This is a genomic window from Paraburkholderia sp. USG1 (assembly GCF_031570135.1).
In the GTDB taxonomy this organism is placed as follows: domain Bacteria; phylum Pseudomonadota; class Gammaproteobacteria; order Burkholderiales; family Burkholderiaceae; genus Paraburkholderia; species Paraburkholderia dioscoreae.
In genome coordinates, this window is record NZ_JAMWXW010000019.1 from 1 (window position 1) to 115,343 (window position 115,343).

The window sequence follows — 115,343 nt, forward strand, 5'->3', positions numbered from 1 at the left end:
CGGACGATGTCAAACGCAAACGCAACTCGAAGGAGGCAGCACTCAGCTAATAACCGTATGCGCAGGTGTATCAAATTCAAATTGCGTTTGCGTCCGAAGCTGTATCAACTTGAGATTGCGTTTGACAATCTCGCGGCCGCGGCTCTGATGCGACTGCAAATCGGAAGTGACTTGTAGCACCCCACATGGTCAAAGGAGGCGGCGATGAGCAAAGGAACAGGCGGCAACCAAGGTGGCGCGCGCGGTAACTCGAGCGGCCCATCGAAAGGCTCGTCCGGTGGGGCAAAATCGGCCGGAAGCGGCGGCCGGTCGGGCGGTGCTTCGTCCGGTGGTAATTGGCCGAGTACGACCGGAAACCCATCCGGCGGTGGGCGCGGGAACGCCGCACCTCGCGGAAGTCGATAAAGCCTGCGCCAGGGCACGGACCAGCGACTTCGGAGAAGCTCCTGCTCTCGATGCTCAAGATTGCGGAGAGTGAGGCAAACTCCGTCGAGTTAGGATGCGGCCAAGTTCAGACGTGTTGCGGCTGGATGGGGTTGATGCTTTTGTGATGGGCCGCCGCAGTCACCTCTGAAGGCGGCTCGTCGGCGGTTGCAGTGAACGACACCTTTACCCAATTGCCTGAGTCTTCTCTGCATGGGCAGCATCTCCGTCGACATCGTCCGCATTTTGGAGCTTGCTAGGGTAACTCCCTTTGTAGCCAAGTTTTCGGGAAATTTCTTCTCCCGCATGTTTGACCAAATCGCACAGGCCAGACTCAAGGGGGCGCAGACGGTATGTAGGACCTGTGACACTCACGCCGGCGAGCATGTGACCCGCCTGATTCCAGATTGGAGCCGATATTCCGCTCATGCCTTCGAACATGCTCTCGTGCGAAATTGAGACACCAGCGTCCCGAATCCGGCTCAGTTCATCCATCAGCTCAGGAACGGTTGAAATGGTCTGTGGCGTAAAGACCTCGAGTGGTTTTCGCTGCAGATACCTTTCTGTCCACTGCGCTGGCTGGTAAGCCAACAGAAGCTTGCCGATAGAACTGGAATGCAGCGGGCGACGCAGGCCGACAGAAAGCGAGAATCTGACCGCCTTACGTGTTTCGATAATTTCGATGGTCTCGGCCAACTCTTCGTCCTGAGCGAGGATGCCCAATTGAACGGTTTCTCCCGTTTCGGCGAACAGGGCCTGTAGCGACGGTCGAGCCGACGGAAGAAAGCGTTCTTTCGCCAGGATTGCCGTAGCAATCGCATACGTTTCGCTTCCCAGCCTGTACGCGCCCGACACATTGACAACATAGTTTGCCGCTTCCAGGGAACGCAACAGGGTGAGCAAGCTTGTTTTCGGTAGATGCGTCAGAGCGGCAAGCCTGGAGAGCGACAGGCCGTTCGCACTGGTCGCAAGCTCATAGATGATTTGCAGCACCCGAGCCGGCGAGCGCGTCGTCTCATATTGCTTCCGCGAGGAGGTGGTCTCAACGTCGACCGGTTCGTCCATTGTCATGTCCTGGCGTGCTTGGGAAAACGTGATAGTAACGCGGCGAGTAACTATCAAATGGTAGTCGTTGACGAGTGGCGTGAAGACTAGGCCCTGAGGTGGCGACGCGCCGTGGGCCTTACTCCGGCCTCCTGCGGTCACTAGCATCGAAAGTAAAGCTCGGCAGGGTTGTCTACCAATATTCGCTGAATCGTGGCTGAATCCTGTGCCCACGTCGCCAATCGGTCTAGCAGCTTCCCGTCGTCGGGCACATCTTCTTCATACGAGACGTGCGGCCAATCGCTCCCCCAAAGGACGCGTTCAGGATTCGCATCGACCAGTTGCCGCGCCCGTGCGTTGTCCGGAGAAAAGCGCCATGCGGATAGCTTTACCCAGGCTTTGCCGCTAGCGAGCAGGTCCAGCAACGTCCGGAACCCCCGCGAACTGATGGGACTTTCCTTATAGACGTGTGCCATATGGTCGAAGACGACAGGCACCGGCAAGCGATGCAACTGCTCTGCCAGTTCTTCCACGTCATCAGAATCGACGAAGAGCTGCAGGTGCCAGCCGAAATCGCGGATACGCGATGCCATCTCCGCAATCTGCTCGGTGCTCGTCCCACCGGCAACCACGCGCTGCAGCCTGACGCCCCGTGCACCTCGGGCATGCATATCGGCGAGGGTTGCCTCATCGACATCCGGTTCTACCACGACAACCGCACGTGCATGCTCGCCCATGCGCTCGGTCGAGTCCAAGGTGCACGCGTTGTCCTTCGCAAAGAAGCTCGGTTGAACAATCACGTTGCGCTCGATGCCCGTCGCCCGCTTCATTTCCAGATAGTCGGCGAATGTCGACTCCGGCGGTTCGAGTGAGCGCGTCTCGCGCAATGGATATCTGTCGAACGGCCCGACGATATGCATGTGTGAGTCGCACGCACCTGCCGGAATGGGGAAACCGGGACGCGACGTGTCTCTGCGTGCACCCAGTGGATTCGCCCGGGGAGGCGTTCGGTTGGCTGTCATTTTTCAGTCCCTTCGCGGTCAGGCCGACCACAGTCGAGCCTGCATTGATGGTGTGCGGATGCTGAACGGTCGTCTCCTTTTTCAGCAGGTACAGCAGTCTGCTGGCCCGACTCAATGCTAGTCGTTCCGAATTTACACGTCAAATCCGATATGAGAACAAAACTGCTTGACTTCGTCGCGACTCCGGCCTTTAATGTTCCGAAAGCAGAACGATAAAATATTTTCGGAACAAATCTAGGAGGCAACCATGGCTGGAAGCACCGTGCGCATCGGCGCCGGAGCGGGCTTCGCTGGCGACCGTATTGACCCGGCGCGCGACCTGGCAGAGCGAGGCAATCTCGACTTTCTCGTCTTCGAGTGTCTGGCAGAACGGACGCTTGCTTATGGACATCTCGCAAGGTCCCAAGACCCAAATAAGGGCTACAACCCGCGCCTCGAAAAGCGCCTCGCTGCTGTTCTGCAGGCGTGTGTTCGGGGTGGCACGACTATCGTCACGAATATGGGTGTCGCGAACCCGCGTGCCGCGGGCGCTCTCGCAGTGGACCTCGCGCGCCGCATGGGATTGAAAATCCGCGTGGCAATCGTCGAAGGCGATGACGTCACCAGTCAGATTTCGGACCAAACCTTCCTTCCCGAAATCGGTAAAACGGTCGGAGAAGCGGGACTGCGAATGGTTGGGGCGAATGCGTATCTCGGCGCGGAAGCCATCATCCCGGCGCTCGATACAGAACCACACATCGTCATCACCGGACGGGTGGCCGACCCTTCGCTTTTCCTTGCGCCAATCGCGCACCGCAATGGCTGGAAACTCGACGACTGGATGACACTCGGTGCAGGCACGGTGGTCGGGCATCTGCTCGAATGCACATCGCAGGTAACGGGTGGATATTTCGCTGACCCGCCATACAAGGAAGTGCCCAACCTTGCCTATGTCGGCTTTCCGTTGGCGGAAGTACAGCCTGACGGGAGTTGCATCATCACGAAGCTCGACGGCACGGGAGGGTTTGTCAACGAACTCACAGTGAAGGAGCAGTTGCTCTACGAAGTACACGACCCTCGTGCTTACCTCACCCCGGACGTCACAGCTGATTTCACGAACGTGCAAATCGAAGTGGCGGGCAAAGACCGGGTGGCTGTTCGCGGTGGCATCGGGCGCGAACGTCCTGCTCAACTGAAGACAATTGTCGGCTTCGACGGTGGCTTTCTGGCTGAGGCTGGCATCAGCTACGCCGGTCCCGGCGCAGAGAACCGTGCCCGACTGGCGGCCTCCATTATCGAAGAGCGCATGCGCAATCTCCATGGGTGCGCGGACAAGATTCGTCTGGACCTGATTGGTATCAACTCGCTGCATGCGACCGCCATTCAGCGTGAGGCCATCACTCAGGATGTTCGGGTGCGCGCTGCGATGCGCACGACGGACCGCGAGATGGCTGAAACCTTGTTATCGGAAGTCGAAAGTCTGTGGGTGTCAGGTCCGGCTGGTGGCGGAGGCTATCGCGGCAACATCGACTCCTCGGTGAAAACCCACGCTGTTTTTGTCAATCGCGACGCGATTGAGACCAAAGTTGAGGTCTTGCAGTCATGAAGAAAACTGTTCCGCTCAGAGAAGTCGCGTCGGCTCGTACCGGTGACAAGGGAAATGTGTCGTGCATCTCGGTCTGGCCTTATGACCCGAAGCATTACGACGACATCAAGGCCTCGCTAACCGCAGAACGGGTATCGGCCGCCTACCCGGACCTGTTCCGAGGGGAGGTCAAACGATACGAGATACCTGCGCTTCACGGATTCAACTTTGTGATTCGCGACGCGCTGGAGGGCGGTGTAAACGCCTCGTTGAATCTTGATTTTCACGGTAAATCGTTCAGCTTCCTGCTACTTGCCTTGACCGTAGAAGTCACAGCAGACTAGCTCAGTCGAGCTTCCTAAAACAAATTCAGGAGACAAACATGTCGGATTCGGTTTATGCCGCTCCGAGGCTCGACAGGCTGCCATTGAGTGGTTTTCACTGGCGTCTGTTCCTCCTCATCGGCGGCGGTCTTTTCCTCGATGCCTTCGACGTTTATCTGGGCGGCGTAGTCACCGGCTCGCTTCTCAAGACTGGCTGGTCCACGCTTGAGATGAACGCATGGTTCACCACGATGACGTTCGCGGGGCTTACGGTGGGCGCCTGGAGTGCGGGTGAGCTTGGCGACCGGTTTGGGCGCAGGTTTTCCTATCAGGTGAATCTAATCATCTTCGGTGGCGCGTCGCTTGCTGCGACGCTCGCGCCGAACATGTACTGGCTCATCGCGCTGCGATTCATCATGGGCATCGGGATGGGGGCAGAGATTGTTATCTCGTACGGCATGTTGTCGGAGTTCGTACCGCCCCGTTATAGAGGCCGACTCCTGGCTGCCTTGTCCCTGTTCGCGAACTCCGCAGTTCTTATTGCTTCGTTGACCAGTCTGTGGATTATTCCGAACTTCGGGTGGCGTTACATGTTCGCCATCGTCGGGGTCGCGGCAATCGTCATCTGGCTGCTGCGAAAGAAGATGCCAGAGTCGCCGAGATGGCTTGTCAGTCAGGGCAGATATGCCGAAGCCGAAGCGGTGCTGCAGTCGATTGAGGCAGACATCTCACGCAATCATGAGCTCGACGACTTCGTGCGGGAGCAGCCGGTAAAGCCACAGCACGTTCCCATCGGTGTCCTCTTCAGGTCACCTGTCGTGTGGCGGACGCTGGTCGGCTCGCTGATTATGGTCACTATCGGCTACAGCGTTTATGGTCTGATTAACTGGCTCCCATCCTTCTTCGTGCGTCAGGGTTTCGACATCGTCAAGTCGTTGTCGTACAGCACCGTGATGTCGTTGGGCGCGCCGGCGGGAACAATCATCGGCATTTTCCTCGCCGACCGCGTGGGCCGTCGGCCCGCAATTATCGGTGCCGCACTGGTGACAGCGGCGATGGGCTTGTTCTATCAGCACGCTGCTTCGAACACGATGCTCCTGGTAGCCGGGCTCTGTCTTATTTGCGGCATCTACGTCCTCGTCGCGGTAGGGCAAGGCGCTTATGTTCCGGAACTCTTCGCAACGTCTTATCGCCTCAGAGGTAGTGGCGTATGCGGCACGGCTGGGCGGGCGGCCAGCGCACTTTGCCAGTTCTTCGTCCTGTGGCTCTTCACCATGGGCGGCGTCAACATGGTAGTCGCGTCGGTCGTTGCCATTCAAGTACTGCTTGCCGTTGCAGTTTGGGCGCTTCGCATCGAGACAAGCGGCGTGGGTCTCGACCATATGCCCGACGATTTGGAACATACCGCCGGTCAGCCGAGGATTGCCGACATTGGTCACTGAAGTCTCCCGCAACGTCGCACCACCCTGACGCTGCGTCTTGCGAGACGCAGCGTCCCTGAAAACACCGGAATCTTATCTCTCAATAAGATATTCAACGCTTCACATCAATTAGTACAACGATATTAAATTGGAGACTTTTCGTGAAAATATATTCAAATAAAGCGCATGCTCAGTCCGAGCGTTCACTTACATCGGGGTACCGGCGTAGAGGTATCGGAAAACTAGCAGGATTGTCGATGGTCGGCATTGTCGGCTTGCATGCGCATGCCGCGTGGAGTCAGTCAGCCGTAACTCTGTACGGGGTCATCGACGAGGCAATCCGCTACGACAACCATCAGACACGCGACGGCGGCCATAACATCACCATGGGTACGGGCGGCGCGCTCCTTGGAAGCAGGTGGGGGCTGCGTGGTACCGAAGATTTGGGCGGCGGCAGCAAAGCGATATTTGTGCTGGAATCTGGTTTCGTTGCGAACACGGGCGCACTTGCGTTCTCGACGCCGGGAGGGCAGCAGCGTCTGTTCGGACGACAAGCATTCGTCGGGTTTTCACACCAAGGATTGGGCACGGTAACTTTCGGTCGGCAATACGCCCTCGCCTATCTGATGGGGTCCGCGCATGACGTATTTGGGTTCGCCAATTACGCAGCAACGTGGGGATTTCAATCTGCCGGCCTAGTGGGCGGTGCGCGTCTCGATAACACTGTTCAATACACATCCGACAAGCTTTTTGGGTTCACGGTAAGTGGCGCCTACACGTTTGGCGGTGTAGCGGGCGATATACATCGCTATTCCTCGCCGGCCGTCAGTTTGAGCTACGACGTTGGTCCTTTGAACATTGGCGCGGTGTATCAGCAGGTCAACAACATTGGCGGAGCAACGCCAGCTAGCACGCAGTACGGCAATACCTATTTCGGCATCGCCATTCCGGACAGCTCTCAAAAGATTGCGATGGTGGGTGCGACCTATGCGCTTGCCCAAGCCAAAATCTACGCGCAATACATCTTCAGTCACGTCTATCCGGCTGATTATCGCAATGACTCGTTCTCGGTAGGCGCATCCTATCTGTTCACGCCGTCCATAGAGTTGCGTGGTGCCGCCTATGTCGACATCCTGCATCATGCAGATGGCGAAGGTACGCGCGTCACGGCAGGCCCGATTCTTCTTTACCATCTGTCCAAGCGGACAGATTTGTACTCCGGCGTCAATTACAATCATCTCACCGGTCAGTGGACCAAACTTGCTTCGACTTCTGGCTTTACCCAATCCTTTAATGGATACAACTCTCTGTTCGAGGGCGTCGTCGGCATGATTCACCGGTTCTAATTCGAGCAAATCGCTGAACTAAGCGCACCCAGCTTTCAGCATTGTGACGGTAGGCTATATGGGCCGGTCCTCGCTGTGTCGCCCATCTGGACGTGCAAGCCATTGGAAAACGGCTATATTGAGTGTCTCAGCGGGCGCTTCCCGGATGAATGCTTGAACGAGCACTGGTTTGTATCCATGCGTCATGCCAGAAGCTTGATTGAATTGTGGTGAATCGAGTACAACACCGAGCGGCCCTATAGCTCGCTCGGCTATCTGTTGCGAGAGCAGTTCGCTCGGACGCATGACCCAGCCCAGGAGTCTTTAACCCACAACTCTAACTGCGGCTGGGACGAAAACGGGAGGCAGCTCAATCCGCTCTCGGCAGACGCATGATTCCTCTAGGAATTTCTCGCCTTCGCAGGTAAGGATGGATTGTGTAGCGACTTCTAATCCGAATTTCCACGGAGCGGATCGTCGGCGTCAGCCAGCCGGGGGCGGGCCGGGTTAAAGGGTTTGCAGTGCGCGGCAGACCGAAGTCCATGATCAAACCATGAGAATTGTTACGTGTCAGGATTTGCCCGTCCGGCAGACGAAGCAACGCGTACCGGTCTATCGGCAGCGAACGGTCTCCGGTTGATGCCCGGGGTCCTGTCTTGACAATCTTTAACGTTTCACCGGACGCGCACGCCTGTCGGGGGCATTGGCCGCGGGTTGCCAGTGCCCGCGCCTGATTGCAGCCCTGTCACGGGGCAACGGAATCGGAATAGCTTTCCTGGATGGCCAGAATATCGTCCAGCGCCTTCATGAACACCTCGACCACGGTCGGGTCGAAATGACTGCCCGAATGGTCGCGAATGTAGGCAACGGCTTCGTCGCGCGGCCACGCCGGCTTGTACGGGCGAGCCGAAACGAGCGCATCGAACACGTCGGCCACGCCCACGATGCGTGCGGCCTGCGGAATGGCCTCGCCCGCGAGACCCTGGGGATAGCCGCTGCCATCCCATTTCTCATGGTGCGCCAGAGCGATCTGACGCGCCATGGTCATCAACGCCGAGTCGTCGCCGCCCAGCAGTTCGGCTCCGATGGCCGGATGCTGCTGCATGATCTTCCACTCCCCGGCGTCCAGTTTTCCGGGCTTGAGCAGGACCGCGTCAGGAATGCCGATCTTGCCGATATCATGCATCGGGCTGGCGTGCAGCATCAATTCGACGTCGGCTTCGCTCCAGCCGAGATGGCGGGCCAGCAGCGCGGCAGTATGGCTCATGCGCAGGATATGGCGGCCGGTCTCGTTATCCCGGTACTCGGCGGCGCGGCCGAGACGGCGCACCATCTGCAGCCGGGTTTCGAGCAGTTCGCGGGTGCGGGCCTGAACCCGCTTTTCGAGCACGTCGTTATGCTCGTGCATCAGGCGGTGGGCAAGGTGGGCGTCGAGCAGATTGCGCACGCGCATCAGGAGCTCGCTGCGGTCGAACGGTTTGCCGACGAAATCCCGCGCCCCCGCCGCCAGCGCCTTGAGCAGCCTTTCGCGGCCGTGCTCCGCCGTCAGCACGACGATGGGCGGCAGCAGCGGGTCGTCCAATGCCTTGAGCTGGGCCATGACCTGATAGCCGTCGAGATGCGGCATGTTGATATCCAGCAGGATCAGGTCGGGGCGAATTTCCTGATAGGCACGCAAAACCTGGCGTGGGTCCTGCACACAGGTCAGACGAAAATAGCCCTCGCTGCCGAGCAGCTTTTCCAGCAGCTTGAGATTGGCTGGCTCGTCGTCAACGACAAGAATGTGCGCGTCATCATGTTTGAGCGTCATTGCTGCGTTTCTCCATCACGCCCGGCAGATGGGCATCAATGCTGGCGAGGAAACGCCCGATGTCGAGAGGCTTGGTCAGGTAATCGGCGAAGCCTGCGGCGATGCCCCGTTCGATGTCGCGGGGCATGGCGTTGGCCGACACCGCGATCACGGGCACATGCCGCAGCTGGAGGTGTGACTTGAATACCTCCAGCACCTGGTAGCCGTCCATGTCGGGCAGGTTGATGTCCAGCAGGATCAGGTCAGGTTGATGCGAAAGCGCGAACTCGATGCCCATCTCGGGCGCGTACATGGTGACCAGACGGATGTGGCGTAGCTTGTCCAGAATCTGGGTGACCAGTTTGAGATTGACCGGGTTGTCATCGATGTACAGGATGTAATGCTCACCCTGCCTTGCCGTCACTGGCGCAACACCGGAATCATTGGCCAGCAGGGACAGCGGCGCCGGTTGCGACGACAGCTGTGCCAGAGGTAGTTCCACCCAGAAGCGGCTGCCTTTGCCGGGCTCGCTTTCAACACCGATCCGTCCGCCCATCGCTTCGGTCAGTTTGCGGGTGATAACGAGGCCGATGCCGGTCCCTTCGACCGAAGCGTGGTCTGCGCCCAGCCGGCTGAAAGGCTGGAACAGTTCGCCCAGGCGTTCGGCGCAAATGCCCGCCCCGGTGTCGGCAACGGCGATGCGCAGCCGCGAGCCATCGGGCTCGACTATGACGCGGACCTCGCCCGAGGGATGGTTGTACTTGATGCCATTGGACAACAGGTTCAGCACGATCTGCTTCAGGCGCTGGTTGTCGGCACATGCGGCAGCACGTTCGGGTATCTCCAGGTGCAGGTCGATCTCCCGGCTCGTCGCCAGCGGCTGCACGAGCTGTGCGCAGTCCCGGATGAGCGTCGACACATCCACCGTCTCCAGCGAGAGGGTCGTTTTGCCGGACTCGATGCTGGCCAGATCGAGCACTTCATTGATGAGGCCCAGCAGATGGTGCCCCGCCTTGAGGATTTCTGCGATGCTGTCGAGCTGGTCCGTGCTCAACCCGTCATCCATCTCCAGTATCTGCGCGAACCCCAGGATGGCATTAAGCGGGGTGCGCAGTTCATGGCTCATGCTGGAGAGGAACTCGGACTTCGCATGACAGGCCCGTTCGGCCTCGGCCTTGGCCAGCTTCAGGGCCTGTTCGGATTCCTTCTGTCGCGTGATGTCGAGGATGGTGGTCAGCCGCAGTTCGCGCCCGCCGAACCTCTGGTCGCGCCCGCGAACGATGGCCGGGAAGGTGGTGCCGTCCCTGCGCAGCATTTCCGATTCATAGGTTTCGGCCCAACGTTCCTCGATCAGTTGCCGGGCCATGGGAACGACCCTCGGGCTGGTGTAATCGAGCACCGGGTGGCCGATGGCTTCTTCGCGCCGGCAGCGAAACAGTTCGAGCCAGCGGTCGCTTACGTCGACGATGATCCCGTCGGCACACACCACGACGCCTTCCTCGACGTTATCGAGAAAGAAGCGAAAACGCGCCTCGCCTTCGCCCAGGGTCTCGCAGGGCATCGGAGCAGCGCGCGGACCCGCGCGGCGGAGCGGCATCCTCGAACGCAAGCCGTCAATGAGTGCCCCCCACTGATCCTCCAACGTCGGTACAGGGAGGAAGTGGTCGACACCCAGGTCGAGCAGGTTGAGGCTTTCATCGAAGGCAACCGGTGTATCGGTGAGCGCGATCCAGGCGCCGACCGCGCGGCCATACGCCGAAAGCCGCTCACGTTGTGGCGCCGCCAGTTCTCTCATCCAGGACGAGGGCGTGAGCAGCACGTCGGCTTCGCACGGCGGCTGCGGTAGTTGCTCCAGCGAACGGACAGGCAAAAGGCCGCGCGCGGCCAGATGCCGTTCGACCGTCTCTGGCAGAGTGACGTCGCGAGCCTGAGCTAACAGGGTCCTGCTCTCCGTACGAACGGCCGGATGATTGATCATCGATTTTTCGCGCGAAAGGGGTTGGATAACGGGGAAAAACGCGGCGCCATTGTCCTCCCTGGTGTAATGCTGCTATCCAGGACTTCGTCCCGGCGGTTCTTCTGGTGTCGCGATCCGTAATTGCATCAGGGTCATTTCTTTACGTCGTGCTGTCCAGTGTCTGCCCGTGTTCGGCTCCCGGACTCTTCCCGTTGTCGATACCCTCTGCGTCCCCTTTCCCAGGCACCGAATGGGCGACACGCGTATCGACAAGCCTGATGCGGCCAGTGCCGACGATCTCCGCCAGCGCAGCCGGGCGGCCGAACAGGAAGCCCTGCGCTTCGTCGCAACCTTCCTCGGTCAACAGCGCGAGCTGGCTTTGCGTCTCGATCCCTTCTGCCAGTACGGGGATGCCCAGGCTTTTGCCCAGCGCCAGCACGGCCCGGATGATGGCCCGGTCCTGGGGACTGGCTTCCGCCTCGCTGAAGAACGACTGGTCGAGCTTGATCCGGTCGAAGGGAAATGAGCGCAGCGTGTCGAGCGACGAATAGCCGGTACCGAAATCGTCCAGCGCGATGCTCACACCCAGTTCCTTGAGTTGCCGCAGCGTGCGCAGCGAGCGGCCGCGGTCCGCGAAGATGGTCGATTCGGTCAGTTCCAGCTGCAGGCGTTGCGCTGGCAGACCGGTTTCGCCCAGCACGCCGGCGACGAGCTGCGTCAGGTTCGCATGCGCGAACTGGACGGCCGATACGTTGACCGCAACCGGATATGGCGGGTCCCAGGAGATGGCCATCGCACAGGCCTGACGCAGCACCCATTCCCCGATCTCGAGGATAAGACCGTTCTCCTCGGCAAGCGGAATGAACGTCGCGGGTGGAATCGGTCCCTGTACCGGATGCCGCCAGCGCAGCAACGCCTCGTAACCCCGCGTTTCGCCCGTCACCAGCGACGTTTGCACCTGGTAGTGGATGCTGAGCTGGGTGGCTGCCAGCGCGCCGCGCAAATCCGAGGCGAGGTTGCGCCGCGCCCGCACCATTTCGTCCATCGCCGGCTCGTAAAAGCAGACGGACCGCGTCATACTGGTCTTTGCGCGATACATCGCCAGGTCTGCGTTGTTGATGAGAACCGGCTTGCTGGTCGCATCGTCGGGATAGATCGCCACGCCGAAACTCCCTCCCGTGACGACTTCGTATTCATCGAGCCTGACGGGCTTGTACAGGGCTGCTTCGAGGCGGCCCAGAAAATCCTCCAGCCCGGCCTCGGCCGTCACCTCCCCCGTCATCCGGCAGATCGCGGCGAATTCATCTCCGCCGATACGCGCGACAAATTCGTTTTCGCGCAGCAGGCCCGTCATGCGCCGCGCGAGGATGCGCAGCACTTCGTCGCCGGCGTGATGGCCGCGCAGGTCGTTGACTTCCTTGAACCGGTTCAGGTCAATGCCGATGAGTGCCAGTCTCGTGCCTGCCTCGCGCGCCAGCACAATTTCAAGATCCAGGCGCTCGTTGAAACTGCCCCGGTTCGGCAGCCCCGTCAGCAGGTCACTCAGTGCCATCCTGCGCAGATGCTCGAGTGATTCGGCCCGCACATCGCTGTCGATCAGATAGCTCACGAGCCCGGTGCAGACGATGACCAGCGACAGGCCGGCAATCGCCAGCGCAAGTGTGTGTAGTGCCGCCAGGTCGGAGAATGCCCCTGGGACAACCAGCGGCGTGATGCGCAGCGCTGTCATGCCGGTGAAATGCAACGTGAGGATGGCGAGCGAGAGCGTCACGGCCATGAGGTTGACCGCATGCGGCCCGGCCCGCATGGCGCAAACCAGCGCCGCCGCCGCGAACACCACGGAACATGCGACTGATGCGACCAGATACGGCACGTCCCACGAAATGATGCCTTCGATCCGCCAGGCCATCATGCCGGTGTAGTGCATCAGGGCGATCGCCACGCCAACGATCGCGCCGCCCAGTGCGGGCGCGAACCGGGTCACCCGGCTGCCGGCGAGCGCGAAGCCAAAGGTACTGCCGCCTACCGCGATCAGCAGGGACAGGACCGTCAAAAAAGGATCGAAACTGACTGGCACGCCCGCGTCGAAACCCAGCATCGCGACGAAGTGGGTGCACCAGATGGCGACGCCGGCCGAAATCGCCGTCAGGACATGCCAGCCCAGCTTCTGCATGCCGGCGGTGCCCACCGTGCGCTGGAACAGCCGGGCGGTCACCCAGGAACCCACGGCGCACAGTAACCCGGCCACGAGTACCAGCCAGACGTTGTGCTTCTCAGTAATGCATCCCAGCACTGTTACCACGACGATATATCCCCGTACCCCGCACCGCCAGTTGGCTCCTGCACGCCGCGTAATCAACCCGCACACGACGGACAGAGGTATGACTGGTTCGCGCCATCATCCATGCCGACGGGTCACGAACAGATCGTTGTCCGTATCGTGATCGCCAGCCCACGTTCCATGTGTCAAACGTTATTGCGCGCGGATTGACCATGCTTCTTCACAAGTCTTGCCAGGAATCTATGCTTTTTGACTTCCCTTCAGAAAATCCTGTATTCGGGCACCAACCGATAGTCAGCACTTCAAAAATAATCGGGCATTTAACGTCCGTCGATACCCGGGACGCACCATCGCCTCGTGATCCTTTTCCAGCTCCACTTCCTGCGTGCTTTCCGGCCAAACCATTTAAATCCATGCATTGCATATTAACGGAAGTAGGCTGAAAAACTGAACCCTGCCGATAATGATCGGATATCGCCAAACAAGATCTGACTATCCCCTGTCACCTGACGATACCTAAACTGGAGCTGGCCTTCTTGTGCACGCGGAGATATTGAGCAGTCGGCGGATCTCGGGAGAAACCGCCTACATCCGCGTTCCGGACGCCATTGCGGCCACCAGGCGGCGACTCCCGCGGCTGGCGCTGTTCCTCGCGCATGCGCGGCGGCCGGTGCTACGCTTTCAGGACTTCAGCGATACGGGTTATCCGTAAGCGACGATTCCAGCACACGGCGTGGCAGCTTGCGCGCCTTTGAAGGTCGAGCGTAGTCGCGTCGCGGCGCTCGGAATCGAGCGGCGGCGTCCGCGTGGATAGGGTGGAAGTCAGTCAGGGAGTTTTTGCTTTGGCCTGCTGCAAGCGGGCGTAATTGAATGGCAGCAGATCCGTGACGTCGGCGTCGGGCACGCGCTACGGCAACTCGGTGAGCACGTGCAGGAGATAGTCATACGGCTCGACGTCGCAGGCACGGCACGTCAGCACGAGGCTGTAGATCGTGGCACTGGCTTTTGCGCCGCCAACTGTGTCGCTGGCGCGAATGCCGCCGCCAACCTGTATTCGCTGATCGAAACGTGTAAGGCAAACAGCGTCGAACCGTACGGCTATCTCGTCGCGCTGTTCAAGGCACTCCCGCTTGCACACAGCGCCGACGACTATGAGGCCTTGTTGCCGTGGCGGGTCGCCGCCTCAACAGACTGACGCACACCCCGGCGCCGCGCGCAAGCCACGTCGTCTAATGAGCGCTTACCGTGCAAATTGGAATCGGATCCGGGTCCCCCAGTTACTCCTCGACGTAGTCTGTGGGCTGAATGTCGCGAACATATACCAAAACAGCTTGAGTCTGCCGGAAATGCCGGTGCCTTTAACAATTCCTGGCAAATACGTCTGAGGGGTACGTGCTGCTCTTCTCCGTGATCTGCGTGTGCATGCAACTGCTGCTGCAATACACCCGCTATGTCGCGGTGCTGAAGTGGTTCACGTTATCGCTCTTCGCATATTTCGCCGTACTGGCAGTGGTCCATCTTGACTGGATGCGCCTCGCGACCCGGCTCGTCATTCCCGATCTGCACTGGAACGCGGGCTACCTGACCGCGGTGGTCGCCGTGTTCGGTACCACCATCAGCCCTTATCTGTTCTTCTGGCAGTCCGAGGAGGAAGTGGAGGACATGCACGTTCATCCGAAGCGCCGGGATCTCTTCGATGCTCCACAACAGGGATCGGGCGCCCTGCATCGGATCGAAATCGACACGGTGGCGGGAATGGGGCTGTCCAATCTGGTGGCTCTGGCGATTCTCGCCACTACCGCTGCTACGCTCAACGTCGACGGCATCACGGATATCCAGACCTCTGCGCAGGCGGCGCTGGCGCTACGCCCCATTGCAGGCTCCTTCGCAGCCATCTTCTTTACCACGGGCATCGTCGGCACGGGCCTGCTCTCCGTACCGGTGCTGGCCGGTTCAACCGCCTATGCTATCGGTGAAGCCCGTAGCTGGCCGGTCGGGTTCACCCGCAAGGTTCAGGAAGCCAAAGCGTTCTATGCGACGATCGCCATCGCCACGCTGATCGGCATGATCGTCAATTTCACTTCCATCAACGCGATCAAGGCGCTCTACTGGAGCGCGGTGCTCAACGGCGTCGTCGCCGTGCCGATCATGATCGTCATGATGCTGGTCGCCTCCCGCGCAGACATCATGGGCCGCTTCGTCGTCCAGGGCCGGCTGCGGACGCTGGGCTGGCTTGCAACACTCGTCATGCTGGTCATCGCGCTGGCCATGCTCGCAACATCGTTCTGATCTGTCGCCGCGGCTATGCCGGTCCCGTCCGGCCTGATCGCCTCGTCTGGCGGGGCGGACCGCACGCGTGCCCGGTTGCCCCCAGATCAGCATTGAGATGCCTGTCGAGCGTCCTCATCGCACGCGTCTGCGGCATCGAGCTTCGCTGCGCCCGCTGCGCGCCGCCAACGTCAGGCACAGCATCCGGCGGCTTCGCCATGGCAAGGCGGGCATCCCCGAAGCAGTTCATGGAGTGGAACCGGGAGGGCACGGTTCTCCCGTTTGCAGGCCCCTCTCGCACAGCACCCTTCTACCCATAGAACGAGACCGATGCGTGCGCTTAAGGGTAATTGCGCATCGCATCAGCCGCTCGCGGTGGTCAATATTGTTTCCATCCTCCAGACAGACTTTTGTCCAACCCGACCAACACGAAGGAGGATTTATGGCAACCCGTATTGCATATGTCACGGGCGGCATGGGTGGCATCGGTACAGCAATCTGCCAGCGGCTGCACAAGGAGAACTTCACTGTTGTCGCGGGCTGCGGACCGAACTCGACGCGCCGTGCCCGATGGCTGGAGGAGCAGAAGACACTCGGCTATTCCTTCATCGCCTCCGAGGGCAACGTCGCCAACTGGGAGTCGACGGAAAAGGCCTTCAAAAAGGTCAAAAAGGAAGTTGGCGAAATCGACGTGCTGATCAATAACGCGGGCATCACGCGCGATGGCGTGTTCCGGAAAATGACCCACGAAGACTGGACTGCCGTCATCGACACCAATCTCAACAGCCTTTTCAACGTGACAAAACAGGTGATCGAAGGCATGGTCCAGCGTGGCTGGGGGCGCATCGTCAACATCTCTTCGGTGAACGGACAGAAAGGCCAGTTCGGCCAAACCAACTACTCCACGGCCAAAGCGGGCATTCACGGCTTCACCATGGCGCTGGCGCAGGAGGTCGCTGTAAAGAACGTGACGGTCAATACCGTATCGCCCGGCTACATTGGTACCGAGATGGTACGTGCAGTGCGCCCCGATGTACTTACGAAGATCGTGGAGAGCATTCCGGTGCGGCGGCTGGGCAATCCGGAAGAAATCGCATCGATCGTGGCATGGCTCGCTTCCGATGACGCCGGGTTTGCGACAGGCGCGGACTTTTCATTGAATGGCGGGCTGCATATGGGCTAGCGACCGGCGAAGCAGGCTGTCCGGCACCGGACGCAACGGTCTCTGCGTCCGGCGCTACGAGGAGTACCACCCGCAGTGCCGGACGCGATCTGCTCCGCCGCCTGGAAGCGCCCGATGCCGGGATCTGAACGGACACGGCGAGACCGTTCCGTGAAAGCCAGTGCGGGTATGCCGCGCTCCCGTTTCCGGTTCGCGCGGTCTCGCATGCCCACCTTCATCCCCCTTGCGCCGATAATTCGACGCAGGCAATCTGTACGTCAATCCTCCTTCAGACCGTCTCCCCCTTCCGTGCTGGCCACGGGTCTTACGAGTGCATCTCAAGTGTCGTCTCTGAAACGCTCCCCCGCTACGCCGAGCCGTAGCCGAATTACCGTCCGCCGCTCTTCCGTTCATGGCAAAGGCGTTTTCGCAACACGTGGCTTTCCCGTCGGCGCCCTGGTCTGTGAATACAAGGGCGAACGCATTGGGTGGGACAAGGCCATGCGCCGCCATCCCAGGGACCCGGATCACCCCGATCACACCTTCTATTTCGATGTTGGCGACGGCACGGTAATCGACGGCGGCGTCGGCGGCAACAGCGCGCGCTGGCTGAACCACTCCTGTCAGCCGAACTGCGCGACGTCCGGATTTTCATCCGTACCATCTGTGCCATCCAGCCGGGCGAAGAACTGAGCATCGATTACGCTCTCGTCGTGGAGGCGCGACATACCCGGCAGCTTCGGGAAAGGTTTGCCTGCCGATGCGGTTCGCCAGTTTGCCGCGGTACCATGCTGGCCGTACGACGACGTGCCAGGCAGAAGACAGGGATCGTCGCGCAGCTTCCTGCAGGGACGCCTGGCGATGCAACCGGGCAAACGCAGCGTACCGTGCGGGTCTTTGAACGCCCCAATGTCGACTCGCTGATTGTCGCGTGGCGCGAGGCGGGCCGCTGCTGTTACAGCGAGCAGCGCTGGGTGCGCGCGCAAGCATCGGCTGCCGGTATCTGTGCACTATCGGGCAATGCGTTCGTGGCGGGACAGATGGTCTTTAAACCACTCCACATCAATCCAGCACCGGTCAACCATGATGCGTGCATCGCCGAGTGCAGCGTTCCTCATCTCCCTGAGTTCGCGGAGGCACCGATTGACTGATGCGGAGGGAAAGTGATCGTGGACCCGCTACTCGAGCGCCGTACACGTAGACAATCCCGTACCAGTCATACGGCGGAATGGTCGAAATGGCGTGGGCAAACCCCCTGCAGAGCACCAATCTGAAGTCAGCGAACCGTTCCTTCACGCAGCCTGAAGATGTCCCAACGGCTCCGGACGGATGGTCATCGAGAATCATCTGGCCCGGATACGCAACAATCGTTCACTGCCTGCCCGGCGTCAGCTTGGAACAGGAAGTTGGCATTGGGCAAAGTTGACGCCGTGTGCGGATGTTCACTGCCTGCGAAGACATCGCGTCAACTGCGCACCCCGGATACATGTGCGCCGTCGAATCCCGTCCAGCATTGCGTCCCGAAATCGTACAGCTTGCAGTGACGCTTATCTACGCAGCGGAGCACACTCCTGAAAAGCAGCAGAGAACTGTTGCATTACGGATATGCGGTCCTGTCAGAAAATAGTCACCCCTTCCCGCCCCTCTGCTGACCTGAGTCCGTTGCATTCGTCAGTCAAACGTCTATATTTGACAGATGAAACTTCGCTCCGGTCCGGACCTCGTGTGCTGACGGGAGTGGTCTGATGCAGCACTCCGAGCCCAAAGGAGCGAATCATGACGGGTTGGCTGAAACTCGCGTTAATCGTCGCTATCGTCGTTGGTGTTGCGAAGGGCATCCAGTTGTTCAACCGGCATTGCCGACGTCGTTTCGGACACACCTTTTTTACGACGCGTGGGTTCTGGATCGCAGCCATTGCCATCAATCTGCTCTGGTGGGGTTTCTACTTCTGGGGGACTGCATACATCCACCATACGACAATGTCGGACGGAATCGTTTTGATGCTGTTCGGGGTCGCTGTGGTGACATGGCTTCTCTACGAAAACATTCGAGACACAGATCTCATTCACGGCATCGGTGGTTCGACCCTGCAGTTGGTGCTGTTTCTTCCCCTCGCACTCTATAGCTTCCCTTTGTTGATACTCGGCATGGTCTTCATACTCGTCGCCTCGTACAAGGCTGGCCCCGCGTTGCTCATTGACCGCTGAGGCCAAAGCGGGTGCGTTGCTGAATTGAAGTAGGGCCGAGGTATTTCAAAAGTTCAGGTAGTCGCCCGGCCGACATCAGAAGAGTCCCACAGGGTCCTTCGCCCTGTCCCAGCTATAGATGATCAGCTCGCCGCGCAAGGCGGTGTTGGCCGGTCCTCCGACCGTATATTGCAGTTCGACGCGCTCCCGTTGAAATCCTGCAAACAGGTCGTGGAATGCCACGTGATCATTGAGCGTGAGGATTGCCCGTCCCTGCAGTTCCTTTAGCACTGCCGCGATTCGTTCATACTCGCTGAACTCGAATGGCACGCCATAGCCCTCCGTTTCCAGGTATGGCGGGTCGAGATAGAAGAACGTATGCGGCCGGTCGTAGCGCGTCATGCATGTCTGCCAGTCCAGCTTTTCGATATAGGCACCCGACAGTCGAAGGTGGGCTGCGGACAGTGTTTCTTCAAGACGCAGAAGATTCAGCCCAGGCGGCGAGGTCGTCGCCGTGCCGAACGTTCGCCCGTCAACACGGCCGCCAAAGCAATTCTGCTGCAGATAGTAGAACCGTGCCGCGCGCTGGATATCCGTGAGCGTTTCCGGCCGCGTGTCCTGCAGCCATCTGAACACCTGGCGGCTCGTCAACGCCCATTTAAACTGCCTCACGAACTCTTCGAGGTGGTGCTGCACCACGCGATACAGATTCACGAGCTCGTCGTTCACGTCATTCAACACCTCTACCTCGGCGGGCGGGCGCATGAAGAACAGCGCCGCAGCGCCAGCAAACACCTCAACGTAACAGGTATGCGGCGGGAAGCGCGGAATAAGCACGTCCGCGAGCCGCCGTTTGCCACCTATCCACGGAATGATCGGCATCGCCATGACACCTCCTTTGCTCAGCGTTCCACCCCGGCCTGCGGATCGTCCGGAAACAGATCATGCTGTCCCTGACGGCGACGTGCGTGACTTTCCTCCTGTGCATGAACCGGTTTGCGGCGCCGTTGCTGTTCCTCGCGCTCGTTGCGCTCCATCGATGGCCTTTCTTGCTGCACCGGCATCGTCTGCACGAAGTCCCTGATCACTGTCGCCAGGCTTCGATCGTCCGCACTTTGCGAGCCCGCCATCGCATGCGCCACGCCCCGCCACGCTTCGAGTGCGCCAGCGTGCGCCTCCCGCAAGGCGCGGCGCGCGGCGCCGTCGAGTTCCGGCCGCCAGTAACGGGGTACTTCATCGCGCGCAGCCATATGTACGACGGCCTGTTTCGGATAGCGCTGCGTCTCACCGCGTGCCAGTCGCGTAGTCGCATTGGCCTCGACGCCATGCTCACGCAACTGGTACGCAAACCGTTCGCGCCAGCGCTGCAGATCCTGTTTGCGCGGATTGAGACGCCGGCCGTCCGGTCCACGTATCTGAACCGCCAGATGCACGTGCGGATGCGCTTCGTCGTCGTGTGCGGCAAAGATATACCGCCGGCCGTCGCCGAATTCTTCCGCCGCAAAGGCGCGTGCCGCGTTGCGTACCGCCTGGCGGTCCGTGCCGGGTGGCATCGACAACAATACATTGAACACCTCGCGCCTGCGGCTCTCTTCCGGAATTCCCCAGCCCCCGAGTCGCCACGCATCCGTGAGATCGTGAAGCGCCTCACGTCCGAGTACGGCCATGCCGTCCTGATCCTCGAGCTCGACCTTGCCGTTGCGGGAGATGTAGCGCAGATGGCGCCGCACGGCACTCATACCCTGGGCACCCGATGCCCTGTTCGTGATCTTGACCATCACCTCCGGGGAGCGTCTGAGCGTGCGCGCAAGCTGGTCACGGACCCGCCGCGCGTGCCGGCCGGGTTCTCCCCGAGACATGCGCGGCGCGCGAACATGGTGAAGGGGATCATGAAAGAGCCGGTCTCCCCAGTTCAGCAGCATCTGATCGACCCAGGTTTTCGGGAACGCCATGCTAGCGGCTCCAGCGATCGAGGTTGGCACGCAGCACCTGCGTGACCGCGCGCAGGTGCGCATCGATCACGGCGCGCGTTCCTTGCAGCACGCGCGCCGCGTCGCTCACGTCCCCGCGCGCCTGCAACCGGCCCAGCAGCGTGACGATCGTGGCCAGGTATTGGTTCGAGTCGGCGAGCAGGCGCATCTCACGCTCGCCCAGTTGGGGCTCGTGCACAAGCCGGGCACGGACCACGGCGACGATCCAGCGATTGACGGCCAGTCCGCCTGCGAGGGCGTGTCGCCTCGCGGCATCGAGTTCTGCGTGCGTGAGGCGAATCTCGATGCGTTCACGAGGCCCGTCGACGGAAAGCCAGCCCACAGCGGGTCCCGGCAGGTCGTCGGACAGCTCGTGCTCAGCGAGCACGCCGTGCACCAGTTGCCGGATACCTTCAGCCGGCGAAACACCGTCGCGGGCGCACCGCGCCTCCCAGTGTGATTTCACCGGCCCGAGATCTACACACAACCGTGCGCGCGTCTTCATGGGAGAGCAACTACAGACCTGGCGGCGCAGGCTCGGACGGTGTGCGCTCCATCTCGCGAGCCGTGGCGCGCTCCTGGGTTGCGCGCGGCCGGCGGCTGCGTGCGGAAGGCGCCTCCGGATCAAACACGCGCGGCCGCGGGACCTCGACGCCCTCGGCCTCGAATGCGTCCAGCAGCCGTTGCGCCCGTTGCTGCACCCGTGAAATGGATCGTTCACTGAAGCCCTGCTGCCGCATCGCCGTGGTCAGTACCGCCAGTTGCACCGCTCGCTCCTCCGGCGACGCTGTCGAACGGTCGTGTCTGTCTGCGGCCGCGGCATGACGGGAAGGCATCGGTTTGTCGGTTTCAGCCTTGCTTTCGGGCGTATCGGGCATATCAGGCACGTCGACCTGCGACTGCGTCCGCACCCGACCGGTGACATCCACCTGCCACGTGTTGCGGTAGACCTCCTTCTCTTCCTCGCCAATCACCTTACCCGTCGCATCCAGCACGGGGACGTTCACGGTAACCCAGCGCCTGCCGAGATTTTCCAGTGTCACCCGTTCTCCCGTGATGGCGCCCGCCTCCGAAATGGCCCGTTCCAGATCCACGCCCCAGACGACATGGTCCGCACCAGCCGCATCGCGATAAACGACGTAGTACGAGTCGCTGCGTGCGGGGTTGTGCTGGTAGGGTGCCCCACCGTGCTCGACGAGCTCACCCACGTAGCGCTGCCGTTCCTGACCCTCGGGTTCGGCTTCGCGCGACGCGGCATCACGCGACGACGCAGTCTGCGGCAGCTCGCCCGGCGCAGGGGGGATCTTTGCCCCTGCCGCAGGTTGGGGGTTGGCGTCAGGTTTCAGCGGCTGTTTCACAGGCTGCCCGTTCGGGCTGGCAGACACACCTGGCTTGACCTCCTGCGTTTTCGTGGAACCCGCAGGTACCTGCGTCGCGGCCGACGTTTCTGTCACGTCGATCCGGTTGGTCATGCGTTCGCGACGCCCTTCTGCCAGACGCGCAAAGTCAACGGCCTTCGGCTCATATCCGCTCACTTCAATGCCGAGCAGCGTGGCCTGGACCCAGACCTCGCGCCGGAACTGCTCATGACCCGCCACGCGGATACGCCCCCATGCCTTCGCACGGACCATGTCCACCATCGACTCGACCACGTCAGGACGGTTGTGCTCGGTGACCAGATAAGGGCCGATATCCTCGAACGCGAGCTGATGCGGCGCGTCCTTCAGGAAATACTGGTTACCCGCCCGCAGGTAACGCTTCCTCACCGTCTCCGGCGGATTGCCAAGCGGCACCCACTGCACGGAAGGTGCGTCGCCGCTGCCACGTGGTGCCCTTGGCTGCGTTGCCCACTGCGGTGCCGGATGCTGTGCGGCATCCTGCGACGGAGCATCCGCCTGGATGGCCCGATCGCGCAGCCGCGAGCGCGCCGCATCGAACTCACGGCGTCGGCGTGCGGCCAGTGCATCGGCTGCCATCTGATCGAAGCGCTCCGCGCCCCCGGCGCCGCCCTGCGGATCCGGCAGTGGGGGCGGGTCCGGCTCGATCACGTTGATGACCGGTTCGTCCGCAGGCGGCCCGGAAGAAATTGCGGTGTCATCCATCATGGATCTCCCTCTGGTCACTGCCCTGGCAGGCAGCGCGTCGATCGCTCAGCGTTGCGGCCCCGGTCCCTGCTCCTGTTCGCGGCCTGCACGCTCCTTCGACTGCGCGAGCGCCGCCGCCCGTGCTTCCCGCACCCGGGTCCACGATATCGTCTGCAGCTGGTCCAGTGTCGCGTCGAGCTCGCTGCCGAAACCCACCTCGCGGGCAGACTTCTTCAGCGAGGCGACCGTGCGCTCGAGCAGGTCGCGGGCGCGGTCCCATGGATACACTTTCGCCCGTGCGCCGTCATACCCGACCTGCACCTCCGCGCCGTTGAGCCGCTGGTTCTCATCCATCCACCGCAGGCGGTCCGAGACGAACTCCATGTTCGACTTCGCATGGAACACGACGCTGCGCGTGGACACCTCCTGGATCAGGTAGTGCTCGGTGTTGAACACCTCGCCGCGGTACGGTCCGCCATTCTCGCGGGGCGTCGCCATGCGGATCTGCGCGCCGAACCGGTGCTGCGCGAGTGCCTTGATCTCACCGGGGACTTCGTCGAATCCGTACAGTGGCTCACCTACCCGGCGGCGCGCCGGCGGTTCCGCATCGCGCGCTGACATACGAGCAGGTTTCGGTGCATCGGTTTCCCGCTGTTCCGGAACCGGCTCCGGCGATTGCGATTGCGACTGGGGCTGTTCAGTTGCCGGTTCCGGTGCGGTGCTGTCCTGCGGTGCCGGTTCCGGCGCGTCCTGATGGCCAGCCCGACGGCGCGAAGTACGGCGCCGCCCCGAAGCCTCTCCATCGCCCACGAGTTTCTCTTTCACATTGCCCATTGCATGGTCCTCCTTCAGTACACCCTCTGCTCCCTGTGCAACCGCGACTGGTCCGTCCACTTCCGCACCTGTTGCATCCCGCACCCGCACGCCGTAAAGCGATTCCCGTAAAAGATCACCGACCGCGCCGGTTCCGGACAGTACGGCCATGTCGTCGAAATCGGTCGGTATCGCACCGGCAATGCGGGCGTCCGATGCAAAACGGGGCTCAGCCAGCAGTGACGACGTGCCGAGCGCGGCCTGCTTCGCATGCTCATATCCGGCGCCGAGATCGGCGAGCACGAGCACCTCCGCTTCCGGATAGCGGCCGCGCCACATGGCAGCCACCGGCCGCAGGTTGCCGCTCGACAGGGCGGCCACGCTGAACCAGCCCGTCGCCTGCCACGCCGCCAGTGCCGTGGCGACGCCCTCGGCAATCAGGACCGGCGTCACGGCGCCCTCACGGAACTGGCCCGGTTCGACGACCCAGCAGCCGCCGGACTTCGCGCCGCCCGCGAGCGCTGACTTGCGCCCGTCGGCGTCGATCAGTTCCAGCGTCGAAAGGGCGTCACCGATGCGGACCGGCACAACCAGTACACGCCCCGTGAGCGGCTCTTCGGCACTACGCGGCGCGTAGCCGAGCAGCGCGTGCAGTTCTTCGGCCTCCAGCTCGCGCAGCGCCGGCACGGGCCTCACCTGCTTGCGTTCGAGATACGGATGGTCTGGACCCACGGGCCGGGCCCACTTCCAGATCGCGAGTGCTTCCCGGGCGACAGCCTCCTGTCGCGCGCGCACGCGGGCCTCGAGCTGCGCGCCCTGTCGGGCCTGTTCCTCCGACGGGCGGATCGGCTGCATCCGCGACCTGTCCGCGGGATCCATCGCCGCACGCGAAGCCCGGACGTCGAAGCCGTGCTGCTGCGCCAGCCAGAAGAGCGAGGCGAGCGTCTTGCCGCCCGACTCACCGGCTGAACGCCACGTCACGCGCGCGGCACGCTCGCTGTAGTTGTGGGCGGTCCGGCTCCACTCGTCCCAGATGTCGAAGCCGGCCTCGCCGAACCCCTGTTTGAGCGCGAAGGCCATATCGACCCAGGTCGCGTAGTCCCCGGACGGGATCATGGCCAGCGCCGCACGGGCGCGTTCTTCTTCGCTCAGGTAGCGGGTGTTCATCGGCGGTCTCCATGAAGCGGCACGACGTTCGAACCCTCAGCGGTGCGCGACGGGGTGCGCCCCTGGCGTTTCCGCGAGGCGCCTGTACCGCGCGCGGCATGCGCTTTGGGGACGCCATCCGCGGGGCGCAGTTCCGCGACATCGAGATCGGATGGCGACAGTCGGCGTGCCGCTACCGCGACCCCTTTGGCCGGTACGCCCAACAGGATGAAATGCCGCTCGACGTACGCGGCTGCCTCTTCATCGCTGATGTCGTTCAGATGCCGCGGCAGCTCGCGCGGATCCCATGTCTGCAGCACTTCCAGATATTCCGGGGATACGTGCAGGACGCCGGCTTCATCCATGTCATCGGGTTGCAGATCCCTTAACCGCCGCTCGACCTGGGCGGTGAAGCGCACGAGGTCCATCGCGGGAATTGCCGGGGCGGCCGCAAGGCGTGACGTGAAAACCGGATCACGCCAGTAGCAGATGCGTTCCGCCAGGATGGGTTTGGTGTTTTCGAGCAGGATGATTTCCTTCTCGCGCCCGAGCTCTTTCAGCTCCTGCGGCAACAGCAGCGGCCGGCGCTGTTCCGAAAAACTCTCGCTCGACCCACCGCGTCCGCCGAAGATCGCGTTCGACCGGCTCACGCTACGCGAGCGGTCCGTAAAGGTGCCGAGCATCTCCGAGTATTCGTTCGCGTCCTTCTGCTCGCGCGGTGCATAGATGATCTGCATCGCGTGATTCGTGACGAACGTTCTCGCGTCCGCCCGGCCATACACCGACTCGAGCTGCGAGACCGACTGCACGATCGAGAGCAGCCGCAGGTTATAGCCCGCCATGTAGGCGACCGCGCGGGCAATGATGTGGATCTTGCCGACCGAGGTGAACTCGTCCATCAGCAGCAGGCACTGAATCTTCAGCGCCGGGTTGTCCTGCGGCAGTTCCTTGGTGTTCAGATTGACCAGCTGTGAGAACAGGAGGTTGACGAGAAGTGCCGCCTCGGTCAGGTGGTCCGGTGTGATGCCGACATAGACCGACATGCGGCGCCTGCGCACGTCACGCAGGTCGAAGTCATTGGCGCTTGTGGCCGCATCGACAATCGGATTGGCGAAGATCGTGAGCGGTGCATTGAAGGTCGCGAGGATGCTCGCGAGCACCTTGTCGTCGTTCGCGAGGAAGCGGTTCAGCGCGTCGATGCACGCACCGCTGAGCCGCCGCCGGTTCTGCAGCAATGCCTGCTGGAGATACGCCTTGACTGGCATGCCGTTGCCCGACGACTGGCGCAGCACCTCGCCCATCGTCACCGGACAGTCGGGCGCATCGGTATTGCCCGCGCGGCGCGCATCGCGCCATTCGCACAGCAGCAGCACGATGCCGAGGAAAAGGTTGCGCGCCTGGTCTTTCCAGAAGTCGTCGTGACCACCGACCGGGTACAGCGCGTAGCCGATCGCGAGAATGTCACCGACGCGGAAAACGCCACCCGATATGGCCGACAGCGGGTTGTACCGGTGCGTACGGCCATCCTCCGCAAACGGGTTGAACAGGTACACGTCGTGCCCGTGCGCCCGACGGAAGCCCGCGGTGAGGTGGAAATTCTCCTGCTTGATGTCGAGCACCACCACCGAATCGGGGTAGCTCAGCAGGTTGGGCACCACGATACCCACGCCCTTGCCTGAGCGCGCAGGCGCTGCGAGCAGCACGAACTGCTGGCCGGCAAACCGCAGATAGCGGCCGTGCCACACGCCCACGACCAGCGGCGGCCCGCTGTCGTAGACGCCGGGGTTCGCCATCGTGCTCATAGCAGGCCTGCCCGGCGGACATCCGCCTCGTTGGCGAACCTCGCGCTGCCATAGAGACGCCGGCGCCCGGACTGTTCCAGAAGCGTGTATACGCCGAGTGCGGGGGCACCAAATGCCAGCACCACGCCGAACAACGCGGCACCGGCAAGGCGTCTTCCCTGCTTCGGCAGATGTCCATCATGCCAGGCCAGCGCCGCATCCGGCCACGCATGAAACCCGGCATGAAGCGGGTTGACGTGCTGGCTCGCGACGAAGAAAAACGAAGCCAGCCACAGCGCGAGCGCCAGTCCGGCTGCCGCGCCAGCCACGATCGCAAGCGTCACCAGGGCGACCACTGCGTGGTAACGGATTCCTCTGTTCCCATCGCTGGTGGACCGTACCGTTCCGGTTGTCTTTCCGATGTCCATGGTGCGTGCCCCTTTCAGCGGAAGTCCGCCTGATGGCGGCGCAGCGGATCGAACCAGACTTCCGTCATGGACCAGCGCCGGCCGGTCTGGACACCGGTCTCGTCGAAGAGCGCAACTGCCTCCATATGCGCCACCACGTCGATCGTCATGAAGAGGAGCCGCCGCAGTGCTGCGTCGTCCCACGTAGCGGCTTCGGGATGCTCCTTCGCCATCAGCGCGAACCGCTCGATGGCCACCGATGCGCTCGACGCGTGATAGCTGGTGATCGAACCCGAGTGTCCCGTGGTCAGCAGCTTCAGGAAGTCATAGGCTTCGGCACCGCGCAGTTCGGCAAGCAGCACACGGTCGGGACGCATGCGCATCGTGCATGCGATCAGGTCAGCCGGGGTCACATCCGCCTGGCCATGTCCGCCCTTGCTGTACAACAGGTGCACACTGTTTTCGATATGCCGGATAAACAGCTCCCGAACGTCCTCGATCGTGATGATTCGTTCGGACGACGGGATGGAGCGGCACAGGGTTCGCATGAAACTGGTTTTGCCCGAACCCGTATTGCCGACGACCACAATATTCAGACGGGCCTTCACCGCCAGGTCGAAGAACGTGCTCCAATCCCGCGCCTCCAGGTAGTGAAGGAGCCTGTTAACCGCAGGCCGCAGCGCCGGGCGCGACGTGTCGAGCTCATCCTGGCGACGCCATACGGCTTCCCCAAAGAGGCCTTCGCTGCGGTACGCATCAAGGGTTTTCTCGCGCGCGGACGGGCGCCGGATCGTAATCGAGACCGTGCGCGGTGGTACGACGGGTGGCACCACAATCTGGATACGCGCGTCACCCGGCAGAAGTGCGGACAGGATGGGATGCCGGGCCGACACCTCCTGGTTCGTGAGCGTGGCGACCGCGACCGCAAACGACATCAGGCGCTCGAAGTCGAGGTCCGCACAGTCGTGTGGCTGCCAGCCGAGATGGGTTTCGGTCAGCACCCGCTGCGGCCGGTTGATCACCAGCTCCGTGACCGAGGAGTCATCGAGCAGGCCGGCGAACGGCCGCATCAGCTCCCGCACGGACGCATCGTCGGCCAGCCTCGGCAGCAACGTATCAGCGCCCGTGGCCGCTTCATCGTGGATGTGGGCCTGCGCGTTCATCGCGTGCCCTCCGGCTGAAGCGCATACACCGGGCTGAAATCCAGGTCCCGTGCGACGACGATCGTGAACTCGGCCCCCTGGTTCTGCGTCAGGGTGGGCGGAATGTTGATCGTGCTGTCGAGCACACGCGAGGCCATGTCGTTGCCCTGCTGCTGCGTGTTCTCGTAGACGGTCGAGCTGTTGCCGTTGCCGCCCCGCGTCGCAAGGTAGCCGATCGCGTCCTGCGTCAGCCCGAGCAGCAGCGCCGCACCGATCCGTGCCCCCCAGTGGTTATCCACGTATCCGTCGATCCCCATGCGGCCGAGCGCATCGGCTGCTGGTGAATCGATCTCGACCGTCACCCCTTCCGGCGTCCGGATCCGTGCCGACAGGATGAACACCCGCTTCTGTCCGGGTGCCAGGTTCGAGCGATACTCGCTGTTGATCTGCGAGCCGCGCTCGATCAGCACGACACGACCATCGTCCGAGTAGACGTTCTTCGTCACCGTACAGGTCGAAATACCCGCCTGGGTCGAATCGAATGCCGTATCGCCGGCGCAGTCGATCTTGGCGCCTTCTGCAAGAATCAGGCTGCGGTTGCCGAGAAAGCCCGCACGCACCTTCGGCGTGACGGTCGGCGTCAGCGCCTGGGCAAGCGGGCCGCTGCCCTGCGACGACTGGCCTCCGGACACCATCGCCACGTTTGTCTGCGTACCGGACGCGTCAGCGGGTGCGGATGCCACCGTATCGGCCTCGCCGTTGGCCGAACCACTTGAGCCGGTCGAGAGCAGCGGCGCGTCGTAGTAGCTGCGCGCCGGTGCAGTGTGTGCGGAAGTCGGGCGTGCTGACGCTACAACCGGTGCCGATGCGGTCGCACTTGTGGCCACCGGACCGCTTGCTGTACCCGCCGACGCCGGGGCGGCGCCGTCGCCGAACACGCGCCCCTGGGCTACCTGGTCCTGTACGGTATCGCGCTTCGCCTTCTCCGCCGCATCGTGCCGGGCAAGGAAGCCGTGGATCGTCCAGACCGCTCCACCGATCACGAAGGCCACAATCAACAGTGGTGCAAGCCACCAGACACGGGGCCGGCCGCCCGCCTGTCCCAGCTCCGGCATGCCGCGATCCGTCGGCGGACTCGCAAGGTCACCGTTTATGGTATCAGTGACCTTTGCGGGGTCGGTATCGGGCGCAATCGCATTGCGCGGCGTCTGCTCATTCATGGCCATCGCTCCGCAGGACACGCTTCACACCGCTCACGGTCGTGCCATCGGCAGGTGGCACGCCGTCCACATCGAACGCGTCGTTCCACAGACCCACCACCTCTTTTCCCAGACGCAGTACGAAACGCCGGGCTACTTCGTGCACGACGATCACGTCGTCTTCCATGTGCCTGTCGACAACACTTTCGCTGTCGTCGTCGGCCACCCGGAAGATCGCGGGAATACGGCGGTTGTTGGGAATGCGGATGTAGGTAAAGCGCCCGTCGTCCCAGGCCGCTGTCGGCGCGATGTCCTCCGAATGCGGCATGACCTGCATCGAGTACGCGCTATTGCGCACCCGCGGCGGCTGGTCAAGACGCTCGCGCACGAGGGCAGCGGCGTCAGTGGTCTTTGTCTTCGCGGCCTCCACGTCCGGATAAACGAACGTGATGCGGTACATCTCATCGTCGTTACCGAAACGGGCCCTGAGTGGCAGCACGACCAGATCGAAGCTGTAACTGTGCCGGTCGGTGCGGATTTCCAGGTTCGTGTCGTGCGCGGCAAGCTGCGGCTTGAGATAGACATCATGGTCACCACGGTTCGCGACCACCTGCCAGCCATCCCGGTCGCCCGGGGCCACGACGAGAATGTGTTCGGCCGGATCGAGCGCGATGTGCGTGGCGAAGCCGCGCTGCGCGATAACCCGCACCACCTCGTCCTGCCGGTACACGACCTGCCGCACGCGCGAGTCGCCCGACCAGCCCGGCACGTCGTAGGCGTGCGCCCCGGACGAGCCAACACATAACACTGCCAGCGCTGTCGCCAGCGCGGTGGCTCTCATCAATGTGTTCGTTCTCATCGCGCACCTCCCGAAGCGGGTGCCAATGTGGGCAACGATGCCGGCAACGGCGCAGCAGGCGTGTATTCGGAATCGCGGCTGTAGGCGGTTACCCTGAAGCCGAACGGGTTCTCGATGGCCGTGCGCTCACGCGTGAAGACGGATGGCCGGTAGGTGAAGGCAAGCGTGATGACGAAGCGTTGTGGCGGCTCGGCATTGTCGATACCGTTCTTCCATGTCGTGCGCTCGATATGCACGACCGCGCGCCCAGGTTCATCGGGCACGAGCGTCGTCGAGAGGATGCGGATGCGCCGCTGCGCGTTCGCCCCGAGTTGCCGGTCCAGCGAATCAGGGCCGTTATAGACCGAGCGATAGTCCCGTGCCACGCGTTCGTCACTCATGTCGAGCACGCGGTCGTAGTCCATCTGCAGCAGACCCCAGTCGTAGCGTTCGCGCGAGCGCACGTACACCTCCACCCAGTGCTTGTCCTCGATGTCACGCATAGGCACCTGCTTCGAGTCCAGCACGTCGATCACCTGGGCTTCACCAGTCAGCCGGTCGACCTCGATCGGCAACGGCACGACCCGGTAGAACGGGACCATCACCGCCAGTGCGACGGCGCACAGGATGGCGACAGTCACGCAGGCCAGAGCCACGTGCCACGCACGACGCTCCGAGCGTTCCTGCAGGTGGGTGACCGACACCTCGAAATCGAGTGCCCGCCGGTAATCACCAAGGGAGTCACCGGCGTCACGGCCGTCATGCTCACTGCTCATGGCTGCCTCCGTCGGAAGGAGGAACCGGTTGCACGCGATTCACCGGCACGCGATGCGAACCGTCCGGCAGGACTAGTTTGGGTAGACTGTCCGAACACCCATTCATCAGCATGACTAACTGAACGATCAGGATTGCCACGGTGGATCGGCTCATTTCACTCTCCTCTTTACCGAACCCGGTTACCGAACTCAGTTGCCAAAGCCCGCAGGCACCATCTGGTCCTGCAGCCGGGCAGTGTTGCCTGCGCGCTTGAGCACGAGTTCCTGCTGCTGCTCGCCAATGAGCCGGTCTTCGGTGTCGGCCAGCATCCTGAAGAGCTGCAGCTTCGTCATCTCATTGCCGACCGCCGTGCTCTCGGTCTGGATGCGCGCCTGGAGTTCCGCGATACCCTTCTGGTCCTGCGTCACGTCGATCTGCTGCATCAGCCCCTGGATCTGGTCGAGCTCCTGCAGTTCGGTCTGGTACGCCTGCGTGCCGAACGCCTTGTCCTGGAATGGCTTGTTCAGTGCGCGCTGGCAGACCTGCTGGTCGATGCCGCTCTGGTCCTCGCAGTTGTAGATTTCGCTCGCGGAGCGCAGGGTCTGCGCGCTGCCCGTGAGGCCCGCATAGCCGCCGCTCTGGATGGACGTATAGACGGACTGCCAGTTCGACGGCAGCGAATTGGAGAGGACCGGATTACTCATCAGCTCGCCAAAACCGCGTGTGCCGCTGAGCGACTGGTACAGCTGAAGCTCCTGCTGCACTTCCTGTTTCAGTTGCCCGACGGTCGCAATGGCCTGCAGGACGTTCTGCGCGTCGTAGACCGGAATGCCCTGTGCACGGGCCGATGGCATCGTTCCGACAATCATCACCACCGCCGCAACGGGAACGATGCCGGTTTGCACAATTGACCTGATCATGACGATGACCCTCCTCTGTTATCCAGGTCACCCAGATGCTCGCGGGCGATACGCTGGTAGGCAGGTGTTGAACCGTTTCGTGTGCCGCCATCCGAAATCTTTCCACCGGGGCGACGCGGCCCGTGCCCGAACTGGACGGCCGCCCCGAGGCCGCGCAGAGCCTGCCGCGCGGCATATCCCGCCACGAAGGCACCGAAGCCGGACAGCGTGGCGCCACCCGCCAGGCCAGAGGCGACGGCAGGCAGTTGCCACCCCACTGTCGCCAGCAGCACGCCCGTCACAAACATGCCAAGCCCCGCCCCCCAGGACGCCGTGTTATCGAGTGCGCCCTGAATCGCCGCCGTCAACGCAGACGCGTTCGCATCGGGTGCCGACGTCGTCACCTGAAACGGAGCAAGATCCGCAGAAAATGCGGTGAGCGCCATGCCCAGAAAGGCCGCGATGAGCACCTGCAGCAGGGCGTAGTTGGCAATCTTGGCCATCCACGCCTCGAAGAACCGGGCGGTCGGACTGAACGCCCCGCACGCAATGAACAGGGGCCCAAGGCCAAGCACGAGATCCAGCAGCATCCTCGCCATGACGACCTCGAACGCGAGAATGATCAGGAAGACCGACGCGCCGAGCGCCGCCACCAGCCCGCAGAGAAAATCGCCCACCCCTGCGACGATGCCGGCGATGCTGAAGCCTTCATGCGTTGCCTTGTTGAAGTACGCATCCATCACCAGATTGATCTGCTGGTCGTAGCAGTCGAGCGTCTGGTAAATGGCGGATGCACTCGTGCCCGTCACGCTGCTGCCGCTCACAGTCCCGCAGCCGGCGTTACCCGCTCCCGCGTTGGCGGCGGCGGTCTGGATCGTCTGCGCAAGCCCCGTCGTGGCCCCTTCGACTACGGTGACGACCTGCGACTGGTAGATGCCCGACCCGAGCGCAAAGGCGAGGATGACGGCCACCTTCAGCCCCCGCCACGCGAATGCCGGGACGGATTCATGGGCTTCGCCGCGCACCACGGCGAACCCGTACGTGATGATCCAGATCGACACTGCGGTCGTGACGACCGGCACCAGCGCGCTGGAAAGCGCAGAGGACACGCTCGTGACATACGTGGACATGCCGTTCTCGAGCGTGCCGCCCACGGCGGTAAAGAGGCCGCTCATCGCAAACCTCCCGTCGCGTGCGCAGCACGGCCGCGTGCAGCCGATTCCATCGCGCGACGCCTCGCCAGCTGCTCGTGGAATACCGGCAGCCACGCTGCGGGATCATCGCCGACTGCGGCACGAATACCGTCAAGCAGTTCGACGTTGTCCGTGGTGCCCGACAGCACGTCGAGCACGTCACCGAGCCCGGCGAGATCCAGCCGGCCGATGGCCGATCGGTGGCCCTGCTTCACCAGGAACAGGCGGCTGTTCTCGCCCATGGACCGGACGATGTTGAATTCGGCTTCGGTCAGCTTGAAACCGTCCACATAGTCGTCATGGTCGGCGCGCGGATTCGGCAGGAAGAAGAATGTCGCGGTCTGTTCGACCAGTGCGCGCGCAATGTCACTGCGCAACACATCGGCGGGCGACTGCGTGTCGAAGATGCCCAGACCGTTCTGCTTGCGGATCGTCTTCTGCTTGTCTTTGGCGAAATCCGTAAAGACCGGATCTCCCAGACGCTTCCAGAATTCCGTCATTACATAGACGAAGCGCCTGCCGTCGATCAGGCTCTCTGTCAGGTGCAGCAGGATCATCGTGACCGGAGTCGACACCTCCGGATCGTCGAGCAGTTCCGTATCGTCGAAGCCGAAGAGATGGTTCTGGCTGAAATCGAGCAGATCCGACGGGTTATCCAGCACCCAGCCCAGACGCCCGCCCGCGCACCACTTCGTGAGCCGCGCATGCAGGCTGTTCTCGCCCACGGCCGGCAGGAGCTGCCGGACCATCGACAGACGCCGCAGCGGCCGCTCCATGCGCGCCACTTCCCGTACGGCGCGCGAAATGTCGAGTTCGTCCTTCGCCGAGAGCAACGTGCCCATGTCGACCAGACGGCGGACCAGCCGCTCCCAGAAGTCCAGCACCGTCCCGTCCGGCTCGAGCTGGAAGGGATTGAGTCCCGTCGGGACACCCCGTCGAAATACCGTGTAGCGGCCTCCCATTGCCCGAATCGCGATTTCGGTGCCCCGGTCCTTGTCGTAGACGACACCGGTGAGGCCATACTTCATCGCCATCGCGAGCAGGAAGAGTTCCAGCACCGTCTTGCCGGCACCCGCCTGGCCGATGATCTGCGTGTTGGCGAGCGCCTTCTCGTCTGCCGAGTTCTTCTTCTCCGGTGTCGCATGAAAGTTCAGATACAGCGGCTGGCCGCTCGGGGTCTTGACGATCGTGATCGCCTCGCCCCAAGGATTACCGTCGCGCTTGCCGGTCGCGAAGTTGTGCAGGCTCGCGAGGCCGCAGACGTTGCGCGAGGTGAGCTTCGCCTCGCGGGGCCGGTAGCGCCAGTTGCCGGGCAGTTGCGCAAACCATGCAGCATCCGCCACCAGATCGACAAGCGCCGTCTGGAAGCCGACGTCGGCGAGCTGCGTGCGCGCCTTCGCCACGTGTCGCGCGACCTCGTCCGGCCGGTCACCGAGGACGGCCAGCGAGTAGTGATATTCGCCGAGGACGAAGTCGCCATTGATCAGGTCATCGAGCGCCTGGTCCATCGCGCCCACCTGCGATACCGCCACGTCCTCTCCCGCAATCAGCTGGTTGCGCTGACGCTCAAGCGCTTCCTTCGCCGTGGGACGGTCGAGGATCGTGAAGCTCTGGGTCTCGATGTACTCAAAGTCACCGTAAAGCAGACCGTCGAGCATGCCCGGCTCGGTTTCCTCGGGGTAGTCCTTCAGGTCGAGCAGCGCCGCGTAACGGGTCGAACCCGGCATACGGATCTCCACCTTCTCGGTGCGGAAAAACAGTCGCGACGTCGGCAGTGCATCGGCGATGCGGCCAGACGGAACGGGCACCGGCTCCCATACGGCATTGACGAGATACCCCAGGAACTCCAGCGCCGCCGAAAAGCGCACGGGTCGCTGCGTGTAACGGATCGGCTTGCGGTAGACACCGAGCGGCACTGGATCCCAGGGCTTCAGGGCGGATTCCACCTGCGCCGCGAGCTCCGCCATCACCTTCAGGGCCTCATGCTGGGCGCGCCGGATATCATCGGGCGTGCGTCGGGCTGCCTGGCTGAAAAGACGCCCCAGGCGCGTGCGGTGCGGCCGGTACACGAGTGTGAGGTAGAGCTCGTTGGCCATCATCCGGTAGCCGGCAAAGCTCGCGTAATAACGCGTGGCGAGTTCCTGGCAGAACGGGTTGCCGTAGGGTGTCGCGAAGTGATCGGTCACGCGCCGGCGTATCCGGTGCGCCCACAGGCCAACATGACCACCCGGCAGGCTGCGCACGAGCTGGTTGAATCCTTCGTGACGCACGAGGATGTCGCCCGGATCGGCGGCCTCGAAGGCGATACCCGCGATCTTCCAGACGCGCAGGTAGTCTCCTTCCCGCGTACGGATGACCTGGTCGGTGACGTGCGACGAGAACGGCACAAAGTCCGCGAGTACGACCTCGCGTTCGGCTACGTCAATCAGTTGCGGCTGGGCACCCATGTCAGCCCCTCCTCTTCAGGCGCAGCGGCGTGTAGGCATGCGCGCACCAGAAGCCACGGTTACGCTGGCGAACCACCATGCGCAGCCGCAATGCGAGTTGCGCCAGGCGCTGGTCGTCATGGCGCGTGACCGCGCGCATCGTGACGAAGACGGGGATCAGGAGCAGCACGATGCCGACGCCTGCTGGCGGGCTCGCGAGTAGCGCCCAGATCGCGGGTATCAGGATGCTGCCGCCCACCATGAGGAAGGGCACGAGCGGTACACCCCAGAGCATCGCGGGGCGCGTGCAGCCCTTGAAGACAGGATCCACGAGTCGGTTTGCGGCCGGATTCATGTGCGCCTCCGCCTCAGCTCGTCGGGATCAGCATCGCCGCGATCACCGTGGCGCAGCCCACGAACAGGCCGCCGATGAATACGTTGGCGATGTCGCCAAAGCGCGCATGCTGGAACATCATCTTGAAACCCGCCCAGATGATCGATATCGAGCACACCACCGCGCCCACGCTAAGCAATGTCGTCTGGATCGTCGTGAGCAGGGTGTTGACCTGCGAAAGCTGGGCCCAGGCAGGCGTCACCGTCAGGGCCAGCACTGGAAGAAGTGCAAGCCCGCGTCGGGAGGGGCGCGCCGTCCCGGGTTTTTCCAGCCGCTCCGGAAGCCAACGCCATATCATTCGTAGTCCTGATTTCATGGAATGCTCCTGTTCCACACCGTGATCTCTTTGCGACTCAGAACACCACCGCACTCTCCTGTGCTGCTTCTTCCGGCTGCCCGTCCGGGCGACCACTCTGCCCATTCCCTGGCCGGGACGATGCGACGTCCGGTCGTGCACCTGCTGCAGGTGTGACCGGGGACGCCACCGCTTCAACGGGAATGGCTAATGTCCGCGGTTCGGCCTGTGGGTCAATGGCCGGCACGACGGGAACGATGCGCGTGGTGTCGGCGACGTGCACAACCACGCGCTGCACGTAGCCCGTGCGATAGCCGGTCGAGAAGTCGCCACTCGCATAGCATGAGAGGCTCGAACGCAACGCCTGCTGGACCTGTCGGGCCTGCGCATGGATCCGCCTCGCGCGTTCGAAGCAGCCCTGGAGAATGGCTGCGCCCGCAGCCAGGTTCCGGCACGGATCGAAGGCCGTATCGGCTGTCAGACCAAAGCGCGGCCAGTTCGACCGGTTTACCTGTGCGAGCCCGGCGCTGTAGTTCCAGCCCGCTGCATCGAGTGCGCGTGCGGTGGCGACGGCCTCGGCAAGGCTGGCCGGCTGCCGCTGCAGGCGCCCGTGCACCACACCGATCGCATAGGGATTGAAGTCCGACTCGACGCGCACGACAGCGGCCATCGTGGCGGGGGCCACGTCAGGTGCGCACTGCTGGGCGAGGACCATGAACGCGGCAAGCGGGATCATTCGCCACCTCCCTGTCCACCGGAGCCCTCCGATTCCCGCTCGAGGAAGAGGCGGGCCGACTGCGTCGGGTCATATGGAAGCGCGATACTGCCGGCCCCGTAGAACTCCGTGATCGTTCGATCCGTACCTCGCGCGTCCCACCACACCCGCGTGTACAGTTCACCGTCGATCTCGACGTTGATCGCCCCGCGCGCGTTGCACAGCAGTTCGCTCTGCTCGGAACCACCCCAGTACAGGAGGTCCTCACGGCAGTACCCCGCGCTCGCCCAGACATTCGCGGCCGACGTCCCCTGCGAGCCACCCTCCCCGAAATCGCACGTCGGGAAAGGATCGCCGTGACGCAGTGCAGTCCACAGTCTCTCGATGGGCGGCACGCACTCGCCATACTGTTCGGGACCACCGGGATTGGACAGACAGAGGATGACCTGGCAGCCCCAGTCGTCGGCGTGGGCAACGCCCGGCGCCATGACCGACGTGGCGAGGCATGCCGCGGCGACGATCGACCCGCGGCGCAGTGCGTGCCGCAGCGCGCGGAAGACAACGGCACTGGCCGTATTCATCAGGGTGGTCGCGTCATGCATCACACGCCTCCCCATGACGAAGCGCAGGCACGGTGGCGTCCTCAATCGCTTCGAGCCGGTGCGCAAGCACATCCAGGCAGGCCGCCTTCGCCCTGATGTTTTCAGGCGGTTCTTCAGGCAGGTCTTCATGCACCCCGGCATCGCGTGCAGCACGCCCGCTCTCTCCTGGCGTGAGCGATCCCATATGCCGGCCGGACGTCAGATGGGGCAGCCAGACGTATCCACGGGGAGACGCCACATCGGCGATGAGCCACTCCCGCAGTGTCGTCTCCATCATCTTCATCCACGCTTCTTCCATCGCCGCAGGCGTCGTTGCGACCGGCAGGATCCCGGTGAAGCGCAGTGCCGGATTCAGTCGGGCCCGGACGTTGCGGATGCCGTATGTGCCGTTGATCACCTCCGAGGCACAACTGAGGCATCCGGCCGACATCGGGACCGGGCTCAGCGCCGCGTCTACGAGCGCCTCCGCGCAGACGGCGCGCAGGTCAGGCAATGCGGGCGCGTCGATCAGGCAGACATCGAACCACCGTGCCGCCGTTGACAGCAGGTGACGAAGGTTCGCGTAATAGCGCGTGCGGTCGGGATCGTCTCGCAAGACCAGCGCGTCGACGGTGTTGGCGTTGAGCACGTGCACACAGCCCCCCGATACGCATCGACCCTTCTCTTTCGGGGCCACCACCTGGTTGCTGGATGCGATCGCGTCGAAGCCGAGTCCGGCAAGCACGTGCGCGCAGCGGGGTGGGTCGGCCAGGTCCAGTACCAGTACCCGGCAGCGGCAGGCGCACTGCAGATGGCGGGCGAGCAGACAGGACACCGTCGTGCTGCCCGAACGGCCCGTCGCCGAAATGATCAGAAGCGATTTCATGGTTCATCGTCCTCAGCCGCACCCGCTGCCGATGAACCTGTGCAGAAAAAGGAACCCGCGGCGCCGGGGAGGCTGACCGCGGGTTCAACGGGGGATCATTGCATCAGCGCCAGAAAACAGAAAAGCCTGCATATGCAGGCTTTTTGCGAATGCGACACGGCACACCACGTCGTTGCTCAGACATCGAAACTGCGGGGCCGCTAACGCGTACTCGGTCGTGCGTGGCACGTTGACCGGATCAGATTGTTGGGTTCAATCTAGGCGACTACGTGGCGCAATGCAAGGGCCTGCAGACACCTCGCCGGCTCTGCGTTTACCCATGGGTTCCCATGTGTTCCCACGCGTTCCCAAAAAAATTGCGATGGCGGAACAGCATCAGCGGCTTCATGGCACCGGTTATGGCGCCGGGTCTGGACACAGAGGATGCCACGATACCGCAAACCCTACGGATTGCTATTACGACCCGGGTCGAGCTTGACTATGGGCATTCTGGCATATACATTTTGTATATACAAAGGAGATGATCATGCCCGTGCCCCCTCCTTCCGGCCGCCCCAGGGAGGCCAGACTGTTCCGCAACAACCGGAGTCAGGCGGTACGCATCCCGGTCGAATTCGAGTTGCCGGGTGATCGCGTCCTGATCTATCGGGAGGGCGACAGGCTCATCATCGAGCCGGTGAAAACCCCCGCGAACATCATCGAATTGCTGGATGCATGGAGACAGGAGCCACGGTTCGGACCTGACGACCAGTTTCCGGATATTGAGGATGCGCCTCTTCAGCCGGAGGGCATACCTTGAACGGCTATCTGCTGGACACGAACGTCATCCGCGACATGATCCGCTATCCGTCCGGAAAGGTGGCCACCCATATCGGGCAAATTGATCCCAGGGCGATCTGCACGAGCGTCGTCGTCGCGGCGGAACTGCGCTATGGCTGTGCCAGAAAGGGTTCCGAAAAATTGCTGGCCAGAGTGGAAAGCCTGCTTGCGATCATTCCCGTGCTGCCGCTGGACGTGCCTGCTGACACCGAATACGGGGGTATTCGTGCAGAGCTTGAGATTGCTGGCCAGCCGATCGGTGCAAACGAGCTTCTGATCGCGGCTCATGCCTGTGCGTTGGGGCTCACACTCGTGACTGACAACACGAAGGTGTTCAGCCGCATACGCGGTCTTGCGATCGAGAACTGGCTTGACCGGTAGCCACCACAATCACCAGGAGTCGTTGCGCGAGAAACGAATCAGGTGGTTCGCCCGATAGCGGGTCGCCCAACTTTGCCATGGGTCCCACCTTCTGGCGATACGGGGCCGGCAGGCGCGCGAGTGCGTTGAACCGGCATGGCCAATGATGCGCTCCCCCTCGTTGGCGCACTGCGCTTTCGGTGCTTCATCCGATGCCTGGGCGGCACCTCATGGCTGCGAAAAGCCGGTTATCTACCGTTCTTCGAATGCCGGGCGGCCAGCCCCGATATGCCCCTCGCAGTAGCACGCCCTTAGTGACCGTCGTCCAATGGCGGCGAGTTCTTCCCGCGGTGCGGGTCTCCGGACTCCAGCGCCCGCGCGAGCGCTGTGTGCGCGGCCGCCAGTTCGAGTGCGAAGCGTTGCGCCGGCCGGCGCGGTATGCGCAGACGTCGGCAGACGACCTCCTGGTTGGCGTGCCAGAGATACACCATGCGGAGCATGTCACGATGCCGGGGATGCAAGGTCTCCCACGCCTTCGTGATCCGCGCCGCATCGACCAGATCGTAGGCGCCCCGCGCTGCGTTGCCCCAATTCTCCAGACGCGGGCCGAGCGGTCCTGAAGCAAGGTTCCGGCTCATGGCGCGCCTCCCGCGCCCACATCGCGAAGGCGTGCCGGCACACGATAGCGGGCAGGGTTCGCGAGAAACGCCTCGATATCGGCCTGCCGCCACCCGACCAGCCGGCCGCCAAGCGCGACCGCCGGCGGAAAGGTTCCGGCCTGCATACGACGGTAAATGGTCGAGCGCGACAACCCCGTGCGCGCCTCGACCTGTCGACGGCGCAGGATCCTGTCCGCGCTACTGTCCTCGATTGACATGACTTGCCCCCAGGAATCGTTCTGGCCTGCAGTGGCCGGAACCTGAGGGCATTCAAGCAGCGGTTGACGCCAACACACAAACCCGTCTTATCGACGGGGAACCCCGTCGGACGAAGTGAACAACATGCGGCGAGCAGAACGTACCGGCTTGGGATGGCGGCAATTAGGCCGGTCATGCCTGCTTCATGGGGGCTGCGGAACCGCTGAAGCGGCCCCGGTCAACGCGACCCGACCACGACGGATGGGGGCGGCTAGAACTTCATCCGGATACCGGCGCCCAGGCTGTTGCCGGACGAGACGCTGGTCATGGTGTCGTATCTCCATGCGGCGTAGACGTCCGTGCGTTTCGAGAGTGGATAGTCATACCCGAGCACCACGGTCGACCAGCGGACATCCGCGCCCTGTGCCGGCTGCCTGAGCGTTCCCGCCCAGGACAGGAGTATGCTGCCCGTGCCGACCTGCGCGCTCGCGCCCACCTGAACGGTATCGTCGGTGAGCTCGTTGTTGTTGGTCACCCGCTCATACTGGAGATAGAGCTTTACCGCCTGCAGGCGATACGCGGCGCCGACCAGCCACGCTGTCTGTTCCGTGGCGCCGTTCAGGAAAAGCGACGCGGTGTGCAGGCTCTGGACTGCGGCCGTCGCAGAAAACGGCCCCGCAAAGTAGAGCACGTTCGCACTGTAGTTTGCCTGCCCGGCGTGGCCCGCGACGCCCGCATTGCTGTACTGCAGACTGCCCGTGAGTCCGCCAATCTCAGGCGTCTGGTAGACGATCGAATCGTCGATCGCCGTATCGCTTTGCACGGAAGCCGCACCCATCGCGGAGCCCAGAAAGCTGTGGACCACGATGGGGGAGAAGACGAACGAGTTGCCGAACGGGTTGAACAGCAGAGTCGAGACGAACAGCAGCGAATCATTGCGCCCCAGTGTCAGCTGACCAAACGGGCCACTTAAACCCACGAACGCGCGGCGCCCGAAGAAGGACTGTCCGTTGTACGCCCCCAACTGTCCACTGATGATCCGGTAAAAGCTCTCGAGCGTGAAGATCGCCTTCATGCCACCGCCCAGGTCCTCGGCGCCCGACATGCCCCAGTACGATGTCGAAAGCCCGCCCGAACCCACCTGCCAGGTGTTGCCTGACGCGCCTGGCGTACGCACCACGCCGGCAAACGCATCGGCCAGTCCGTATAGCGACACTGACGACTGCGCGTGCGCTGCACCCGCCGTGATGCACAACGACAGTGCTGCCAGACCCTTCCTCCACCTTCCCCGACCATCCCTGTACATGTTTATCTCCTTCATCGCCTGTGAGTGTTCGCTCGTTTGCTTGACGCGCGCCTGACTGACCGCACGGTTTATCGCCACACGTCACCCCGGCCTGACGCGCGCGAGCGGCCTGCCGCGCTCGGCCAGTGCAATCGCAAGTAGCAGTTCGTCCGGTGCCGGTGAATCCGCCAGGCAGAGCGTGACCGTGTCGAAATGGTCGAAGCTCCACATGTCTGTGACGCTGTGCAGGGGAATATCGACGCAGGCACCCGCCGGCCCTCGCTTCGTGACGGACGGCATGATTGAGGACGCGCCCGGCAGACAGCTGCGAACCGCCTTGCCGAGTCGCGGGTGTAGCAGCGCCGCGCCCCACTCGAGCGGCACGCCAGTGCCCACGAGCGCTGCCTTCCCGTAGCCCTGGATCTGCTCTCCCGGACAACCGAGCGCGTGCAGCGCCCGACCCGTGAGGATCAGACCCAGGTCAGCGCCCGTCGCATAGAGCGCCTCGAGGTCACCCGCGCCATCCGGGTCGACCGGCTTCAGCACGGCAGCAGCGACCACCTGCCGATGCGCTGGTGTGACCGGCTCGCCCAGTTCCGCGCACCGTTCAACGACATGGACCACCACCCTGACAATCTGGACGTTCATGGCGCGATCTCCGTGTCACCGGGAAGCGGCAGATCCCCTTCCGGCGCCGGAAAATCCCCGCGTGCCAGTTCATATGCGCGCGCTGCCCGCAGCACCAGGGCATCACTGCCCCGACGCCCGATAATCTGCAGGCCGGTCGGCATATCCCCAGCGAATCCGCACGGCACGGATATCGCTGGCACGCCGGCCTGGTTGCACCACGCGGTCAGCAGCGGGGCATTGCGCAGATGGCCGGGCAAGCTGGGAACCGGCGGTGGCCCGCAATGAAACGTCGGCGTAACCAGCAGGTCGTAGTGCTTAAAGAAGGTCTCCATCGACGCGCCGAGCGCGTGACGCGCAAGCAGGGCATCGACGAACGTCGCGGTGTCGATCCGTGCCCCCGCATCCGCAAGTGCCGTCAGGTCAGGATCAAGCAGCGTCCTGTCGGCTGCCTCCATATGCCGCACACGCTGGGCGAAGAACACCGACCACTGGACCGAATGGATACGGCCATCGCCGTAGTAGTCCACGATCGGTGCGACGTCGGTCGGGATGACCGTCGCGCCGAGCGTCCCGAATGCGTCCACTGCCCGCCCGACGCACTCCGCAATATCCGGCGCCACTGACACGCCGGCCGGGGCGGCGCACCACGCGATCCGCAGGCCCGCGACGCCGTCGTCCAGCCCGGCCGAATAGGCGGACGTCCTCCCGGTCCCCGGGGGGCCGTCGCTGTTTGCGCAGGTGTTCGTGCCGGTCATTGCATCGAGCATCAACGCTGCGTCGCGCACGGTTCGCGTGATCGGGCCAAGTGTGGACAATGCAGTCCACGACGCCGCACTGCCCGCCGGCACCAGCGCGAACGTCGGCTTGAACCCGACCACGCCGCTCCAGCAGGCCGGAATCCGGATCGACCCACCGCCATCGGTCGCAAGCGACAGCGGTCCCAAGCCCAGCGCAACCGCGACTGCGGACCCGCCGCTGCTGCCCCCGGGCGAAAGACGCGTATCCCATGGATTGCGCGTTGCGCCTGTCATCGGACAGTCGGTGACGATCTTGTTGCCGAACTCGGACGTGGTTGTCTTGCCAAACGGTATGGCGCCAGCGCGACGCAGCCGCGCCACGGCCGGCGCATCGACGCTTTCGCGGTCCGGCGAGGCAGTCCACGACCCCTGCCGTGTTGGAAGACCGGCGACGGCAACAAGATCCTTGACCGATACTGGTACACCATCAAGCGGACCGCACGGCTCGCCGCGCATCCACCGCCGCTCAGCCTCGCTGGCAGCCGACATCGCTTCTTCCTCGTCAAGGGCGCAGAACGCGTTGACCACCGGGTCGAGCTTCGTGATCCGGTCCAGTACCTCGCACATGACCTCCACCGGCGAGAGCGTGCACTGCCGGAACCCGGCAACCAGCTGAGCCGCGCTCAGCATGACAATTTCACTCATTCTGTAGTCCTTATCTACTGAGACGAACGTTTGCGCACAATGAATGCAACGTACCTATCCCTGACACACCGGGATGACGGGACCAGTGGACTCGAGGATCGCAAAGCTGTTGTCGGCAAGTGCCTGGCCGATGCGTGTCTGGCAAAGCACATGACCGCCGTCGTGACTCACGCCGGCCTTTCCGCGCGGTAGCGCAACGGAGACGGCGGGTAACGCGGCCCTGATGCGATCGGCGTCGACACTTCCTGCCGACTTCACGGCCTCGGCGAAAAGACGAATGCCTGCGTACGTGTTCTCGCCATGCGGCAGCACCACGGCATAGCGGCCCAGCCGCGGATCGCGCGCACCGGCGTAACGGGCCGTATATCGCGTGAGGAACGCCTGGTTTTCCGGGTTGTCGATGCTCATGAAATACGACGACACACCGATCGTCCCGGTCGAGGCACCCGTGGTGGCAATCGAAAGGGATTCGTGTGCGATGTCCGTCACCAGTTGCGGCTTCATCGCAAACGACCGGTACTGCTTCACGAACGTCACCGGGTCGTCGCCGATGCTGTGCCATACGATCTGCGGCCCGGCGCCGGCGACCTGCTGCAGGACGGCGCCATAGTCGCGTGTCCCGAAGGGCAGCCAGTAGACATCGAGGAACTTGCCGCCATGGCGGGCCACCGCAGCCTGCAGTTGCGGAATCAGCACCTTCCGGTTGCTGCCGATATCCGAGACGACAGCGCACACGGATCGGCCACCGTCGCGCATGAGCCACGCAATGAGCGGCTCGATCCGCTGGCTGGCGGCGAGCCCCGTCGTGAGCAGTTGCGGGTCGCACCGTCCTTCGTCGAAATTCGGATAGACGATGAGCTTTCGCGCCGGCCGTGCGGCCTGAAGGGCCGCCTCTCGCTCGGACGGCAGCACCATGCCTGTAATCATCGCCACGTCGTCACGCATGAAAAGCTGGCGCGCCTTCTCAAGCGTCACGGCCGTGGACATCTGCGTGTCCTCGACGCTCAGTTGCAGCGGCCGGCCAAGCAGACCACCGGCAGCATTGATTTCGTCCACTGCGAGCGCGGCACAGTTGCGGTTGGTCTGTCCCACACGCGTGAGCGGTCCGCTAAGTGGCGCGAGCAGACCGATCTTCAACGGCGTAGCCGCGCGCGCAAGCCGGGGGACAGTTGATGCGGCAAGGGAAGCGGCCGCACCCAGCAGCACGGTTCGGGAAAAGTCACGACGGTTCATGCGTATTCTCACTGAAGGTCACTGGAGGTTTTCATGCTGGGAATCCGCGGCAAGCTCCGCGGCTGGAGAGAGATAGCGCGCGAGCGGGTGTTCACCGCTGTCACCCGGTTGCGGTTCGACGGTGCCGGCATGCACCAGGCGCCCGTTACTGAGCACGATGCAGCGTTGCGCGCTCTGGAGGACGAGATCGAGGTTCTGTTCGACGAGGAGCACCGCCAGCTTCGAGCGGCGGCACAGGTCGGGGATCACCTCGCCGATGCGCTCGACCAGGTTGGGCTGCACACCGTCGGAGGGTTCGTCCAGCAGGAGCAGTTTCGGGCGCCCGCACAGGGCGCGTGAAATGGCGAGGACCTGCTGCTCGCCTCCCGAAAGCGTGCCACCCTGCTGCGACAGGCGCGACTTCAGCACCGGGAAGTAATCGAATACCTCGTCGAGGATGTCAGCTCCCCCGGCGGCCTGCGTACCCATCAGCAGGTTCTCCCGCACGGTCAGCTTCGGAAAGATCCAGCGCCCCTGCGGCACCAGACCGATCCCCCGGCGCGCAATCTCATGTGTGCGCAGTCCCTTCAGCGGCTGGCCGAGGAAAGCAACCTGGCCGCTCATGCGCGGCAACAGCCCCATGATGGCCTTCACGAGCGTGGTCTTGCCCGCGCCATTGCAGCCGAGCACACCGACCACCTCGTTCGGCATCACGTCGAGCGCGAGGTTGTGAACCACGTCGATGTCACCGTATCCGGCACACAGGTTTTCAATGTGCAGCATGTGTCGCTCCCCGTCCCAGATAGATGCGGCGGATCTCCTCGTCGGCTGCGATCTCCGCATACGATCCGCGTCGAACCACTTCGCCCCGATGCATCACCCATGTCTCGCACGCGAGAGACTGCACGAAGTCCAGATCGTGCTCGATGGCGAGTACCGCGCACCGCTCCCGCAGCCGGTGGATGAGGCGCACCAGCCGCTGCGCGTCCTTTGCAGAGAGGCCCGCCGCAGGCTCGTCGAGCAGCAGCAGTGCGGGCTGACACATGATCGCCATGCCGATTTCGAGCCACTGCCGCTCCCCATGCGGCAGATGCGACGCGAGTTCGCACGCCTGCCCGGACAGACCCACTTCTTCCAGGACGGCGTCGGGATCCGGCATGGGCGAGGCCCGGTAAGCCGCGACGCCCAGGCCTGCCACCATCAGGTTGTCGCGCACGGTCATCGTGAGGAAGGTGTTGGTCCCCTGGAACTTGCGCACCACACCGCGCCGGCAGAACGCGTGCATCGGGCGGCCTGTCATCCGCTCACCATCGAGATACAGTTCACCGGATCCGGGGGTAATCGCGCCCGACAGCAGGCCGACGAGCGAACTCTTGCCGGCCCCGTTCGGACCAATCACACACAGCAGGTCGCGTGGCGCGATGCTGACGTCGACGCCGGCCACCGCCCTGATCCCGCCAAACGCGCGCGAAAGGCCGGTGCCCAGAAGAAACTGGCTGTCCATTAGCGCTTCTCCTGTGCGTGGCCCGCGCGATGAATCGGTTGAACCCGTCGTCGGCCCCTTATCGCCCGACCAGCCCGGCGCGCACCCACCACACATCCGTCAAGGCGTAGTCCGTTCGGCATGAACAGCACACAGGCGAGAAACAGACCCCCGAGCATCAGCGGCCAGCCGTCCGTGCTGTAACTGGAGACGGCCTGCCTGAGCAGCGTCAGGGCGACCGCTGCGACGACGGGACCACCAGTTCTTCCCCGGCCACCGATAGCTACCCAGAGGATGACTTCGGTCGCAAGAAGCGGCGAGAACACGTCTGGCGCCACCACCCCCGAGCACGCCGCCATCAGCACGCCGGCGACTGCAGCAAGCGCCGCCGACGCGACGAAGACGAGCAGCAGGTGCAACGGCGTGTGATAGCCGCAAGCCTTCGCGCGCCACTCGTTGGTTGCGATCGCATTGAGCACCTTGCCGTAGTGGCTGCGACACACGAGCCAGATCAGGCCCGTCGCGGCGAGCAGTATGGCCGCCACGGTGTACCAGGACGTCCGGGGACCGCTCAGGTCAAATGCATAACCGTCCACGCTGAACGACAGCCCGGGGATACCCAGGATGCCCGTATCGCCCCCTGTGACCGACTGCCAGCTGACGGCGAGCTGCTGTGCGACGATCAGCACGGCAAGGCTGATGATGGCGAAGAAGTGGAGCCTCACCCCCGCGAAAAGCAGGAAATAGCCAATCACGGCAGCGACACCCGCAGCGCAAAGCACACCGACCGCCACGCCCGTCAAGGGCGCCTGTCCGAACTGGACGGTCATGACGGCAAATCCATAGGCGCCGAGGCCCAGGAACGTCGTGTGCCCGAGCGTGAGCACGCCAGCACGTCCCCAGAGCAGGTCATAGCTCAACGCGAGGATCCCCATCACCAGTGCATCGCGCACCATCGCCAGCAACCAGGGACTGGCAACCAATGGCACGAGGACCACTGCAGCCACGGCTGCGATCCACATCAACAGGGGGGAAGCATCCCTGGGGCCGAGGGCGGGCTGCGAGAACCAGAGCCGCAGACAGCCTGCGTGTTTTCCAGACATACGCCTTATCCTTTACCAAGAAGCTGATGGGCCGCGCTGAATCCCGGAATCAGCCCTTGTGGTCTGAACCGGATCACCACAATGGACAGAACCAGCACCACTGCGGATGCGAGGGAGGGATCGATGCGATAACTCAGTAATGTCTCGGCGGTACCGATGACTGCGCTGCCCAGGATGCTGCCGGCGATCGACCCGATGCCGCCCAGCACGATCACGAAGAACGCCTTGGCGAGATAGGAAACGCCCAGATGCGATTCGACCGACACCATCGGCGCGACAAGTACACCCGCGAGCGAGGCGAGTGCCGCTCCACCACAGAAAGCGATGCGGTTCAGACGCCGGGTGTCGATGCCCGCGGCCTCCGCCATCGCAGGGTGCTGGATCACCGCGCGCAACTGGGTACCAAAGCGCGTTCGCGCGAACAGCAGCCAGCATCCTGCCGTCACGGTCAGTGCAACGCCGATCACGAAGATCCGGTAGGCTGGATAGCTTCCGCCGGGAACTGGTACTGCCCCGCTGAACGGGGCATAGACGAGCATCGGCTGGGTGCCAAAGATCAGCTCTAGCACCTTCTGCAGGATCAGGCTGATCGCGTAGGTCGCGAGGAGCGTGTCCAGCGGCCGGTCATAGAGCAGCCGGATGATGAACCTTTCGAGGCACCAGCCGAGAAACGCCCCGACTGCGGGGGCCGCGAAGAGGGCAAGCCAGAACGCCTGCTGCCCGCCAACTGCCTGCGCGACAGCTAACGCGTAGGCACCAATCGTGACCCACTCGGCATGCGCGAGGTTCACGATGTCCATCATGCCGAAGACGATCGCCAGCCCAAGCGCAACCAGGATCAGAATGCTCACGTAACCCAGAATGTTCAAAATCGTCGTCATATAAGTCAGTCCCAGTCTTCATGTCTGCGCAGCCGTTGCCCCGGATGTGCAATCGGCAAACGAGCCGCTTTCCCGTACCTCAGCCCTCACCACCAAGAGTTCCTTAGGATCAAGACTAAGGAACTCTTAGTAAAAAGGCCGAGCAATTCCCAGAGACTCCTAGGATGCCGGCTAAGCACGCGACATCCTCCGTTTTTGCCAAACGCCTGAAAGAGGCGCGGGTACGCTCGTGCCTTACCCAGGAACAACTCGGCATTAACGCAGGAATCGACGAATTCTCTGCCAGTGCCCGCATCAACCAGTACGAAAGAGGCAAACACTTGCCCCATCTCGGGATGGGGCAACGTCTGGCGAGGGCACTGCATGTCCCCACCTCTTTTCTCTACGAAGAGGACGATCTGCTTGCAGCTCTTCTCGTCGCTGCAGCCCGGCTCACCCGGAGCAGGAAGAAGGTCCTCCTCGCGAATGCGGAGACGCTATCCCAATCAGCAACATCCAGGATCAAGAAACCAGGTAATGTTTAGTCTTTCGACTAAGAATTACTTAGTAAAATCCCTGAGCGAATCCGGGACACTCGCCGGATGTCGCGCGATACAACTACATCGGATGCCGTCTTCCCTCGACGCCTGAAACAGGCGCGACAGCGCTCGGGCCTGACTCAAGAGCAGCTCGGCATCCAGGCGGGTATCGACGAATTTTCTGCCAGCACCCGCGTCAACCAGTACGAAAAGGGCAAACACACCCCAGCCATACAGACCAGTCAGCGTCTGGCGCGGGCGCTGCTCGTCCCTACAGGCTTCCTCTACGAGGACGACGATCTCCTCGCGAGCCTGCTCGCAATCGCCGGCAGGCTCAGCAAGGAAAAGAAGAGAGCCCTCCTCGCCAGTGCAGAGAAACTGGCCCAGGAATAAACTAAGACTTCCTGAGTCTCGTGGCCAGCCGAAGACGACGCCGTAACTGACACCTGGACGGTTCAGGGCATTAAACCAGCAACCCGCGCCAACCGGTTCCTGCTACCGAACCACGGTGCCCGTCAAACTTGCGTCACGTCTTACGCCGACACTATCCTTTCCCGAAGGAAATCGATCAGTTATTTCTGACCATAAATCTACGCCCTCAAAATCTGGATGTCAACGCTGCCACATCGCTCGTTTACCACGAATTTTCCAGAAAGATGATCACTTGACACGGACAGAAGCGATGTCTAATGTGTATTTATGATGATTAACTATGGAGATGATATGAGTGACGACATCTGCGATCTGACGGCACAGGAACTTCACGCGCTATATAAGTCGGGCGCAACCTCTCCGGTCGAGGTGACCCAGGCCGTGCTGACGCGTATCGAGCGGCTCGATCCAGCCGTGAATGCCTTCTGCCAGATAGCTCCGGACGCGCTCGACATGGCCCGCGCATCGGAGAAACGGTGGAAAGGCAATCGCCCGCTTGGCCCGCTCGACGGGGTGCCAATCAGCGTCAAGGACAACGTCGCGGTTGCCGGACTCGCCACACGATACGGCTCACGCGTCACCGATGAAACGCCATCACCCCACGACAGTCCATCTGTAGCGAGACTTCGCGAGTCTGGTGCGCTCTGTTTCGCCAAGACCACCTTGCCAGATTTCGCTCACAAGATCGTCACCGATAGTCCACTGACCGGAATAACGCGCAATCCCTGGGATACGAGCCGGACTCCGGGCGGCAGCAGCGGCGGAGCGGCCGTCGCAGTTTCGCTCGGTATGGCACCGGCCGCGATCGGCACCGACGGCGGCGGATCGATCCGGATTCCAGCCGCATTCACGGGTACGTTTGGTTTCAAACCGAGCTTCGGCCGCGTTCCTCATGCTCCGCGCGGTCCGTTCGGGCTGTTGAGCCATATCGGCCCGATGACCCGGTGCGTCGCAGATGCTGCCCGAATCCTGACCGTCATCAGCCGCCCCGACAGTCGTGACTGGTACGCCTTACCGCACGACGGCAGCGACTATGAACTGGGTCTGAAGTGCAAGCCAACACCGGGCGGCGTGCGCATAGCGTACAGTCCATCCTTGGGCCTCGCTGTCACGCCCGAAGCCAGTGTTCTGGACGCAGTCCAACGCGCAGCCGACATCTTCCGTGACCTGGGCGCCAAGGTCCAACAGGAAGATCCCCCCGGCATCGTCCGCTGCAACGCGGTTCACGCCACGCTCTGGCCGGCCTGCTGTCGGCAGCTTACCGAAGGCATGGCTGACGCAGGGGCGGCGCTCGATCCATCATTGCAGGCATACTCTGATGCCGGTGCGGCGATATCGCGCCAGGCGTTGCTTGGCGCCCTCATCGAGCGAGGGGAACTTGGCGCTGCTATCAACGCGTTCTTCGAGCGGTACGATCTTGTCATCTGCCCGGTGTATACCCGGGTCGCCATGCCACTGGCAGAACTCGCGGCAAACCATGAGCTGTTTCCCCATTTCACGGCCTGGTGCAACCAGCTCGGCCTGCCTGCAGCAAGTATCTACGCGGGCACGACTCCGGAAGGTCTTCCAGTCGGTGTGCAGATCGTTGGTGGGCGTCACGCGGATGCGCTCGTGCTCTGGGCCAGCCACATTTTGGAACTCGCTTTCGGACGCGCGCCATTCGCCGACCTGGTGCGCACGCTTTCCTCGTCCTTTGCTACCCGCCAAACGCACTGAGACTAGCTATCAGGAAAGACGCCTGGATCTGCAGAACGCGGACCGAACGCCAGGTCACGAACCACCTTTCCTTCCTGTGCGCAGCCCGACGTCCGAATCCAGCACCAGCTTTTGACGCAAGGCGGCGTGCACCTTGCGAAGCTGCGCTTCCGCCTCCTCCATGTGGGCCGCCATGAGACTTTCCACCGCCGCTGTGTCGCGGCGCCTTGCCGCATCCAGGATCGCGCGGTGCGCGACCACGGTCTGCCGGCCAAACGCCTGGTAATCGTCTCGCGTCACATTGCCCGCAACGATCACCAGGCTATGCAGCATCTGATTGATAATCTGACAGCTGAGCCGGAGGAATGCGTTCGGGTTCGCCCGGGCCAGCACATCGTGGAAACGGATGTCCTCCTGTCGCTGATCGAGCGCGCGCTCGTGACTCGCGGCAAATGGCTCGCATACCTCCACGCTGCACTCGAGCGCTTCCAGATCCGCGTCAGTCAGATGCTCCACCGCTCCCGCCGCAAGTAGCGGTTCAAGCACACGTCGCACAGCATAAATGTCCTCAAGACTGATGCTCTCGAAAAACAGGTAGTTCTGTAGCGACTGGAATGCGCGGGCGAGCGGCACCCGCGTAATCGTCGCTCCGCCATCGGGCCCGGTACTCAGACGCACCAGCCCCTGCACCTCCAGGGACTTGAGAGCCTCGCGCATGGACCCGCGACTGACGCTGAACATTTCCTGAAGCTCCGCCTCCTTGTTCAATCGCATGCCAGGGCGCAGCTTTCCGTCGGTAATCCAGCTCTTGATGAGCTCGGCCACCTGATCTCCCCGCTTGGTCGTGCGCGGTCCCTTGTTGTCTGGCTGAAGCAACGGTTCTTTCTCGGTCGTCTGTTTTCGCGCTGCCATACGTCACACCCGTAGTTGCCGATCATTCTCTGGTCTGAACGTCATTATCGGACATCTGCCGTAGCGTGACCGCCGTGACGTCCCCGCGACTGCAACCAAACAACACCCTCCTAATGTTTGGAGGTGACGAACCCGGGCCTTGATGCCTACGCTCTGGCCATACGACACGTGAACCTTGTCCGTGGGTAAGCGTGAATATCGGTCCCGGGCGCAGATGCGCCCAGCCCGGGGGACATGTCATGGCCCAGTATCAACAGACGCTGCAGCAGGCTCACACCATCGATGATATCGGTACCGCGCTCGCCGATCGCGGGCTCGATCTCGGACTGCTCGCGCGGCGAATGCGGGCAGTCAGCCTCGAATCAGACGTGACCGGTGACATCGCCGGTCCTCCCTGGCGCCCGGACGACGTATCCGCCCTGAACATGAACCTCGTGCCCACCCGGTACGGCGGCTGCCCGGCCCTGCAGTCCCTCGTGGCGCAGGCAACGCTGATGGCCTGCCTCGGGGAGGCCGACGCGAGCCTTGCGCTGGCGTTGCCCGGCCCGGGACTCGCCATGCCACCGGTCGTTGCGCTCGCATCCGCCAGACAGCAGGCCCGGTTCTTCCAGGGGTTCCAGTCCGGCACGCCACGCTGGGGCGCCTTCGCCATCACCGAACCTGACTGTGGCTCCGACGCGACTGCCATGCGTACAACCGCGCGGAAAACCAGCCGAGGCTGGGCCCTGAATGGCACCAAGTGCTTTATCACAAACGGCGCACGCGCCGGTTGCGTGATCACGTTTGCCACGATCAACCGGCAGATGGGCCGCTACGGTATCCGCGCGTTCCTCGTGGACTGCAATACACCCGGATTCACGGTTTCGCGCATCGAGCGGATGGCCGGCCTGCGCGCAACCCAGCTTGCCGTGCTCTCCTATGCCGACTGCGAGGTACCCGACGATGCGCTTCTTGTCCGCGGCGACGAGAAGCCGCTCGACGACGCCTTCTCGGGTGCGCAGCGATCCTGGGACTACTTCCGGCCACTGCTTTCCGCCGTCATGGTCGGTACCTGCCGGCGGGTGCGCGCGGACCTCGCCGCCTGGCTCGATGGGGGTGGAACACCCGTGGACAGGCATCAGCACGTGGCAGGCGTGGCAGCGACGCTGCTCGACATCGACCGCCAGATCACGGCCGCCTGGCTGCTCTGTCACTGCACGGCCTGGAAGACGGATCGCGGCATCGTGACGCCCATGGATTCGTCTATGACCAAGGCGTTTGCCTCGCGCGTGGCCGCGCGGGTGACGCGCGCCGCAATGGACCTCGCCGGTATCGACGGCATCACCGCCTGTCCGTCACTCGAGCAGGCTTACCGGGACGCCAGGGCCTTCGACATCATGGAAGGCACCGGCGACCTGCAGCGACTCATGATTGCGCGGGCCGCGCTGCGATCGACGCCAAGTTCGTGGGACATCACGGAGCCTCCCTCCCGCGACACCACCGCGTCCGACTCATCCCCTGACATCGCCAACGTACGCCAGCCCGGGCAGGAGACATCCCATGACGCATGACACGCACAGCCCCAGACGCGAGGAAATCGCCGCCACGATCCGGTCGTGCCTGGTATCGGCCATCGGCAGCACCGTGGCTGCAGACCTGATCGCAGACGACACCAACCTGTTCGACGTCGGTGTCGACTCCATGAACATGACAGACCTGCTGCTTCAGCTCGAGGAACGTTTCGGCTTCACGCTCGCGCCTGAGGACCTGTCTGCCGATCTGTTCATGCGCTTCAGCAACCTCGTCGACTTCGTGGAATCCCATGTCCCCCGCGACTGACCCCGTTCGCCAGCGGCCCTGCATAGCGACCACGGCGCGGTATGTTCCGGCAGCGCGCGTGCGGGCCAACGTTGCGCTACAGCATCCGGCCCCCCCTTCATCCGCGCGCGAAGCCATCATGCGGTCAGTCTATGCCGATACGCTGCGCTGGCGCCCTGAGGTGGTTCCGGGCTCCGTCCATCATTCGGCAAGCCCGCCGGGCACCGCGATGCCGGAGTACGTCGCCTGCGAGTCACGCCTCCTGCTCTCGGAAATGGCATCAATGGTCGCAAGGGAAACCATGCGCCGGTCTCCCGGGAAGGACAACCTCCCGCCGGACCAGCTCATCGTCTGTGCGACAAGTTTTGAGGACGACCTCGCGCTATCGTGCGCGGGGCGGCTGCACAGCGAGCTGGGATCGACAGGTGTGCCGTTCGCAATTGGACAGCTGCAGGGTGTCTCTTTCTTTCTTGCGCTGCAGATGGTGTCCGACATGATGGCCAGCGACGAGCGCATGCGCAGCGCACTGATCGTCGGCGCTGAACGCTGGCTGCCACCGTTCTCCAGGCAGGTCGGCGCGCTCACCGCATTGGGTGACGGTGCAGCCGCCGCGCTGGTCACGCGGCAGGTGGGGCCCGGATGGCGCGTGCTCACTGTCAACGTCGATACGCCCGGCCTCCCATTTTCGTTCCTCGATGTCTGTGTCGACGAAACAGTCCTGGTCGAAGTCATCGGGCGGACGTGCACGCAGGCAGGCCTGAACCCCGCGGAAATCAACTGGGTAGTGCCCCCGCGCATCAATACCACCCTGGCATGCGACGTCAGTGCAGATGCCGGGCTTCCTGTCTGGCGGATGTGGTACCCCGAACCGCGCGACATCGGGTATCTATGTGCCGCAGACGCGCTGGCGCAGCTCCACGTATTGCTGCGGTCGGTTGCTCCGACGGATGGGCAACGCATCCTGCTGTGGGCGACCGGCCTCCAGGCGCAGGCTGCCTGCGCGATCCTTCAATACTGCGGGAGCTAGCGATGCCTGCGCCCTCAACCCGTTCCGTGCTGTCGCTGTCCGGTATCGCATTCAGCGTTCCGGCCCGGTCGGTCGATGCGAACACCTGGGCTCGTCGCTGCGGATTGCCCGAGGCCCGCGCGACGGGACTGCTGAAGAACGGTGTGCAGCAGTTCCACGACGCCGCAGCGGCTTCTCCCGTCACATTCGCTTGCGAAGCGGTTGCCGCCCTGCTTGAAGATACGGGCACGACACCGGCAAGTATCGATTCCCTGATCTACACGCACACCATCCAGAGCAGCGTCATGGCACCGCCTGCCGGCACGGCAGCCTTCGTCCAGTCCCATATGGGACTGGACCGCGCACTCGCGTTCTCGGTGATGCAGCAGAACTGCGTCTCGCCGATGGCCGCCATCCGCGTGCTGCGCGTGCTCACCCTCGCGGGGCGCCCGATCCAGCGGGCGATTGTCGTCTGCGCGGACGTGATGGGTTCAGGCTGCGACCATCTGCGCGCCATCCAGGATCTCGCACTACACAGCGACGGCGCATGCGCGCTCCTGCTGGAGCGCGGCGGCGGCCACAACGACATCGTGGGACTGCACCTTTATACCGACGGGCGCTACTTCCGCGGCACCGACGACGACCTGCAGCCCGTGCCAGACGACCGTTACTACTGGTCGGCATTCGCCACGATGCGTGCGGCGCTGCGACAGGCTGGCGTCACGGGCAATGAACTTGTCCATGTCCTGCCTCACCACGTGAACCTGCCTGGCTGGTCGCGCCTCATGACCATGCTGTCCGTACCACAGGAGCGCCTTTACATGGCCAATTTCTCACGCCATGGGCACGTGTTCGGCGCGGATCCGTTCATCAACTTCCACACCGCGCCGCACGGGCAACCGGGCTCCTGTTCCCTGCTGTTCTCCAGCGGACTTGCTGGCTGCTTTGGCGCCATGGTGATCCGCCACTGATCCTGAACCTGACCGCTATCCAGCCATGAGAAATCTCCTTGATCTCGTCCAGTCGGCCGCTCGCCGCACACCCGACGCGCAATCGCTCGTCTGTGGCGATGTCCGCCTCACCTACCGCCAGCTGATGCAGCACAGCCATGCGTTCGGGCAGGCCCTCTCATCCCTCGGCGTGGCTCCGGGCGAACGCGTCGCCGTCCTCCTCGACAAGCGAATTGAGACCGTTGTGTCGATGCTCGGCGCGAGTGCCGCAGCATGCGTTTTCGTTCCGGTGAATCCACTCCTGAAACCGGGCCAGGTGGCCCACGTGCTTCGGGACAGCGGCGCCCGGTGCCTCGTCACCTCCGCATTGCGCGCCCGTTCCCTGACCGCGGAGGGCGTTGCGCCTGTGGTCGACGTGATCATCGTGGATGAACCGGACCCGGGGCCTTCTGTGCTGTCGGGCTCGGTGAGGCTCCACCGCTGGCGAGACCTGTGCATCACCCGGCCCGACGACGCGTCCATCCCGTCTGCGGGTGCCGCCTGTATCGATACTGACCTTGCGGCCCTTCTCTATACCTCCGGCTCGACCGGTTTGCCCAAGGGCGTGATGCTCAGCCACCGGAACCTGCTTGAAGGCGCCTGGAGCGTCGCTGAGTACCTGCGGCACGGTCCGTCGGACCGCATTCTCGCCGTCCTGCCACTCAGCTTCGATGCGGGCCTTAGCCAGCTGACCTCGGCCTGGTCGGCAGGCGCGACAGCGGTGCTGCTGAACTATCTCACGGCGCACGACGCCGTCCTTGCGTGCGTGCGGGAGCGCATCACAGCGATCACGGGTGTGCCGCCCCTGTGGATGCAGCTTACAGCAGCAAACTGGCCCGACGCGGCGCGCAACAATCTGCGCTATTTCGCGAATACCGGGGGACGCCTTCCGCTACCCGTCCTGCAGAAGCTGAGGGCGCTGTTTCCGCGCGCCACCCCCTTCCTCATGTACGGGCTGACGGAGGCGTTCCGCTCCACGTTCCTCGACCCGGCCGAGGTTGACCATCGGCCGGATTCGATTGGCAAGGCCGTGCCCAATGCGCGCGTCCTGGTGGTCCGTGAAGACGGTACGACGTGCGCTCCCGACGAACCGGGCGAACTGGTCCATGTGGGCGCGTGCGTCACGCTCGGCTACTGGAACGACGCAGCGCGCACCGCACAGCGCTACCGCCCTTCGCCTGAGGCGAAACCTGGCGGCACGCCGCGTGACATCGCGGTGTGGTCCGGGGACCTTGTGCGATACGACAGTGAAGGCTTTCTCTATTTCATCGCTCGCAACGACGCCCAGATCAAGAGTTCCGGCTACCGGATCAGTCCTGAGGAGATCGAGGAAACGGTACATGCAAGTGGCCTCGTCGTGGAAGCCGTAGCGCTCGGTGTGCCGGATGACGAGCTCGGCGAAGCCGTGGCGCTATTTGTCGTCCTCGCCGGTGATGCGGATGTCGATGGGCTGCGCGACTGGTGCATGCAGCGTCTTCCACGCTACATGGTTCCCCGGCATATCGTGAGTTATCGGGATATGCCGCGCAATCCCAACGGGAAATTCGACAGGGCAGCGCTCCGCAGCGGGGTTGCGTCGTGCGGGGCCGCCTCGCTGACGGGTCGTTCAGGGGAGCGGACATCATGAGCCTGACTTTCCTCCAGCGCCCACCCGGGCTGCAGTTCAATGGTATCGACGTGCGCCAGCTGGCCGACCGTGCCGGCCAGACACCCTTTTTCGCGTACGACCGCTCGGCGATCGACACCCGTGTGCGGGAATTGCGCAGCCTGCTGCCCTCCGCCATGCAGCTGCACTACTCGATCAAGGCGAACCCGATGCCCGCCGTGATCCACTACCTGGCCCAACGGGTCGACGGGTTCGATGTTGCCTCCGCGCAGGAGATGGCGCTGGCACTCGATGCCGGTGCCACTCCCGACTCAATCGGCTTTGCCGGGCCAGGCAAGTCTCACGACGACCTGCGCCGCGCGGTCGCCAGCGGCGTCAACGTTCACGTCGAGTCGGATACCCAGTTGCGCCTTGTTACCGCGCTCGGATGGGAGCTTGGCGTGCAGCCGAACGTGGTGATCCGCATCAATCCCGATTTTCAGGTCGGCCACAGCGGCATGCGCATGGGCGGCAGTGCGGCTCCGTTCGGCGTGGATGTCGACCAGATTCCGGCATTGCTGCACGAACTCGAAACGCGGGAAGTCGCGCTCGCCGGTTTCCACGTCTTCTGGGGTTCGCAGTGCCTGCATGCCTCAACCATCATCGAGGCCCAGCGCCAGAGCGTGGATCTCATCCTTCGGCTCGCCAGTGATCTGCCTCGACCACTACGGTTCGTGAACCTGGGTGGCGGCTTTGGCATCCCCTACTTTCCGGGCGAAACACCACTCGACACGAAGGTGGTCTGCGAAGCGATGCACGACTGGCTGCCCAGGCTTTGCGAACGTCTGCCCGGAACCACGCCCATTCTGGAACTCGGGCGTTATCTCGTAGGAGAGGCCGGCATCTATGTGTGCCGTGTCATTGACCGGAAAGTCTCGCGCGGCAGAACATTCGTCATCACGGACGGCGGACTGCATCATCATCTGGCGGCTTCCGGCAACTTCGGCCAGGTCCTGCGCCGCAACTTTCCGGTCGTGATCGGCAACCGGCCAGACGGCATATCACGCGAGCGGTGTTACGTGGTCGGGTGCCTCTGCACGCCGCTCGACCGCCTCGCGGACGACGTTGAACTTCCCGAAGCGCACATCGGGGATTTCGTGGTGGTGAAGCAGTCGGGTGCCTATGGCCATTCGGCAAGTCCGGTGCATTTCCTCAGCCACCCGGAACCCGTCGAAATGCTCGTGTGACACTGCCCTATCCCGGAGAAACGTCATGCCATTCCGTGAATCCGTTGTTGCAGATCCCGTACCTGTGTCGTGGGCGCTCGACGGTGACCAGCAGGGGCTCGTTGCGGCCGCAAGGGACTTCGCACGCGAGCGCCTCGAGCCGCTACTGGGAGGCGCACCCGACTCCACGCGGTGGACCGAAACGGTCCAGCTCGCCGCCACGCTCGACCTCGCGACCATGATCCTGCCGGAACAGATGGGCGGCATGGGCATCACCCGGCACGACCTTGCACTGGTCGTTGAACAGTTCGCGGCGGGCCCGCTCGAGCGGGCCGCCGAACTGACACTCAGCAGCGCCGCACTGATGACGCTGCGCGAGTACGATGCACTCGATCGGCTGCCCGACCAGCCTATCCAGCACTACCTTGACGGCACGACATCGATTGCGCCTGGCATACCCGACGTCGACGCTTCAGGTTTCTGGGTGTTGCGCCAGCAGGCATCCTCGCACGCAATGATGGTCCGGCTGGAGGGCGGATATCCGCAGCTCGTGCTCGCCAAGCTACCTGCCCGGCGGGTCGAACCATACTCCGCCGTCGTTGCCCTGCCGGGCGCACTCTCGATCGGACGATACACCACAGCACCACCATGCGCAGGCGATATGCAGTGTCTGGTGGTGCCCGATGACGGGAGGACCGACGGCAATTCGGTACGGCGGTGGCTTGTCGACGCAGCCATCTACTTCGCTGCGCTGCTTTCTGGCGCGGTCCAGCAGGGCGTGAACTTCGCCCTGGCCTACAGCGCTTCCCGCCAGACGTTCCGCAGGCCGATCGCTGCGCATCAGCTCGTCGCCGCGCGGCTCGCCGACATGCTCATCTCGGCTCATACCACCCGCCTATTTCTCCGGTCCGTCGCAGCACAGGAGACGCAGGTGCAGATCAGGTCCGTACGGTCGATGGCCCACCACGTTGCGACTGAGGCACTGGACGTTGCAAGGGAACTCGTGCAGCTTTGCGGCGGCCATGGCTACGTGCAGGGACTGCCGCCGTCGGCTCGCTTCCAGACGGTGCACTGGTTTGCGATGCTGCTCATGAAGGTCGAGGCCGCGCTGCGCGCGTTCACCGTAATCGGGTGAAACGTACACCGGCAGGAGGTTCGATGTGAGGGACGACGCAAAGGCACAGGCATCCATCCGGCAGACGGAAGGATCCCTCCAGACGTCCGTAGGAACGGCCTCATGCTGGCTGCGTGAGCCCGATGGCAATGACGTCAATGACATCGCGACCTGGCTCGCCGATCCGGGCATCAACCAGTGGTTCGACTTCGGGCAGGGTCGCCAGACGCTTCCCGTTCTCGCTGTGCAGCTCATGATGCAAGGCGGCCGGCATCGTCTCCGCGTCTTCGGCGCCACGGGCAACCCCCTCGCCAGTGGACTGGTTGCCGTCAGCGATCTCACACACGCCTTTGGCACGGGCTCATTCTGGGTACTGCGCGACAGTCGGCGGCCCGCGTGCAGGAACATGACGCTTCTCGCCTCCACGGCGATCCTTCGCGAGGCGTTTGAAATCGGGCGGCTGCATTGCATCACGGCATGGGCCGTGGACTGCAATGTACGTTCGCGACGCCTGCTCGAACGGATCGGATTCCGCATGATCGGGATGCAGCGCGATTGCCATGTCATGCAGGGATCGCGATGCGGGCGAGTCCTCTACGATCTGCTGCCGGGCGATCTGCCCAACGGCTTCCATTCAGCTGCGGGCGGCCCATGAGCCCGGCCGTCATCACCGCCGTGACGGCCTGGGTGCCTGATACCATGACGCTGTCCCGATGGACGGCAATGGAGCCGGCACTTCGCGCGACCGGTCATTCTGGCTGGGATGCCTGGGTGAAGTCGTGGCATCCCGACTACGGGCACTGGATCGAGGCGTCGCCACATGGGGAAACCGGTGGTTCGCTGCCTGTGCCTCCCGGTCTTCTGCCGCTCGACCTGGCGTGCGAGATACCGGTCGAAACCAGGACAGATCTGTCAGGACTCGCCGCAAAAGTGGCAAACGGGATCTGCTCGGTGCGGCCGCATCGCGTGCGACCCATCGATGTCGTGATGTTCTGCCATAGCATACCGGACGAGCACGTTTCCACGACGGTTGCCGGGCGGCTGTGTGCCGAAGTGGGACCGCCGTGCTTTGCTTTTTCGGTCTCGCAGCAGCATGGCGCGTCACCCTTCACAGCGTTAAGGCTTGCTTCCGACCTGCTCGACGCTGAACCGGACGTGCACACGATACTGATCGTTGCAGCGGAGAAATGGTATCCGCCGTTTTCCAGAATCTGCGGACCTGGCATCGTGCACGGGGACGCTGCCGGTGCACTGCTCGTTGAAAGAGCCGACCGGAGAACAGACGGCCTGTACCTGCTCGATGCAGCAGTCCGGCACGTTCCCCAGGAGGTCGGACGATGTACCGAAGTCGTCCCGGAGGCCTGGACATTCTCGTTGCTGTCGATAATCGACTTTCTCCTCGCGCGACACGCCCTTCGTTGCGATGAAATTGACGAGATTGTCGGACAGCCAGGCATGACGTCGCTCGCGGCTGCAGTCAGTGAGCATTTCGGCCAACCAAACGCGAGAGCGCAGCATGAGGTCGGTATTCATCTCGGCGCAGCCGATTCCATCGTACGACTGGCACAGACACTTAACCGCACGGCGTCTCTGCGAGCGCGCCGCACGCTGCTCTGGGGTTACGGGATAGGTGGTTTCGTCGGCTCGGCGCTGCTGGGCGCGAACGGCGTGCCCTCCTTCTGTCAGCATGACGAGGTCCGCCCCGCCTCATGATTCCCGATCTCGGCATAGCGCACGTCGCTTTTTATCTCCCCCCGTGCATCGACAATATCCGGGACTGGGGGCAACGTACCCGGCAGACGATCGCCACCGTGCGGAAACTTGAGCAGGCCGGAATGTATAAGTACCGCAGTGCGAACGGACAAACCGCAATTGGCCTGGCGGCCAGCGCGGTTCAGCGCCTTCTCGTTGCGTCCGCTATTGCGCCGCGTGAGGTCGACTGCCTCGTCTATGTTCACACACTACAGGGCAGCATCGCGCCGCCGCCACAGTCGTTGCCGGGCCTGCTGTGTGACCGGTTCGGCTTCAGCAACGCTGAAGCCTTTTCGTTCGCGCAGCAGCATTGTGCGTCGGGCCTTGGCGCACTGCGCGTGATCAGGGCAATGTTCGTCGCCCGCCCCCATATGAAACGGGTGCTGCTTGTCGGCGCCGACGTCATGCCGCTGGCATCAGAAAGATTAATGATCGCCGAAGGGATTCTGGGGGATGGTGCGTTTGCCGCCTTCATCGAGCGCGACGCTCCCATCAACCGCCTGGTGGCGATCACAATGCATGCCACCGGCGCAGGCTGGCGAGGAGTGCTGGAACAAGACGAATCGCGCCTGGCAGCACAACACTTCTTCACGGCGCGCAGACTGATCACACACACCGCCCGGCAGGCACATATCGCACTGGACGATATCCGTCGTATCCTGCCGCATCACCTTGACCTGCCTGCGTGGCACCGGTTGCTGGATTCGCTGCGGATTCCCAGGGACCGGCTGTTCTCGGAGAACTTTTCGCGCATCGGGCACGTCACCGTCAGCGATGCATTCATCAATCTTGCCCAGTGTCACGACCTGGCGCCAGGGCAGCCATTCCTGCTGTTTGCAAGGGGTATCGGTGGATTTTCGGCAGTTGCACTGCTGGTCCGCTAGGGTCCCGCCACGGCACGCCTCCCGCTTCAGACACCCGTGAGCAAGGCAAACTGAATTCCCTTGGGATCTTTGTACCGCGAACCTCCAACTCGCAATCTGCATACTATAATGATTGTTAAATGCAGTCAGCTGGGCGGCCGTAAGGCGTTGAGCTGACGATTGGGGACGCCGCTGAGGCGGCGGTCACGTGTGGACCTCTGACTGGCTCCCCACCCCCGGTGACGCGCGTCGTATGAGCCACGCGGCTGTGGCACAGAGTCTTGCATCTGCGAGGCACACGCGACCCGGATTCTGTGGAGCAGCGCCGGGGTGACGAAGATGAAACATGTCTCTCGACGCCGTTCAAACGAACTCCAGCGCAGGGCATCTGAAGCGGATCATCTACTGGCTGATACGCCTGCACTCGTGATGCGTCTTGCATCCGCTTCGGACATTCCTTCGCTTGTCGATTCATTCGGCAGCGCGGCCACGACGCTTGGCTTTCCCCATTACGTCATCAGCCGCGTCATGCGCAGCCGCTCAAGCAACCCACGCCGCACGGCGATAGAAATGATCGGTGCCCACTACCCGCGGGAATGGGTACAGTATTACGAGGGGCGGGATTATGCGGCCACCGATCCCGTGCATCGGGCTGCGTTCATCCAGTCCACGCCTTACCGGTGGCACGATATCGCCGGCCTGAGCAAAGCCGAACGTCGTCTGCTCGACGAAGCAAAAGAGGCAGGGCTGCCCGGCGGCCTTAGCATCCCGGTCCATCAGGCCGATGGCAGTGTCGTGCTGTTCAATCTGTCCGGCCCCCTTCATTCCGTGAACGATGCCATCAAGTCACGGATCGCCTGCCTCATCAGCACACAGTTTCATTGCGAACTGCATCGGCTCTCCCCGATATCACGATGCAGGGCCTCGCGCCTGCTGACGCCATGTCAGATCGTATGCCTGACCTGGGTCGCCCGCGGCAAGACCTCGGCCGAAATCGCCAAAATTCTCGGGCGATCTCACTATACCGTTGACTACCACATCGGAAAGGCAATGCAGGCGCTCAACATGTGCAGCAGGACGGCCGCCGCCGTCTACGCGAGCGTCCAGGGCATCATCAAACCCTGAACCTGCTTTTCCGACAGATCCCTCACATCCGCTATACACCGCCGTGCAGGCAAGGTGCGTCAGCGCACGCTTGCGTGCTGACCGACACCCTCCTAAAGCTCCGAGTTTCCGCGCCGCAGGTGCGCTGATAGCGTCGTGTCAAACGCTGACACCCGGAGGAGCCCATGTCTTTCATTGTCGCCGGCAGGCTTGATGAGCTGCCACCGGATATCCATCGCCGTCTCGGAGTCTTCCGCCACAAGGTCTTCGTCGAGCGCCTGCACTGGGAAATACCCGGCGTCCACCAGGATGCCACAAGCGAGTGGGATGAGTTCGACGGAGCCAATACTGTCCATCTGGTCGCGCTGTCAGGAGGCGGCGAGGTATGTGGATGCGCCCGACTTATGCCGACCACTGGGCCCTATCTGCTCCGCAACGTCTTTCCGGAACTTGCAGGTCCATGCCCCCTGCCGTCATCCCCTTCGGTATGGGAGATGTCGCGATTCGCCGGTTCAGGGCTACCGGATCGCCGGACGGGCTCGACGTCGGGCATGTCCCTGTTCCCGTATGCCATGGCGCTCGCCCTCTCGTTCGGCGCAACACGCGTGATCGGCGTGGTCTCACGGCCTGTTGCCCGCCTGTACCGACGTTTCGGGCTGGAACTGCACGATATGAACGTTCATGCATCCGCCCATTCCGACATCGTTGCGTGCTCAATCGACCTGGGGCTTCCCACTTTCCAGAGACTCCAGTGCGATCCGCTTATATTGCTGGCCTCCGTCACCCGCTTCGGAGAGCTATCCCTTCCCGAACCTTGCGAACATTCGGGGCATGCGTGCGATGAGATGTCCGGCGCAGTCTGTCGCGGAGGGGCGACGCGCAAGCAGGCAACCGTTTAGACAGCTTGACACTGGAGCGTAGCGTCAGCGCATACGGGCTGGCCGACAATGATGCCGGTTGTCGGCCTCCTTCACCCAGTCCGGCCTGATCGCCGATGCATATGCCTGACCGCTGCGCGACGCCTCGCCATTCTGTTGTGAACTCAAGCCGAGGCACTCATCGATCGCGTGTGCCACCGTCGCAGACTTCGGAGGACGATCGCGATCGCAGTCACCCCAGAAGGTACACATCGCATCGAACAGAATGGACAGGATCGATGTCATATAGGGCAGCTTCACGACGACGCCCTCACCCGGTTGATCGCTCGCTGGCGTGCCCCAGTGTTCCTCGAATCCGTCGTTGGGCGCCATGATCCGGAGGGAATCGAGTTCTCGCTGCAGGCGATCTTCAAACGAATAGTGAACGGTCGCCGAGTGCGCGAGCGCCCTGCGTAACTCGCAGAGCTGCCGGTCCTTCAGCTCAACACATCGGGTCAGCCGACGGACTTCGGCTTCGGCCCGCCGCAACCGCCGATCAGGGACTGCGTTTGCAGATGGTATCGGCGGGACGCTGTCCATTTCCGTGGCGGTCCATGCATTGAGTTCTTTCATGATGTTCCCTGCCTCAAATGCGGATACTTGTATTGTTCCGGCAGCGCCCGTTTCTCGCTGTCCCCTGCAAACGGAGTGGCACGCGCAGTTTCCGCCAGCGATCAATCGTGTGCGTTGATCGCTGTGGAGTTATGGGGCTTCGCCCACGTATCGTTTTTCGGTTTTCTCAGACGAAATATCAACTGCGAAAAATGGCAGGGTGCGCCATAGCTGGTACAGCATGCACTTGCGCCAGCGCGGCAATGCATGCGCGCCCTACGTCGACAGCGCTGGCCGCGTCAAGCGGCAAGCACGGCGAACCTGCTATCGCAAGATCGTGGTGGTTAGCACGCTGTCATCGCGCAGAACACCTCTCGAACGCTCGCAGGCCGGAATGGCCGCAACTTCGTTTCCTGACAGGCCCCCTCATGAGAGCAGACCGCACTCATGTGCGGCGCAACGCGTGGTCCAGTGCCATGCTGCACTTTTCGATCGGATCGCCAGCGCATTTGCCCAATCCGAACCGCCGGCTCGTCCCCGGCCGCACAGACAAGGGTACAATCCGTACACAAAGTTATTTGCGTCCCCGCCATGGAGTATCACGTTACCTACGAGTACAGTTTGTGCAATGCACCCGACGATTACATCGGTACGGTGCCATCCCAACTCGTCCAGGAAGTACCAAGCAACATCCCGCCTGTCCTGTTGCCAGAATTCATCAAAAGCCGGATCCTTGAGCGCTCGCCCCAGATAGGGAATATTCGTCGCCTCCAGATCCTGCGCCCTGCGTCGACTGTCTCCCCATTGGAATAAAGGCATTGCCAAATGCCGGGAGCGTGCGCATAACCTCGGGGCTCTGCCCTATATGCTCACCCTCACCACGACAGCCAAGCCGGAGGCGTCGTCGAAGTATGGGCGTCGGCGCCATTCGTATTCGTCATCGCTCTCCTGAACATCATCAGGCCAGGTGTTTCGACGAAGCTGAAACCATTCGTCGGGAGCCGAAGCAACCTCCGCACCCTCAAAACACTGGTACCTCACGAGGCAAGTTAATCGCGATGTACAAGGATCGGGCAGCCTGTCTCCTGACGGAACGCGTTCGCCATTTTGCCCGCAGGCGGTGCCAACGGCGCACGGTGGTGGAAATTAGCAAGCATGGGTGGCGCAGCACACGACGAGCGCAAACGCGAACCCAGCAGCGTCGCTGACGCCAGACCCGAATCACGGGAACGGCAGTGGACTATCGCGGCGAGCGTCGGCAACGCCGCCCCGGGCATACAGATTCCGGATTTGATATCGTGACGAACGGGCGGTCGGTGTCATCTCATCCTTAACCTGACCCGACCATAGTCACAGCTCGTCTGCGAAAGGAAGGGCGGATATGGACGTAGCGACAATCGGATTTACCAGAAAGTCTGCGGAGACGTTCTTTGGTCTGCTGCGTAAGGCTGAAGTTCGGACACTGCTGGATGTGCGCCTGAATAACGTCTCACAACTCGCCGGGTTTGCGAAGAAGCCCGACCTCAAATACTTTCTGTCGGAACTGCTCGGCGCCAGGTTTATCGAACTCCGTGACCTGGCACCCGAGAAGGAGATGCTCAAGCGATATCAGAAAAAGGAACTCAGCTGGGAAAGCTACGCTGCGGAATACCTTGAGTTATTGGCAACACGTCGAGTCGAGACCAAACTCGATATAGCCCTGTTCGATAAGGGATGCCTCCTGTGCAGCGAAGACAAGCCGCATCACTGCCACCGCCGGCTCGCGGTTGAATATCTGAATTCCCAATGGGATAACAGGTTAAAGGTAACGCACCTGTTTTAACAGGACCTCTGACGGCTGGAGCCTTCCAGATGCCGTTGGAGTTAACGTCGCACGCAGCCTTGAGCCGGACGATAGTCTGGGCAGAAAAGGCAACAGCCAGTACATTGAGATACCGAAGGTACAGATTTTTTGGGGGCTATCCCGCCGGGCAGCGATGCCCGGAAAATACGATCGAGCACATTGCGCAGGCTGACGAGCCCCACAATTCCCACGGCGAAACCGCGATAGCCACCTTCTGTGCCCGCGTCAATTCGATGACAACGTGCACGCCTATAAGACCCACACCGAACGCGTCTCGCAACTTGCGACTTGCCATCGAAATGACGGCGATCCCTGCAGTCACCTTCAGGCATAGCAACCCCGTATCAGCAGAATTGCGGCCTTTCTTGTCGCGTCCAAGTACACGTCCTGGTGCTTGACCATCCAGTTACGCTGCGCCTGCTCAGGCTGCTCTCCTCCGATGGCTTTTCAGCCACCCGGTGAAATGCGAAATCCAGTGCCGACGACCGCCGCGACAAAGTCCATGACACCATCGCGATCAGCGCGAGCGTCAACGTGACGCCGGGATGCTGCAGTACGCATGGCGTCCCATGACCCAGATTGCAAGCGGTGCCCCGATAACCGCGCCGCGTCGATATCTCGTGACCGCAAATCCTGTAGCCATATTGCGCCAGTCAGAGCACCACTTGATCAGTGTCGATTCAGCCGGGATATAACCGACCCCTGCGCTATCCTGATACCGTTCGCGTGTATGGGACCTTGCACCCGATGGGTGCGGGCGTTTGCAATAACCTCATGCTCGAGGCCAGGAAGCCCGATAGTGGTCCACTCCAGCAGGAGTGCACCACTATCAGGTTGTAACCAATTGCCCTGTTTCACCGACAGAGGAATAGATCGGGGCTGCCCGATCTTCGCCTTATCGGCCGCCTTCAACGACCGAAAGATAGTTCTTCACCGAGGTAACGCCCGGTACCTGGCCTGCGATCGTGGCCGCGTTTTCAATGTCTTCCTGACGGGCGACTTCACCGGCTAGACCAACTTCTCCGTGCTTGGCAATCACCCGAACGTCGACGGTATCGATTTTCCCTTTCACGAGGGCATCGCGCACCTGACGCTCCAGCAAGTGATTTGCTTTTCTTTCTGCGGCCCGGGTGGCGTGCGTGCTCGAAGCCGGAGTTTGCGCAAAGGACATCAAAGGTTGAACGGAAAACGTAAGCACTACAGACAATGTGGCGGCTGCCACCAAACGACCAGCGATCGGCTTCATGCCAAACTCCGTGGGGTTGAATTTCGTGGTCCCGTATCCGGGAGAGACTTCGCCGGCGAACGACTGTAGCTGAAATGCACGGACCGGCGTGCGAGAGATAATACTTGCCGACGAAGTGCAGGTGCAAGCGGGAAACGTGAAGGTCGCCTGGCTCGCTTCACGTTCCACGGCAAGGTGTTCTGGCATGCCGCAACGCCTGAAAGAGTCTGTGAAGCGGTGCAGCGCTTCATTGAATGCGACGGATTCGATCATATGATCATGCCTGAAAAGGTTGCTCCAACCTCCGCATAGGCGTTCGTTCACGTAAGCTGATAAGGACGAACAGGTACAACCGGTTTGGGCATGGGACATCTGCATAGCTCGAGTACGGAGCGTTCAATATTCCGCGACATCGCATCGAGCGCAAGCGCGTTGGGGGCAACGCTGAACGGATCGGCAACTTCGCTCGCGATCGCCTCAAGTGCGATCAACGTATAGGAAATGAAGACACAGAGCAACGGAGTAAAGAACTCCGTGGAATCCACGAGTCCGAACGGCAGCAATACGCAATAGGAATAGACCGTCCGATGTAGCAAGACGTTATACGCAAAAGGAATGGGCGTGGAGGCGATGCGCTCGCATCCGCCCAACGCCTTGCCAAGTTCGTCGAGCTGCGCATCGAACATCCACAGCTTCGCATCGGACGTGTTGATGCGGCGATTCGGAACCGTGAGTTCACGCCGTATCTTGTTGAGAATGAACATCGGCTTGTAGACCACCCCGCTCAACTCCTCAGCCTGTTCGCGACCAAGGAGACGCTGAATATCCGCCGTGGAATCGGTGGCACGCAGTTCGTGCTTGAGGGTATACACAAAGGCAATGACTTGCTTTGCGATACGCAAGGTATCCGCATGTTCGGGAACATAGCAGAGTATCTGCGAAGTGAGCGATCGCGACGCGATCAGCAGATTGCCCCAGAGGTGCCGCGCTTCGTTGAAGCGCTCATAACTGGCATTGTTTCGGAATGCAAGGAAGATAGCCAGTGCGACACCGAACAGCGTAAAAGGCGCGGTATTAAGGGGAATCTTTTCCCCGAACACGCGGCCGTGCGTAAACACGGCAAGCGTGCTCACAACCGCCATGAAACACAGTTGTGGAATGATCGATGAGAGGACCGATCCGTTCCAGACGAACAGCAAACGGAACCAGTTTTCTCGGGGTCGAACGATCATGATCGTACTTTTTCTTGTGAGATAAAGTGGGCTGCCAGCGCCAGCGCCAGCGCCAGCTTCGATTCGTGTGCGTAGCTCGACTGGGCACAAATTCGAATCGGTTGTGCGACGTGAATGACGAGGATATTGCGACAGTTCCTGTCACGGCGCGAGGCGTGCATGATCAATCCAAACGCTCGCGCTGGCGCGAGCGGGAGTCTCGCCGATCTTGCAGGCGCCAGGAAGTCACACGCGCTTCAGTGATAGCCATGATCCCCTTCGCGAACCTTGCCACGGAACACACGATATTGCATGGCGTTGTAGACGAGTATGACCGGTAGCACGATGATCGTGCCCACGAGGGCAAAGGACTGACTTGAGTGGCTCGACGAAGCGTCCCAGATTGTGAGTGACGGCGGAATGATGTAAGGCCAGATGCTGATGATAAGGCCCGTATAGCCGAGAAAGCAGATCGCCAGGGAGAGCAGGAAGGGTGTCGCTTCATGGCGCCGAGTGAGCGAGCGATAGATGCCCAGCACGCAGAGCACGACCAGAACCGGCACCGGCAGGAACCAACCGAGATTGCCGCTAAAAAACCAGCGGTGCCTCACGGCAGGCAGGCCCAGCACGGTCCAGAGACTGACGATTGTGATCGCGAGAAACAGCACGGCAATGAGCGGGCGCATTACCTCGCGCATCCTGCGCTGCAATTCACCGTCCGTCTTCAGGATCAGCCAGCCGCAACCGAGCGTCGCATAGGTGAGCAGCACGCCGAAGCCGCAGAACACGCTGAATGGCGAGAACCAGTCGAACGGGTCGCCCGCGAACTTGTCATCGACGATCTTGATACCCTGCAGGAGCGATCCGAGCGTGATTCCCTGGCACATTGCCGCGAGCGCCGAGCCCCCGATAAAGGCGAGATCCCACGCGTGCTGCGTGCGCGTGGCCTTGGCGCGCAACTCGAAGGCGGCGCCGCGGAAAATCAGGCCCACCACCATGAGGATCAGCGGCATGTAGTTGGCAGGCAACAGCGTCGAATACACCACGGGAAACGCGCCATAAAGAGCGGCACCCCCAAGCACGAGAAACGTTTCATTGCCGTCCCACACCGGTGCGACGGTATTCAGCATTACCTCGCGTTCACCCTTGCCCTCGAAAAAGGGGAATAGCAACCCGACACCGAGGTCGAAACCGTCGAGCATCACATAAATGAATACACCGAGTCCGATGATGGCAGCCCAGATAACCGGAAGGTCGATTTGCATGGTCTTACTCTCCCACAACGGCATCGAGCGTGCGATTGTGCAATCCCGGATATTTGAGCGATTCGGTGCCTTCGACACCACTCGCCGGGCCCTTCTTCATCATCTTGAGCATGTAGTAGATGCCCGTTCCGAACACGAGAAAATAGACGATGACGAAGATCAGTAACGAAACGCCGGCCTGCTGTGACCCGATGGGCGAAATCGAATCGGCGGTGCGCAAGACGCCATACACGGTCCACGGCTGCCTGCCGACTTCGGTGGTAATCCATCCCGCGAGCAAAGCCAGGATGCCGGACGGCCCCATGCAGAACACAAACCATTGAAACCAGCGCGCTTCGTAGAGGCGCCCGCCGCGACGGAGTATGAGGCCTAGCACGGCAGTCAACAGCATCAACATGCCAAGACCGGCCATGACGCGGAACGTCCAGAATATGATTGGCGAGAACGGGCGATCCTCCGGCGGGAACTCCTTGAGTCCGCGGATTTCGCCATTCCAGCTATGCGTGAGAATCAGACTGCCGAGATGTGGCACCTTGATGGCGTAACGCGTCACTTCGGCATTCATGTCGGGCAGACCGACGAGATTGAGCGCGGTGCCACCGTGCTCTGTCTCCCAGAGCCCTTCGATCGCGGCGATTTTCGCGGGTTGATACTCACGCGTATTGAGACCGTGTGCGTCGCCGACAAAGATCTGAACCGGAGCGAGAAGAAGCAATATCCATAGCGCCATCGAAAAGCTGCGTTTGACCGGTACGTCACGCCGCCCGTGCAACAAGTGCCACGCTCCGCAAGCCGCAACAATAAAGGCGGCCACGATAAAGGCGGCGATCGTCATATGCGCCAGACGGAACGGGAACGAAGGGTTGAAAATCACTTTCCACCAGTCGACGGGAACAATGCGGCCGTTCTGTATTGCATAGCCCTGCGGTGTTTGCATGAAACTGTTCGACGCGAGAATCCAGAAGGTCGAAATCAGCGTGCCGATCGCGACCATCAATGTGGCGAAGAAATGCGCCTTCGGGCTCACACGGTTCCAGCCGAACAGCATCACACCGAGAAATCCCGCCTCGAGAAAAAACGCAGTCAGGACTTCATAGGTCAGCAACGGTCCCGTAATATTTCCAGCAACCGTCGAGAAGCCACTCCAGTTCGTGCCGAACTCGTACGCCATCACGACGCCTGAGACCACCCCCATGCCAAAACCTACCGCGAAGATTCTCGACCAGAAGCGGTACATATCCTTATAAGCCGCGTCGCCCGTGAGCAGCAAGCGCCACTCGAGAACGGCGAGGAAACTTGCCATGCCGATGCTGATTGCCGGAAAGACGATATGAAACGAAACCGTGAATGCGAACTGCAGCCTGGCGAGATGGAATGCGTCAAAGATATCCATGATTGTTTTGAACTCCTGGTGACGACTTTATTTGCATGTCCAAGACATTCCGGCCGGTAAAACAGTCCTCCGGCAGTACTACCCCGAGCGGGTAAGGCGGGCTTCCCGCCGCACGCGCGACGTGAACGGGCACAGACTTGTAGGAGGATGTACTACTCATGCAGTGGGTCATCTGGTTGACGTCTCCACTCCCGCGAGGACTGTTGATTACCCGGGCTGCCACGCCCCAGGTTCCTCTTGCCAATGCCCGGTGCTCCCCGGAGGATTTCGCAATGGCGATCTTCCTCGCCCGACTTCAGGTCATGCAGTGGAGACGCATGCGCCCGGGGAGCAATTCCCAGGCGATCCGACAGGGAGTCCATCGCTGCATAGTCCCGGCTTAAATCCCCCTCGGTCATAAACGCGAACTGCAGCAGGGTTCGCGGAACTGCAATGAGAGGATACGGGCGCGCATGCAGCTCGCCGACGGCCGCGGCCCGATCCTCGTGAGCCGGCATGCCATATACGGTCGGGGACGCCTGCTGGGCCGCTTTGGCTAGAACTGGCTCGTTCATGATGACCTTGATTTTTCGTCGAAGCGAAGCGCTCAGGCCTCGCGGTACGTACCTTTTTGCCTGGCTACGTTTATAGCCGGCGCATCCATCAGCCCGGGGCAGACAGTTGCAGGGTTCCAGCTGGAGTTCCTGCCGACAATTGTCGACCGGCGTCATGCACGAAGGTGGCGTTGCCGCTTTCAATCCCCGAAGACACGAATGCTGCGAAGCCCGGCGCGGACCAGCCTTGTTGCGGCGAGAGCTTGATGTGAACGAAGTACGGACGCATGAAGCTGGCTCTGATCCACCGCGAAGCGGTTGAAACCCACGCCGCGCTCGCTTATTGCAGCCAGCATCAACCCTTGGAGTGTCAGTGACCGAACGTCGACCTTCGCGCTTTGAGCTACATATGCGCTACATGTCTATCCACGTCGACATTAACGGCCCGTTCTGACTTCGTCAGAAGATGAAAAATCGCATTTAACTTGCAACAGGTCAAACTCGAAAATTCTATGATTTGATAGCCCGCACCTATCATCGCCCTTCGGACAGGTCATTAGACAATTCATGTGGCCTGAATCGTGCCGTTTGAACCGCCACGGATCCACGGCGAGTCTGCCGAGTGAGCACGTCCTAAGGGTGTTTGGGAGTGCCGACCCTGGCCAGCTAAATCCTGAAGATGTCCGGCTGCGCAAGCGTAGCCTGATCTTATGAGATTATGCAGGGCACGCCTGGTCGGCGAGCACCTCCCGGCACTCGCCAAATTCGATATCAACCCTCGTTAAAGCAGCGACTACATGAAGATAAATTGACGATAAAGCCCGTTCAACTGATCGCGGGTATCTTCAATTTTCTTTTCGTCACCAGCATCCGTGAATTCAAGCAACCTCTCCTCCTTTTTCGTAATCTGGTCACAGAGGTCTGAAAGATTTTTACAGAAAGCCACCGAATGAACCGAAGCGTTCTCTTCCGGTTCAACGTGTTCGGAAGCCAGCTTTCGCACAGACGAAGCTGGCACGATTCCGTTTTCTTCATTAAATTCGATCTGCTTCTTTCTTCGGCTGCCTGTCTCATCCATTGCCTGTTTCATCGCCGGCGTGATGCCATCGGCATACAGGATCGCCCGGCCTTCTTCGTTGCGGGCAACGCGGCCGATCATCTGGATAAGGGCCTGTGCCGAGCGCAGGAAGCCTGCATGATCCGCATCGAGAATGGCCACTAAAGCAGCCTCCGGGATATCCAAGCCCTCCCGCAAAAGGCTAATCCCGATCAACACATCAAATTCCCCCTCGCGAAGCCCATTTATAATTTCTATGCGATCTTCGGTCTTTATGTCAGCGTGCAGATACCGGGAACGAATGCCCCGCTCTGTCATAAAATCGTTGAGCTCCTCGGCTGCTCTTTTTGTCAGCGTGGTGACCAGGACCCGATTTTTGTTTTTCACGCATTTTTTTATCTCGACGAGCAGATCGTCTATACATCCATCCGTTGTCCGCACTTCCACTTCTGGATCCAGCAACCCGGTCGGCCTGATAATTTGGCTAACAAATCGGCCTTTCGAAATCGCCAATTCGTAGTTTCCGGGGGTCGCCGAAACAAAGATAGTCTGAGGTTTGACCTTTTCAAATTCCTCAAAACTTAACGGACGATTGTTTTTTGATGACGGCAGCCGGAAGCCGTAGTCGATCAGCGTATCTTTGCGACTCTGGTCACCCTTATACATTGCCGAGATTTGCGGGACCATCACATGGGACTCGTCGACAAACAGCAGGCCATCCGTTGGCAGATAGTCGAGCAAGGTGTTTGGGGGCAGCGCAGGGTCCCGGCCGTTCAGATAACACGAATAGTTCTCCATCCCGGGGCAATAGCCAAGCTCCCGCATCATTTCGACATCACCTGTAATCCGCTCGTACAATCGATCCGCTTCTACGAGCCGGTTTTCGCTATTGAGCTCAGCAACTCGCGCTTCCATTTCTGCGAGTATTTTGATCGTGGCCGAGTTGACCCTGTTCCTGGGTGTTGCAAAAAGCGTCTTCGGAGAAACCAGATAATGATCAATTTCCCCCAATTGGGCTCCCGTGGCAGGATCTATCCAGTGAACGGATTGCACAGAATCATCGAGCAACTCCACGCGGACGGCCCTATATTCAGAATCCGCCGGAAAGATGTCAACTGCATCGCCTCTAACCCGGAACGTCCCGCGCTTGAGCGTGCGTTCGACACGCTCGTACTGCAGTCGAACGAGGCGACGAATGAGTTCCCTGGGTCGGAAACTAATTCCTCGAGACAGCGCAATCTGCAGTTCGCGATACCCATTGGGATCCCCGAGTCCATATATTGAAGACACCGAAGCGACGACGATCACGTCACGACGTTCAATCAGAGACTTCGTCGTGGACAGGCGCAAGCGTTCAAGATGATCATTGATCGCCGAGTCCTTCTGAATAAAACGATCACTGCCCGGCATATACACTTCGGGCTGAAAGAAATCATAGTAGGAAACAAAGAATTCAACCGCATTTTCAGGAAAGAACTGCTTCATCTCCTCGTAAAGCTGCGCCGTCAACGTCTTGTTGGGAGCCAGCATCAAGGTCGGACGATTGAGGCGGTGAATGACGTTTGCCATCGTAAAGGTCTTGCCCGAACCCGTGATGCCCTTCAAGGTTTGGTGCTTCGCCCCTTCCTCTATACCTTCTATCAGTCGCGCTATCGCTTCGGGTTGATCACCTGCCGGAGTATAGGCGGAGTGCAAGATGAAAGTACCAGTTGGCATTGGAAAACCTCCCTGTTGAACATCGCGAAGCCAGAGTATCCCGGCGAATGGGGTCATGCTAATCCAGAACCGCTTTCCGGCCGACGTGGAAGCACCCGGCTCATCGGAAACGTTTCGGCGCGCCGCCCGAATGGCTGATCTCAGTGTATAGCACCGCTGCCACGCGGGTAGGCTGTCCGCCCCCCCGCCCCCTAAGGCCGCACCAGCGAGCACCGGGGTTAGCATCCCGTAGATGGGTGTACGCCCATCGGATCCCGAGACAGGCCGTCACACGGCTTCGGGTTTCCGCGGGCGCACGCTCCTAGCTGGGCGTACCACCCTTATCCTGAGCAGCCTTCGGACGTAGACTCCGATGAACGCCAAGAAGCGCTTGAATGGGCGCAACGACTTCCGGGCTGTGAACCAGCTCGAGCAGAGCAGTCAGCGGGTCGGATTTCAGGCGGTGTTTAGCAGCGACAAAGCCGACGCTCGCCTGAGAACCCGGTCCTGTAATGGCAAGCGCCCGAAGGTGTGGAATCTGTTTCAGCCGCGCTGCCAGAGATTGGGGTAGCACCGTCGAATATCTCCCTGAGGCAACATGCGCCGCGAGAACATCAACCGAGTCCGTATAGATCGCTCCGGCGCACAGCGACAACTGGGCTTGAGCGATCTCTGGAATTGATGAGTTCAGAAGGCAGAGTCGCAGCTTTACGACGTGATCCCACTTGATACTCCGTGGTCGCGTTTGACGACTGGCCTGGAAAAGAAAGATTCGTTCCCGATAGAGCAAATGGGTATCCAGGCTCTTGTCGTGAAGGTCGTCGAGATATCCCAGCGCGATATCAAGCTCGCCGTCACTCAAGCCAGAAAATAAACTGGGCGCACTGCCGGTAATGATAGATTGCTCCAGGAGTGGCATCTTTTCAGCAAGCGCCACACTGAGAATGGGAGCAACGGCAGAAGTCCCGGGTAGTACGCCAAGGCGGAACTGGCCCTCGATATCATGTTGAAGCGCCGACAGGTCCCGCTTGAGACCTTTACAGTCGTCATGCATCTGTTGCGCCCAGGCCAAAACCAGCATACCTTCCTTGGTTAGCCCGTCATAGCGCTGGCCGTGTCGCACGATCTCGGCATCCAGATCCTTTTCTAACTGCCTGATACCGGCGGAAAGGGTGGGCTGCGAGACATTGCAGCTTTTGGCTGCTTTACCGAAATGGCCTTCGCGGTTCAAGGCAATCAGGTATTCGAAATTTCGTACGATCACGTATGCCTCTTGGGGTGACTTTCCGCGGAACGCCTTTCGGCAACGATAGCTCTCATTCTGTGTACACGTATTTTCTGTGATTTCCCTCTTGGCGATTGAGGGGAATGCTGGGAAGCGAGGAACCTGCACCTCAGGACTATACAATTCGGCGACCACGAAGCCCGCCACAGTGCACATCTTCGTATGGCTGGACGTGGCCGTCACGTCAATCTGACGGCTCCGTCGTAGGCTATATGGCTGCCAGCGGGCTTATGCCTTCGGTTTTGTTGGCGATGTGTCGACAGCCCGATGGCCGATTCGCAGATCGGCATGACTCCGGAAGGGATGCTGCTAGCCAGCGCAGTCGCCCGGGAACCGTTGTATGAATCGCTCCCGGAAGTAGAAAGATCGGGCGCCCTGACTACGGTTGCCTTTACGCGAAGGCATGAAGATGGATGTCGTGTGGCCAGATCATCACAAAGGCGATTGTGAAACTCGCGCGTATCCCAGGTCGATTGAATGAGGCTAACAGAGACGCTTCCCAAACTCACGCTTTAAGCAACTTATTCCGCCGTGAAGCTGTAGACGGCGAGCTTGTTACCGTCGGGGTCACGGGTGTAGGCAGCGAAAGCGTTCGGTGCGCAGCCACGCGGAGCAACCGCGCCTTCGTCAGGGCGGCCCAGCGACAGCGCGGCGTCATGAAATGCCTTGACTGCCGAACGGTTCGATGCCTTGAAGCTGACGGTGACGCCATTGCCGACGCTAGCCGGTTGACCATTGGCGGGCTTCAGGACGAAGAAGCTCGGCGTGCCGTCGCCCAGATCGAACCGATGTCACCGGAAAGATCTGCGCTACGCGACCAGCCCAGGGTCTTGAGAACCTTGTCATAAAATGCGCGTGCTTCGGGCAAGTTGTTGGTGCCAACCGTGACGTGGGTAAAAGTGGTGATAATCCTATTCCTCAAGGAAAGTAGCGAAATCAAAGTTCTACTGGTGCCGTCGGTCCGCGTGCTGGTGTTGTAAGCGAATCGGCGAGATTGCAAAGCGATCTGTCCGGGGCAGCCTGGCAATCCACTGCGTGTCAGCGAAGCCATCGGGCTGTCTATGCACATTCAGCAAGACCAAGTCTATTGGCACGTCACGGACGATTTTGGCCAAGTTCCTTCCTGTCAATCACGTGGAGTCGTGAAATGTTTCCCCTTTTGCATGACGGTCAACCCGTCATAGAGTCCGGCGGTTCCGATTCTCGATGCGCCACTGCGTCGGCGGGCAGCCATCAGGTGCATCTCGTCATCTACCCGGGCTTCAAGTTGATGGAGGCGGTTGGCCCGGTCAGCGTGCTCAGCTATGCGAACCGTCATCTGGCGTTGCAGGGGGATTCGAGGCGATACGAGATTCATATCGTGGCGCCGCAGGCCGGACGTATTCCCTCGGACACGCTGATCTCGCTTGAGGCAAGTGCTGGTTTGCCGGAGCGTGAGGCGCTCTCGACGGTGCTGGTCGCTGGCGCGCTGGACATCGAGACAGCGGTCGCGCGCGAAGCCGGGCTGGTCGACTGGTGTCGCCGGCGCGCAGCTTCAGCGAAGCGCTTCGCCGCACTGTGCTCGGGAAGTTTTTTTCTGGCGAACGCTGGCGTATTGAGTGGGCGTCGTGCTGCCACCCACTGGAGTGTTGCAACCCTGCTGCAGCAGCGGTTTCCCTCGGTGGAGGTGGACGCAGATGCCATCTTCATCCAGGAGGGCAACATGTGGACCTCGGCAGGTGTAACTGCCGCGATTGACCTTACGTTAGCGTTCGTTGAGCAGGACTTCGGTCGCAACCTTGCGCTGACCGTAGCCCGGGATCTCGTCATCTATCTGAAGCGGCCGGGCGGGCAGTCACAGTTCAGCGATCTGTTGAACAGCCAGATGACGGCTGCACCGGAGATACGTGATGTGCAGAGCTGGGTGATGTCCAATCTGAGCAAGCCCCTGCAGTTGGAGGATATGGCCGACAAGGCGGGAATGAGTGTTCGCAACTTCACCCGCCTGTTCAAGGAGGAGGTCGGAATATCGCCGGCCAGCTATCTGGTTCGTGCGCGTTGTGAGCGGACCGCGACGTTGCTGCTCGACAGCGACCTGCCCCTGAAGACGATTGCCTCGCGGGTTGGTTTCCCGACCGAAGAGCAGATGCGCAAAGCATTCGTACGTCAGTTTTCGCTCACGCCACGTGCCTATCGGGCACGCTTTAGCACCAGTAGCCTGAAGAGTGCATGAGCGATGCCCTTGCGTGGGGAGCGACATTAAGTTCCCGCTGGTGAGCTACCTTAGCAAACCGGGTGGCAACCGTGGCAGCAGAGAAGCGAGCGGGAACGCGATACCACGGCTTGTGCGCTACGCGCCGCGACAATAATTCCCACCTGTCCCAGATTGAAATCACGCTCGACCAGAAGTTCCGTAAAGGCAGCGAGCGGCAGCACGACTGAGGGGTGGAACAAGTGGGCTTTGACCAGGGCTTTCATTTTCGACTCCGTCATTGGAAGGCCGCACAGGATCAAACTCGAGCGAGTGGTTGCTGGTTCGCGATCAGCGGCAGGATAAGAAACACTTTATTGGATTAGTGCGGACGATTCTGGACAGAAATCCCGTCGAAGAATCAATTGGATGCGTGCAAACCCTGACTACGCAATCGGGTCCGCGCACGTTGGTTGACGCGCCCGGACGGGACGCCGCAACTGATGGGGCTGCACAGAGCTCCCCCACATCAGGACAATCGGGCGTCACAGGGCGACCGGAATCGCGGCCCGCCCCGTAATTCATGGAGCGCTGGCCGGTGTATGCGCTCGTGCCCGCTTCGCGAAACGGCACGATCCGCGCCGGCCCAGTGACCCTGATCGCCCGTTCAAAGGGCGATGATCGATGTGTTCTATCAATTCATAGAATTTTCGAGTTTGACCTGCTGCGGCGAAGATGCGATTTTTCACCAGTAACGAATTCGGAACGGGCCTTGAATGCGCGAGCCTGGCACCTGTCTATTTTCCAGAGGATCGCACCACAAAGTCACGACCGTCATTTGTTACGACCGGCACCTTAATGCACTTAACGCAGGAGGTAAGCGAAATGGCTCAACCTGGTAACAGAATCGTCACTTTCGAAAAGCCGATGGAAATGAAAGTTAACACTTTCAAGTTCCCCGAACTCATCACTCCCCAAGGAAAAAGCGCACCTCACGGAGCGATCCTCAAGATCGTCACGACAAACATCTGTGGTAGCGACCTTCACATCTATCGAGGCTCCTTTCCGGTGCCCAAAGGGATGACGATGGGTCATGAGATGACCGGCGAGGTGATCGAAGTTGGGTCGGATGTCGAGTTCATCAAAAAGGGCGATGTCGTTTCCGTTCCGTTCAACGTGGGCTGCGGCCGATGTTACAACTGCAAGCACATGCGTTCCGAAGTTTGCGAAAATACGAATACCGACGTCGACTGCGGCGCCTATGGGTTCAACCTCGGCGGCTGGACCGGCGGACAGGGCGATTACCTGTTCGTCCCTTATGCCGATTTCAACCTCCTGCGCTTTCCTGACAAGGACGCAGCGATGGAGAAGATCCGCGACCTGACTCTTCTCTCCGACGTGCTGCCCACCGCTTTTCATGGTTTCGCCGCGCCAGACTGGCCCGCAGCGCCAGCATATATCGTGGGCGAGAATGTACTGATCTTCGGCGCCGGGCCGGTAGGACGGGCAGGCGCAGCGTGTGCGAAGCTGCTCGGAGCCGGGGCAATCGTCGTTGCCGATTTCATCCCGGAGCGGCTGGATCTTCTCAAGCCACACGGTATTGAAACGATCAACCTCTCCGACGGAACACCGATTGAAGATCATCTCGAGCGCATTACCGGCCATCGGGAGGTCGATCGCGTCATAGACTACGTCGGTGTCGACTGTCGCGGCTTCGGTCCAGACGCGGGCAAGATCGTGGAGAACGCGGTCACAAACGCGATGCTGAAATATGTCCGGGCCGGTGGAACGACGAGTACCGTCGGTGTTTACTGTGCGAATCCGATTTCCAAAGACGCGGCAGCGAAGGCAGGTCATATGGATCTGGAATGGTCGAATGCATGGATCAAATCGCCGCGCATGGCGGCCGGCCAGTCCCCTACCGCGAACTACAACCGGGCATTGATGAGAGCGATTCTGAACGACCGGATGCCCTATCTCACCCCGATGATGAACATCAAGTTCATCAAGCTGGAAGATGCTCCGCAGGCGTACAAGGACTTCGATGCCGGTTCGGCGTACAAGTACGTCATCGACCCGCACGGTTCGGTCAAGCATTAATGTTCTAACAAAAAACGTTTCTTATCCCGTAGTCGATATTTCAAAACCCCATGACCCGTCGCGCAAGCATTGCTGCGTGGATGAGGAGACCAATACTTTCCAAAGGGTGACCCGCTTTTAATATTTCACATCTGCCGACTTCCCTTGTTCTATACTGGTGTATAGTATACGAAACGAGGCTGTCGCAGATGTGCTTACGGTATGTTGCTTCCCGTAACCCGTACCTTAGCTTTCGACGCGGCTCACAGCAGTGTTTTCATATTTTGCTAGCCGGCTCGCTTCATCCGTTGAAGAGCCTATTGACCCAGGGAACCTCTGCTGTGGCCTATCTTCGAATCGTACCGGTTGCATACGCACGTGGACCTGATCATGTATAGCGCCCCACTCCGTCCTGGGCTCGACGTGCTGCGCGATCACATCCACCTGTTCAATGCGTGCCACCGGGGCGTAGAGCGTGAATGTCTGCGCGTGACCGGCGATGGACACCTCTCTCTCAGCCCCCACCCCGGTGGCCTCGGTGCTGCGCTGACTCATCCGCAAATCACCACCGATTATTCCGAATCCTTGCTGGAGTTCATAACTCCAGCGCTTGCAGATCCGGTGCGAACGCTCGAAAGCCTCGATGATCTGCATCGTTCCACCTACGCAAACCTTGGCGATGAATTCCTGTGGAGTTCGTCCATGCCATGTGCACTGCCTGCCGAGGAAGAGATTCCGATCGCCATGTATGGAACCTCGAACACAGGCAGGCTCAAGCACGTCTATCGGAAAGGCCTCGCTCTGCGCTACGGGCGTACCATGCAGTGCATTGCCGGCATTCACTACAACTTCTCACTGCCGCAGGCGATCTGGCCGCTGCTTGGTGGTGGGAATCGCAGGGAACGCACTGACCGCGACCTCAAGTCCTGGGTTTATATGGGGCTGATCAGAAATTTTCACCGCTACAACTGGCTGCTGCTGTATCTGTTCGGAGCCTCGCCTGCAGTAAACGCTGACTTCCTGCGCGGTCGTCGCCACGAACTGGAGAGGTTAGACGGTGAAACCCTGTACCTCCCTCATGCCACGAGCCTGCGGATGAGTGATCTGGGCTACCAGAGCCATGCCCAGTCAAGCCTAGCGCCCTGTTACGACAGTCTGACGGGCTACATCGACGCGCTGGTAATGGCGATGGGCACGCCTTATCCGTTATATGGGCAGATTGGCACGCATCGGGGGGCGGAATGGGTGCAACTCAACACGAATATTCTGCAGAGTGAGAACGAGTTCTACTCGAACATCCGGCCCAAGCGCGTCGCCCGCGCTGGAGAGCGGCCTGTAGAAGCGCTAAAGGACCAAGGGGTGGAATATGTCGAGGTGCGCAGCCTTGACATCAACCCCTTCCTGCCGTTGGGCATTGATGAGTCACAGGCGCATTTCCTTGATGCGTTCCTGTTGTTCTGCGCCTTGCGTGAGAGCCCACTTTTGCGTGACGGAGAATTTGCGCAAGGGGTTGCCAATGGGCTCACCGTAGCCAGGGAAGGTCGTCGTCCGGGACTGGTATTGCAGCGTGGAGCCCAATCTGTTTATCTGAAAGATTGGTCCAACGAATTGCTCGCCGACATCGCGCCACTGGCTGAAATGCTCGATTGTGCAAAGGGTGGCGGCAGCCATCGTCAAGCCCTCGCGGCTCAAAGCGCGAAGGTCAACGATCCGTCGCTCACGCCCTCGAGCATGATGCTGGCGACAATGAGCGAGCGCGGTGTGAGTTTCAACCGCTTCGCGATGGATCAAAGCCGGCTTCATGCGGAGTCTTTCCGCAAGCGTCCGCTGCCTGCTGACAGGCTTATGGCCTTCAGGGCGTTAGCGGACGCATCGCGGGCCGAACAGGCGCGCCTTGAAAAAGAACAGGCGAGCGGCTTCGACGCATTTGTGGGCGCCTTTCAGGGGAGTCTCCTGTCGCTCTCCGGTGACCACGCGACCCTGATCTAACTTTGCCGGCGTCCGGGATTGGGCAATTACGTCAGGTACGCAGGGTTGGAGGGCGCCTGCGCGCAGGAGTGTTCCGTCTTCGAACTCGATGGTGGTTGCGCATGACTCCGGTCGGTCTTCAAAATCGTTTCAGTTGCACTAGATACTATTGGGTAGTATAGTATGTGAACACTACCACCCGGGAAGGGATCTCATGCCATACAGCCCCAAAGAGAAGAAGCAGGCGCTTACGCGTGTTCGACGTATCCGAGGGCAGGCAGCGGCTCTCGAACAGGCGCTTGAAGACAATGCCGAATGCGCTGCCGTTCTTCAGCAACTGGCAGCCATCCGGGGTGCAGTCAACGGCTTGATGGCAGCTGTGCTGGAGAGCCATCTGCGAGAGGAGTTCCCGGATAGTGGAACGACGACCGATTCGCAGAAGAAGTCCATCGATGAAACGATCTCTATCGTACGGTCCTATCTTCGTTAGCCCCCGCCACGGCGGCGGGTCCTGAAGATTCAACTCAGTAAAGGAAGCGACATCATGAAATCACGTGCAGCAGTTGCCTTCGGGCCCGGAAAGCCGCTGGAAATCGTCGAGATCGACGTCGAGCCGCCGCGCAAGGGCGAAGTGCTCGTCAAGATCACGAACACCGGCGTTTGTCATACCGATGCCTTCACCTTGTCGGGTGATGACCCCGAAGGTCTCTTCCCGGTCGTGCTGGGCCATGAAGGCGCGGGCATCGTCATGGAGGTGGGTGAAGGCGTGACCAGCGTGAAGCCGGGCGATCACGTCATTCCGCTCTACACCGCCGAATGTGGCGAATGCCTGTTCTGCAAGTCCGGCAAGACCAACCTCTGTGTCGCGGTTCGCGCGACCCAGGGCAAGGGGTTGATGCCCGATGGTACGACCCGCTTTTCGTACAACGGTCAACCGCTTTACCACTACATGGGCTGCTCGACCTTCAGCGAATACACGGTAGTCGCCGAGGTATCGCTGGCCAAGATCAACCCGGACGCGAACCCGGAGCACGTGTGCCTGCTCGGTTGCGGCGTGACCACCGGTATCGGCGCCGTTCACAACACGGCCAAGGTGCAGCCAGGCGACTCGGTAGCCATCTTCGGCCTCGGCGGTATCGGTCTCGCTGCGATTCAGGGCGCACGCCAGGCCAAGGCGGGTCGCATCATTGCCATCGACACCAATCCGGCCAAGTTCGAGCTGGCCCGTACATTCGGCGCGACCGAATGCCTCAACCCCAAGGACTACAACAAGCCGATTCAGGAGGTCCTCATCGAGATGACCGGCTGGGGTGTCGACCACACCTTCGAGTGCATCGGTAACGTCAACGTCATGCGTTCCGCACTGGAAGCGGCTCACCGCGGTTGGGGGCAGTCGATCGTCATCGGCGTTGCCGGTGCCGGCAAGGAAATCTCGACCCGTCCGTTCCAGCTGGTCACGGGCCGTGTCTGGAAGGGTTCCGCTTTCGGCGGGGTCAAGGGCCGCACCCAGCTTCCCGGCATGGTGGAAGACGCAATGAAAGGCGAAATCGATCTCGCCCCGTTCGTCACCCACACCATGGGTCTCGACGATATCAACGAAGCCTTCGATCTGATGCACGAAGGCAAGTCGATTCGCACGGTGATCCACTACTGATTCACGGATCACGAACTATCCATTCAACACCAGACATCAAGGAAACTCTCCATGTCCACTCCAGTTATTTCCGGTGACGGCATCTTCTCGCACGTCTTTCTCGGCGCCGCCGACGTTCAGAAGTCGGTCGCGTTTTACGACGCCGCTTTGGGTGCTCTCGGCATCAAGAACCTCGGTCCTTTCGGCAGTGGTTGGGTGCTTTACGGTCGCGACAAGCCGGCCTTCATCATTGCCCGGCCGGGCAACGGTGAAGCGCCGTCCAGCAATGGCGTGACCGTCGGCTTTGCCGCCGCCACTCCCGCCGAAGTGGATGCCTTCCATGCCGCCGGCCTTGCCGCAGGCGGCACCGACGAGGGCCAGCCTGGCCCGCGTGGTCACCTGCCGGGTGCCTATGCGGCCTACCTGCGTGATCCGGCAGGCAACAAGGTTTGCTCGTACACCTTCGTCTGAAAGCAAGGACGCTGAGAGTCTTCCAAAGGAGCCGGCACAAGCCTCTATTCGGCTAGCGCATTAGCCAAACCGGATAGGGCGTGCCGGCTCACGAGGCTCGGCCCGCAGCCGTGTACGAAGTGCACGGCTGCGGGCATTTACCGCAAAGCGTAATGCTTTTCAGCCAATGGGAAATGAGGTCGTTATGAAAGAGCTGGCCAACATCAATATGACGACCGCACAACCCGCCTCGACCGCCACTGTGTACGGCATGCCGGCCTATGCTGATCGTGCTGCAGCCGTGGGTGAAGTGCATGCGCGCCCGCATCTGTTGATTCAGGCCCCCCGCGGCATATTGCAGTTCGCCTTCATGACCGAAGGAGACACCGCCAGGGACCAGGCAGCGATGAGCGAGTTGTCTCATCGCTTCGGCGTTGCCGAGCCCGACCACGCTACGCCGCTTCACGGCTTGACATGGGATGAGGGAGACCTGCACTGCGAAAAACACACCGAGTTCTCGACGTATCTCTGGTGTGCCGCGCTGGATCCCGAGACCGGAGAGCCATGCGGCGAAAATCCGTTCAGGCACGGCTTCGTTCCTCCCGGCCCGGTCGTATCCGGCATACGTTTGAGACTGCTTCCATGGACGCCGGAAACGGAGAAGGAGGCCGATCGCTTTGATCCTGCCAGTCTGTGCTACTCGCTGGTGGAGAATGGTTCTGCCGCCATCCTGACCGACTTCCGCCAGGGTGAGGACGGTCTGACGCATATCCTGATCCTCTCACGCGATTTGAACCCGACGCGCGCAGGCGCGCTGGCCCAACGCCTTCTGGAGACCGAGACCTATCGGACCCTGGCGTTGCTGTCCCTGCCATTAACACGGTCGATGACGTCGGAGTTGCGGCGCATGGAGTCGCGACTCGCGGCGATCACCGACGAGATGTGTACGAGTCTGGTGGGAAGACGCGACAGCGACGTTCTTCTTGCCGAACTGACCCGCCTGGCGGCTGAACTGGAAGCCGGCGTTGCGGCAAACCTCTATCGCTTCGGTGCCAGCCGCGCCTACTACGAGATCGTTGAGGAAAGGCTGGAGGCGCTTTCGGAAGAGGTTGTGTCCGGGTACTGCACCTGGCGCGATTTTCTGCAGCGCCGCATCGCCCCGGCGATGCGGACATGCCAATCCGTGAAGGAGCGTCAGGCCAAGCTCTCCGACAAGCTGAATCGGGCCATCTCGCTTCTGCGCTCCTGGATCGACGTCGAACTCGAACGCCAGAACCGGGACCTGCTGGCGTCGATGAACAACCGGGCGAAGATGCAATTGCGCCTTCAGCAAACGGTCGAAGGCCTGTCGGTCGCGGCAATTTCCTACTACGTCGTGAATCTTCTTGGCGATGTCGTGAAGGGCATTCCCGGCATTCACGACATCGTGGAACCCGACTCCGCGGTTGCGATCCTCGTGCCCGTGGTCATGCTGGCGATCTGGTGGACCGTGCGCAGGATCAGACACGCCCACGGCGATCCGGCAGCGGAAGAAAAGTCTTCCTGAGGGGCCCTGAGGGGCAGCCATCCTGGCGCGCGATTGCAGCGCCATTCGTTTGAACATAGGAGAACAACATGGAACGCGTCGAACATCACGCCAGCTCTGATGGCTGGCAGGACGTCTATCAACACGAATCCACGACACTCGGCTGCACGATGAAGGTCGGTGTCTACCTGCCCCCGCAGGCGCAGCACGGCAAAGTGCCGGTGCTGTACTGGCTTTCGGGCCTCACCTGTACCGAGCAGAACTTCATCACCAAGTCCGCAGTCCAGCGCTACGCGGCCGAACATGGCATCGCCGTCGTCGTACCGGATACCAGTCCTCGCGGCGAAAGCGTTGCCAATGATCCTGCCTACGACCTCGGACAAGGGGCGGGTTTCTACGTCAATGCAACCCAGGCTCCCTGGGCTGCGAACTACCGGATGTATGACTACGTCGTGCAGGAGTTGCCGGCGCTGATAGAGGCTCACTTTCCCGTGACAGCGGAACGCAGCATCAGCGGCCATTCCATGGGCGGACACGGCGCCCTGGTCATCGCTCTGCGCAATCCGGGCCGTTATCGGAGCGTGTCGGCTTTCTCGCCCATCGTCGCCCCCACCGAGGTGCCCTGGGGACACAAAGCCTTCACGGCTTACCTGGGCGGCGATCAGCAAGCGTGGAAGCAGTACGACACCGTGGAGTTGATTCGCACCGCCCAGGAGCGTTTGCCATTGCTGGTGGAGCAAGGCCTGAGCGATGAGTTCCTCGAGAGCCAGCTTCGCCCCGAACTGCTGCGCAAAGCATGCGAAGAGACGGGTCACCCGCTGACGCTAAATCTGCGTCCGGGCCACGATCACAGCTATTACTTCATTGCCAGCTTCATTGGCGAGCATATTGCACACCATGCATCAGCGCTGAACCGCTGAGCGAAAGGAGATCAGGTCATGATAAAGACCTCTGGAAACCGGCATCACGTCGTCATCATCGGAGCCGGCTTCGGTGGGATCGAAGTTGCCAACCAGCTTGCCGGCACCGAGGTCGACGTGACCATCATCGATCGGCGCAATCATCACTTGTTCCAACCCTTGCTCTATCAGGTTGCGGGGGCGTCTCTCTCGACCTCGGAGATCGCCTGGCCTATTCGCTATCTCTTTCGCAATCGACCCGAAGTGAACACGTTGATGGCCGAAGTGGAGGGTGTCGATCAGGACGCGCGCGAGGTTATTCTCAACAATGGTTCGCGGCAAAGCTACGACACGCTCGTGCTCGCGACAGGTGCGACCCATGCCTATTTCGGGCATGACGAGTGGGAGCCTTTCGCACCGGGGTTGAAGACGCTGGAAGATGCCACGACCATTCGAGGACGCATCCTCGCTGCCTTCGAAGAAGCTGAGCGCACGAGCGATCCTCAGCAGCGTGCTGCGCTGCAGACGTTCGTCATCATCGGTGGTGGCCCTACCGGGGTCGAACTGGCCGGAACCATTGCCGAACTTGCGCGAGACACGCTGGCACGCGACTTTCGCTCAATCGACCCGAGCACGTCGCGTGTCGTACTGATCGAGGCTGGCCAGCGTCTGCTGTCCGTCTTCCCGGAGGATCTTTCCGCCTATACGCGCCAGGCGCTCGAGAAGCTCGGCGTCGAGGTCGTACTGGGTACGCCAGTCACCGGGTGCTCGGCCGAGGGCGTGGTATACGGCGGCACGCCTCTTTCGGCCAGGACCATCGTGTGGGCCGCCGGGGTCCAGGCGTCTCCCGCTGCCCGCTGGTTGAGCGCTACGTCTGATCGTGCTGGCCGGGTGGTCGTTGGGCCTGACCTGACGGTGGCTGGCCACCCGGAGATCTTCGCCATCGGCGATACGGCTTCGTGCACCATGCCCGACGGAAAGCCTGTACCGGGCATCGCCCCGGCGGCCAAACAGCAAGGCAAGTACGTCGCCAGCCTCATTGGACGGCGCCTGAAGGGCAAGCCCGTTGACGGACCCTTCAAATACCGGCATCAGGGGAACCTGGCCACCATCGGCCGCAGCCTGGCGGTCATTGATATGGGGCGGGTGAAGCTGCGTGGTGCCTTTGCGTGGTGGATCTGGAAGCTTGCGCATATCTACTTTCTGATCGGCACGCAAAATCGCCTGAGCGTCGCCTTGAGTTGGGTATGGAACCACAGCATCGGCTATCGGGGCTCCCGCATCATCATGCGTGCGAGCACCGACAGAGATCGCACATCAGCGTCCATGACGTTGGGTAAATCCGGCCACCTGGATTAAGGCGCTCACGTTATCGAAACAATTCGCAAAAATGCCAGGGAGATGAACTTGACCGATCTGTTCACGACCAAACCCAAGCCTCCCTTAGCCGAACTCCTGCGTCCCAGGACGCTGGACGAATTCGTCGGGCAGCGGCACCTGCTGGGCGCCGGCAAGCCGCTGCGCCTCGCATTCGAGGCGGGCAAGCTGCATTCGTTCATCCTTTGGGGACCACCAGGCGTGGGCAAGACCACCCTGGGGCGTCTGGCCGCCAGTGCAACCGACAGCCGGTTCATTGCCATCTCGGCCGTGCTTGCCGGGGTGAAGGACATCCGGCAAGCCATCGACGAGGCCCAGGCTGAACTGGACAACCATGGTCGATCGACGGTGCTTTTCGTCGATGAGATCCATCGCTTCAACAAGGCGCAGCAGGATGCCTTGCTGCCCCATGTCGAGTCGGGACTTCTGACTCTGGTGGGGGGTACCACCGAGCATCCCGGGTTGGCGGTCAATTCCGCACTGCTCTCGCGTGCACAGGTCTATACCCTCGAACCGCTGTCCGGCGACGAACTGCAGCAGCTCTATGAACGCGCGCGACCGCATCTCCAGGGCGTTACGCTGGACGCCGACGCGCTGGACCTGCTCAAGGGCTTCGCCGATGGTGACGGCAGGCGTTTCCTCAATCTGCTTGAGCAGGTGACGAATGCTGCATCGGGTGCTGGCAAGGCGGTGGTCGACGCAGCATTCGCCAGGGTGTCCACCAGTCCGTCGCTGCGCAGGTTCGACAAAGGCGGTGACGAGTTCTACTGGCAGCTCTCGGCTTTTCACAAGTCGTTGCGTGGCTCCGACCCGGATGCAGCCCTGTATTGGCTGGCCCGCATCCTCGACGGCAGCGGAGACGTCAGCCAGGTGACCCGTCGCATGGTGGTGATGGCCAGCGAAGACATCGGTAACGCCGATCCGCTGGCATTGCAACTGGCACTCAACGCCGCGCAAGCCTACGAGAGGCTGGGTTCTCCCGAGGGCGAGATACCGCTTGCTCAAGCGGTGACCTATCTCGCCCTTGCACCCAAGTCGAATGCTGCCTACACCGCCTGGGATCAGGCGAAGGCATTCGTCAAAAGCAGTGGCTCCCAGCCTGTGCCCCTCCATCTGCGCAATGCGCCGGCGAAGTTGATGAAGCAGATGGGATACCGGGAAGGCTACCGCTACGCGCACGACGAGCCCAACGGCTACGCCGCAGGACAGACCTATTTCCCGGAGGGTGTGACCAGGCCGAACTGGTATCAGCCAACGGACCGAGGTGCCGAGCGCACGATGGGGGAACGGCTTGCCTTTATGCGCTCGCTCGACGACGCGGCGGCGCGGGGGACGGACGCCTGACCGATCCCCATCCGGAATTCCGCCCCATTGCCACCTCACGAATTACAGGATAAAAACATGCCAAACCCTTCTTTCGGTGAATCCTCCTGTACCGCCGCAGCCAGCGGCCTCGTGCAGGTGCGGGGCGCGCGCGAACACAATCTCAAGGACGTTGACGTCAACATCCCGCGCAACGCGCTGGTGGTGTTCTCGGGTGTCTCCGGCTCCGGCAAGTCCTCGCTCGCCTTCGGCACCCTCTATGCCGAGGCCCAGCGGCGCTACTTCGAGTCGGTGGCCCCCTATGCGCGGCGCCTGATCGACCAGGCCGGCGTGCCCGACGTCGATTCGATCGACGGCCTGCCACCGGCGGTCGCATTGCAGCAGCAACGCGGCGCCAGCAATGCACGTTCTTCGGTAGGAAGCGTAACCACCCTGTCCAGCCTGGTGCGGATGATGTATTCGCGTGCTGGCGCCTACCCGGCCGGTCAGCCGATGCTGTACGCCGAAGATTTTTCGCCCAACATGCCGCAGGGAGCATGTCCGACCTGCCACGGTCTGGGCCATGTGTACGAGGTGACCGAGGCCATCATGGTGCCCGATCCTTCCCTGACCATCCGCGAGCGTGCAATCGCCTCGTGGCCCCCCGCCTGGCAAGGGCAGAACCTGCGCGACATCCTGGTCAGCATGGGCTATGACGTCGACCGGCCGTGGAAGGACCTGCCCAGGAGAGATCGCGACTGGATCCTGTTCACCGAAGAAACACCCACGGTGCCGGTGTACGCGGGCTTCACGCCCGCTGAAACCCGCGCCGCGCTCAAGCGCAAGCTGGAGCCGAGCTACATGGGCACCTTCACCGGCGCCAGGCGCTACGTGCTGCACACCTTTGCCAACACCCAGAGCGCCCTGATGAGAAAGCGCGTCTCCCGGTTCATGGAAGGCAAGCCGTGCCCCACCTGCCACGGCAAACGGCTCAAGCCCGAAGCGCTGTCGGTCACCTTCGCCGGCGTGGACATCGGCGAGTTCATGCAGATGCCGCTGGACCAGTTGGCAGCCTTGCTCGAACCCATCGCCCAGGGGGATTTCCGCGCCCATGTGGCGGGCGCGGGTACGGACAGGGAAGCGACCCGGCGTGACCGCGCCGAACGCGCGGCCTCCGGCCGCGCCGTCCATTCGGTGTCGCCTGACGTGCGTCGCACCTCCGCGCTGTCGGAAGAAAAGCGCCTTGCAGCGCAGCGGCTGGCTGGTGGCGTGATGGCACGCCTGCGCCAACTGCGCGGGCTGGGCCTGGGTTACCTGACGCTGGACCGGGCCACGCCGACGCTTTCGGCCGGCGAGTTGCAGCGCCTGCGGCTGGCCACGCAATTGAGTTCCCTGCTGTTCGGCGTCGTGTACGTACTCGACGAACCCTCGGCGGGGCTGCACCCCGCCGACAGTCAGGCTCTGTACGACGCACTCGACAGGCTGCGCGACGCGGGCAACTCGGTGTTCGTTGTAGAGCACGACCTGGACCTGATGCGCCGCGCACAATGGCTCGTGGACGTGGGGCCGGATGCTGGGGAGCGTGGCGGCCGCGTGCTGTACAGCGGTGAGCCGGACGGCCTGCGACAGATCGCCGAATCGCGTACCGCGCGCTACCTGTTCGACGAGATCCCCGCGCCGGGCAGCCGGGCACGCGAAGCCAGCGACTGGCTGGAGTTGCAGGGCGTCCACCGCCACAACCTGCATGGCGTGGATGCGCGCATTCCGCTAGGCGTGCTGACGGCCGTCACCGGCATCTCCGGCTCGGGCAAGTCCAGCCTCGTCGCGCAGACCCTGCCGGAACTGGTGCTGCTGCACCTGGGCCACGAGCCTGAAGACGATGCGGCGGAAAGCGGAACCGGTGAAGGGCCAGCGGTGATCGAGGTCACCGGCGGTCATCTGGCCGGTGACGTGGATGCCGTGCAGCGTCTGGTGCAGGTGGACCAGAAGCCGATCGGGCGCACGCCTCGCTCGAACCTGGCCACCTACACGGGCCTGTTTGACCATGTGCGCAAGCTGTTCGCCGCCACCCCCGATGCGCGCCGCCGCCGCTATGACGCTGGCCGGTTCTCGTTCAACGTGGCCAAGGGGCGCTGCGAAACCTGCGAGGGCGAAGGCTTCGTCAGCGTAGAGCTGCTGTTCATGCCCAGCGTGTACGCGCCGTGCCCGACCTGCCATGGTGCACGCTACAACGAGGCCACGCTGAAGGTTCTCTGGAAAGACCGCAACATCGCCGAGGTACTGCAGATGACCGTGGACGAAGCCAGCGAATTCTTTGCGGGTGAAGACGCTGTGGCAAGGCCACTACAACTGCTGCGCGATATCGGACTGGGCTATCTGCGCCTGGGACAACCGGCCACTGAGCTTTCCGGTGGCGAGGCGCAGCGCATCAAGCTGGCCACCGAGCTTCAGCGCAGCCAGCGCGGACGCAGCCTGTACGTGCTCGACGAGCCGACCACCGGGCTGCATGCGTCGGATGCCGACCGGCTGCTGGTGCAGTTGCAGCGCCTGGTCGATGCCGGCAATACCGTGGTGATGATCGAGCACGACATGCGGGCCGTGGCACAGGCCGACTGGGTGATCGACGTGGGACCCGGCGCGGGCGATGCCGGGGGCCGCGTGGTGGCCGCCGGCACCCCGCCTCAGGTGGCACAGGTGCCGGATAGCCGGACAGCGCCTTTTCTCGCCCAGGAACTGGCACGCACCGAAACGGATGTCCAACACGGACGCCGGAGACAGGGATAACCTGCGTCCATACCTGCAGATCCAGCGGTCTCGCGATTCTCGACCGCGACCGCGAGATCGCGCGTTTTGTCTCCGTTCCGTTTTGGGCGATCGAGGTCACCCTGTCCGCAGGTGGTGCTTCCTTCATCGCGCACTGGCAACCGCCGCAGGGCTGTACCGACGGCGCCGGCCGCTGCTTGCAGCAGCCCGTCGTGCAGCAGGCAGTCGAGCGTATCCGCGCGGCTGACTCCGCCCAGGTGATCAGCGTCGAGACCGGGCGCGTGCGTGAAGGTCCACCGCTACCGTTCGACTTGGGCACGCTGCAAGAGGTCTGCTCCCGGCAGTTCGGCCTGGACGTGCAGGAAACGCTCGACATCGCGCAGGCCCCGTACGAGACGCACAAGGCGACGACGTACCCGCGCTCCGATTCGGGCCTACCTGCCCGAAAGCATGTTCGCCGAGGTGCCGACCGTGCTCGACAGCCTGGTCAAGACCGATCCGGCCCTGCCCCCACTGGTCGCCCAGCTCGACTGCACCCAGCGCTCGCGTGCCGGGAACGACGGCAAGGTCACGGCGCACCACGGCATCATTCCGACCCTCGAACCTGCGAATCTCGCAGCCATGAGCGAGAAGGAACTGGCCGTCTACAAGCTGATCCGTGCGCATTGCCTGGCACAGTTCCTCCCCCACCACGAGTTCGATCGCACCACGGCGCGGCTCCCCTTCGGCGGACAGAGCCTGGAGGCCGCAAGCAGGTTATCGTGCCGGGCTGGCGCCTGGTGCTGGCCGCCCCGGAACCTGCCGACGAGGAAGGCGAAGCCGGGCCACGTAGCCAGGTGTTGCCGCCGCTGCGCGAAGGACTGGCCTGCCAAATTGGCCAGGTCGATCTGAAGGCACTCAAGACGTTTCCGCCCGAGCCACCGTTCCCAAGCCGGCAGACACTGGCTGGGGAACGACGTACACCGCCCTCAATAATCAGAGCGCGCTGGTGCCGGTCTGGTGGTTCTTCATGCACGCGATCTCGAAGGCCATTACCAGCGCAGCAGTCGCAGCGATTCCATGTGGCACGGACCTCCGGCAAATCCGCATGGACGTGGATGCCGCCCGCATCAACGATCCGGTGGTGCTGGCTCAGGAGTTCGCGGACTTCACGCACGACTGCTACGGGCCGTCGCGCGCCAGGCTCTTCATGAACCGGCCGACGCTGTCCGACACGCAGATGAATGATTTGACCTGGATCGGCTCGAACTACTTCTTCAACACGGGCGGCTCCTACGACACCAACTCTATTTGCGGCCCCGGTGCGTTAACCGCCATGCGATCAGACTCCGTGCCGCTGCCAGAACTCTGCTGGCGTAATGATCGCGTAGCGGTCCGACAAGGCCAACAGATCCTTGTCTCCAGTGACCAGATACTGCGCCTTTGCTGCAATCAGAGTCATCAGCACAGGCTGGTCGGCGGGATCACGCAGCGCCACGTCCTGCTTCGCTTCGGGTTCGACTATGTCGGCCAGGAACATGAAGCTGTCCGCCAGATCGCGGATTTCCACCGGAGTCATCTGGACTTTTGGCAAACGCGGCAATACACGTACCATTTCATCCAGTATGTAATGCGAAAGTGCCACCTCCAGGCCACCTTGCCGCCAAGCCGCAACGATGCGTCCCGGCACACTACCCGGATAGGCCAGCCCCGATACCAGCACATTGGTATCGAGTACGACGCGCAATCCCGACATCAGCGCGCCTTCCGCTCGGCGGCCACGGCAGCCTCGATTTCGGCCAGGCCTTCCTCTGCCGGTACGCCGGCATAGGCATCGTTGATCCGACGGCTCAGGACGTCGAAGCGTTCCTGCATGCGCCGGATGCGGGCAAACAGCTCGGCGTCGACCAAAGCCGCGACCGGCTTGCCGTCTTTGTTGATGACGATGCTGTCGTTGCGGTACTGCACCTGGTTAAGCATCTCGCCCAAGTTCTGCCGGAAGTTCACTGCACTGACTTCAGTAATCATTGCGCACCCATGACCGATATGATTGATATGGTCATTATGGTTAAATTGCGGCATCGTGTCTAGTCCGTCAAGAGTCAGAGGCGCCCCATCGGAACACATCTGGCAACGCACCTCCGTCTCGCGCAGCCAGTTTGCTGCGCTGTACCGCGCGCCGCTGGAGCGCTACGCCGAGCTGGTCCAGCAGTTTCCGCCTCGGAAGGCCACCACCACGCCTATCCCGGGCGCATGCTGGATCACGGACCTAGAGCCGGCATCCCGGCTCTAGGTGCGTTCCTGCCACGCAGGCAGTGATGGCTGCTTCGACCTATGCCTCCGCGCCGGGCTTAGCCTGGGCTATGGCGACGATGGCGATTTCTTCGGAGATTTTGGATTTTCCTCGTCAGGGGCATATATCGATGACGACCTTGCCGATGGCATGGCCTTTTTCGAGGTGGGTATAGGCGGCACTCACATCCGTCAGGGAGAAGCGTGCCGGATCAAGTAACGGCCGGAGCTTACCCCTATCGACGAGCGCCCCGATTTCGCTCAGGATCTCTCCATGGCGAGCGAGACCCTGACCGGCAAGCATCGGCAGAAGCATGAAGATACCGATGAGATCGAGACTGCGGCCGAGGATGACTGACAGGTCATGGGATTCCCATCGCCTTGACGCTCTCGCGGCCATTCAGTTTGTAGGTGCCGAAACCGTTCGCCGGAATCTGGATACCGTCATTCAAGGCAAGCTGCGGAATAGCCGTTTCGATCATCTCGCGCTCCTCGTTTTATTCGTTGGGGGCCGAGAGGGCCGTCGGTTTTCCGCGGGTAACCGACCACCCGAGCGCGCCACGCGCCATGGCCACGACCACGAACAGGCCAACTGCCGCGCAGGCGCTACCGACCGCGAACACGGAGGGGAATCCGAAGGCTGTGGCGAACACCCCTGTCACCGGGCCGGTCAAGCCATAGGCCAGATCCTGGAATGCCGCGAATCCTCCCAATGCGGTCGCACGACTATGGACGTCAACGCGCTTGACGACTTCGACGCCCAAGGACGGAAAGGCCATCGAACAGCCGGCGCCGGTTACGGCAGCGCCCAAAAGCGCCATCGGGGCGGTTGGCGCGAGAAAGAGCAGTGCTTGCCCTACCATTTCAATGGCTAGGGATGCGATGGCAATGGGCATTCCACCATAGCGATCCGGGAGGTGACCGCACAGGACACGAACCAACACAAAAGCACCCCCGAAACAGCTCAATGCGAGGCCCGTTCCCGCCCATCCCCTGGCAGCAAAATCCAGTGAGACAAAAGCGCCGATCGCCGCAAACCCAACGCCCTGTAGCAGCACGGCCAGCCCAGGCTGCCAGATAAGGCCTATCACACTCCAGAATGGCTGGTGCTCGCCTTTCAGGGGCGCCACTCCTGCAACGGGGTACGCAAAGAAGGCGGCGATCATGGGCAGGTGGACGACCACCGTGCCCACATACGTCATACCGCCCCGGTGATAGAGCCAGTAACCGATTGGCGCGGCCAGCGCGATCGCGCCATACATCGCCATACCGGTCCACGCCAGTACCTTGCCAGAACGCGGCTGTCCGACCGTGCCGATTCCCCACCCAAACATGCCTACGATGAGCTGGCTTTCGCCAAACCCCAGCACGAGTCGGCCGACGATCAGCACGAGCAACCTGACCACGCCCGCAGCCGGAAGTTGTGCCGAGAGAACCAGCGCAAGGCCCGAACACCCGCAGAAAAACATGCCACGCAGCATGACAGGGCGCGCGCCCATGCGGTCGACCTGGCGACCGGCTACGCCTCGCGTCAGGATGGTGGCCAGAAACTGGATGCCGACCGACAGACCGACCAGGACATTGCCGAATCCCAGTGTTTTTCCGACGTAAAGAGGAACAACCGGCAACGGCAGGCCAATCGTCATGAAGGTCAGGAATACCGCTGTTGTCAGCGCGGCCAGCGCGCGGGTAGCGCGCCGGGCATCGGCTTGCGCTTGTGGGGCAAGCATCGAGTCAGCCGTAGTAACGGCAGAAGTTTCGTCACGCATGAAAGGCCTTCTTTGGGACTAGGCAACAGGAGGACACGGCTGATCGATCGGCACACGAATCAGGAGGTACGGGGGCACGCGAAGGTCTTTGCCGCCGTTGAATCCCGGGAGCCGGTCCCACTGGCCCAACGTGCAATAGACGTGGGTGGCCGTGGCGAAAATGCCGTCCGGCCATACGATGCGGGGATCTCGCGCGACCACGTCGAGGCGTCCGTCCGGATAACGACGCAGGATGGCATCGTGTTCGCCGGCGGTGAGATAGATACGATCCTGCATATCGGTCGCGAGGCCGTCGGTCATCACCTTCTCACCGTGGTCCACCACGCCGGCTGCAAGGGCCGCATCGGTGGCACCGAAATCGGCCAGCAGGTCGGTCGCGATGCTGTACAGCCTGCGGCTCGTCAACGGCGAGTAGTAGAGTCGCGAACTGTCCGCACTGAGCGTGACGCTGTCCGCGCCCCCCACCGGGAAACCGGGATGCGCCGGGTCGTAACGCAGAGGCCGCCCTTCGAGCACGGCTACGAATCCCTGTTCCGGTTGCGTCGACGGGTGATTGGTCAGCACGCGGCGTTGGCGTTCGGTCGCGATGTCAACCACGACCAGTGCGCCCGATGTGCCGAACGAGGAATCGGCGATGTAGGCGACGCCCTGCGGGCCGTGGGTCAAATCGATGCGCAAGTCGTTCATGTGGCTGTCGGGGCGCATCGCCGGCGGTTTCAGCACGATGCTCGCGATCAACCGATCCGAGTGTGGGTCGACGCCGATCACTTTGGCCGCCCCCGGCGCAATCGGTTGTCCGGCGAGCTTGCCGTCGTCGATCGCCCATAGCCGGCCGCGACTGTCCGTGGTCATGCCGTGAATCGAGATCAGGCGCTGTTCGGGCGGCTTGTCCGAGGGCAGGCTGAGGGCAGCGTTGGGATAGGGAACCAGCACATTGCCCTTCAATTCCGCCAGCGTCGCCTCGCGATGGTTATCAGCGTGCCGGGGGAAACCCACGAACACCCGCCCCTCGGGCGTTACAGCGATGCCGGATGGACCCGGACCAGGAAACGCGGCGACGATCTCGAACGAACCATCCGGTGCTGTGTCGCCGGAGACAGTCCCAGCGAAAGCGGTCGCGTCCAACACCGGTACGAGCGCTGTGCCAGCTGCGGCGGCGATGAAAGTGCGGCGCTTCAATGGAAATCCTGCCTGTATTTATCCACTGCCGCCTGCGCGCACGCTTCGTCCTTGTCGCCCCCCGGGGCACCAGACACGCCGATACCGCCAATCACGGTGCGATCAGCCGTACGTAGGGTCACGCCGCCGGGGATGAAGATCACTTCTGGTTCCGTTGCCAGCACGCCGCCGTCGAGCGGGCCGGCTACCTTCGCCGCGATCAGCTCACTGGTGGAGTCCTTGTTGAAAGCCAGGCCATAGGCATAAGCCGTATAGGCCTTGCGATAGGACACGGAAAGCGATTGCAGCGGCACCGAATCGCCCTTGATGACCGCTTGCTGGTGGCCCGAAGGATCGAGACGGTCGCCGTAACCGAATAGCCACGGCTGGCGCACACCCGTACTGCTTCGCTGGCGAGCACCTCGGCTGTTTGCCAGCGAAGCTTTTGCGTCGTGACCAGGTTGGTGCCCGCCGCGTGTGCAGCAGGGCCCGCAGCCGCGAGCAGGACCGCGGCCGAAGCGGCAGTGGAATAGAGCTTTCTGAGATGACTCATGTCAGCGCACTCACAAGATATGGAAAGCAGGAAGAGGGCATGCCGCAATGCTGCATCGCAATAATCTTCCACTCGCTTTGCATATCGATAAATGGTGTAATTCCGGAAAGAGCTTCCGGAAAGTCCATTAAATCGATGCATGCTGTCACTGAAATGGAGATCTTCGTCGAAGTGGTGCGGCAAGGCGGTTTCTCTGCAGCAGCGCGTAGCCTCAGCCTGGCATCCTCCGTCGTAGCCGATCGTGTGGCCGGTCTGGAAAAGCGTCTCGGGGTGCCGCTGCTGCTAAGGACCACGCGCCGCCAATCGTTGACCGAGGCGGGCGAAGATTACTTTCAGGAGGCCAGCCGCATCATCAACGACGTGAGGACGCTGGAAAGCCGAATTGTCGAGAGCGCGACTGCCGTGCGAGGCACACTTCACGTCACGGCACCGAACCCGCTAGGACTCCGCTGGATTGCTCCGTTCGTCGGACGGTTTGCGGCGAGCTATCCCGATATGGCGACCCAGCTGACGCTGGATGACCACTTTGCTGACATCGTCGCGCAAGGCATCGACATCGCGATCCGGGGCGGCCCCGCCATCGACGCGAACCTGATCGGGCATCACCTGTTCGACACCCGGCGCGTGGTCGTTGCGAGTCCGGCGTACCTGGATGACCACGGCACGCCCCGCCACCCTGACGAACTTGCAGCGCATCGTTGCCTGGTGTTCAACACGCAATCCCATCTTCATGCGGAGTGGCGTTTTGGACGGGGTCCAGCAGCCAGGAAGCTACGAGTGACGGGCTCACTTGCATCGACCAATTCCGCGTTGCCGGTTGCCTGGGCGGTCGCTGGTCTGGGGCTTGTCCAGAAATCCTGGTGGGAAGTTTCGGAACATCTCGCGGCGAGGCGACTGGTGACGGTGCTCGACGCCTTCGAGCCCGAACCTGCAAGCTTCTATGCCATCCATCCCGTCAGTCGCAACAAGTCCCGCAAGGTTGCGCTGTTCGTTGAGGGCCTTGTGTCACTGTTTGCCGACATGGATGGCGGAGTGAGGCTCCCACGAAGGACTTGAAACTGCGCTCTGGAGCTCGCGCACTCCACGCTAACCAGCCGACCTCACGACCGGTCTGGTTGACTTGGCGAGTTGCCTGAAGCCACTGCGACACAGATCTTTGGCGCATGGCTGGCAAATTTACGACTCAGGCATCCGCCATGCTTTTCACTAGCTGAAAGCGGCATTGTTTTGCGCTGCCATCATAGGCGCCCTGCACGGTCTAATCGATTAGATAAGAGAAAGAAATAGCGCCATGGCTACGCAGGCCTTTCGATAGATCGACAGGAGGTGATTTTCGATAGTGCGTGCGCTTATCTGAAGTTCGCTCGACCCCGACCTGGTCGACACCCCCTTCTTCAACAGCAGGGGCACTTCCAGTTCGCATACAGTCGACGCATCATCCAAGCAGCGATCTCCGGCGAGCTCGCCGCATCGGGTTACACGAACGGTAGCCTTGCATCGCGGATTCAAGGCGCACGCATCTGCATTCCGCGCGCGCACTGCTTCGGATGTACTTAGCCTGTACCAGGCTTGGATGTTGGCGTCGAGGGGCTGGGGGTGCGCAACACGCGCAGATCATGTGTGCGTCGACAAGGAGTCGGTTTCGCAACGGCGTCGCGGGCGAATCGGGCGAGATCAGGACGCCCGAACAGGTGCTCGACGCGCGCACGTATCTGGGAACCCCTGCCAGGCAAATCATCAGCCGAACGGTCCCGGGATTGCATATCGGTTTGTTCAGGGGCTCGCGCACGCTTGCCGGCGCATGCTCGCAGCCACGGAAATGCTTCCTGGAGGACGCCCGCCCGTCGAACAGCCCGGGAACGATGTGCCGTCATCCAGGCCATTCAGTGCCACCACTTCAGCGAGTTTTTGCCGCAACGGCGAGCTTGTCCGCGGCTTGCTGCGCGCTTTCGTTGTCGTCGTTCCAGAAGTTGCCGATCACGTCGTAAAAGGCACCTTCCACCGCCGGCGTATCGACCATGTCATGCGCCCACGACGGCACCAGCGTTCCCTTCGCCTGCGCGCTGGTGAAATCGGCAGCGGAACGCTGCGCACAGGTGTCGAACTTCGACAGATCCATGCCTTGCCGCACGGGAATCGAGCCCTTGTTGAGGTTGAATATCTCCTGGAACTTCGGGCTAAGAAGCAGGCTCGCGAGATCCTTCTGCCCCTTCTCGACATCCGCGCTCCTGACCTTGAAGAACGCGAAGCTGTCGACGTTGAACGTATAGGCGTTTTGCGAACCGGGAGCTGGTACGCACAGATAGTCCTTGCCCGGCACCTTCCCGGCTACGCTGAACTCGCCCTTGGCCCAGTCCCCCATGAACTGCATCGCCGCCTTACCGGAGATCACCATGCCGGTCGCCAGATTCCAGTCGCGCCCCGTCTGAGCCTTGTCGGTATAGGCCTTGATTTTCTTGAACGTTTCGAGCGCCTTGACCATGGTCGGCCCCCTGAGGGTCGACTGATCGAGTTGCACGAACGCCTTCTCGTAAAAGGCCGCACCGCCCACACCGAGCGCCACGGTCTCGAAGGTTTCGGCGTCCTGCCATTGCTGGCCACCGATCGCGACCGGCGTGATGCCCGCTTTCTGCAGTGCTTCGGCAGTCCGGAAGAACTCGTCCCACGTGGCGGGCGGCTGCGCGTTCACCTTCTTCAGCGCGTCCGCATTGATCCATAGCCTGTTGACACGATGCACGTTGACCGGCGCCGCTACATATTGTCCCTTGTACTTCATGATGCCCGAAATCTGCGGCGGAATCAGCTTGTCCCAGCCTTCGCGCTTCGCCACGTCGTTGATCGACACGAGCACGCCTTCGTCTCCCCACTCCTGAATGGCGGGCCCCTTGATCTGGGCTGCAGCGGGCGGATTGCCTGCGATCACGCGCGTCTTGAGCGCGGTCATCGCGTTTCCTCCGCCACCGCCGGCAACGGCGAAATCCTTCCAGGTATCGCCTTTTTCATCAAGCATCTGCTTGAGGACCTGGGCCGATTTTGCTTCGCCACCGGACGTCCAGTAGTGCAACACCTCGACCTCCGCGGAGCGCGCCGCCCCGCAGGCAAGGACCGCCGCGACGCCGAGCGCGTAGACCGTGAGCTTTGCGGTCCGGCCGGCCGGTTTGGGCAGGTTGCCTCGTTGGGTTCGCATCTGGCTTGTCTCCTTGCATTGTCGTGTTTTTCATGTTGCCCCACGCGGATGTTAGCGATAACAGACAACGGCGCCCTATCGGGATGAACCCTGCCCCAATCCCGCGCTTTCCTGGGCTTTCCATCCGGCACAGGCGAGGTGATACTCGCGTGATGAAAGACAAACCGACTCGCGCGGCAAGACAGCCCCGAACCCATCCGAGCCCAGGCAACGCCACGACCGCGACACCTCATGAACCCACGCGCCGCAGGCTAAGCGGACGCGCGACGATCGCCGACGTCGCGGATCTCGCACAAGTCAGCACAATGACAGTATCGCGTGCCCTGAAGGATCCGGCGCAGTTGTCGCCCGAAGCGCGTGCCCGTGTGGAAGCGGCCGTCACTGAACTCGGCTATGTCCCCAACCATGCGGCACGCACGCTCGCCACGTCGCGCTCACACGTCGTGGCCGTGCTGGTACCATCCTTGTCGAATACGGTTTTTGTCGATACGCTCGCCGGCATCCAGGATTGCCTGGGGCCGGCTGGTTATCAGATTTTAATTGGCAATACTGGTTATTCTTCCGGGAAGCAGGCGGAACTTGTCTCGACCTATCTCTCGCACGCACCCGACGGCTTTCTCGTCACCGGCATCGACGGCTCTGAAGCCATCCGCCAACGCCTGGCTGCGGCACGTGTGCCCGTGGTTCATATGTACGATCTGAGCCGCACTCCCGGCGAATGGTCGGTGGGTTTTTCGCAGCAGCGCGCGGGCTTCACCCTCACGAAGTATCTGCTCGAACGCGGCTACCAGTGTCCGGGATTCGTCGCGGCGCAGCTGGACCCGCGCACCATGCAGCGTCGTGCCGGCTTTCGCCGCGCGCTGCGCGAGGCGGGTCTCGACCCCGATGTCGAGATACTGACTGACGAACCGTCGAGTGTCGGGCTCGGCTCGAAGCTGCTCGCGCAGATGCTGTCGCATGCTCCCGCATGCGACGCAATTTTCTGCTGCAACGACGATCTCGCGCTCGGCGCACTCTTCGAGTGCCAGCGGCGCGGCATTTCTGTACCGGGCCGGATTGCGATCGCGGGATTCAACGATCTGCCGCCTTCCGCATGGTCGACCCCGTCGCTGACGACCGTCACGACGCCACGCTACCAGATCGGCTTCGAGGCCGCGCGACTGTTGTTGCAGATACTGGACGGACACCCTCCCGAGAGGAGTTGCATCGATCTGCGGTTCACGCTCACGCCGCGGGAAAGTGCCTAGGAAAACGGATGTGTCTATGGATTGCCTTTGAAGCCCGTCAAGAAGACGAAGCGCGTGCATCTCGCCTCTGACTGCGGGGGGCGGTCGCGCTGCCGTTATACATCGCGCCCGGGCACGTACGCGAAATTCGTGCCGCTGGCTGAATTCATGGCGTTGCCGGTTGAGATTCGATGCGTCGAGTGCTCGCGCAAAGCCGTTGCTATATCGACGCCGGCAGCGGATACGGGCTTTCGCGGTGGCTATTTCTGCGCGGTTGCCGCGCTGCTGCGCCAGGAGGACGGTGCAACTGGGGCGGTTCGCAGCTTGCTCAGACAGGGCGGAACCCCAGAGGGTATCGAAGTATATGCCCTTGCCCTGATTCGCGAACACGGTCTTATGTGAGAATTCGGAAGAGCGAAATGACCATTATCTTTGTGATTTGTTTGCTCGTTGCGTTTGTCTTAATCGCACGAAGGTCTCCCGCTTTCATGACTTGGGCTGGAAAGAACCAACTTGCGGCAGGCGCTATTGGCTTGCTCGTGTTCGGCGGTGCGCTTCTAACACTGAAACACGTCTCAACGGCAGACGGTCTCCAGCAGAGTTACGTGTCCAAGAGCGTGACACAGGGTTCCGCAGCGCCTGCTGAGACTCATACGACGATGCATGACGCTTTGCCGTTTCATGTGTTCTCGCAGGGCCATGACTGATCTAGTTGGCCATCGGGCGGGCCCCCGGGGGATGAAAGCGGTTTAAGGTGGCCAAAGCGTAGTATGGAAACGCGGCGGTGATCGAGTTCGGTTCTTGCCTGGTGCCCCGAGCCCGTAGCCTGATTGGACCCGCAGTCCTGCGTGCACCCCGAATTTTGACCACGGGCGAGGTCTTCCCCGAATCGAGAACGAGGACTCCTGCCACCTATCGTCCGGCAGGAGTTTCCACGGACATCCTCCATCCCCACCGTGCAGGACTGGACGTCAACAAGGACACGATTGTGGCCACCATGCGGTGCGTCTCGACACCTGAGCTTGGACGAACCCCGGAATCTGTACGCGCGTAGTACGCGATCGCGACTGCGATCGCCTCACCTGTCGACGGGTTCCGGGATATGGTCTGCATTCTTCCGGCAACAAACGAACTCACCCCTGCCCCATGTCTCAGCTACGCTTCACAACAGGGCACCGTGTAGCCATCGAAGATTGGGAAAACTGTGACGAAGCGCCTCACCCAGCTGTTTCCGCAAGCTTGTCGAGACCCGCAATCGCTCCTTCGTTCGCAAGTAGCGCACGCTTGCGAACGTAGCGCATGATGCTCGTCGCGCCATACCGTGAGCCACCCATCCCCGATTGCTTGAACGCGGTCTTCTCGCCGTCGAACATCATCACGCGCGGCAGCTCGGTATCGTTAATGCTGACGCCGCCCGCCTCCATCTTCGTCGCGAAATCTCCGGCGGTATGCGTGTCGGGGCCGAACACCGCGCCGCTTAGTCCGTAGATCGAATCGTTCATCAACTGCTCGGCCTGCGCATCGCAGGAAAAGCGCATGACGGGTACGATCGGTCCGAACGTCTCTTCCGTCATCAGCTTCATGCTGTGATCGACGTTCGCGACAATGGTCGGATCGATCCACACGGCGCCATCCACCGTTTCGCTCTTGCCGCCGAGCTTGATCGACGCCCCCTTGTCGAGCGCATCCTGCAGTTGCGCGTCGATGATGGATGCCTGCCGCTCGAAGATCATCGGACCATAGTGGCCGCCGTCGCCCATCACCAGGCTACGCCGCAAATTCCCGGCCTGTGTGCAGAGTTCGTCGACGAGCGCGTCGTATAGCGATTCGTCCGCATAGACACGCTCGATCGCGTAGCAGACCTGCCCGGAGTTGTAGAGTGCACTGCGCAGGATGGCGGTGGCCGCGCGCTTCACGTCGGCTCCTGCGAGCACCACAGCAGCGTCCTTGCCGCCGAGCTCGAGGAAAGCGGGGATAAACGCCTGCGCCGCCACGCTCGCGATCTTTTTCCCGGTTGGAACGCTGCCGGTGAACACCACCGCATCCGACTGTGCGACAAGTGCTGCCCCGGTTTCCGCCCCGCCGCTCACGAGTGTGAGCACGCCGCGCAGCGCGGGCACGGCTTCGATCGAGCGGCGCAGCGGCTCGATGAAGCGCGGCGTGATTTCGCTCGGCTTGATCACTACGGACGCGCCCGCCACCAGCGCTGGAATCGCATCGATGAATGACAGCACCAGCGGAAAATTCCACGGGCTGATCACACCAACGACGGGGTAAGCGGGATAGGTAACCTTGAACACGATATCCGGATGCGCGTCGAGCTTGCGAAACGGCGTCGCGAGTACGTTCGGCGCATGCTCGCAGAAACCATGGATAAAGTGGATTACAGCCCCCAGTTCTTCGGCAGAGATGCGATGGCGCGCAGTGTCAATCGACAGTGCGGTAACGATGTCGTTGCCATGCGCCTCAAGCTGCGCGGCCCATTCCAGCAGTGCCGCGATGCGGTGCGGCAACCCGCCGGCCTCCCACGCGCGCTGCGCTGCGCGCGCGACGGCTTTGTCAACTTACCGAGAGTGAGACGGCACGGCGGCAGATACGACTACTGGTCAGAAAGCAGTCGACGGATTTTGGGCGAGTTCGGCGAAGTCGCGCCATGCAACGAACCGAGCTGCGAGTTGTTTGCGATAGAGTGAAGCACGCAGCAGATGCCGCTTGAGCGCGAAATGTTGTCGGATCGGCCCGAAGCACGAGAGAAATTTCTGTGTGCGGTTAGGGTCGCGAAAGCCGCGCATGCGCCGCTCGCGCTCGCGTGTCGGTTGGTGGCTATTCTCCGCGCGGTTGTTCAGCCGAGCTGCCGCTTTGACGAACACATGCTTCACGTTCGCAAGCTCCGGGATCTCGGCTTTTGCCGCCGGATAGCTGCGCAATTGATCGGTGACGATCTTGCGCGGCACCGGGCTCGAACGCAGCACACGCTTGAAGAAGCGTTTGGCGGCAGCCTTGTCGCGCCGCTTTTGCACCAGGATGTCGAGTTCGGCGCCATGCTCGTCGACCGCACGCCACAGCAGATACGGTTCGCCACGCAGGGTGACGAACATCTCGTCGAGGTGCCACGTGCTACCCGGCTTGCGCCGCGCGGCTTTCATCCGGTGAGCAAAGCCCTTGCCAAACTTGTCGCACCAGCATCGGATCGTCTCGTATGTCACGATCACCCCACGCTCGAAGAGCAGTTCCTCGATGTCGCGCAAGCTCAACTGAAAGCGGAAATACCAGCGCACAGCGCAACTGATGACTCCGGCTGGAAAACGGTGACCGTGATAGAGCGATTTCGATTTCTTCATCCCGCCATCTTACGTGACTGACACAACAACCTGACAACGCCTTCTCGACTACTGCGCGCTACCTGAAGGTTGCAACGAGTACAGTGTGCGCAACCTCGAGCCCGTTCGATTCTCTGGCGCATCCGGGACTCTCACCCGAGCCGGCTCCGCCCAAGCAGATCTGACCTGAATAATGAGGCCGGCGCTTGAAGTCGCGGGCATCTTCGGCCGCTGCGGCCTGCAATATCGGCACACCCATGCCGATACGCTTAATCGGGCGCAGCGACGCACAAATGAGCGCTATCGAGCTATGTCGAACCGCCGCGCTGGGCGGACATGTTGAGCAATGCGATACGTGCGGTCATCAGCGTATTGCCTACGACTCGTGTCGCAATCGCCACTGTCCGAAGTGCCAGTCGTTTGCTCGCGCAAAATGGATCGAACGTCGGCGCGCCGAACTACTTCCTGCGGTCGCATATTTCCACGTCGTCTTCACGTTGCCCGAAGCCGTTGCGACGATCGCGTATCAGAACAAGAAGCTGGTTTATGACATCCTATTTCGCGCCAGCGCCGAGACAATGCGCACGATTGCCAGCGACCCGAAGCACCTGGGTGCCGAGATCGGCTTCATCACGGTCTTGCATACCTTGGGCCAGAATCTGCTTCACCACCCGCACGTTCATTGCGTCGTTCCGGGCGGCGGTATTGCACCTGACGGCGAACGTTGGATCGCCTGTCGCCCCGGCTTCTTCCTGCCGGTTCGGGTGCTCTCGCGCCTCTTCCGCCGACATTTCCTGGAGCAATTGCACCGCGCATTTGCTGCGGGCGCGCTGCGCTTCCTCGGTCACCTCGAACCGCTGCGTAATGCCCGGGCCTTCGGTGCATGGCTTGCGCCGGCCGCCCACACGGAGTGGGTCGTCTACGCGAAACCACCGTTTGGCGGCGCCGAGCACGTCCTCGATTACCTGGGCCGATACACGCATCGCGTCGCGATCTCAAACGACCGGCTGCTGAGCTTCGATGGTGAGTCGGTGCGTTTCCGGTGGAAGGACTACCGGCATCAATCTCGCCAGAGCATCATGACGCTCACGGCTAACGAGTTCATCCGCCGCTTCCTGCTACACGTGCTGCCCGACGGTTTCAAACGTATTCGCAGCTACGGGTGGCTCGCGAATCGACATCGGGCGACTCGTCTCGCTACCTGCTGGCGCCTGCTGGGCGCCCAGCCTCCCGCTATTGCTTCATCTCGTCGCGACGAGGACTATCATGATCTTTACCTAAGGCTCACGGGCAAATCACTACGTGATTGCCCAATGTGCGCGAAGGGACACATGATCCGCATCGAAGGCGCGGCACCTCGCAACACGTCTTGCATCCTCCTCGCGCGAGCTCCTCCGGATCATGCTCATGTGCATTGATCGGCGCGCACGCCATCCTCGAGAACGTTGGTCTTCGTCCAGGCACCCAACGCCTTTCAGCTCGCGCCGGCAATTCGCTCCCGTAGCAGACGCCTTGAAATTTCGGCTCACCTGCCTAATGAAGCTCGCGTACCGAAGGTCCTCGCACCGCAGATTTGCAGCGATCGCCGCCAAGCGAGGTGCGATAGTCGAGCTCTGGGCATTGCCCCGCACTGCTCCTTCTATTCAATGCCCATAGCGGTCACCGCCCATGGAGCGGTTCAGCACATACGATCTTTTGTTTATCGCTCGCGGGCGATTCTATCGCTTTCAGTTACGCGTCTGATGGCGCGACAGATAAACAAAAATCCTCTCCCTAATAGTGCGTTTTGTGTGGTTTCCTCCTTTCCGGCGTCGCTCGCCGCTCTGCCCCGTCCGGCGGACTTCTGACGTTGAAAAATGCAGTCGTCCGGCTCCGATTTGGCGCTCATAGCGCCCGCCGGTATCAATATCCGGTCACCTGGGCGTATTCAAAACAAATACTGTGAGCCCTCTTCTCTGCGGCGGTCGTCGACGGTCGCTTACAACGGTTGCCATGAATATCCTCCTGTCGTTATTGAATTCGGATCGCGAATTGCAAGGCCGAACGCGTCCCGCGCCCTAACTAAAGAGGGGCGCCGCACGCGGCTGGCGGAGCACGTCAGACGGAGGACTACCAGCCGGCAGACGGATTTGAGCGGCCTTCGGGCGCGTCGAAACCTTTGACGCGATAGAAGGCTGTTGAAGACGATCCAGCTCAGCACGAACATGCCGATGACCGAATAGCCGATTAGGCAGAAGTTGTTGTTGTGCTCACCAACCAAGTTTCAAAACGGGGCGCTCAAATAGAGCTTGCGCACAGGCTTAACGAACGCCCAGCCATAGCGCCGTGCATGAGCACACTATCGGTGCTATTTAGCGTCCTGTCCGGCGTGAAGAGCACGGAAACACGAGGATCTACCAGAATGGAAAAACCCTGCGACGCGCCGGCCGCCGAGATGCCAAGCAGACTGATTTCGGTCGCCGTGTGGAAGCCGAGACCAAACAGAAAGCCCAGTGGATGCGTGTGCCAGCTCTTGGTGACAAGCCGGAGGACGGACCGAAATGCGTGCGAGGAAACCCTGGTTCGCCCGCACCGGATCAATGTTCTCTTCCGTGCACGGCTCACCACGGCGCACGCGCCCGAAGGCATCAGTGACCGAGCAAAGATAAGGTTCATTAATGCGATGGCGGCGTCGCGCCATTGGCTTTTCATCTTGTCGGCGATTTGCTGGCCAAGGGCAGTTCTTGCTGTCCTGCGTACCTCGGTAAAGCCGATCCCATTACCCAGTTCTCTGTAGTTGAACCGAAACCACAATCGACGACTTCAAATTCGCGCGCTCAGGATCTTTCATTTTTGATCGCGGCGCGTGCTTGGTGCATATGCGCGGCGGCGGTGCTCAATGACATCCATCACAGTGCGTGTTGCGAACAAATAGCGCGACGTTGTGCGGAATCCATATGGCACGCCATTCGCTTCACGCATTCAAGTCACTTGAATGCTGTTCGAAATCCTCGGGCAGACTCTCGCGAAGACCAAATGCATCGAGCTGATACTCCCAAACGTCGCGCGATTCATACAGAAGCAGGCTGTCCGCATCGCGAGCCCCATAGTCTGCGGGCCGGTCGCCGGTGGAGGGCTAGCTCGCCTTACCACCGGCGCGTATCACGAAGCGATGCACCCTGCCGGTTACGCTCTCTCTACGATGTGTTTCGCGCCGGACCGGGACGGCATCGGCCGTCATCCTGCCGGACATACCGAGACTTCGCGGCTTGTCTCGGCCGCGCACGCTGTGACAACACTGGTTTTCGAAGGCTCCGAATGACAGTCGTCTCTCATGCCCTCTAAAACGACAGGGCAGGTGCCCAGCGTCATCGATGGACTTGATAAGGCGGAATTTCCATCGGCTGTGCTCGCCTTACGCTTGCGGCATGCACGACGCGTGGCGGGTCTGACCTTGCTACAACTCGGGCAGAAAGCGCAGTGTTCAGAAAGCCTCATTTCGAAGATCGAGAACGGTAACGCCACGCCATCGCTCGCTTCGTTGCATCGGCTTGCCGTGGCGCTAAATACGAACATTGCGGCGCTCACAGCTCCTCTCACGCCGCCGCCGGGTCCCGTGATGCGAAGCGGCGAGCGTCCCATCGTAAAAGGAGCAATCTCGCTGGAGCGAATCACCCTGCCGGCAGATAACGGTTTGCTTCAGGCGAACGTTCACATCATTGCGCCGGGCGTAACGACGGACGGCATGATTGAGCACGCTGGCGAAGAGGTTGGTTATGTTCTCGAAGGCATGGTCGAGTTGTCGCTGGGCGACCAGACGTATCGCCTAAGTGCCGGCGACAGCTTCAATTTTTCGAGCGACCTGCCGCACGGATACCGCAATCCCGGCGACGTCGTGGCGAAGGTCCTTTGGGTAAACACGCCGGCGACTTACTGAGGCCGAAGTCCCGGCGTCCGCATTGGCCGCGACGTTGGTTCCTCGGCACGGTGCATGCATTGCGCCCGAACGGTGCCGCAAGCGCCTTTGCAGTGCCTTCCGTATCGATGCGCTGATGTGTGCGCCGCGTGCAAATGGCTGAAAGCGCCGCAAAATAAAGGCGGTTTCAGTGCAGCGGCTCATTGGCACAATATTTGCAGTTGATTCCAGCGCCTTGAACAGCTTGAAAATGCTTGGAAAGAGGCCGTCCGGAAACGAACACGCCCTCATTGCCGATATGCGCGATCCACTCACACCCAGGAAACACAGACAATGAAGCTTCGCTGCTCCCCGTTCCACGCGGTTTGCGCCCGTATTGCACTGGCCGTCTCGTCGGTTGCGCTTTGTCATGCGGCTTACGCCGCAGACCCGATCAAGATCGGCATTCCCGTCGGTCTTAGCGGCGCGAACAGCGTAGTCGCGCCCTCGGTCGTGCAGGCGGCCCAGCTCGCCGTCGACGAGATCAATGCGAAAGGCGGCGTGCTCGGGCGTCAGCTCGCGCTCGAAGTGGCGGACGACGCAAGCGGCGCGGCTGGCGCGCAGAAAGCCTACGACTCGCTCATCTTCGACAAGAAGGTGAATGCCCTCATTGCGATGGAAACCAGCGCGGCGCGCAACGGCGGTTTGCCGATCGTCACGCGCGGCAAGGTGCCGTTCATCTATACCTCGTTTTACGAAGGACGTTCTTGCAACCGCTATATGTATGTCGACGCGTGGGTGCCGGACCAGCAGGTCGCACCGATCGTTGACTACTTCGGCAAGCAATACAAGGCAAAGACGTTCTTTCTGATCGGGAGCGACTACGCGTTCGGCCGAGGCATGCTCGATTTCACAAAGACGTATATCGAGAAGCACGGCGGCAAGGTCGTCGGCAACGAATATCTGCCGATGGACGGCTCAGACTGGACGCCGATCATCAGCAAGTTGCAGGCGGCAAAGCCTGACGCGGTCATCACGTCGACCGCGGGCGGCGCACCCAATGTCACGCTGACCAAGCAGCTACGAGCGGCGGGCGTGAAGATTCCCTACGGCAACCTGGCGGTCGACGAGGGCACGGCCAAGAGCATGGGCGCGGACGCGGACGGCATCTACATTTCAGGTTCCTATGTAACGAACATCGACACGCCCGCCAACAAGCAATTCCTCGCCGCGATGAGCAAGCGTTTCGGTGCCGATATGAAGACGCCGAACGATCTTTCGGTTCCTGAGTACGAAGCGGTTTACCTGTACAAGGCAGCGGTGGAAAAGGCTGGTTCGGTGGATACGGTTAAGGTCATTCCGGCGCTTGCGCAAGTGAGCTTCGACGGTCCGCGAGGCCACATTCAGATGAACAAGCAGCGTCATACTCCGCTTACGATGTATCTCGCGCAGGTACAGGCAGACGGCTCGCTGAAGGTCATCGAGTCGGTAAAGAACGTAGATCCGGGTGAACAGTGCCCTAACCTTAAGTAAGCACGACGGGGCCGCAATTCGATGTTGAATCTATTGCTCGATGTCGTCACCACTGCGGCGATCCTCTTTACGGTGGCTGCCGGCCTGTTGATGGTCTTCGGCGTTATGAAGATCATCAACTTTTCGCACGGCGCATTTCTGACCGTCGGCGGCTACGCGAGCGTGGTGGTGGCGCAAGCGGGGCTCAACTGGTGGTGGAGCCTGCCGTTTTCGCTGGTCGTCGGGTTCCTGCTCGGCATGGCAGTGGAACGCTTCATCGTGCGGCCGCTCTATAACCGCCCGCTCGATGCGATCCTCGCAACCTGGGGGCTCGGCATTATCGTCGGGCAACTCATCACGCTCGCGTTCGGACGTGGCGTGCAGATGATCGCCAGCCCCGTCAACGGCGCGATACCGGTGCTTGGCACGCAATACTCCGCTTACCGGCTGCTTTTGATCGTCGCGGCACTGATCGTGGCGCTGGCGCTCGGCTGGCTGCTCAACGGCACGCGGTTGGGGCTGCAGACCCGCGCAGTCATCATGAACGAGGGGCTCGCGCGCGCGCTCGGCATCAGCAGCAGCCGCGTGCGTTTCCTGACCTTCTGTACCGGGGCGGCGCTGGCAGCAGCAGCGGGCAGCTTGATCACGCCGCTCTCCAGCGTCGATCCCAACATGGGGGTGGCGTGGGTGGTCGGCGCGTTCATGCTCGTGCTGGTCTCGGGGTCGTCGCTCGTCAGCCTGGCAGTGGCGAGCGTCGTGCTGGGCGGCGCGCAGGTGCTCGTCAGCACCTTTGTCAATCCGGTGCTCGGCGGCTTGACGATTGCCGTTCTTGCGGCTTTGTTGCTGCGTTTCCGTCCTGAGGGTTTTGCACGTGGCTGACCGTCCCGTTTCTCTTCCGCTCGCCGCGCGCGGCGCGACCGCGTGGAGCTTGCCCGTCGCGGTCGGCGTCGTCGCGCTGGTGCTGATCGCCGTGGGCAGTGTGACGATGCCCGCGTTTCTGATCAACAACCTTATCCGCGGATTCCTCTATGCGGTCGTCGCCATTACCGTCGACCTGCTGTGGGGCTATGCCGGCATCCTGACGTTCGGACAGTCGGCGTTCTTTGGCATCGGTGCCTATGCGGCGGGGCTCATCTTTACGCACGTCGGCTTTTCATTGCCGCTGGCGGCCGGCGCACTTGCGGCAAGTGTCGTCGCGGCGTGGGTGGTGTCGCGCATCATCGGATGGCTGGCGTTTTATCACGGTGCGTCGCCGCTGTATGCGTCCGTCGTGACGCTCGTGCTGCCCATCGTGCTCGTGCAGGGTATCTACTCCGGCGGCGAGTTCACCGGATCGAGCAGCGGCCTGTCGGGCTTCGAGAGCTTCGACATCCCGCTCGAGGCGTGGTTCTGCATCACGGGAACGATGCTGGTGGTGGTCGCCGCATTCGCGTGGCTGTTCGTGCGCAGCGACGCGGGCCAGTTGCTGGTCGCGATTCGCGAGAACGAAGTGCGATGCGAATACCTCGGCATCGATATTTCCCGCTACAAGCGCAAGCTTTCGGATGTCGCCGCGATCATCGCCGCGCTCGCAGGGTTCCTGTTCGCCTGCGTGCAGATGGTGGTCGCGCCGGAGTATGCGGGCTTCGTCTTTGGCACCGAACTGGTCATCTGGGTTGCACTCGGCGGGCGCGGCTCGCTGATCGGCCCGATCTTCGGCACCATTCTGATCGATGTTGGCAGCGCGTATCTCAGCGGCAGCCTGCCGTACGTCTGGACCTTGCTTGTCGGCGTGGCGTTCGTCGTCGTGATCGTGGCGATGCCGCGCGGACTCGGGCCTATCGTCGCGGCTGCCGCGCGGCGTGCCGTGCCGGTGCGAGCGCGCCGAAAGCCGCTGGCGATGACATTCACCGCCACGCCCGAGCGCGCCCGCAACGACTCCGGTGCGCGCGTACCGGCGCTTTCGGTGCACGACGTGCGCAAGCACTTCGGCACACTCAAGGTGCTGGACGGCATTACGTTCAAGGCGCATGCGGGTGAACTGCTGAGTCTTATCGGTCCGAACGGGGCGGGCAAGAGCACGCTGATGCGCTGCATCGCGGACGGCTCCGAACGCTCGGACGGCACGGTCGAACTCGGCGGCACCGATATCCGCAAGCTCGCGCCATACGACTGCGTCGCACTCGGCGTGGGCCGCAAGTTTCAGACAGCGACCGTGTTCGATTCGCTCACGGTGGGCGAAGCGTTGCGCGTCGCGCGGTACCGGATCGAACCGCCGTCGCGCTGGCGGCGCGAAGCAACGCTTGCGCTGCCACAGCCCGCGCTCGATGTCCTGCGCCTCACTGGCCTCGATCGCATGGCGGAGCGCGAATGCCGTTATCTGTCGCATGGACAGAAGCAGGCGCTGGAACTGGCAATGGTGCTCGCGCTCGAACCGCGCACCATTCTGCTCGATGAGCCGACGGCGGGCCTGACGAAACAGGAGCGCACGCAGATCGGCGAGATCTTTGTGTCGCTGTCGACTCGCTATGCGCTGTGCCTGCTGCTGGTCGAACACGACCTGGAGTTCGTGCAGCAAATCAGTTCGCGCATCATCGTGTTGCACCAAGGACGCATCGTGATGGACGGGGGCGTGGACGAAGTCGTCAAATCCGAACTTGTGCGCGCGGTGTACGCCGGAGAAACGCACGCAGCGCACAGTGCAGCAGGAGATCAGGCATGAACGCGCAGCCGATCGTCAAAGCGACCGCGCTGAAAAGCGGTTACGGCGAGGCGATGGTCCTCAAGGGTATCGACCTGAGTCTTCAGCGCGGCGACGTCGTGGCCGTGCTCGGCAAGAACGGCATGGGCAAGTCGACGCTCCTCAAGACCTTGATGGGTTTCATCAAACCGGCGGCGGGCGAGATCGCCTACTTCGGCGAACCAGCGGCCTCTCTCACGCCGAACCGGGTCGCCCGTCTCGACGTGGCCTACATTCCGCAGGAAAAGGCATTGTTCCAGGACCTGACCGTGCAGGAGAATCTGCGCCTCGCGCTGCCGCGCGACCGCGACTTCGGCCCGAAATTCGAGCGGATCCGCGACCATTTTCCGTTTCTTGCCGAGCGCATGAAGCAGAAGGCCGGCACCCTGTCGGGTGGCGAACAGAAGATGCTGCTGGTCGCGCGCGCCCTGATTCGCCAGCCGAAACTGATTCTCATCGATGAAATCACGGAAGGCATGCAGCCTTCAGTGATCGAGCGGCTCACGCGCATTCTCGTGCGCGAACGCGATACCGCAGGCACGGCGATGGTCATCGTCGAACAGCATGTGCAGTTCGCCTTTGCCGTTGCAAACCGCTTCGCGGTGCTCGAGCTGGGCGAGATCCCCGCGCAGGGCGCGACAGCCGACCCGGCGGCGGCAACCACCGTGCAGCGCTACTTGTCACTCTGAGACCGACTGGACACTCGACATGACGTTTTCGATCGTTGGACGTTGCGCCCGCACGGGTGAGCTCGGCGTCGCCGTCAGCACGGCGGTGCCGGCGGTCGGCTTGATGTGCCCGTACTTGCGTGCGGGAGTCGGTGCGGTATCGACGCAATCGTGGGTCAATCCTTATCTCGCAATGCACGCGCTCGACAGCCTGGAACAGGGCGACAGTGCCGACGCCGCGCTCGAGCGCGTGCTGCGCACGGACTCGGCTGCGGCGCTCAGGCAGATCGGCATCGTCGACGCTCAAGGACGTAGTGCGGTATGGACCGGCAGCGACTGCACCGCGTGGGCGGGACACCGGCGCGGCGCGGATTACACCGTTCAGGGCAACATGCTCACGGGCGCCGAGACCGTCGAAGCGATGGCCGACGCATTCGAATCGCGCGCCGGGGAAGCACTCGACGAACGCTTGATGGCCGCGCTCGAAGCAGGCCAGGCGGCGGGCGGCGATCGGCGCGGACGGCAGTCGGCGGCGCTGCGCATCGTTCGGACCGAAACCTATCCGGCGCTCGATCTACGGGTCGACGA

Annotated in this window: 104 protein-coding genes and 8 pseudogenes (1 of these 112 running past the window's edge); 55 read left to right on the top strand and 57 right to left on the bottom strand. The window is 61.8% G+C overall.

The features are described 5' to 3' along the window. Positions 1-609 precede the first annotated feature (609 nt). Positions 610-1,488: an IclR family transcriptional regulator gene (locus tag NE850_RS23890; protein WP_012431279.1), complete on the bottom strand. Its 879-nt coding sequence runs from the start codon at positions 1,486-1,488 to the stop codon at positions 610-612. Between the two features lie 140 nt (positions 1,489-1,628). Further along, positions 1,629-2,387, bottom strand: a complete 759-nt coding sequence (locus NE850_RS23895; RefSeq protein WP_021163732.1) for an amidohydrolase family protein — start codon at positions 2,385-2,387, stop codon at positions 1,629-1,631. Between the two features lie 349 nt (positions 2,388-2,736). Between NE850_RS23895 and NE850_RS23900 the strand changes: the two genes are divergently transcribed. The 5 genes from NE850_RS23900 to NE850_RS23920 all read left to right on the top strand — a co-directional run bounded on the left by NE850_RS23900 (position 2,737) and on the right by NE850_RS23920 (position 7,356). Further along, complete coding sequence (locus tag NE850_RS23900) at positions 2,737-4,074, top strand: acyclic terpene utilization AtuA family protein (protein WP_012431277.1); 1,338 nt, start codon at positions 2,737-2,739, stop codon at positions 4,072-4,074. Next, entirely contained in the window at positions 4,071-4,397 is a 327-nt protein-coding gene (locus tag NE850_RS23905; RefSeq protein ID WP_012431276.1) for a hypothetical protein, read from the top strand. The genes NE850_RS23900 and NE850_RS23905 overlap by 4 nt, the downstream gene beginning before the upstream one ends. 38 nt (positions 4,398-4,435) lie before the next feature. Further along, positions 4,436-5,818 carry an MFS transporter gene (locus tag NE850_RS23910; protein WP_012431275.1) on the top strand — a complete coding sequence of 461 codons (1,383 nt, stop codon included), beginning with the start codon at positions 4,436-4,438 and terminating at the stop codon, positions 5,816-5,818. Positions 5,819-6,054: 236 nt separating this feature from the next. Beyond that, the gene (locus tag NE850_RS23915; protein WP_012431274.1) at positions 6,055-7,143 is read left to right on the top strand and encodes a porin; all 1,089 of its coding nucleotides are present in this window, start codon (positions 6,055-6,057) and stop codon (positions 7,141-7,143) included. A 75-nt stretch (positions 7,144-7,218) separates the two neighbouring features. Next, positions 7,219-7,356: an integrase core domain-containing protein gene (locus tag NE850_RS23920; protein ID WP_370689605.1), complete on the top strand. Its 138-nt coding sequence runs from the start codon at positions 7,219-7,221 to the stop codon at positions 7,354-7,356. Positions 7,357-7,867: 511 nt separating this feature from the next. Here NE850_RS23920 and NE850_RS23925 read toward each other — a convergent pair. The 4 genes and pseudogenes from NE850_RS23925 to NE850_RS23940 form a co-directional block, all read right to left on the bottom strand. Further along, entirely contained in the window at positions 7,868-8,932 is a 1,065-nt protein-coding gene (locus NE850_RS23925) for an HD domain-containing phosphohydrolase (RefSeq protein WP_012431273.1), read from the bottom strand. After that, positions 8,916-10,889 (bottom strand): ATP-binding protein, encoded by a 1,974-nt coding sequence (locus tag NE850_RS23930; RefSeq protein ID WP_012431272.1) that lies wholly within the window; start codon positions 10,887-10,889, stop codon positions 8,916-8,918. Before NE850_RS23930 ends, NE850_RS23925 begins: the two co-directional genes overlap by 17 nt. 139 nt (positions 10,890-11,028) lie before the next feature. Next, complete coding sequence (locus NE850_RS23935) at positions 11,029-13,116, bottom strand: bifunctional diguanylate cyclase/phosphodiesterase (protein ID WP_238535610.1); 2,088 nt, start codon at positions 13,114-13,116, stop codon at positions 11,029-11,031. An 859-nt stretch (positions 13,117-13,975) separates the two neighbouring features. Further along, positions 13,976-14,176 (bottom strand): annotated as a pseudogene (locus tag NE850_RS23940) (transposase domain-containing protein); the annotation flags it as partial. Between NE850_RS23940 and NE850_RS23945 the strand changes: the two are divergent. The 6 genes and pseudogenes from NE850_RS23945 to NE850_RS23970 all read left to right on the top strand — a co-directional run. Continuing rightward, positions 14,165-14,344 (top strand): annotated as a pseudogene (locus NE850_RS23945) (transposase domain-containing protein); the annotation flags it as partial. The pseudogenes NE850_RS23940 and NE850_RS23945 overlap by 12 nt on opposite strands. A gap of 197 nt (positions 14,345-14,541) precedes the next feature. Continuing rightward, positions 14,542-15,438 (top strand): NRAMP family divalent metal transporter, encoded by an 897-nt coding sequence (locus NE850_RS23950; RefSeq protein WP_021161997.1) that lies wholly within the window; start codon positions 14,542-14,544, stop codon positions 15,436-15,438. Between the two features lie 421 nt (positions 15,439-15,859). Continuing rightward, the gene (locus NE850_RS23955) at positions 15,860-16,600 is read left to right on the top strand and encodes a 3-ketoacyl-ACP reductase (RefSeq protein WP_012431270.1); all 741 of its coding nucleotides are present in this window, start codon (positions 15,860-15,862) and stop codon (positions 16,598-16,600) included. Positions 16,601-16,921: 321 nt separating this feature from the next. Next, a complete protein-coding gene (locus NE850_RS23960; RefSeq protein ID WP_306415732.1) occupies positions 16,922-17,272 on the top strand; it encodes an SET domain-containing protein in 351 nt (116 codons plus the stop codon). A gap of 95 nt (positions 17,273-17,367) precedes the next feature. Further along, on the top strand, positions 17,368-17,730 hold the full coding sequence (locus tag NE850_RS23965; protein WP_049868851.1) for a DUF3331 domain-containing protein: 363 nt from the start codon (positions 17,368-17,370) through the stop codon (positions 17,728-17,730). 625 nt (positions 17,731-18,355) lie between these two features. Continuing rightward, positions 18,356-18,787 carry a hypothetical protein gene (locus NE850_RS23970; RefSeq protein ID WP_012431268.1) on the top strand — a complete coding sequence of 144 codons (432 nt, stop codon included), beginning with the start codon at positions 18,356-18,358 and terminating at the stop codon, positions 18,785-18,787. A 75-nt stretch (positions 18,788-18,862) separates the two neighbouring features. On the opposite strand, the gene NE850_RS23975 is transcribed toward NE850_RS23970, so the two are convergent. From NE850_RS23975 to NE850_RS24070, 20 genes are read right to left on the bottom strand one after another with little or no spacing between them, the layout of a single operon-like run. Continuing rightward, entirely contained in the window at positions 18,863-19,654 is a 792-nt protein-coding gene (locus NE850_RS23975) for a DNA adenine methylase (RefSeq protein ID WP_012431267.1), read from the bottom strand. Between the two features lie 14 nt (positions 19,655-19,668). Beyond that, positions 19,669-20,718 (bottom strand): relaxase/mobilization nuclease domain-containing protein, encoded by a 1,050-nt coding sequence (locus NE850_RS23980; protein ID WP_012431266.1) that lies wholly within the window; start codon positions 20,716-20,718, stop codon positions 19,669-19,671. A gap of 1 nt (position 20,719) precedes the next feature. Next, positions 20,720-21,241, bottom strand: a complete 522-nt coding sequence (locus NE850_RS23985) for a hypothetical protein (RefSeq protein ID WP_012431265.1) — start codon at positions 21,239-21,241, stop codon at positions 20,720-20,722. 10 nt (positions 21,242-21,251) lie between these two features. Further along, positions 21,252-22,841: an LPD7 domain-containing protein gene (locus NE850_RS23990; protein WP_012431264.1), complete on the bottom strand. Its 1,590-nt coding sequence runs from the start codon at positions 22,839-22,841 to the stop codon at positions 21,252-21,254. Between the two features lie 45 nt (positions 22,842-22,886). Then, the gene (locus NE850_RS23995; protein ID WP_012431263.1) at positions 22,887-24,800 is read right to left on the bottom strand and encodes a PriCT-2 domain-containing protein; all 1,914 of its coding nucleotides are present in this window, start codon (positions 24,798-24,800) and stop codon (positions 22,887-22,889) included. Further along, the gene (locus NE850_RS24000; RefSeq protein WP_012431262.1) at positions 24,797-26,581 is read right to left on the bottom strand and encodes a type IV secretory system conjugative DNA transfer family protein; all 1,785 of its coding nucleotides are present in this window, start codon (positions 26,579-26,581) and stop codon (positions 24,797-24,799) included. Before NE850_RS24000 ends, NE850_RS23995 begins: the two co-directional genes overlap by 4 nt. Continuing rightward, positions 26,578-26,988, bottom strand: coding sequence for a hypothetical protein (locus NE850_RS24005; protein ID WP_012431261.1), 411 nt, complete (start codon positions 26,986-26,988; stop codon positions 26,578-26,580). The genes NE850_RS24000 and NE850_RS24005 overlap by 4 nt, the downstream gene beginning before the upstream one ends. A 14-nt stretch (positions 26,989-27,002) precedes the next feature. Continuing rightward, on the bottom strand, positions 27,003-28,130 hold the full coding sequence (virB11, locus tag NE850_RS24010; RefSeq protein WP_012431260.1) for a P-type DNA transfer ATPase VirB11: 1,128 nt from the start codon (positions 28,128-28,130) through the stop codon (positions 27,003-27,005). Continuing rightward, on the bottom strand, positions 28,127-29,329 hold the full coding sequence (gene virB10, locus NE850_RS24015; protein ID WP_021161992.1) for a type IV secretion system protein VirB10: 1,203 nt from the start codon (positions 29,327-29,329) through the stop codon (positions 28,127-28,129). The genes virB11 and virB10 overlap by 4 nt, the downstream gene beginning before the upstream one ends. Further along, on the bottom strand, positions 29,322-30,149 hold the full coding sequence (locus NE850_RS24020) for a TrbG/VirB9 family P-type conjugative transfer protein (RefSeq protein WP_021161991.1): 828 nt from the start codon (positions 30,147-30,149) through the stop codon (positions 29,322-29,324). The genes virB10 and NE850_RS24020 overlap by 8 nt, the downstream gene beginning before the upstream one ends. 14 nt (positions 30,150-30,163) lie before the next feature. Next, positions 30,164-30,922 carry a virB8 family protein gene (locus NE850_RS24025; RefSeq protein WP_012431257.1) on the bottom strand — a complete coding sequence of 253 codons (759 nt, stop codon included), beginning with the start codon at positions 30,920-30,922 and terminating at the stop codon, positions 30,164-30,166. Next, entirely contained in the window at positions 30,912-31,076 is a 165-nt protein-coding gene (locus NE850_RS24030; protein ID WP_012431256.1) for a hypothetical protein, read from the bottom strand. Before NE850_RS24030 ends, NE850_RS24025 begins: the two co-directional genes overlap by 11 nt. Before the next feature lie 35 nt (positions 31,077-31,111). After that, complete coding sequence (gene virB5, locus NE850_RS24035) at positions 31,112-31,822, bottom strand: P-type DNA transfer protein VirB5 (RefSeq protein WP_012431255.1); 711 nt, start codon at positions 31,820-31,822, stop codon at positions 31,112-31,114. Beyond that, complete coding sequence (locus tag NE850_RS24040; protein WP_012431254.1) at positions 31,819-32,976, bottom strand: type IV secretion system protein; 1,158 nt, start codon at positions 32,974-32,976, stop codon at positions 31,819-31,821. Before NE850_RS24040 ends, virB5 begins: the two co-directional genes overlap by 4 nt. After that, positions 32,973-35,441 carry a VirB4 family type IV secretion/conjugal transfer ATPase gene (locus NE850_RS24045; RefSeq protein ID WP_012431253.1) on the bottom strand — a complete coding sequence of 823 codons (2,469 nt, stop codon included), beginning with the start codon at positions 35,439-35,441 and terminating at the stop codon, positions 32,973-32,975. Before NE850_RS24045 ends, NE850_RS24040 begins: the two co-directional genes overlap by 4 nt. A 1-nt stretch (position 35,442) precedes the next feature. Continuing rightward, positions 35,443-35,775 carry a type IV secretion system protein VirB3 gene (locus NE850_RS24050; RefSeq protein WP_012431252.1) on the bottom strand — a complete coding sequence of 111 codons (333 nt, stop codon included), beginning with the start codon at positions 35,773-35,775 and terminating at the stop codon, positions 35,443-35,445. Positions 35,776-35,788: 13 nt separating this feature from the next. Continuing rightward, positions 35,789-36,130: a TrbC/VirB2 family protein gene (locus tag NE850_RS24055; RefSeq protein ID WP_039339345.1), complete on the bottom strand. Its 342-nt coding sequence runs from the start codon at positions 36,128-36,130 to the stop codon at positions 35,789-35,791. A gap of 37 nt (positions 36,131-36,167) precedes the next feature. Further along, positions 36,168-36,845 carry a lytic transglycosylase domain-containing protein gene (locus tag NE850_RS24060; protein WP_012431250.1) on the bottom strand — a complete coding sequence of 226 codons (678 nt, stop codon included), beginning with the start codon at positions 36,843-36,845 and terminating at the stop codon, positions 36,168-36,170. After that, entirely contained in the window at positions 36,842-37,426 is a 585-nt protein-coding gene (locus NE850_RS24065) for a hypothetical protein (RefSeq protein WP_012431249.1), read from the bottom strand. Before NE850_RS24065 ends, NE850_RS24060 begins: the two co-directional genes overlap by 4 nt. After that, complete coding sequence (locus NE850_RS24070) at positions 37,419-38,291, bottom strand: ParA family protein (protein ID WP_012431248.1); 873 nt, start codon at positions 38,289-38,291, stop codon at positions 37,419-37,421. Before NE850_RS24070 ends, NE850_RS24065 begins: the two co-directional genes overlap by 8 nt. Positions 38,292-38,817: 526 nt before the next feature. Here NE850_RS24070 and NE850_RS24075 point away from each other — a divergent pair. Further along, positions 38,818-39,090 (top strand): AbrB/MazE/SpoVT family DNA-binding domain-containing protein, encoded by a 273-nt coding sequence (locus NE850_RS24075; protein WP_012431247.1) that lies wholly within the window; start codon positions 38,818-38,820, stop codon positions 39,088-39,090. Then, on the top strand, positions 39,087-39,491 hold the full coding sequence (locus NE850_RS24080) for a type II toxin-antitoxin system VapC family toxin (protein WP_012431246.1): 405 nt from the start codon (positions 39,087-39,089) through the stop codon (positions 39,489-39,491). Before NE850_RS24075 ends, NE850_RS24080 begins: the two co-directional genes overlap by 4 nt. Positions 39,492-39,781: 290 nt before the next feature. Here the strand turns inward: NE850_RS24080 and NE850_RS24085 are convergent, their stop codons facing one another. The 10 genes from NE850_RS24085 to urtB form a co-directional block, all read right to left on the bottom strand. Further along, positions 39,782-40,108: a hypothetical protein gene (locus NE850_RS24085; RefSeq protein WP_012431245.1), complete on the bottom strand. Its 327-nt coding sequence runs from the start codon at positions 40,106-40,108 to the stop codon at positions 39,782-39,784. Next, positions 40,105-40,347: an AlpA family transcriptional regulator gene (locus tag NE850_RS24090; protein WP_012431244.1), complete on the bottom strand. Its 243-nt coding sequence runs from the start codon at positions 40,345-40,347 to the stop codon at positions 40,105-40,107. The genes NE850_RS24085 and NE850_RS24090 overlap by 4 nt, the downstream gene beginning before the upstream one ends. A 251-nt stretch (positions 40,348-40,598) precedes the next feature. Beyond that, positions 40,599-41,633 (bottom strand): porin, encoded by a 1,035-nt coding sequence (locus NE850_RS24095; protein ID WP_012431243.1) that lies wholly within the window; start codon positions 41,631-41,633, stop codon positions 40,599-40,601. Positions 41,634-41,714: 81 nt separating this feature from the next. Then, positions 41,715-42,260 (bottom strand): amino acid synthesis family protein, encoded by a 546-nt coding sequence (locus NE850_RS24100; RefSeq protein ID WP_012431242.1) that lies wholly within the window; start codon positions 42,258-42,260, stop codon positions 41,715-41,717. Then, complete coding sequence (locus NE850_RS24105) at positions 42,257-43,684, bottom strand: amidase family protein (RefSeq protein WP_012431241.1); 1,428 nt, start codon at positions 43,682-43,684, stop codon at positions 42,257-42,259. The genes NE850_RS24100 and NE850_RS24105 overlap by 4 nt, the downstream gene beginning before the upstream one ends. Before the next feature lie 54 nt (positions 43,685-43,738). Then, entirely contained in the window at positions 43,739-44,917 is a 1,179-nt protein-coding gene (locus NE850_RS24110; RefSeq protein WP_012431240.1) for an ABC transporter substrate-binding protein, read from the bottom strand. 18 nt (positions 44,918-44,935) lie between these two features. Beyond that, positions 44,936-45,679: an ABC transporter ATP-binding protein gene (locus NE850_RS24115; protein WP_012431239.1), complete on the bottom strand. Its 744-nt coding sequence runs from the start codon at positions 45,677-45,679 to the stop codon at positions 44,936-44,938. Next, positions 45,666-46,400 (bottom strand): ABC transporter ATP-binding protein, encoded by a 735-nt coding sequence (locus tag NE850_RS24120; RefSeq protein ID WP_012431238.1) that lies wholly within the window; start codon positions 46,398-46,400, stop codon positions 45,666-45,668. Before NE850_RS24120 ends, NE850_RS24115 begins: the two co-directional genes overlap by 14 nt. Continuing rightward, positions 46,400-47,482: a branched-chain amino acid ABC transporter permease gene (locus NE850_RS24125; protein WP_012431237.1), complete on the bottom strand. Its 1,083-nt coding sequence runs from the start codon at positions 47,480-47,482 to the stop codon at positions 46,400-46,402. The genes NE850_RS24120 and NE850_RS24125 overlap by 1 nt, the downstream gene beginning before the upstream one ends. A gap of 5 nt (positions 47,483-47,487) precedes the next feature. Continuing rightward, complete coding sequence (urtB, locus tag NE850_RS24130; protein WP_012431236.1) at positions 47,488-48,363, bottom strand: urea ABC transporter permease subunit UrtB; 876 nt, start codon at positions 48,361-48,363, stop codon at positions 47,488-47,490. 164 nt (positions 48,364-48,527) lie between these two features. Between urtB and NE850_RS24135 the strand changes: the two genes are divergently transcribed. From NE850_RS24135 to NE850_RS24145, 3 genes are all read left to right on the top strand, one after another. Then, positions 48,528-48,887: a helix-turn-helix transcriptional regulator gene (locus tag NE850_RS24135; RefSeq protein ID WP_012431235.1), complete on the top strand. Its 360-nt coding sequence runs from the start codon at positions 48,528-48,530 to the stop codon at positions 48,885-48,887. Positions 48,888-48,944: 57 nt separating this feature from the next. Further along, positions 48,945-49,274, top strand: a complete 330-nt coding sequence (locus NE850_RS24140; protein ID WP_012431234.1) for a helix-turn-helix domain-containing protein — start codon at positions 48,945-48,947, stop codon at positions 49,272-49,274. Between the two features lie 330 nt (positions 49,275-49,604). After that, the gene (locus tag NE850_RS24145) at positions 49,605-51,029 is read left to right on the top strand and encodes an amidase family protein (RefSeq protein ID WP_012431233.1); all 1,425 of its coding nucleotides are present in this window, start codon (positions 49,605-49,607) and stop codon (positions 51,027-51,029) included. A 54-nt stretch (positions 51,030-51,083) separates the two neighbouring features. On the opposite strand, the gene NE850_RS24150 is transcribed toward NE850_RS24145, so the two are convergent. Beyond that, positions 51,084-51,920: a FadR/GntR family transcriptional regulator gene (locus NE850_RS24150; protein ID WP_012431232.1), complete on the bottom strand. Its 837-nt coding sequence runs from the start codon at positions 51,918-51,920 to the stop codon at positions 51,084-51,086. A 239-nt stretch (positions 51,921-52,159) separates the two neighbouring features. Here NE850_RS24150 and NE850_RS24155 point away from each other — a divergent pair, with 239 nt between their 5' ends. The 12 genes from NE850_RS24155 (at position 52,160) to NE850_RS24210 (ending at position 64,255) form a co-directional block, all read left to right on the top strand. Continuing rightward, positions 52,160-53,470: an acyl-CoA dehydrogenase family protein gene (locus tag NE850_RS24155; protein ID WP_012431231.1), complete on the top strand. Its 1,311-nt coding sequence runs from the start codon at positions 52,160-52,162 to the stop codon at positions 53,468-53,470. Further along, entirely contained in the window at positions 53,460-53,738 is a 279-nt protein-coding gene (locus NE850_RS24160) for an acyl carrier protein (protein WP_012431230.1), read from the top strand. Before NE850_RS24155 ends, NE850_RS24160 begins: the two co-directional genes overlap by 11 nt. 118 nt (positions 53,739-53,856) lie before the next feature. Next, positions 53,857-54,744 carry a 3-oxoacyl-[acyl-carrier-protein] synthase III C-terminal domain-containing protein gene (locus tag NE850_RS24165; protein ID WP_223274463.1) on the top strand — a complete coding sequence of 296 codons (888 nt, stop codon included), beginning with the start codon at positions 53,857-53,859 and terminating at the stop codon, positions 54,742-54,744. A gap of 2 nt (positions 54,745-54,746) precedes the next feature. After that, positions 54,747-55,694 (top strand): ketoacyl-ACP synthase III family protein, encoded by a 948-nt coding sequence (locus tag NE850_RS24170; RefSeq protein ID WP_012431228.1) that lies wholly within the window; start codon positions 54,747-54,749, stop codon positions 55,692-55,694. 25 nt (positions 55,695-55,719) lie between these two features. Further along, complete coding sequence (locus tag NE850_RS24175) at positions 55,720-57,339, top strand: acyl-CoA ligase (AMP-forming), exosortase A system-associated (RefSeq protein ID WP_012431227.1); 1,620 nt, start codon at positions 55,720-55,722, stop codon at positions 57,337-57,339. Further along, positions 57,336-58,544, top strand: coding sequence for a pyridoxal-dependent decarboxylase, exosortase A system-associated (locus NE850_RS24180; RefSeq protein ID WP_012431226.1), 1,209 nt, complete (start codon positions 57,336-57,338; stop codon positions 58,542-58,544). Before NE850_RS24175 ends, NE850_RS24180 begins: the two co-directional genes overlap by 4 nt. A 25-nt stretch (positions 58,545-58,569) precedes the next feature. Beyond that, positions 58,570-59,658: an acyl-CoA dehydrogenase family protein gene (locus NE850_RS24185; RefSeq protein ID WP_012431225.1), complete on the top strand. Its 1,089-nt coding sequence runs from the start codon at positions 58,570-58,572 to the stop codon at positions 59,656-59,658. Positions 59,659-59,683: 25 nt separating this feature from the next. After that, positions 59,684-60,292, top strand: coding sequence for a GNAT family N-acetyltransferase (locus tag NE850_RS24190; protein ID WP_012431224.1), 609 nt, complete (start codon positions 59,684-59,686; stop codon positions 60,290-60,292). Beyond that, entirely contained in the window at positions 60,289-61,350 is a 1,062-nt protein-coding gene (locus NE850_RS24195; protein WP_012431223.1) for a 3-oxoacyl-ACP synthase, read from the top strand. The genes NE850_RS24190 and NE850_RS24195 overlap by 4 nt, the downstream gene beginning before the upstream one ends. Beyond that, positions 61,347-62,273 (top strand): 3-oxoacyl-[acyl-carrier-protein] synthase III C-terminal domain-containing protein, encoded by a 927-nt coding sequence (locus tag NE850_RS24200; RefSeq protein ID WP_012431222.1) that lies wholly within the window; start codon positions 61,347-61,349, stop codon positions 62,271-62,273. Before NE850_RS24195 ends, NE850_RS24200 begins: the two co-directional genes overlap by 4 nt. 318 nt (positions 62,274-62,591) lie before the next feature. Then, the gene (locus NE850_RS24205) at positions 62,592-63,377 is read left to right on the top strand and encodes a LuxR family transcriptional regulator (RefSeq protein WP_111442848.1); all 786 of its coding nucleotides are present in this window, start codon (positions 62,592-62,594) and stop codon (positions 63,375-63,377) included. A 164-nt stretch (positions 63,378-63,541) separates the two neighbouring features. Beyond that, on the top strand, positions 63,542-64,255 hold the full coding sequence (locus NE850_RS24210) for an acyl-homoserine-lactone synthase (protein WP_012431220.1): 714 nt from the start codon (positions 63,542-63,544) through the stop codon (positions 64,253-64,255). A gap of 24 nt (positions 64,256-64,279) precedes the next feature. Here the strand turns inward: NE850_RS24210 and NE850_RS24215 are convergent, their stop codons facing one another. Further along, a complete protein-coding gene (locus tag NE850_RS24215; protein ID WP_012431219.1) occupies positions 64,280-64,846 on the bottom strand; it encodes a hypothetical protein in 567 nt (188 codons plus the stop codon). Between the two features lie 1,360 nt (positions 64,847-66,206). Between NE850_RS24215 and NE850_RS24220 the strand changes: the two genes are divergently transcribed. Further along, positions 66,207-66,647: a DUF488 family protein gene (locus NE850_RS24220; protein ID WP_012431218.1), complete on the top strand. Its 441-nt coding sequence runs from the start codon at positions 66,207-66,209 to the stop codon at positions 66,645-66,647. A 916-nt stretch (positions 66,648-67,563) separates the two neighbouring features. Here the strand turns inward: NE850_RS24220 and NE850_RS24225 are convergent. From NE850_RS24225 to NE850_RS24260, 8 genes are all read right to left on the bottom strand, one after another. Then, positions 67,564-68,166 (bottom strand): BON domain-containing protein, encoded by a 603-nt coding sequence (locus NE850_RS24225; protein WP_012431217.1) that lies wholly within the window; start codon positions 68,164-68,166, stop codon positions 67,564-67,566. A 47-nt stretch (positions 68,167-68,213) separates the two neighbouring features. Further along, on the bottom strand, positions 68,214-69,125 hold the full coding sequence (locus NE850_RS24230; RefSeq protein ID WP_012431216.1) for a bestrophin family protein: 912 nt from the start codon (positions 69,123-69,125) through the stop codon (positions 68,214-68,216). 236 nt (positions 69,126-69,361) lie between these two features. Further along, the gene (cydB, locus tag NE850_RS24235) at positions 69,362-70,369 is read right to left on the bottom strand and encodes a cytochrome d ubiquinol oxidase subunit II (protein ID WP_012431215.1); all 1,008 of its coding nucleotides are present in this window, start codon (positions 70,367-70,369) and stop codon (positions 69,362-69,364) included. 4 nt (positions 70,370-70,373) lie between these two features. Further along, positions 70,374-71,762 carry a cytochrome ubiquinol oxidase subunit I gene (locus NE850_RS24240; RefSeq protein ID WP_012431214.1) on the bottom strand — a complete coding sequence of 463 codons (1,389 nt, stop codon included), beginning with the start codon at positions 71,760-71,762 and terminating at the stop codon, positions 70,374-70,376. Between the two features lie 152 nt (positions 71,763-71,914). Further along, positions 71,915-72,472, bottom strand: coding sequence for a DUF3422 family protein (locus NE850_RS24245; protein ID WP_309251524.1), 558 nt, complete (start codon positions 72,470-72,472; stop codon positions 71,915-71,917). A gap of 616 nt (positions 72,473-73,088) precedes the next feature. Further along, complete coding sequence (gene uvrB, locus NE850_RS24250; protein WP_012431212.1) at positions 73,089-75,068, bottom strand: excinuclease ABC subunit UvrB; 1,980 nt, start codon at positions 75,066-75,068, stop codon at positions 73,089-73,091. Between the two features lie 301 nt (positions 75,069-75,369). Further along, positions 75,370-76,311, bottom strand: coding sequence for a LysR family transcriptional regulator (locus NE850_RS24255; protein WP_012431211.1), 942 nt, complete (start codon positions 76,309-76,311; stop codon positions 75,370-75,372). A gap of 766 nt (positions 76,312-77,077) precedes the next feature. Further along, positions 77,078-77,383 carry a hypothetical protein gene (locus NE850_RS24260; RefSeq protein ID WP_223274402.1) on the bottom strand — a complete coding sequence of 102 codons (306 nt, stop codon included), beginning with the start codon at positions 77,381-77,383 and terminating at the stop codon, positions 77,078-77,080. A gap of 96 nt (positions 77,384-77,479) precedes the next feature. Here NE850_RS24260 and NE850_RS24265 point away from each other — a divergent pair, with 96 nt between their 5' ends. Then, complete coding sequence (locus NE850_RS24265; RefSeq protein WP_012431210.1) at positions 77,480-78,544, top strand: GlxA family transcriptional regulator; 1,065 nt, start codon at positions 77,480-77,482, stop codon at positions 78,542-78,544. Positions 78,545-78,594: 50 nt separating this feature from the next. On the opposite strand, the gene NE850_RS24270 is transcribed toward NE850_RS24265, so the two are convergent. Beyond that, positions 78,595-78,789: a hypothetical protein gene (locus tag NE850_RS24270; RefSeq protein WP_012431209.1), complete on the bottom strand. Its 195-nt coding sequence runs from the start codon at positions 78,787-78,789 to the stop codon at positions 78,595-78,597. Between the two features lie 598 nt (positions 78,790-79,387). Here NE850_RS24270 and NE850_RS24275 point away from each other — a divergent pair. The 12 genes and pseudogenes from NE850_RS24275 to NE850_RS24330 form a co-directional block, all read left to right on the top strand. Beyond that, on the top strand, positions 79,388-80,602 hold the full coding sequence (locus NE850_RS24275; RefSeq protein ID WP_012431208.1) for a glutathione-independent formaldehyde dehydrogenase: 1,215 nt from the start codon (positions 79,388-79,390) through the stop codon (positions 80,600-80,602). Positions 80,603-80,959: 357 nt separating this feature from the next. Beyond that, complete coding sequence (gshA, locus tag NE850_RS24280) at positions 80,960-82,570, top strand: glutamate--cysteine ligase (protein ID WP_223274403.1); 1,611 nt, start codon at positions 80,960-80,962, stop codon at positions 82,568-82,570. Positions 82,571-82,763: 193 nt separating this feature from the next. Next, positions 82,764-83,039, top strand: a complete 276-nt coding sequence (frmR, locus tag NE850_RS24285) for a formaldehyde-responsive transcriptional repressor FrmR (protein ID WP_012431206.1) — start codon at positions 82,764-82,766, stop codon at positions 83,037-83,039. Positions 83,040-83,093: 54 nt separating this feature from the next. Continuing rightward, complete coding sequence (locus NE850_RS24290) at positions 83,094-84,203, top strand: S-(hydroxymethyl)glutathione dehydrogenase/class III alcohol dehydrogenase (RefSeq protein WP_012431205.1); 1,110 nt, start codon at positions 83,094-83,096, stop codon at positions 84,201-84,203. Positions 84,204-84,254: 51 nt separating this feature from the next. Beyond that, positions 84,255-84,653, top strand: a complete 399-nt coding sequence (locus NE850_RS24295) for a VOC family protein (RefSeq protein ID WP_012431204.1) — start codon at positions 84,255-84,257, stop codon at positions 84,651-84,653. 184 nt (positions 84,654-84,837) lie between these two features. Further along, the gene (locus NE850_RS24300; protein ID WP_012431203.1) at positions 84,838-86,178 is read left to right on the top strand and encodes a DUF3422 family protein; all 1,341 of its coding nucleotides are present in this window, start codon (positions 84,838-84,840) and stop codon (positions 86,176-86,178) included. A gap of 68 nt (positions 86,179-86,246) precedes the next feature. Then, a complete protein-coding gene (gene fghA / locus NE850_RS24305; RefSeq protein WP_012431202.1) occupies positions 86,247-87,077 on the top strand; it encodes an S-formylglutathione hydrolase in 831 nt (276 codons plus the stop codon). An 18-nt stretch (positions 87,078-87,095) separates the two neighbouring features. Then, positions 87,096-88,415 (top strand): NAD(P)/FAD-dependent oxidoreductase, encoded by a 1,320-nt coding sequence (locus tag NE850_RS24310; protein ID WP_012431201.1) that lies wholly within the window; start codon positions 87,096-87,098, stop codon positions 88,413-88,415. Positions 88,416-88,463: 48 nt separating this feature from the next. Beyond that, positions 88,464-89,777 carry a replication-associated recombination protein A gene (locus tag NE850_RS24315; RefSeq protein ID WP_021163354.1) on the top strand — a complete coding sequence of 438 codons (1,314 nt, stop codon included), beginning with the start codon at positions 88,464-88,466 and terminating at the stop codon, positions 89,775-89,777. 57 nt (positions 89,778-89,834) lie between these two features. Further along, on the top strand, positions 89,835-92,519 hold the full coding sequence (locus NE850_RS24320; RefSeq protein ID WP_012431199.1) for an excinuclease ABC subunit UvrA: 2,685 nt from the start codon (positions 89,835-89,837) through the stop codon (positions 92,517-92,519). A 35-nt stretch (positions 92,520-92,554) separates the two neighbouring features. After that, positions 92,555-93,418: pseudogene (locus NE850_RS24325) on the top strand (DNA topoisomerase); the annotation flags it as partial. Positions 93,419-93,420: 2 nt separating this feature from the next. Beyond that, a pseudogene (locus NE850_RS24330) lies at positions 93,421-93,780 on the top strand (conjugal transfer protein TraG N-terminal domain-containing protein); the annotation flags it as partial. A 39-nt stretch (positions 93,781-93,819) separates the two neighbouring features. Here the strand turns inward: NE850_RS24330 and NE850_RS24335 are convergent. Both NE850_RS24335 and NE850_RS24340 read right to left on the bottom strand, forming a co-directional pair. Next, positions 93,820-94,233 (bottom strand): putative toxin-antitoxin system toxin component, PIN family, encoded by a 414-nt coding sequence (locus tag NE850_RS24335; protein ID WP_012431198.1) that lies wholly within the window; start codon positions 94,231-94,233, stop codon positions 93,820-93,822. After that, on the bottom strand, positions 94,233-94,505 hold the full coding sequence (locus NE850_RS24340) for a type II toxin-antitoxin system Phd/YefM family antitoxin (RefSeq protein WP_012431197.1): 273 nt from the start codon (positions 94,503-94,505) through the stop codon (positions 94,233-94,235). The genes NE850_RS24335 and NE850_RS24340 overlap by 1 nt, the downstream gene beginning before the upstream one ends. Positions 94,506-94,557: 52 nt before the next feature. Between NE850_RS24340 and NE850_RS24345 the strand changes: the two are divergent. Beyond that, positions 94,558-94,745: pseudogene (locus NE850_RS24345) on the top strand (TraI domain-containing protein); the annotation flags it as partial. 139 nt (positions 94,746-94,884) lie between these two features. Here NE850_RS24345 and NE850_RS24350 read toward each other — a convergent pair. The 4 genes from NE850_RS24350 to NE850_RS24365 form a co-directional block, all read right to left on the bottom strand. Then, entirely contained in the window at positions 94,885-95,085 is a 201-nt protein-coding gene (locus NE850_RS24350) for a zinc-binding dehydrogenase (protein ID WP_041758165.1), read from the bottom strand. A gap of 181 nt (positions 95,086-95,266) precedes the next feature. Then, complete coding sequence (locus NE850_RS24355) at positions 95,267-96,538, bottom strand: MFS transporter (RefSeq protein WP_223274404.1); 1,272 nt, start codon at positions 96,536-96,538, stop codon at positions 95,267-95,269. A gap of 18 nt (positions 96,539-96,556) precedes the next feature. Continuing rightward, positions 96,557-97,717: an L-dopachrome tautomerase-related protein gene (locus NE850_RS24360; protein ID WP_012431195.1), complete on the bottom strand. Its 1,161-nt coding sequence runs from the start codon at positions 97,715-97,717 to the stop codon at positions 96,557-96,559. Continuing rightward, a complete protein-coding gene (locus NE850_RS24365; protein ID WP_012431194.1) occupies positions 97,714-98,091 on the bottom strand; it encodes a heme-binding protein in 378 nt (125 codons plus the stop codon). Before NE850_RS24365 ends, NE850_RS24360 begins: the two co-directional genes overlap by 4 nt. Positions 98,092-98,240: 149 nt before the next feature. Here NE850_RS24365 and NE850_RS24370 point away from each other — a divergent pair, with 149 nt between their 5' ends. Next, complete coding sequence (locus NE850_RS24370) at positions 98,241-99,305, top strand: LysR family transcriptional regulator (RefSeq protein WP_202945178.1); 1,065 nt, start codon at positions 98,241-98,243, stop codon at positions 99,303-99,305. A 596-nt stretch (positions 99,306-99,901) separates the two neighbouring features. Continuing rightward, a pseudogene (locus NE850_RS24375) lies at positions 99,902-100,045 on the top strand (esterase); the annotation flags it as partial. A gap of 101 nt (positions 100,046-100,146) precedes the next feature. Here NE850_RS24375 and NE850_RS24380 read toward each other — a convergent pair. Next, the gene (locus tag NE850_RS24380) at positions 100,147-101,436 is read right to left on the bottom strand and encodes an ABC transporter substrate-binding protein (RefSeq protein ID WP_012431192.1); all 1,290 of its coding nucleotides are present in this window, start codon (positions 101,434-101,436) and stop codon (positions 100,147-100,149) included. Positions 101,437-101,588: 152 nt separating this feature from the next. Between NE850_RS24380 and NE850_RS24385 the strand changes: the two genes are divergently transcribed. From NE850_RS24385 to NE850_RS24395, 3 genes are all read left to right on the top strand, one after another. Beyond that, on the top strand, positions 101,589-102,683 hold the full coding sequence (locus tag NE850_RS24385) for a LacI family DNA-binding transcriptional regulator (protein WP_012431191.1): 1,095 nt from the start codon (positions 101,589-101,591) through the stop codon (positions 102,681-102,683). Between the two features lie 129 nt (positions 102,684-102,812). Beyond that, complete coding sequence (locus NE850_RS24390) at positions 102,813-103,064, top strand: hypothetical protein (protein ID WP_252888621.1); 252 nt, start codon at positions 102,813-102,815, stop codon at positions 103,062-103,064. Between the two features lie 17 nt (positions 103,065-103,081). Further along, positions 103,082-103,369: a hypothetical protein gene (locus NE850_RS24395; RefSeq protein ID WP_012431190.1), complete on the top strand. Its 288-nt coding sequence runs from the start codon at positions 103,082-103,084 to the stop codon at positions 103,367-103,369. A gap of 510 nt (positions 103,370-103,879) precedes the next feature. Here NE850_RS24395 and NE850_RS24400 read toward each other — a convergent pair. Together NE850_RS24400 and NE850_RS24405 are read right to left on the bottom strand one after the other, a co-directional pair. Continuing rightward, positions 103,880-105,202: pseudogene (locus NE850_RS24400) on the bottom strand (aldehyde dehydrogenase family protein); the annotation flags it as partial. Positions 105,203-105,268: 66 nt separating this feature from the next. Next, positions 105,269-106,003 (bottom strand): IS6 family transposase, encoded by a 735-nt coding sequence (locus NE850_RS24405; protein WP_310699467.1) that lies wholly within the window; start codon positions 106,001-106,003, stop codon positions 105,269-105,271. Positions 106,004-106,172: 169 nt separating this feature from the next. Here NE850_RS24405 and NE850_RS24410 point away from each other — a divergent pair. Continuing rightward, a pseudogene (locus NE850_RS24410) lies at positions 106,173-107,400 on the top strand (IS91 family transposase). 859 nt (positions 107,401-108,259) lie between these two features. Here NE850_RS24410 and NE850_RS24415 read toward each other — a convergent pair. Continuing rightward, a complete protein-coding gene (locus NE850_RS24415; protein ID WP_310699469.1) occupies positions 108,260-108,775 on the bottom strand; it encodes a hypothetical protein in 516 nt (171 codons plus the stop codon). 520 nt (positions 108,776-109,295) lie between these two features. Here NE850_RS24415 and NE850_RS24420 point away from each other — a divergent pair. The 6 genes from NE850_RS24420 to NE850_RS24445 form a co-directional block, all read left to right on the top strand. Then, positions 109,296-109,898 (top strand): cupin domain-containing protein, encoded by a 603-nt coding sequence (locus NE850_RS24420; protein WP_390954667.1) that lies wholly within the window; start codon positions 109,296-109,298, stop codon positions 109,896-109,898. Between the two features lie 312 nt (positions 109,899-110,210). Beyond that, on the top strand, positions 110,211-111,389 hold the full coding sequence (locus tag NE850_RS24425; RefSeq protein ID WP_310699471.1) for a substrate-binding protein: 1,179 nt from the start codon (positions 110,211-110,213) through the stop codon (positions 111,387-111,389). A gap of 24 nt (positions 111,390-111,413) precedes the next feature. After that, complete coding sequence (locus tag NE850_RS24430) at positions 111,414-112,247, top strand: branched-chain amino acid ABC transporter permease (protein WP_310699488.1); 834 nt, start codon at positions 111,414-111,416, stop codon at positions 112,245-112,247. Between the two features lie 106 nt (positions 112,248-112,353). Further along, positions 112,354-114,069: an ABC transporter permease subunit gene (locus NE850_RS24435; protein ID WP_390954672.1), complete on the top strand. Its 1,716-nt coding sequence runs from the start codon at positions 112,354-112,356 to the stop codon at positions 114,067-114,069. Further along, complete coding sequence (locus tag NE850_RS24440; protein ID WP_310699473.1) at positions 114,066-114,776, top strand: ABC transporter ATP-binding protein; 711 nt, start codon at positions 114,066-114,068, stop codon at positions 114,774-114,776. The genes NE850_RS24435 and NE850_RS24440 overlap by 4 nt, the downstream gene beginning before the upstream one ends. Positions 114,777-114,795: 19 nt before the next feature. After that, positions 114,796-115,343, top strand: the 5' portion of a protein-coding gene (locus NE850_RS24445) for a DUF1028 domain-containing protein (RefSeq protein WP_310699474.1). It continues 382 nt past the right edge of the window; the window shows 548 of its 930 coding nt (coding positions 1-548); it begins with the start codon at positions 114,796-114,798; the stop codon falls past the right edge of the window.

Bases quoted from the DNA above. Each gene is read 5' to 3' on its own strand.
- NE850_RS24295 (WP_012431204.1), top strand. From the start codon at position 84,255: ATGTCCACTCCAGTTATTTCCGGTGACGGCATCTTCTCGCACGTCTTT.
- NE850_RS24240 (WP_012431214.1), bottom strand. From the start codon at position 71,762: ATGGATATCTTTGACGCATTCCATCTCGCCAGGCTGCAGTTCGCATTC.
- NE850_RS24020 (WP_021161991.1), bottom strand. From the start codon at position 30,149: ATGAGAGCCACCGCGCTGGCGACAGCGCTGGCAGTGTTATGTGTTGGC.
- NE850_RS24040 (WP_012431254.1), bottom strand. From the start codon at position 32,976: ATGAGCGGCCTCTTTACCGCCGTGGGCGGCACGCTCGAGAACGGCATG.
- NE850_RS24030 (WP_012431256.1), bottom strand. From the start codon at position 31,076: ATGAGCCGATCCACCGTGGCAATCCTGATCGTTCAGTTAGTCATGCTG.
- NE850_RS23925 (WP_012431273.1), bottom strand. From the start codon at position 8,932: ATGACGCTCAAACATGATGACGCGCACATTCTTGTCGTTGACGACGAG.
- NE850_RS24395 (WP_012431190.1), top strand. From the start codon at position 103,082: ATGACCATTATCTTTGTGATTTGTTTGCTCGTTGCGTTTGTCTTAATC.
- NE850_RS24100 (WP_012431242.1), bottom strand. From the start codon at position 42,260: ATGAACGTCCAGATTGTCAGGGTGGTGGTCCATGTCGTTGAACGGTGC.
- NE850_RS23890 (WP_012431279.1), bottom strand. From the start codon at position 1,488: ATGGACGAACCGGTCGACGTTGAGACCACCTCCTCGCGGAAGCAATAT.
- NE850_RS24340 (WP_012431197.1), bottom strand. From the start codon at position 94,505: ATGATTACTGAAGTCAGTGCAGTGAACTTCCGGCAGAACTTGGGCGAG.
- NE850_RS23990 (WP_012431264.1), bottom strand. From the start codon at position 22,841: ATGATGGATGACACCGCAATTTCTTCCGGGCCGCCTGCGGACGAACCG.
- NE850_RS23910 (WP_012431275.1), top strand. From the start codon at position 4,436: ATGTCGGATTCGGTTTATGCCGCTCCGAGGCTCGACAGGCTGCCATTG.
- NE850_RS24170 (WP_012431228.1), top strand. From the start codon at position 54,747: ATGCCTGCGCCCTCAACCCGTTCCGTGCTGTCGCTGTCCGGTATCGCA.
- cydB (WP_012431215.1), bottom strand. From the start codon at position 70,369: ATGCAAATCGACCTTCCGGTTATCTGGGCTGCCATCATCGGACTCGGT.
- NE850_RS24230 (WP_012431216.1), bottom strand. From the start codon at position 69,125: ATGATCGTTCGACCCCGAGAAAACTGGTTCCGTTTGCTGTTCGTCTGG.
- NE850_RS24265 (WP_012431210.1), top strand. From the start codon at position 77,480: ATGTTTCCCCTTTTGCATGACGGTCAACCCGTCATAGAGTCCGGCGGT.
- NE850_RS24095 (WP_012431243.1), bottom strand. From the start codon at position 41,633: ATGTACAGGGATGGTCGGGGAAGGTGGAGGAAGGGTCTGGCAGCACTG.
- NE850_RS23975 (WP_012431267.1), bottom strand. From the start codon at position 19,654: ATGGCGATGCCGATCATTCCGTGGATAGGTGGCAAACGGCGGCTCGCG.
- virB11 (WP_012431260.1), bottom strand. From the start codon at position 28,130: ATGAACGCGCAGGCCCACATCCACGATGAAGCGGCCACGGGCGCTGAT.
- NE850_RS24105 (WP_012431241.1), bottom strand. From the start codon at position 43,684: ATGAGTGAAATTGTCATGCTGAGCGCGGCTCAGCTGGTTGCCGGGTTC.
- NE850_RS24065 (WP_012431249.1), bottom strand. From the start codon at position 37,426: ATGCATGACGCGACCACCCTGATGAATACGGCCAGTGCCGTTGTCTTC.
- virB5 (WP_012431255.1), bottom strand. From the start codon at position 31,822: ATGATCAGGTCAATTGTGCAAACCGGCATCGTTCCCGTTGCGGCGGTG.
- NE850_RS23930 (WP_012431272.1), bottom strand. From the start codon at position 10,889: ATGATCAATCATCCGGCCGTTCGTACGGAGAGCAGGACCCTGTTAGCT.
- NE850_RS24110 (WP_012431240.1), bottom strand. From the start codon at position 44,917: ATGAACCGTCGTGACTTTTCCCGAACCGTGCTGCTGGGTGCGGCCGCT.
- NE850_RS24215 (WP_012431219.1), bottom strand. From the start codon at position 64,846: ATGAAAGAACTCAATGCATGGACCGCCACGGAAATGGACAGCGTCCCG.
- virB10 (WP_021161992.1), bottom strand. From the start codon at position 29,329: ATGAATGAGCAGACGCCGCGCAATGCGATTGCGCCCGATACCGACCCC.
- NE850_RS24405 (WP_310699467.1), bottom strand. From the start codon at position 106,003: ATGAAGAAATCGAAATCGCTCTATCACGGTCACCGTTTTCCAGCCGGA.
- NE850_RS24225 (WP_012431217.1), bottom strand. From the start codon at position 68,166: ATGATCGAATCCGTCGCATTCAATGAAGCGCTGCACCGCTTCACAGAC.
- NE850_RS24205 (WP_111442848.1), top strand. From the start codon at position 62,592: ATGAAACATGTCTCTCGACGCCGTTCAAACGAACTCCAGCGCAGGGCA.
- NE850_RS24000 (WP_012431262.1), bottom strand. From the start codon at position 26,581: ATGAGCACGATGGCGAACCCCGGCGTCTACGACAGCGGGCCGCCGCTG.
- NE850_RS23900 (WP_012431277.1), top strand. From the start codon at position 2,737: ATGGCTGGAAGCACCGTGCGCATCGGCGCCGGAGCGGGCTTCGCTGGC.
- NE850_RS24115 (WP_012431239.1), bottom strand. From the start codon at position 45,679: ATGCTGCACATTGAAAACCTGTGTGCCGGATACGGTGACATCGACGTG.
- NE850_RS24350 (WP_041758165.1), bottom strand. From the start codon at position 95,085: ATGCTTCTGCCGATGCTTGCCGGTCAGGGTCTCGCTCGCCATGGAGAG.
- NE850_RS24220 (WP_012431218.1), top strand. From the start codon at position 66,207: ATGGACGTAGCGACAATCGGATTTACCAGAAAGTCTGCGGAGACGTTC.
- NE850_RS24075 (WP_012431247.1), top strand. From the start codon at position 38,818: ATGCCCGTGCCCCCTCCTTCCGGCCGCCCCAGGGAGGCCAGACTGTTC.
- uvrB (WP_012431212.1), bottom strand. From the start codon at position 75,068: ATGCCAACTGGTACTTTCATCTTGCACTCCGCCTATACTCCGGCAGGT.
- NE850_RS24300 (WP_012431203.1), top strand. From the start codon at position 84,838: ATGAAAGAGCTGGCCAACATCAATATGACGACCGCACAACCCGCCTCG.
- frmR (WP_012431206.1), top strand. From the start codon at position 82,764: ATGCCATACAGCCCCAAAGAGAAGAAGCAGGCGCTTACGCGTGTTCGA.
- NE850_RS24435 (WP_390954672.1), top strand. From the start codon at position 112,354: ATGCCCGCGTTTCTGATCAACAACCTTATCCGCGGATTCCTCTATGCG.
- NE850_RS24195 (WP_012431223.1), top strand. From the start codon at position 60,289: ATGAGCCCGGCCGTCATCACCGCCGTGACGGCCTGGGTGCCTGATACC.
- NE850_RS24335 (WP_012431198.1), bottom strand. From the start codon at position 94,233: ATGTCGGGATTGCGCGTCGTACTCGATACCAATGTGCTGGTATCGGGG.
- NE850_RS24440 (WP_310699473.1), top strand. From the start codon at position 114,066: ATGAACGCGCAGCCGATCGTCAAAGCGACCGCGCTGAAAAGCGGTTAC.
- NE850_RS24165 (WP_223274463.1), top strand. From the start codon at position 53,857: ATGCGGTCAGTCTATGCCGATACGCTGCGCTGGCGCCCTGAGGTGGTT.
- NE850_RS23995 (WP_012431263.1), bottom strand. From the start codon at position 24,800: ATGAACACCCGCTACCTGAGCGAAGAAGAACGCGCCCGTGCGGCGCTG.
- fghA (WP_012431202.1), top strand. From the start codon at position 86,247: ATGGAACGCGTCGAACATCACGCCAGCTCTGATGGCTGGCAGGACGTC.
- NE850_RS24005 (WP_012431261.1), bottom strand. From the start codon at position 26,988: ATGGACATCGGAAAGACAACCGGAACGGTACGGTCCACCAGCGATGGG.
- NE850_RS24290 (WP_012431205.1), top strand. From the start codon at position 83,094: ATGAAATCACGTGCAGCAGTTGCCTTCGGGCCCGGAAAGCCGCTGGAA.
- NE850_RS24060 (WP_012431250.1), bottom strand. From the start codon at position 36,845: ATGATCCCGCTTGCCGCGTTCATGGTCCTCGCCCAGCAGTGCGCACCT.
- NE850_RS24150 (WP_012431232.1), bottom strand. From the start codon at position 51,920: ATGGCAGCGCGAAAACAGACGACCGAGAAAGAACCGTTGCTTCAGCCA.
- NE850_RS24055 (WP_039339345.1), bottom strand. From the start codon at position 36,130: ATGAAATCAGGACTACGAATGATATGGCGTTGGCTTCCGGAGCGGCTG.
- NE850_RS24185 (WP_012431225.1), top strand. From the start codon at position 58,570: ATGCCATTCCGTGAATCCGTTGTTGCAGATCCCGTACCTGTGTCGTGG.
- NE850_RS24200 (WP_012431222.1), top strand. From the start codon at position 61,347: ATGATTCCCGATCTCGGCATAGCGCACGTCGCTTTTTATCTCCCCCCG.
- NE850_RS24270 (WP_012431209.1), bottom strand. From the start codon at position 78,789: ATGAAAGCCCTGGTCAAAGCCCACTTGTTCCACCCCTCAGTCGTGCTG.
- NE850_RS24125 (WP_012431237.1), bottom strand. From the start codon at position 47,482: ATGTCTGGAAAACACGCAGGCTGTCTGCGGCTCTGGTTCTCGCAGCCC.
- NE850_RS23915 (WP_012431274.1), top strand. From the start codon at position 6,055: ATGGTCGGCATTGTCGGCTTGCATGCGCATGCCGCGTGGAGTCAGTCA.
- NE850_RS24275 (WP_012431208.1), top strand. From the start codon at position 79,388: ATGGCTCAACCTGGTAACAGAATCGTCACTTTCGAAAAGCCGATGGAA.
- NE850_RS24160 (WP_012431230.1), top strand. From the start codon at position 53,460: ATGACGCATGACACGCACAGCCCCAGACGCGAGGAAATCGCCGCCACG.
- NE850_RS24050 (WP_012431252.1), bottom strand. From the start codon at position 35,775: ATGAATCCGGCCGCAAACCGACTCGTGGATCCTGTCTTCAAGGGCTGC.
- NE850_RS23965 (WP_049868851.1), top strand. From the start codon at position 17,368: ATGCTGGCCGTACGACGACGTGCCAGGCAGAAGACAGGGATCGTCGCG.
- NE850_RS24085 (WP_012431245.1), bottom strand. From the start codon at position 40,108: ATGAGCCGGAACCTTGCTTCAGGACCGCTCGGCCCGCGTCTGGAGAAT.
- NE850_RS24420 (WP_390954667.1), top strand. From the start codon at position 109,296: ATGCCCTCTAAAACGACAGGGCAGGTGCCCAGCGTCATCGATGGACTT.
- NE850_RS24175 (WP_012431227.1), top strand. From the start codon at position 55,720: ATGAGAAATCTCCTTGATCTCGTCCAGTCGGCCGCTCGCCGCACACCC.
- NE850_RS23905 (WP_012431276.1), top strand. From the start codon at position 4,071: ATGAAGAAAACTGTTCCGCTCAGAGAAGTCGCGTCGGCTCGTACCGGT.
- NE850_RS24025 (WP_012431257.1), bottom strand. From the start codon at position 30,922: ATGAGCAGTGAGCATGACGGCCGTGACGCCGGTGACTCCCTTGGTGAT.
- NE850_RS24355 (WP_223274404.1), bottom strand. From the start codon at position 96,538: ATGCGTGACGAAACTTCTGCCGTTACTACGGCTGACTCGATGCTTGCC.
- NE850_RS24140 (WP_012431234.1), top strand. From the start codon at position 48,945: ATGTCGCGCGATACAACTACATCGGATGCCGTCTTCCCTCGACGCCTG.
- NE850_RS24135 (WP_012431235.1), top strand. From the start codon at position 48,528: ATGCCGGCTAAGCACGCGACATCCTCCGTTTTTGCCAAACGCCTGAAA.
- NE850_RS24090 (WP_012431244.1), bottom strand. From the start codon at position 40,347: ATGTCAATCGAGGACAGTAGCGCGGACAGGATCCTGCGCCGTCGACAG.
- NE850_RS24070 (WP_012431248.1), bottom strand. From the start codon at position 38,291: ATGAAATCGCTTCTGATCATTTCGGCGACGGGCCGTTCGGGCAGCACG.
- NE850_RS24310 (WP_012431201.1), top strand. From the start codon at position 87,096: ATGATAAAGACCTCTGGAAACCGGCATCACGTCGTCATCATCGGAGCC.
- NE850_RS24385 (WP_012431191.1), top strand. From the start codon at position 101,589: ATGAAAGACAAACCGACTCGCGCGGCAAGACAGCCCCGAACCCATCCG.
- NE850_RS24370 (WP_202945178.1), top strand. From the start codon at position 98,241: ATGACTCATGTCAGCGCACTCACAAGATATGGAAAGCAGGAAGAGGGC.
- NE850_RS24425 (WP_310699471.1), top strand. From the start codon at position 110,211: ATGAAGCTTCGCTGCTCCCCGTTCCACGCGGTTTGCGCCCGTATTGCA.
- NE850_RS24260 (WP_223274402.1), bottom strand. From the start codon at position 77,383: ATGGCTTCGCTGACACGCAGTGGATTGCCAGGCTGCCCCGGACAGATC.
- NE850_RS23895 (WP_021163732.1), bottom strand. From the start codon at position 2,387: ATGCATATCGTCGGGCCGTTCGACAGATATCCATTGCGCGAGACGCGC.
- NE850_RS24320 (WP_012431199.1), top strand. From the start codon at position 89,835: ATGCCAAACCCTTCTTTCGGTGAATCCTCCTGTACCGCCGCAGCCAGC.
- NE850_RS24045 (WP_012431253.1), bottom strand. From the start codon at position 35,441: ATGGGTGCCCAGCCGCAACTGATTGACGTAGCCGAACGCGAGGTCGTA.
- NE850_RS23980 (WP_012431266.1), bottom strand. From the start codon at position 20,718: ATGGCGTTCCCGAAAACCTGGGTCGATCAGATGCTGCTGAACTGGGGA.
- NE850_RS24155 (WP_012431231.1), top strand. From the start codon at position 52,160: ATGGCCCAGTATCAACAGACGCTGCAGCAGGCTCACACCATCGATGAT.
- NE850_RS24245 (WP_309251524.1), bottom strand. From the start codon at position 72,472: ATGACGCCGGTCGACAATTGTCGGCAGGAACTCCAGCTGGAACCCTGC.
- NE850_RS24380 (WP_012431192.1), bottom strand. From the start codon at position 101,436: ATGCGAACCCAACGAGGCAACCTGCCCAAACCGGCCGGCCGGACCGCA.
- NE850_RS23985 (WP_012431265.1), bottom strand. From the start codon at position 21,241: ATGAAGACGCGCGCACGGTTGTGTGTAGATCTCGGGCCGGTGAAATCA.
- NE850_RS24180 (WP_012431226.1), top strand. From the start codon at position 57,336: ATGAGCCTGACTTTCCTCCAGCGCCCACCCGGGCTGCAGTTCAATGGT.
- NE850_RS24210 (WP_012431220.1), top strand. From the start codon at position 63,542: ATGTCTTTCATTGTCGCCGGCAGGCTTGATGAGCTGCCACCGGATATC.
- NE850_RS24120 (WP_012431238.1), bottom strand. From the start codon at position 46,400: ATGGACAGCCAGTTTCTTCTGGGCACCGGCCTTTCGCGCGCGTTTGGC.
- NE850_RS23955 (WP_012431270.1), top strand. From the start codon at position 15,860: ATGGCAACCCGTATTGCATATGTCACGGGCGGCATGGGTGGCATCGGT.
- urtB (WP_012431236.1), bottom strand. From the start codon at position 48,363: ATGACGACGATTTTGAACATTCTGGGTTACGTGAGCATTCTGATCCTG.
- NE850_RS24145 (WP_012431233.1), top strand. From the start codon at position 49,605: ATGAGTGACGACATCTGCGATCTGACGGCACAGGAACTTCACGCGCTA.
- NE850_RS23970 (WP_012431268.1), top strand. From the start codon at position 18,356: ATGACGGGTTGGCTGAAACTCGCGTTAATCGTCGCTATCGTCGTTGGT.